Source organism: Gulosibacter hominis (genome assembly GCF_904842695.1).
Lineage (GTDB): Bacteria > Actinomycetota > Actinomycetes > Actinomycetales > Microbacteriaceae > Gulosibacter > Gulosibacter hominis.
On the sequence record NZ_CAJGWQ010000005.1, the window covers coordinates 57,672 to 145,717 of the forward strand.

Genomic DNA, 88,046 nt, shown 5'->3' on the forward strand with positions numbered 1-88,046 from the left:
ATTGCAGCAGGCCGAAGCCGCCGAAACAAGCGAGGGTCGGATGGTGAACGACCACGTCACCGACACCGATATCGCCGAGGTTGTTGCCGCCTGGACCGGCATTCCGGTGGGGAAGCTCATGCAGTCGGAGCGCGAAAAGCTGCTCAACCTCGAAAGCGAACTTCACCAGCGGGTCATTGGGCAGGATGCGGCCGTCACGGCGGTATCGGATGCGATTCGCCGGTCGCGTGCCGGGGTGAGCGACCCCTCGCGCCCCACCGGATCGTTCATGTTCCTCGGCCCCACTGGCGTGGGCAAAACCGAACTCGCAAAGGCGCTCGCCGAACTGCTCTTCGATGATGAGCGCGCGATTGTGCGCATCGACATGTCGGAGTACGGCGAGAAACACTCGGTGTCGCGCCTGGTTGGTGCGCCTCCGGGATACGTTGGCTACGAACAGGGTGGCCAGCTCACCGAGGCCGTGCGGCGACGCCCCTACTCGGTGGTGCTGTTCGACGAGGTCGAAAAAGCACACCCCGAAGTGTTCGACGTGCTGCTGCAGGTGCTCGACGATGGGCGGCTCACCGACGGGCAGGGGCGAACGGTTGATTTCCGCAGCACGTTGCTGATTCTCACCTCAAACCTCGGTTCGCAATTTTTGGTCGACCCGCTGCTGGCGGCCGACGAGAAGCACGAGGCGGTGATGTCGGCGGTGCGGCAGGCGTTCAAGCCCGAGTTCATCAACCGGCTGGATGAGCTGGTGGTGTTCGATGCGCTCACGCCCGAGCAGCTCGCGCAGATCGTGGCGCTCGGGGTGCAGAAGCTCGAGCAGCGGCTGGCCGAGCGGCGGCTGCAAATTCAGGTGGATGCCGATGCGCGCGAGTGGCTTGCCGAGCGCGGCTACGACCCGATCTACGGGGCGCGTCCGCTGCGTCGCCTGATGCAGCACGAAATCGACGACCGGCTCGCGCGGGCGCTGCTGGCCGGCAAGGTGCACGATGGCGACACCGTGCGCGTGTCGGTGGCCACCGACAGCGACGGCCTGACGCTCGTGACCGCGTAGCGCGCTGCGCGGCTTTGCTGCGCGTGGGCGCCGGGGCACCGCTCTACGCTCTGCGAGAATGCCGGGGCACCGCTTTTTTGCGGAGCGCCCCGGCGCTCGCCGCGCCGCCGCGCCCGCCGCCCCACCCTCCGCTCGGGTACACCGCAAATGCCGGGAGCCACCGCTATGGCGGTGTACCCCAGTGTTATCGGTGTACGCGAGCAGTGCGCGGGGCGACCGTCACGCGTCACGCGTCGTCGCGCCCGAGTCGCGCCCGCCGCGCAGCGCGACCGCGCGTCGCGCCGCCGCACCCCGTTTCTTGTGCCTTCTGTGTGGCTTGGCGTCATTTGTATGTGGCACAGCACACACAAATGACGTTAACCCACACAAATCCGTGGGTTCGGGGCGCGCAGGACCCAAGCGGGGTCCGAGCAGGGCCGAGTGGTGCGAGCGGCGGCGTGCGCGGGGGGGCGAGCGGGGTGCACGACGGCGCGCACCCCCACGCGTTCGTCCGTGTGGGGGTGCGCAACGTAGCCGCGGGCGCAGCACAGCCGGGCGTCAAGCGGCCCGCTTATTTGTGGCCGGGGCGTCCGATCAGCTGCTCGCCCTGCGCAATCCGCAGCGCATCATCGCTACCGGGCACCACGTTGCCGCGCAGCGAACGACCCGCAGTCTCGTTAAACGTGAGCACCGAGACCAAACCGATCAAGCCCGCAACGGCCAGATAGTAGCCCGGCACCAGGGTGTTCCCAGTGACTTCAATGAGTGCCTCATTCACCATTGCCGCAGTACCTCCGAAGATCGCCGTCGACAGGTTGTAGCCGATCGCGAATCCCGAATACCGCACCGAGGTGGGGAAAAGCGCCGGCAGCGTCGCCGAAATCGACGAGATCACGATCACCAGCAAGAGGCCGAGCACCGCAATACCACCCAGCTGAGTCCACACCGACCCGGTCTGCACCAGCATGATCGCCGGCACCGACAGTAGTGTGAACCCGGCACAGGCCGTGATGAGCAGCGGTTTTCGCCCGATCCGGTCAGACAGCGCACCCAGCGGCGCGATGATGGCCATCATGATCAGCTGGATGACCACCAGCGACATGTTCGACTGCACGGGATCATGACCCAGCGTCTCCGACAGATACGACGGCATATAGGTCAGCACCAGGTAGAAGGCCACGTTCACGAGGATCACGAAGCCGAACAGCTTGAGCAGCTGACCGGGGTGGTCACGGAAAAGCCGCACACCCGCGTTCGGCTGCGAGCCCTTGTTGGCGTCGGGAAGGTCCTTGGTGAAGGTCTCGGGCTCGTCAAGCGAGCGACGCATCCACAGCGCGATGATGCCGAGCAAAAGCGTCAGCGCGAACGGTACTCGCCAACCCCAGGCGTGCATCGCCTCGTCACCGAGCGCGAACGTGAGGCCCGTGCACAGCAACGCCGCGGCGCTAAACCCGGCGAGCGTTCCGAATTCGAGGAACGAGCCGTAAAAACCACGGCGGTTATCGGGTGCGTGCTCCGACATGAACACGGCGGCACCGGCATACTCACCGCCGGCTGAAAAGCCCTGAATCATGCGCAAAAGCATCAGCAATATTGGTGCCGCAAAACCGATGTCGTGGAACGTTGGCAGCACCGAGATCGCCGCGGTCGAACAGCTAATCAGGATGATGGTGAACACCAACACCCGCTGCCGACCCACACGGTCACCCAGCGGCCCGAGGATGAGACCACCGAGTGGCCGCACCAAGAACGACACCGCGAATCCGGCAAAGGCGAGGATGCGCGGCAGCGCCGATTCGTCATCGTTAAAGGTAAAAAAGCTCTCGCTGATATAGGCGATCAGGTATCCGTAGATTCCGTAGTCGAACCACTCGATTGCGTTACCGACCGCGGCACCAGCGACCGATTTACGCGCGCGTTTGCGCTGTACGGGTGTGAGGTCGATTTCTCGGGTAATCGGGGGCAGCTCGGCTGCTTCTGGTTGTGTGTTCACGGTATTCCTTTCGCTGAGGGAGTGCACCGGCGAACTAGTCCGCGGTGCTACCGGGCGCGCTCGACCTCGTTGTCGATGCGCAAAGCAATGGATGTGTAGGCGGCTGCTGCCGCTATGAGCTCGTTGATGGATACGCGTTCGTCGGGCTGGTGCGCTTGCCCCGTGATATCGCCGGGGCCGAGCACGATCGTTGGTACCCGGTGGTGGGATGCAATAAAACCTCCCTCGCAGGATGCGGTCCAAATATCGTGAGTGCCGGGAAATCCCTGGTCGCGAACCGCATCGGTGGCAATTTTTACCAGGGATGCATCCGGTTCGGTAACAAATCCCGGCATGGTCATCTCGACCATCCCGTCGAATCGGATGCGGTTCCATCCCGGTCGCTGGGCGGCGGCAACTCGGTCGCGGGATGCGGTGAGTAGCTGCTGCAAAATCGTTTCGGGATCTTCGCCCGGTAGCAGTCGCCGGTCGAGGTCGAGATCGCAGCGATCGGGAACGATTGAGGTGCCGTGGCCGCCTTGAATTTGGCCGACGTTCCAGGTTGCGGCCCTGAGTACCGGATGCGGTCGCTCGGCAAGCCGTGCCGCATCCTGGTCGACCGCGGCGATCAGTTCGGTGGCCGCGAGTATTGCGCTGGCGCCGTCGCTCGGCCGGCCGGCGTGGGCGCTCATTCCCGACACTGTGATGTGCAGGTTGGTTGCGCCGCGGCAGCCGATGATCGTGGTGAGATTTGTTGGTTCGGCGACGATGCAGGCGTCGTAATTGTGTGCATCCGCGTGCTGCAAATAGTGCTGGGCACCGCGCGCGTCGGCCTCTTCATCGACGGTGCACAGTAGCGACACCGGAATCTGGGGCTGCTGCTGGTGAATCGCGGCCATCGCCGCCACCACCGCGGCGAGCCCGCCCTTCATGTCGGTGGCGCCGCGGCCGATAATTTCGGTGTCGGTGCGCCGCGGCGTGAAGGGGTCGGCGCTCCAGCCCTCGCCGGCTGGCACCACATCACTGTGCCCGAGAAACAGCACTCCACCGGGGCGGTCAGGGCCAATGCGGGCGAACAGATTCGGGCGGCCGGGCGCCACTTCACTGAGCGACACCCGCGCGCCGATGTCTTCGAGCGCTGCCGCCAGCACGGCGACCGCGGCAGCCTCAGTGCCGCCGGGGTTTTCGCTGGGCGCGGCGATGAGATCGCAGGTGAGCTGCACAATCTCTTCGGCCGACAGGGCTTGACTGGATGCGCTCACGGCTACACACCCGGCTCAATTTCGTACAGGCCGCGGGGGAAGTTCGCGAGCAGTTCGATACCCGACTCGGTCACCACCACCGGTTCGGAGTTTTCAAATCCGAAGCCGTCCTCCCACTGTCCGGCGATGATGTGGAAACACATCCCGGTTTCGAGCACGGTCTCGTCATTGGGGCGGATGCTGACGGTGCGCTCGCCCCAGTCGGGCGGGTAGCCGATGCCGATTGAATAGCCGAGGCGAGAGCTTTTTTCGTATCCGGCCTGCTGAATGACGCGCTGATAGGCAGACGCCACCTCGTGCGCGGTGACGCCGGGCCGCATCGTATCGAGTGCGGTTTCGAGCGCCGAAACCGTGGCGGAGGCCAGGTGGTGCACGCGTTCACTCGAGCGCCCGATAACCGCGGTGCGGGCAAGGGGCGCGTGGTAGCGGTGGTGCGCGCCAGCGATCTCGAGCGAAATGGGTTCGCCCGTGGGAAGCGGCGCGGCGGTCCACGTGAGATGCGGGGTGTCGGCCGCGGCGCCGGTGGGCAGCATTGGCACGATCGCGGTGTAGTCGCCGTCGGCGCCCGGCACGCCGTCGATTTGCGCGGCGCTGACGGCCGCGGCGACCTCGTTCATTGGGCGACCCTCGCGGATCGCATCCATACCGGCCTGCATCGCGTGAGTGACGACCCTGCCGGCCTTACGCAGATAGGCGATTTCCGCATCCGATTTGATGAGCCGCACCCAGTTGATGAGATCGTTGCAGCTCGAAAATTTCCAGTCGGGGAGGTTGTTGGTGAGGGCGAGGAAGGTGCGGATCGTAAAAAAGTGCGCCTCGCTCTCGTAACCGATGTGTTTGGATGCGGGGCCGAGATGCTCACGCATTTGCTCGGCCATCCATTCGCCTGGATGCATCTGTTCGTTGTGCACCATGACCTCGGGATACCCGAAAATCTGGTCGGGGTCGATGCCGGTGGCGGTGCGATGCGCACCGTTTGCATCCATTTCGCGCATCAGCAGCAGCGGTTTGCCGTCGACCGGTAGGACGAGCGCTTGCGGCATATAGAACGACCAGGCGTTATAGCCGGTGAGGTAGTAGAGATTGGCTGGATCAGTGATGAACAGCGCATCGAACCCGGCAGCCGCGGTTTTTTCGCGCACCCGCTGCTGGCGGGATGCGTACTCTTCGGCGGAAAAAACCTCAATTGCCGACTGCTCATCGGTGGCCTTGTGCGACAAGACGACCTCCTTCACCTCACTGTGATGCGGCACCCGCGCCGCTGATAAGGCAGTGTAGAGCGCTTATTGCAGTCAGCCCAGGTGATTTTGCTTGTTCATACTGTTTACTCCGGCTTCATGGTTGCTACATGAGTGGCCGCTGATTGTGGATGCGCTGCCGCGGCGGATCCCGGTTTTTGCGCCTTCTGTGTGTCTCCGCGTCATTTGTACGTGGTGCACCACATACAAATACCGCTAACCCACACATATCCACGGCGGGGCGGATGCGGGGCGCCGGGCGCAGAGGTCCGCTGCGGATGTGTGGGCTGGCATTGAACCGGCCGGGTACACCGAAAACGCCGGGGTACACCGCCATAGCGGTGGCTCCCAGCGTTGTCGGTGTACCCCAGTGGTGGGGAGTGGCGTGTGGAGTGGGGTGGCGGGCGCGGTGGTGGCGCGGGCTGAGTGACGCGGGCGCGGTGGCGTGCGTGCGCATCCCGTTTTGCGCCTTCTGTGTGTCTCCGCGTCATTTGTACGTGGTGCACCACATACAAATGCCGCTAACCCACACAAATCCAGGGCCGAGCGCCGAGCGCACGCGCATCCACCGCACGCCCGCGCATCCGGCTCGCTACTCTTCGGGCACGAGCACCGGGGTGTCTTTGTTGAGTCGCTCACCGCTGAAAAAGCCGCGCGAGCGGGGGTTGAGCGCCCACGCGCCCATCAGCACGAACCCGAAGGCGAGCGCGCCCACGCCGATCACGAACGCGCCGCCAATGCCGAGCAGCACCGTGTATCCGTAGTCAACATCGATCATGTCGATTGCCGACTGCACGAAGGCATAGGCGAGCATGATGCCACCCAGCAGCGGCAGCAATCCGCGCATGAAGAAGTTGCGGGCGTTATCAAACAGCGTCTTCCGGAAGTACCAGACGCAGGCGAACGCGGTAATCGAGTAGTACAGCGCCACCGCCAGACCCATCGAAGTGAGCGAGTCGGCGAGCACGTTTTCACTGATCACCGACATCAGGGCGTAGTAGGCGATTGCCGCGATACCCATGACCGTGGTCGAGAACGCCGGGGTCTTGAAGCGCGGGTGCACTTTCGCAAAGCGTGCGGGCAGCGCGCCGTACACGGCCATCGAGAGCGTGCCGCGCGCGGTGGGCAAAATCGTCGTCTGGGTTGAGGATGCACCCGAAACCAGCATCGCGAGAATCAGGAACCATCCCCAGGGGCCGAATAGTGCATCCCGCAGCACCGTAAACACATCATCCAGGTTGGCCTCGTTGGTGAGCCCGAATCCGGTGTCGCCGAAGCCGGCAAACATCATCACGGCCACTGAAATACCCACGTAGGTGACGATGAGAATCACGATGGTGGCCAGTGCCGCCTGCCCGGGGGTGCGGCGCGGGTTGCGGGTTTCTTCGTTCAGCGCGAGGCAGGTGTCCCATCCCCAGTAGATGAACAGGCACAGCAGCACGGCCTCGATGAATCCCGACCATGAGGTGACCGCGGCGGGGTTGAACCATTCGGGGTCGAAGGCGACGGCGCTCGGTGAGCCGCCGTTGAGCGCGCCAATGAAGGCAAGAATCCCGAATAGTGCGAGGGCGACGTACTGGATGACCATCATCACCATCTGCAGCCGCTCACCAATTTGCACACCGATGGCCGATACGCCGGTCATGAGCGCGATGAAGATGCAGCCGGTGAGCACCACGAGCGGTCGGTTGTTGGCGATGTCTTCGTTGCCGAGCAGGTACCAGAAGTAGAGGCCGGCGATTTCGGCGACGTTCGCGAGCACCATGATTGCCGAGACGGCTACTGCCCAGCCGCCGATCCAACCGACGATCGGGCCGAAGGCTTTGGCGCCCCACACGAAGGTGGTGCCGCAGTCGGGCATTTCGCGGTTGAGTTCTTGATAGGCGAACGCCGCGAAAATCATTGGGATGGCGGCGGCGAGAAACGCGACCGGCGCCTGTTCACCGACGGCGAGGATCACCCAGCCGAGCGTCGCTGCCAGCGAGTACAGCGGGGCGGTGGATGCGAGCCCGATCACGGTTGAGCCGACGACGCCGAGGGCGTTGTTGTTGAGGCCCTTTCCCACGTGTATGTGGCCGGTGTCGGTGATGTTGGTGGGTTTCGTTGAGCCGAACAAGTTCCCCTCCTCGTCGTTGTGGAGCTGAGCTGTCGCGCGGGCCGGCGCGTGGGTGCGCGGTCGAGAGGCAGCGCGAGAAACTATACCGTCTGGACGGTCGGCCGCAAATATTGGTGCAAATATGGGCGAGGATGCGGCTGGCTGAGTTCCGCTAGTTGGCGCGGCTAATCAGCTCAGAAAGAAATTTTCGCGTCGCTTCAGAAACCAGTGGCTTCGGGGCAGATTTGCCCTCGAGTTCGGTGTTGTACGCGATGCCGTCACCCAGTAGCAGCACGGCCGTGGCGAGATCGCGATCGCCGAGTTCATCGGCCACGAGTTCAAACCAGCGCTCGCGCGCGGCGATCAGCACCGGGCGAATCGTTGCTTCGTAGGCGGGCACCAGTTGAATCAGCGCCGCCATGGCGGTTTCGAGGGGTGAGTCGTAGTCGGCGGAGGTGCTCAAATACCAGTCGGGGGCCGACATGCCCGAATCGAGCTGCTCGGCAATGTCTTCTTCGACGAGTTCGGTGAAATGATCACAAAGTCCAGCCACGAGGGCGTCACGATCGCGGAAGTGATAGAGCAGGCCGCCTTTTGATACCTGGGCCGCGTCGGCCACGGCGTCGAGCGTGGCAGCGCGCACTCCATGCTCGTTGACGAGCTGCGCGAATGCGGTGAGCAGATCGCGGCGGCGGTTTCGAGGTGCGGGCTTAGGCATGTGGATACGCTACTCGGCTTTGCATGATTGCGGCTTGTAAGGTGCGTGGTTTCTTGACCTGGATGAACTTGGCCAATACTGTACCGTCTAGACGGTTATGAATTTTCCGGACGTGAACAACGAGAGTTGAGGACCGCGAATGTCAACGAAGACCCGCATCCGTAAATCAGTGTGGATCGACCGCGCCCCCGCGCGCACCCCGCAGCCCAAGTTGGTGGGCGAAACCACGGCCGACCTGGCGGTGATCGGCGGCGGTTACACCGGGCTGTGGACCGCCCTGCACGCTGCCGAACGGCACCCCGACTGGCGGATTGTGCTGCTCGAAGGCGCCACCATCGGCCACGCCGCAAGCGGGCGCAACGGTGGATTCGTCGACCCGAGCCTCACGCACGGCCTCAGCAACGGCGTCGAACGCTGGCCCGACGAGGTGCGCGAACTCAACCGCCTCGGTGACGAAAACTTCGCCGGGATGCGTGACGACGTCAAGCGGCACGGAATCGATTGCGACTGGCGCGAGGAGGGCATCCTCAATTTCGCCCGCACCGAATGGGAAGCCGAATGGCTCCGCGAAGGTGCCGAAGAAGCTGCAAAATACGGGCAGCACGTGGAATTTTACGACCGCGACCGGGTGGGTGAGGTGACCGCATCGCCCGCGTTCATTGCGGCACTGCGTGTTGAAGAACAGGCGACCGTCGACCCGTACCGCCTGGCCGTCGGGCTTTTTGACGCCTGCCGCAAGTCGGGTGTGGAAGTGTACGAGCACAGCGTCGTCAAGCGGGTTGCGAATGGCGGGGATGCGGTGCGCATCCAGACCGCCGACGGTGAGGTGCGGGCGGCGCGAGTGGCGCTGGCAACGAATGTGTATCCCGCGCTTTTGCCGCGGCTGAAGTTCGCGACCGTGCCCGTTTACGACTATGTGCTCGCGACCGAACCGCTCAGCGATGCGCAACTTAAAGCGATCGGTTGGACCGGCGGTGAGGGATGCGCGGATGCCGGCAACCAGTTCCACTACTTCCGAAAGACCGACGACAACCGCATCCTGTGGGGCGGATATGACGCGATCTATCACTTTGGATCGCGCCGCAGCGAGGCGCTGACGCAGCGCGAAGAGACGTTCGCAAAACTCGAGCGCAACTTCTTCGAAACGTATCCGCAGCTGAAGGGAGTGGAGTTCACGCACCAGTGGGGCGGCATGATCGACACATCGACGCGCTTCTGCCTGAAGGCGGGGTTGGCTGGGCGAGGGCGGATCGCCTACGCGCTGGGATACACGGGGCTGGGGGTCGCATCCACCCGATTCGGTGCGGATGCGATGCTCGACCTGCTCGAGGGCGAGCCGACCGAGCGCACCGAATCGGCGCTGGTGCGCGGCGGAATGCTGCCGTTCCCGCCCGAGCCGGTGCGTGCGATGGGGATCAACTTCACACGCTGGTCGATGGCTGCCGAAGACCGCACCGGGCGGCGCAACCTGTGGCTGCGCACCATGGATGCGCTCGGGCTCGGCTTCGACTCGTAGCGCTCCCCCCCCGACCCCACTTCCTGCGGAAGTGTGTGGCTTCGCGTCATTTGTGTGTGTTGTGCCACATACAAATGACGCGAACCCACACACGAGGCGGATGTAGTCGCGGAGTCCGCGGCATGCGAGGCGGATGCAGGCGCGAGGATGCGCGCGGGGTGCGCGTGTTTAGAACGGGTACTCGGTTGCATCCAATGGCAGGAAAAGAACGCCGACGATGGCGCCCTCGCGGTTGATTGCGACGCGCGACATGAGTTCGCCGGCCTCGTGTTTGAGTGTCGAGACGACGACTGATGTGCCGGTGCTCTTCGTCGAAAGTGTCTCCGATGAGCCTTCGTCTCGACTCTCTTTGATGGATACGACCGCCTGGTCGGTAATGGTTTGGAGCTCGCCCAATTCGGCAAGGATGGAAGTCCAGACGTCCGAGATGACGTTCCACGGAAGCTCTTTTCGAGTGAGCGGGTGGAGCATTTCGGTGGCTGCGGATTCTTCACCATTGGCGATATGGCAGATGAATTTGTCTGAAATCTCGGGGAGGTTTGCGGTTGATTGTGGGGACATAGTTTCTCCTGTGAAAGGGTTGCGCACCGCGCCGAATCGTTTGAAAGCCGCCTGGCGTGAAACATTGAGCGCTTGCCCGATGTCTGCCCACGAGTGTCCCGCGATTCGAGCCTGCGAGACGGCGTCTTCTAATTCGTGTTCGGCGAGGCTGACTGCTTGCATGCAGTGTCGGATGCTGGTCAATGGATCCATACATGAAGTCAACCATTGGTTGACAATGCTGTCAACTGCGGGTTGACGCTTTTGTGTCGTGAGCGCTCGCTTGGCTCGGTGTCTCGCGCCCCATCGCCGCACCCCGCTTCTCACGGCGCCGCTCGTCGCCGCACCGCGCCGCGGCGCCCGCACCGCCGCTCTTCGGTGCGGGCGCCTCTCTCGGCGCTCCACTTCTCACGGAAGTGTGTGGGTTTGCGTTATCTGTACGTGGTGCACCACATACAAATGACGCGAACCCACACACGAGGCGGATGCATGCGCATTCAAGCGCCTACTTCACCACGTGGAACAGCCGCTTGTTAACGAACTCGTCGATCCCCAGCGGCCCGAGCTCGCGCCCGTAGCCCGAGCGCTTCACGCCACCGAACGGCATCTCCGAAACCTCTGGCGCCTGGCTGTTGACGCCCACCATTCCGGCTTCGAGCTGCTCGCCGAAGCGCTCAGCCTGCGCCGCATCCGTCGAATACACCGACGCACCGAGTCCATACGGGGTGTCGTTCGCCAGCGCAAGCGCCTCGGCCTCCGACTCGACACGGAAGATCATCGCCACCGGGCCGAAAAGCTCCTCGCGGTACGCGCGTGCCGCTGGGGTCACATCCACCAGCACCGCCGGGCTCACCCAGAACCCGTCGCGATCGAGCCGCTCGCCGCCAACCAGCAGGCGCGCACCGTTCGCGGTCGCATCCTCAAGCTGCGAAATTAGGCCGTTCGCGGCAGCCTCCGACGACAGCGGGCTGAACCCGCCACCATCAGTGTTCTCGAGCGGGTCGATCGGCTTCAGTTCGCCGGTGAGCTTCACCATCTCGGCCACGAACTCGTCGTACACATCCGCCATCACGATCATCCGCTTGTTCGAATTGCACGCCTGACCGGTGTTTTCGAAGCGAATTGCCGCCGCATCCCGTGCCAACGCCGGAATGTCATCGTGCGAAAGCACCACGAACGGATCCGAGCCACCAAGCTCAAGCACCACCTTCTTCAGCGCCTGCCCGGCCTGCTGGGCGATGATCGCGCCAGCGCGTTCCGAACCGGTGAGCGAAACGCCCGCCACCCGGTCGTCGGCAATAACTGTTGAGATTTGCTCGTGGGTGGCGAAGAGGTTTTCGTACACGCCCTCGGGCACCCCGGCCTCGCGCATGATCGCAGCGATTGCACTCGCCGATTCGTCACAGATTTCGGCGTGTTTGAGCAGCACGGTGTTGCCGGCCACGAGGTTCGGTGCCGCGAACCGTGCCACCTGATAGTAGGGGTAGTTCCACGGCATCACGCCGAGGATCGTGCCCAGCGGCCGCCGCTGCACCACCGAACGCGCGGTGTCGGTTTCGCTGAGCACCTGATCCACCAGCTGCCCCGGGCCCTCTTCGGCGAAGTAGCGGAAAATATCGGCCGAAAAGTCGACCTCGCCGTAGCTTTCACCAAGCGGCTTGCCCATCTCGGTGGCGATGATGCGCGCGAGCTCGTCGCGCTTGGCAGTGAACAGTTCGCTCACCCGCTGCACGATTGCGGCGCGTTCTTCCACCGGGGTGGCGCGCCATTCGGATGCGGCGCTTGCGGCTCGCTCGAGCGCGCCGGTGATTTCAGCATCGGATGCGAACGGCACCTCCTTCACCAGTTCGCCGGTGGCGGGATTTTCGGTGCGGTATTTCGCAGACATACTTTCTCTTTCGTTGGGATGCGTGCGGTACGCATCCGGGACTATTGCTTGCCTGGTAACCAGCCTAAGAAACTGGGGTTTCGCGCAGCACTTCGGCGATTGCCGCCAGGCCGCGGCGCAGTTCGTCATCGCCGATCACGCACGGCGGCACCACGTGGATGCGGTTGTCGGCGGTAAACGGCAGGATGCCGCGGTCGAGCAGGGCCGATTTCACGGCGCCCATATATTCGGCCGACACGGGAGTGCGGGCCGCTGCATCCGACACGAGTTCGATGGCCCAGAACACGCCGCGCCCGCGCACCTCACCAACGACGTCAAGTTCTTCGGCAAGGGCGCGCAGTTCCGGCCCGATGATCTCGTCACCGAGGCGGCGGGCGTTGTCAACCACGCCCTCATCGCGCATCGCTTCGATGGTGGCGACAGCCGCTGCACAGGCGAGCGGGTGGCCCGAGTAGGTGAGCCCGCCGGGGAACACTTCGTCGTCGAATTTCGCGGCGATTGGCGCCGAAACGATCACGCCACCCAGCGGCACATAGCCGCTATTGACGCCCTTGGCGAAGGTAATGAGGTCGGGCACGACATCGTGTGCCGAGAACGCGAACCACTCGCCGGTGCGACCGAATCCGGCCATCACCTCGTCGAGAATGAGCACGATGCCGTGGCGGTCGCAGATTTCGCGCACTCCGCGCAGGTATCCGGGTGGCGGTACGAGGACGCCCGCGGTGCCGGGTACCGATTCGAGCAAAATCGCGGCGATGCTCGATGCGCCCTCAGCGATGATGGTCTGCTCGAGGTGTTCGAGGGCGCGCTCGGTTTCTTGAGTTTCGGTTTCGGCCCAGAACCGGGTGCGGTACAGGTGCGGACCAAAAACATGCAGGTGGCCGCGCGAATATTCGTTGGGGACGCGGCGCCAGTCGCCGGTGGCGACGATGGCCGCACCGGTGTTGCCGTGATACGAGCGGTAGTGCGAAATGACCTTGTCGCGGCCGGTGTAGAGGCGGGCCATGCGGATCGCGTTTTCGTTGGCGTCGGCGCCGCCGTTGGTGAAAAACACCTTGTTGAATCCTTCGGGCGCGAGGTCGAGGATGAGTTCGGCGGCGCGGGCGCGGGTGGCGTTCGCGTGCGCCGGGGCGACGGTGGTGAGTTCGTTGGCCTGCTCAGTGATGGCGGCAACCACTTTCGGGTGCTGGTGGCCGATATTGGTGTTGACGAGCTGGCTCGAAAGGTCGAGGTATTCCTTGCCGTCATAGTCGATGAGGGTGGCGCCGTGGCCGGTGCGGAAGGCGAGCGGCGCGAGTTTTTGCTGCGCCGACCACGAGTGCATGACGTGGCCGGTGTCATGTTCGATGACGTAGGCGTTGGTGAGTTCAGCCATGATGCTCCCTTGCAACTGTTCTCCAAAGGCAATGGGGCAATGGTTGCGCGAAAACCGCCGCGATTCCGCTGCCGATTCCGTTAAGCATCCATGCGCTTTTCGACAAATCCGCACTATAGGATCGTGCAATGCCGATCACGCTGCGCGAACTCATTGCCGAGCCCGAGCTGCAACTGCGTCTGGTTGCCGACACCGAAGCCGAAAGTCTCGATCGCGAACTCACCTGGGTGCATTCATCCGATCTCATTGACCCAACCCCGTGGCTGGAACCGGGCCAGCTGCTGCTCACCGACGGTTCGCAATTTGGTGGGGATGCATCCGTTACCGACTATGTGCGCCGGTTACGCGATGCGGAAATCGTCGGTCTCGGATACGCGGTGGGGGTTATTACGCCAGAGCTGCCGCAGGCGCTTGTCGATGCCTGCCGTGACCAGCAGCTGCCGCTGATTGTTGTGGCTGAACGGATGCCGTTCATCCGTATCATTCGCCACGTTGCCGATGCCATCGCTGCCGATCGTAGCGCCCGCGTCACCCGTTCGATTCGTGCGCAGCGAGCGATTGCGCGAGCGGCACTGCAACCGAACGGGCTGGCGGCGACGCTGCGCGAACTCGAGGTGCAGCTCGACTGCTGGGTGGTGCTGTATGACCGGCTGGGGCGGCGGATACGCCTGCAAACCAAACGTACGGCGCCGGCCGAGCTGCTCGATGAGCTTTCGAAGTCGGTGGCCGCGACACTGCGGGGAGCCAAGCGGGCGAGTCGAAAAATCGAGACTGCCGACGGCGAAATAACCCTGCAAACAATCGGCCGCACCGGTGACCTGCTCGGAGCGCTCGTGATCGGCACGGCGGTGACGCTGGATGCTGAGAGCAACGACCTGATCGCGAGTGTGCTCGGCATCGCATCCATTGCGATTGAACAGTCGCGCGTGCTGGATGCGGCGCGTCATGAACTGCGGCGCGGAGTGCTGGCGCTGCTGCAGGCGGGGGCGACGGATGCGGCGCTTGCGGCACTGCGGGCACTGGAGGCTTGGATTCCAGGGGGCGCGGTGGTTGTTTCGGCGGTGCGGGGCGTGCGGAACTGGGAATCAACGCTTGGCGAGCTGGAGGTGCTGGCCGAAGGTGCCGAGTTTGCTTTTGCCCGGGTGGGCGACGAGCTGATCGTGTTTGAGACAGCGGGTCGTGATCCGCGGCCGAGCGCCGAGGCCCTCGAAGGCCGCGAGCTGATGATTGGTGTTTCGGCGCCGGTGGATCTCGAAGATTTTTCGGAGGGATTGCGCCAGGCTCGACAGGCGGTGGAGCGGGCGCGGCCGGGTGCGCCGGTGGAGTTTGGTGCGCTCGCGGAGTTGGGGATGCTCGCCTGGCTTGAGGCGGCCGATGGTGCGGTTGCGGCGCGGCGACTGTTTGCCCCGCTGCACGATCGTGCCGATGCTGCTGAGCTATTGCACAGTGCCGAGGTGTGGTTTGCGCACAATTGTGCCTGGGATCCCGCCGCTCGTGAGCTGGGGATGCACCGTCACACGCTGCGTGCCCGTATCGACCAGCTCGGTGTGATCTGTCAGCTTGACCTCGAAGACTTCGGCGCGCGTGCCGAGCTGTACACGGCGCTGCAATTGCGAGAATGAGGCGCAACAGCTAGTGGGAGCGTGATCTCCACAACAACCAGACGAAATAAGGTGCGCCCAACAGGGCGACGATGAGTCCTGCTGGCAGCTGAGCGGGCGCGATCACGGTACGCCCGATAAGGTCGGCAACGCCTACGAGCACCGCCCCGAGCATCAACGCAACGGGGATAACTCGGTCGTGCCGTGCGCCAACGAGGGCCCGGGCAGCGTGAGGAGCGACGAGTCCGACGAAGCCAACCACTCCCACTGCGATCACACTCAGTGCAGCCAAGATTGCAGCGACCGTGAGTATGAGCAGGCGTGAGCGCTCCAACCCCACGCCGAGTAGTCGAGGGGTGTCCTCATCCAGCGCAACGAGGTCGAGGTCGCGACGCTGGGCGAAGATGACGGGCAGTGCTATGAGTAGCGCTATCGTGAGTGGGATCAGCTGTTCCCACATTCGACCGTAGGTAGTTCCCGAAAGCCAAGTAAAAATCTTCGGGGTATCCCAGGGGTTGCTTCGCAGAAGGAGGAACGTGGTCAGGGCAATCGTTCCATACGAGACGCCGATTCCTACGAGAATGAATCGGTCGGCATTGATGCCCCGCCGCCAAGCGAGCACGTAGACGAGGACGAAGGCCGCAAACGCGCCGATAATCGCCCCAACCAGCATCCCGAATAAAGACGCTGATGCGCTCGTGGTCACGATCACGGCGCCGAGCCCTGCCCCTCCCGTGATGCCTAGCAGGCTCGGTTCAGCAAGGGGATTCCGACTTATAGCTTGTGTGAGTGTACCGGCGAGTGCGAGGGCTGCTCCGGCGGTGATGGCGGCAATCACTCGCGGTGCACGCTCATCGAGCGCGAATGCGATCTGTGGGGGTGCCTCGCCTTGCATCCACAGTGCAACATCACCGGTGAGTAGACAGGTACTGCCGAGCAGGAGGCCGGCAATGATGGTGCCGGCAAGGAGTGCAATGCACAGCGTCAGCGCGAGCGCAAAACGACTACGGCTGCGTGCACCAAAACGGATGCTTGGGGGCTGCTTTGTAGGGCCTGAGTCACGTAACCGTCGCGCCATGAGCACGAGGATGATTGCTCCAAGGATGGTTGTTGCCACTCCGGTCGGAACCGCGAGGGCACCTTCGGGACCGATCAGCGCTCGCAACACCGCGTCGGCGAGGATCACGAGAATCGCACCGATCAGGCCGGAAGTCGGGATGAGGAGCAGATGCCGATTGAGCGCGGGCACCCACCGCGACATGAGACGGGTGAGCACTGGCGCACCGAGCCCAACAAAACCAATTGGTCCCGCGAGTGTGAGCGCCGTGGCAGTGAGCATGGTGGCGATTAACAGGCCGGCGATACGTGTCTTGCGAACAGGGATGCCTAGGGCTGACGCCGAATCGTCACCGAGCGCCAAGATGTCGAGGTTTCTTGCGAGCAACAGGGCAAGCGTGAGCGCGATTAGCGTGATGGGCGCAGAATGGAGGAAAGCATTAATGCTCAGTTGCGACAGACTGCCGCTTCCCCAAGCAAGTAGGCCCTTGGTCTCCTCTTGAAACAGGATGAGCAGGGTCGAGGTCGCCGCCTGACACGCCATCGCGAGTGCTGAGCCGGCGAGTACGAGCCGAGTGGTTGATGATCCGGAACCGCCCGCCAGTCCAAGCACCAGGGCTGCCGCGCCGAGTCCGCCAACAAATGCGACGCTGCCAGTTGCCCAGATCGGTACGGTGATCCCGAAGGCAGCCACTGCCGTCACGGCAAGATGAGCGCCGGCAGTAACACCGAGAGTATCGGGTGCGGCGAGTGCGTTTCGAGACAGGGATTGCATGAGCGCACCCGCTGCGCCCAGCGCAATGCCGACGGCTGCGCCTGCCGCGAGGCGAGGTAGGCGGGAACCGAAGAAAAGGTCGCTGTCTACGAGTAGCGCGCCGCTGGTGCCCTGCATGAGATGCCACAGGCTGGTGAGTGCCAGCAGGAGCAGCAGGGCGCACAACGCCACAGCTGCGTTCGCTGAAAACCCTGAATGATGCTCAGTTCCCCTCGATCTGGAATCCATTGCCGAGAGTTCAGTTACTTCCGAGGTATTAGTGAGCGAAGTGCTCGTTGCCGCCGACTTTCGCACGACGGTTTACTTGGCGATGACGTCGACGTAGGCGTCGATGATCTGCTTCGTGGAGCGCGGGCCGCCGAAGGTCCAGATGCCCTCGGGGAAGGGAATCACTCGGCCTTCCTTTACAGCAGGAATCGATTTCCAGGCGGGGTTGTCGGCTGCGGCGGCAAGGAAAGTATCTCCGGCCTCGGCAGTGGTGCTGGTGTGCAAGATGGTGGCATCGCCGATTGTGGTCATGCCTTCGATGTCGGTGGTGCCCAGACCGTAGACGGGGTCGGTTTCGCCGGTCCAGGCGTTCTTGAGTCCCAATCGGGTGCCGATCGCGCCGACCAGTGAGCCATTACCGTACGGGCGGAGCGAGACGTTGCCGCCATCGACCCAGCCGTCGAGGTAGACGAATTCGGTGATTGCTGGCTCTGCGGCCGCGATCTCGGCCTCGGCCTCCTTCAGATGGGTTTCGAACTCTTCGGTGACGATTTCGGCACGTTCTTCACGGCCCGTTGCCTGTGCAATGAGGTCAAACGTCGTCAGCATCCGGGCAATCGGATCTTTGGCGTCTGCGCCAATTGTGGCGAGCACGGGAATCCCATACTTTTCGAGCTGCCCAATAATCGGGTCGTCAGCGGCATTTGCTTCAACGATTACGAGGTCGGGTTGCGTGCTGACGAGGGTATCGAGGTTGGGTTCTTGGCGAGTGCCCACATCGACCACGCCCTCGGGCAGAGTTTCGGCGGTCACCCAGGTGCTGTAGCCCTTAGCGTCGGCGACTGCTACGGGGGTGATGCACAGTGTGAGGACGTCTTCGATCTGCTGCCACTCCAGCACCGCAACTCGTTCGGCTGGCTTGTCGAGGCGAACGGTTCGTCCGAAGTCGTCGGTGAGCTCAACCGCACCGGTAGAGGTCTTGGTGGTGTCGTTCGCGCATCCGGCTGCATTGCTTGCGAGCGTCGGGCTCGCCGACTGGGATGGGACTGACGTTGTGCCGCAACCAACGAGCGCGAGAGTCATGGCGCTGAGGATGGTGACGAGTGCGAAGGGTTTGCGCATTTGGGCTCCAGAGAGAGGCATCCATTGGGCGGATGCGTGATGATTAGGGAAAGGGCTTAGGTGGACAGTGTGGTGAGTGGCTTTCGGGATCGCGCATGATGGCGGCCACGCGGAACGATGCGGACGCATCCGGTCGCGGTGTCGTAGTCGGTATCGATGGTGAGCCCGTAGGCGTGCGAGAGATGTTCGCTCGTGAGTACCTGTTCCGCAGTTCCAGCGGCACGAACCCGACCTTGATGCATGAGCACAACCTGGTCGGCGACGGCGGCTGCATGATTGAGGTCGTGCAGGACAACGCCGAGCGCCGTGCCACGATCGGCGAGATCTCGGACAAGGTCGAGTGTTTCAACCTGATAGCGCAGGTCGAGGTGGTTGGTGGGCTCATCGAGCAGCAGGACACCGGTATCTTGCGCCAGGGAGGTGGCGAGCCAAACACGCTGTAATTCACCGCCGGATAGTTCGTCAACTGGCCGGTCGGCCATCGATGTGAGGCCTGTAAGGCGGAGGGCATGGTCGATGGCTTCGCGATCGGTGTCGGTCAGACCTGCGAACCGGCCACGATGCGGATGGCGGCCGTGTGCCACCACGTCGCGGATGGCGAGTCCTGAGGGATGCGGGCGCGATTGCGAGAGCATCGTCACGGTGCGGGCAAACTCGCGTGCGGAGAGAGCGGTGGTGTCTTCGCCTCCGATCTGCACACGGCCAGCATCAATGCGGTGCAGGCGAGCCAGTGCTCGCAGCACCGTCGACTTCCCGCTTCCGTTGGGGCCGATCAAAGCAGTGACGAGTCCGGGTCGCAATCGCAGTGAAGCGTTCTGCACGACGGGGGTGCGGCCGTAACTCAGGGTCAGTGTTTCGGCACTGAGGTCGCCGGCGATATCAGCATGCGAAGACGAGGAACTGTTCATAGTTAGGTAAGCCTAACCTAATTCTGGATATAGTGAAACGGTGAATGTACAGCCCTACCACTGCTTCAATACTGTCGTTGCTCGCGTCGTTCGGCTGAGCCCACACTTTGTGCGGGTGACGTTTACCGGCGACGAGCTTGCGCACTTTTGTGTTGACGGTCCCGACCAACGAATCAAACTCATGCTCCCGTTACCTGATGGTTCGGTTACTGATGTTGGGCAGCTTGACGAAACCACACCGGTTCGTGAGTGGTACACGCGGTGGCGGATGCTGCCAGATACGGATCGCAATCCATTACGGACTTACACTGTGCGAGCGTGGCGGCCGGAACTGCGCGAAATCGATGTCGACTTTGTACTTCACGGCATCCACGGCCCTGCCTCGGCCTGGGCCTCGAGCGCTGTTCCAGGTCAGCAGATGGTGGTGATTGGCCCAGACGCGCGTGCGAAGGATCGGGGCGGTTTCGAATGGAAACCGGGCGCCGCTACGAACGTGCTCATCGGGGGTGACGAAACTGCCGGTCCTGCGATCTGTGCCATTGTTGAGTCCTTGCCACAAGCAGTTCGAGGCGACGTATTCATCGAGGTACCGACGGCTGCAGATGCAATGCCACTGACAACATCCGCGGGGATAAACATTTCTTGGCTCGCTAGGAACGACGCCAGCCATGGTGAACGGCTCGGTGCGGCGATTCGTGAGTGGGGAAGCCGTCGACTGCCGACCGGATGCGGCGATCACCTAGCATCCCCGGGACAGGCATACCCATTCGAGGAATCCGACGCGAGCGAAACGCTGTGGGAGGTTCCGGAGCAGTCATCAAGCGCGGACTATGCCTGGTTGGCAGGTGAATCTAGAACGATCACAGCGCTGCGGAGATATCTTGTGCGTGACCTCAACATCGACCGCGGTTCGGTTGCCTTCATGGGGTACTGGCGTCTCGGTCGCGCCGAAAGCTGAGATTAAGCCACCTGTGCCGCTGTTGTCGTGCCGTTTCGCTGTTTCTTGCATCGACGCAAATACTTCGTGATCTTGAGCCGGGTAGAGTGCCGTACACCCCCTACGACTGCCAACTTGGCACGTTGTCGATGTTGATAGGCGGGTGGAATAGTTCCACTTGACACAACGAAGTGAAATGAGGATGCACTATGGCCGCAATTCGGCGAACTGGATATGTCTGGGACGAGAGCTTTGCCTGGCATAACACGGGCAATACGGCTGCGATCTGGCCACCGAGCCCCGTTGTGCAGCCGATCGAAGCGTTTGAGAACCCCGCGACAAAGGCGCGGCTGGCGAGCCTGGTAGAGGTGAGCCGCCTCGGCGCCGAGCTGATTCGCCGCCCGACGCGCCTCGCCACCGAAGAGGAGCTGCTGCGTGTTCACGAGGGTGCCTATCTGCAGCGACTTGAGCGCGAAAGTAACCACACCGGCGGTGAGGGCGGCGATGGCGAGACGATCTTCGGTGTCGGTTCGTATGAAATCGCGCGTCGCGCAGCCGGTTCGCTGATCGACCTCACGGATGCGGTGCTCAGCGGTGAGCTCGACAACGGCTATGCGCTGGTGCGTCCCCCGGGGCACCACGCCGAACCCGACCGCGGCCGCGGATACTGCCTGCTGGCGAATGTGCCGATCGCGATTGAGCACGCCCGTCAGGTGCGCGGCGTCGAACGCGTTGCGATCGTTGACTACGACGTGCATCACGGTAACGGTGCCGAGCGTATCTACTGGTCGGATGGGGGAGTGCTCACCATTTCGATCCACCAAGACCAGCTTTTCCCCGAGAACTCGGGCGAGATCACGAAGACCGGCGAGGGTGACGGTGCCGGCACGAACATCAACATTCCGCTGCCGGCCGGTTCGGGCCACGAGGCATACTTCGAGACGTTTAAGCAGGTGGTTTATACGGCGCTGAAGCGGTTCCAGCCCGACCTCATCATGGTTTCGAGCGGGTTTGACCCGTCGATGCTCGACCCGCTCGGATGCATGTCGGTCACCTCGGACGGCTTCCGTGAACTGGCGCGGATGCTGGTGGAATGGGCGGATGAACTGTGCGATGGCCGCCTCGTGTTCTCACACGAGGGTGGCTACTCGGCGGTGTATGTACCGTTCTGTGGCCTTGCGGTGATGGAGGAAATCTCGGGGCACCGCACCAGCATTGACGACCCCTTCGCTCCCGGTTGGGCGAACAACCCGGTGCACAAACTGCGGGTCGACCAGCTCGAGGTGATTCAGCAGGCTGCCGAACTGGCTGCCGCGGTGCCGCAGCGCTAGCTGGGTTCACGCCGGCTCGCTGTACCGCGGCGCTTGCTGCGCGGCCGCATCACTTGCTCGCGTACACCGAAAATGCCCGGCACACTGAACGGCTGACTACGCCGAAAACTCGCGTACACCGAAAACACTGAGGGCCACCGCTATAGCGGTGGCCCTCAGTGTTTTCGGTGTACCCGAGCGGCTGCGAGCTAGTACCCGAGCGGCTGCGAATTAGTCGTTCTGCGGGAATCCGAGGTTGATGCCGCCGTGCGACGGGTCGAGCCAGCGGGTGGTGATCGCCTTCTGGGCGGTGAAGAACTTGACGCCCTCGTCGCCGTGCGCCTTGGTGTCACCGAAAATCGACTGCTTCCAGCCACCGAACGAGTAGGCGGCGATGGGCACTGGAATCGGCACGTTGACGCCGATCATGCCCACCTGCACCTCGTTCTGGAAGCGGCGTGCCGCCCCGCCGTCGTTGGTGAACACCGCGGTGCCGTTGCCAAAGGCGCCGTTGTTGATGAGCTCGAGGCCCTCGTCGAACGACTGCACGCGAACCACCGACAGCACCGGGCCGAAAATTTCTTCGGTGTAGGCGCGTGAGCTGGTGGGTACGCGGTCGAGCAGGGTGGGGCCGAGCCAGAAGCCGGCCTCATCACCGTCGACCTCGATGCCGCGGCCGTCGACCACGACGGTCGCGCCGTCGCCGGCAGCGATGTCGATATAGCTGGCGACCTTGTCGCGGTGGGCTTCGGTGACCAGCGGGCCCATGTCGGTGCCGCGACGTCCGTCGCCCACCTTTAGCTGCTGCATCCGTTCAACGATCTTGTCGATGAGCGCATCCGCGACCGGTTCGACTGCAACGACCACCGAAATTGCCATGCATCGCTCGCCGGCCGACCCAAATCCGGCGTTGATGGCCGAGTCGGCCACCAGGTCGAGGTCGGCATCCGGCAGTACCAGCATGTGGTTTTTTGCGCCGCCGAGCGCCTGCACGCGCTTGCCGTGCTTGGTGCCGGTTTCGTACACGTACTGCGCGATCGGGGTCGAGCCGACGAATGAAACCGAGGCCACCTTTTCGTGGGTGAGCAGCGCATCCACCGCCACCTTGTCGCCGTTGACGACGGTGTATACGCCGTCGGGAAGGCCCGCTTCTTTCCAGAGTTTTGCGATCCAGATCGCGGCCGACGGGTTCTTTTCGCTCGGCTTCACAACCACCGAGTTACCGGCGGCGATGGCGATGGGGAAGAACCACATCGGCACCATCGCGGGGAAGTTGAACGGCGAGATGATTGCGGCGACGCCAATCGGCTGGCGCACCGAGTGGATGTCGTACCCGGTCGACACCTGCTCTGAAAAGTGGCCGCGCAGATGCGAGGTGATGCCGCAGGCGTACTCAACAACTTCCTGGCCGCGGGCGATTTCGCCGAGGGCGTCGTCGATGACCTTGCCGTGCTCTTCAGTGATGATTTCAGCGAGCTCGCCCTTGCGTTCGTTGAGCAGTTCGCGGAAGCGGAACAGGATCGCGGTGCGCTTCGCGAGCGACACATTGCGCCAGGTGAGATAGGCCGTGTGTGCGGTTTCAACAGCGCGGTCAACTTCGGTTTCGCTGGCGAGCGCGGCGCGGCGGATTTCGCGGCCGAGTGCGGGGTCGAACACCGGTGCGGTGCGCGCGTCGTCGGCGACGACTTCGGCACCTTCGATCCAGTGTGGAATGGTTGGCAGGGCGGTCATATCGGCTCCTTCGCTGATCGGATGCAGCAACGCTACGGTTGGGTGCGCGGTCGCTCATTGGCTGAATTGGCATGAACTGGATGCATCCGTGCCGATTTGGCAGCGATGCGGGTGTGATCAGGTCAGTAACATCCTGCGCACAGCGCATCGTCACGCTTCGAAGACACTTCTCGGCAGCGCGCGCGTGCGGTGCACAGTGAGGATTGACACATGATCAACGGAAACATCTCGCACTGGTGGACACAGATTGGGATGCAGGCGCCGCGGCCGGCGCTGCCCGGCCCGATCGACATTGATGTCGCCATTGTGGGTGCCGGGTTTACCGGCCTGTGGACGGCGTACTACCTGAAGCAGGCCGACCCGAGCCTGCGCATCGCGGTGCTCGAGCAACGCTTCGCGGGCTTCGGTGCATCGGGCCGCAACGGTGGCTGGCTCGTCAATAGCGTCACCGGCGGCCGCGAACAATATGTCGCCAGCCACGGCCGCGACGCTGCGCAGCGGTTCCAACTGGCCATGAACGAAACGGTCGCCGAAGTCGAGCGAATCACCGTAGAAGAGGGAATCGACTGCGATCTCGTGCGTGGCGGCGAACTCAATGTGGCGCGCTCGGCAGCACAGCTGGCGCGGCTTAAAAGCTACTACGACGCCGAACGCGAGTGGCAGCACACCGATGTCGAGTGGCTCGACACCGCCGAAACCCAAAACCGCATCAAGATCGACCGCGCGATCGCCGGGGTGTGGCAGCCGCACGCGGCCCGCATCCATCCCGCCAAACTCGCCCGCGGCCTCGCCGAATGTGTCGAGGCGATGGGCGTAAAAATTTACGAGGGCACCCGCGTCACCGAAATCGAACCCGGCCTCGCGCGCACCGACCGCGGCGCCGTGCGCGCCGAACGCATCCTGCGTGCCACCGAAGGGTTCACCGCCGGTATCAAATCATCGCACCGCGACTGGCTGCCGATGAACTCGTCGATGATCGCCACCGAACCGCTCAGTGACTCCACCTGGCAGCAGCTGGGTTGGGACGGCGGCGAAGTGCTCGGTGACTTCGCACACGTGTACATGTACGCGCAGCGCACCGCCGATAACCGCATCGCGTTCGGTGGCCGCGGGGTGCCGTATCGCTGGAACTCGGCAACCGACGTTGACGGGCGCACCCAGTCGCAAACCGCCGAAACGCTGCGAAATCTGCTCGTGTCGTTCTTCCCGGCAGCGGCGGATGCACAGATCGACCACCTGTGGTCGGGCACCCTCGGCGTGCCCCGCGACTGGGCCGCCACCTGCGTGTTCGACGACAAAACCGGCATCGGTTACGCCGGCGGCTATGTGGGCACCGGCGTTGCCACCACGAATCTCGCCGGCCGCACCCTGCGCGATCTTGTGCTCGGAAACGACACCGATCTCGTGCACCTGCCGTGGGTGAACCACCGGGTGCGCCGCTGGGAACCCGAACCGCTGCGGTGGATCGCCACGCGCATCATCTACGGGGCCTACGGTGCCGCCGACCGGTTCGAGTCGGCATCCGAAAGTTCGCGCACGCATCCAATCGCCAAGATCGCCTCGCTCGTTTCGGGGCGCTAGTCGCCCCGAGCCAAACAGTCGCCCCGCACCAAGCAACCAGGCACGCTAACCGTCCCGAACCAAACAGCCGTCCCGCACCAAACAGTTAGGGTTACCCGCATGACTTCACTCAAACCAGGCGTCGTGATTGACGCGCTCGCACTCGATGTTGCCCACGAGACCGTGCCCGCCGAGCACGACCCGCAGGGCGGCACCACCGCCGGTGCCACTGAGCTCGGCGATTTTGCCGGGCTCGAAACCGGGGTGTGGGAGATGAGTCGCGGCGTGATGCACGACACCGAGGCCGACGAGCTCTGCGTGATTATTGCGGGCGAAGCGACGGTTGAGTTCCTCGAACCGCAGCTTCCCGCGGTGCAGCTGCGCGCCGGTTCGGTGCTGCAGCTGAGCGAGGGGATGCAAACCCGCTGGACCGTGCACAGCGAACAGCTGCGCAAGGTTTACCTCGCTCCCTGAGCGCCACACCCGCCGTCACTAGACTGACAACAAACAGTCGGTGACAGAGAGGGGCGGCGTGGGCGCATCCGGCATTCGCGGTATCGAGTTCAGTCGGCTCGATTGGCGAGCTGCCACCCGCGCCGCCGTCTCAACCGGTGTGCCGCTCATCGTGCTGGCGAGCATCGACCGCCTCGACCTGGCGATTTATGCGAGCTTCGCCGCGTTTACCGCGCTGTATGGCCGCAACGAGCCCTATCGGCAGCGGTGGCTCACGCTGCTGCTATCGGGTGCGGTGCTGCTGGCTGCCATCGTTGGTGGGGTGGCGACCTCGCTCGCCGGCACACCCACCTGGCTGGCGGGCATCGGGCTGAGCCTGGTGATCACTGCGGGCGTGCTGCTCACGGCGATCATGCAGTGGATCCCGATGGGTGCGATCTTTTTCACTTTCGCGTACCTCGGCACCAGTGTGCGACCGACCGATCCGGCCATATTTTGGGATGCGGTGCTGGTTGCCGCGAGCGTGGTCGCGTTTTCGTTTGCGGTGGGAATGTCGGGGGCGCTACTGCGCCGCATCCCGGCGTTGGGCGAGCGGGTTCCGGACCCGAACCGGCGGCCGCATCGCCGCCTGCGGCAGGCGATCACCGCCGAGAACGGTTGGATGATTCTGGTCACCCTGCTCGCGGCGTGGGCGGCGGCGGTGATTGCCGCGACGCTCGACGTGGCAACGCACCACTATTGGGCGGTGGTGACCGTCACCGCGATTTTTTCGGCGCCCTCGCACCTGTTTGGGTTTGAACGTATCTCGCACCGCGTGGTGGGAACGCTGGTGGGTGTGGGGCTGGCGGCCGCGCTGTATGGCGGCGAACCGCATCCGATTTATGTCATCGCCGTGCTCTTGCTGTGCACGTTTGCCACCGAGCTGGTGGTGGGGCAGCACTACGGATTCGCGCTGGCGTTCATCACGCCGCTCGCCATTGGGGCAACGAGTTTGGGTGCGCCCAGCAACTACGAGGTGCTGTTTGTGGCGCGCGCTCGCGAAACACTCATTGGCGGGTTGGTGTGCCTGGCGGTGGTGTATTTGGTGCGTCGTTGGCGCAGGCGGCAAGACACCACCGCGATCGAGGTGGTCGGTTAGTTCGGGATGCGCTGCGTCAGCACTTTTGCAGCGGCGCGGCTTAGGCTGCGGGCATGGCAATCGTGAAAATCAACGCAATTTCCGTTCCCGAGGGTCAGGGCGAAGAGCTCGAGCGGCGGTTTAACGCCCGCGCCGGTTCGATCGACGGCACCCCGGGATTCCGTGGCTTTCAGCTGCTGCGCCCCACCGCCAACGAAGACCGCTACTTCGTGGTGACGCACTGGGATGACGAGGAGTCGTACGTCGCCTGGCGCGATGGATCGGCGCGTGCCGCGCACGCCGGCTCGCACGGCAAGCCGGTCGCGAGCGGGGCAACGCTGCTCGAGTTCGATGTGGTGCTCGACGTGAAGCCGACCACCGCCTAGCTTTCGGACACCGACCTGGCACCGCCAGCCGATCGCGCTGGCGGTGCCACTTTGCGCATTTCTCCCGCGAAGTGGCACCGCGCCCGACTAATGGCACCGGTATAGCGGTGCCATTAGTGTTTGGCGGTGCCATTTCTCGTAAAAGGGGCGCCCGCGGCCGCAGGCCCGCGCCCGCCTAGCTCACAGCCGAGCGGCGCACCGCGAACGGCCGCAGATCGAACGGCCAGTTCGCCACACCCGGCTGCCTGCCGGCAATCAGGTCGGCCATGATCTGCCCGGTGATCGGCCCCAGCGACAGCCCGTGCATATTGTGACCGGATGCGACGAGCACCTCACCGCTCGGCGTCGCCGGCCCGATCAGCGGTAGCCCGTCGGCGGTCATCGGGCGCGGCCCCATCCACTCATCGGTGCGGCCATCCCAATCGGCCCCCTCGATGAGCCCCTCGGCAAAACCGCGCAGCACTTCGATGCGATCACTGTGGAAGCGCTCGGGCTCTCCATCAAACGACATGATGCCCACCACCCGCAGCCGGCCACTCATCGGAATCACCACGCAGTGGCGGTCCATCGAGTGCACGAGCGTGCGCGGCATGGTCTTGACCGGCACCGTGAACGAGTATCCCTTGCCGGGCACCACGGGGATGTGAGGGATGCGTGAGCGTCGCAGCACCTGTGAGGTCCAGGCACCGGTGGCAAGCACCACCCGGTCGCCCGACACGGTGACCTGCCGCGCATCCTCGTCGACGCACACGACGCTCGCACCATCACCGAGCCGCTGCACGGTGAGTCCGAGCCGCACCTCGGCGCCGAGCTCGGTGATGCGCTCGATCAGGCTGGCCACGAATTTCACCGGGTCGATCGACACTTCTCCCGGCAGCATGAACCCGAACTGGGTGCGTTCGGTGAGCGTTGGCTCCGCCTCGTGCAGCTCACGGCCCGACATGGGGTCTTCGGGCGGGTCGCCCCAGCCGCGGCGGGCTCGCTCGGCGTAGGCCTCGTGCGCCGCGAGCATTGTCGGTTCGCTTTCGGCGGTCATGAGAAATCCGGTGCTCCCGCCCGAGGTGTCGATGCCATCGGCCGCCATCCGGTCGAGGGATGCGAGCAGATGCGGCGTGAACTGCGCCAGTGCCGCATCGCCGCGTGCCCGCAACGGCCCGGCGGATGCGGCGAGAAATCCCATTCCGAAACGCGCCAGCTGCGGCAGGCGAAGCGGCGCGATCGACAAATAGTGACGGTGTGCGAACACTCCGTGGATGATGTCGCGCGCGGTGTTGCTCGAGGCCAGCGGCGCCACCATTTGCGGGGTGAGTTCGCCGGCATTACCGGTTGCGGCGCCGGCACCCAGCTTGGTGCGTTCAACGATGGTTACCCGGTGTCCGTCGCGCAGCAGCCAATAGGCGGTGCACAGTCCGATCAGGCCACCACCGGCCACCACAACGTGTTGTTTTTTCATCGCTGCCCCTTTGCGTATTGCGTCACCTGCTCGGCGAACGCGTCAATCAGCGCCTTCGATGCGCGCGTGTTTTCACCGTCGACCGCGCGCGCCTTGGCGACCAGTTTTTCGCGGTCGAAACCTTTTTTGCCGAGCGCCGACTCGTCCCACTGGGCGATTCGTTCGGCGTTCACCTCGGGATGAAATTGCAGCCCCCACACTCGCTTGCCGATGCGGAAGGCCTGGTTTTCAACGTCTGCCGACCGGCCCAATAGCACCGCATCCGCCGGTAGCTGAGTGATTTGGTCGACGTGGTTTTCGATCATGTGCGCGCCCTCACCCAGCACTCCGAGCACCGGGTCGTTGCGGCCGGCTGCGGTGGTGGTGATGAGCACCGCACCGCTTTCTGGGGTTCCGTATTCGCCGCGCACTTCGCCGCCGCCAACATGTGCGAGCAGCTGCCCGCCGAGGCAGATGCCGAGCGTGGGTAGGTCGGCGTCGATCGCCTGCCGGGCGAGTTCCCGCTCGGTGGCGAGCCACGGGGCATTTTCGTCTTCGTAGGGCAGCAGTCCGCCGCCGAGCATCACCAGGCCGTCGAAGCCGTCGAGGTTTTCGGGCAGGGGAGTGGTTTCAGCCACCACATCGACCGTTTCGATGCCCGCTTCGCGCAGCCATTCGCCGGCCCGGCGCGGCCCCGATTCGGTGGAATTAATCACCATCAATACTTTGCTCACGGCTATTCCTCCTCGACCGAGCCGATGAGTGCCGCGGTGCGACCGATCGGTTCGCCCGCTTCGCCCGCCATGAATCGCGTGTAGTCGTCATCCGAGGCTTCGAGCACTCGCAGCGCGTTTTCGGTGCCGAGCGCTCGCAGGTCGGCGTCGCTCCATCCGCGGGATGCGAGTTCGGCAAACAGCGCCTGGTAGCAGCCAACATCCTCGAGACCCTCGGGCATTTCATCCGAGCCGTCATAGTCGGCGCCAATTCCCACCGCGTGCACACCGGCAAGATCGCGGAAGTATTCGATGTGGTCGGCCACATCTTTTACGGTGACCGCCGGTGCCTCGCCCCCGCCGCCGTTAACATCCCAGTCGCGGCGCTCTTGCCTGAGGAATGACGGCACGAATGCGACCATGAGCACGCCGTCGCGCGCACCGATCTCACGGATCACATCATCCGGCACATTGCGCGGATGCGAGCAGAGGCTGAGTGCCCCCGAGTGGGTCACGATCGGCGGCCGGGAGGCGACTTCGAGCGCATCCCGCATGGTTGACGGTGCCACATGCGAAAGGTCGACGAGCATCCCGATGCGGTTCATTTCGCGCACCACATCGCGGCCAAAGTCGGTGAGTCCGCCGTGGAGCGCCTCGTCGGTGGCCGAGTCGGCCCAGTCGATGGTGCGCGACCAGGTGAGGGTCATATAGCGGGCACCGAGCCGGGCGTAGTTGCGCAGCACGGCGAGTGATCCGCCGATCTGCGCCCCACCTTCAACACCAATGAGCGAGGCCACCCGGCCCGAGGCCATCACCTCGCGTGCCTCGGCTGCGGTGCGTGCGGCGCCGAGTTCGTTGGGGTATGCGGCGATGAGCCGGTGGATGAAATCAATTTGTTCGAGGGTGGCGGTCACCTGGTCTGCCCCGTGAATTTTGTCGGGGTTCACCCACACCGACCAGTACTGTGCCGCCAGGCCTCCGGCGCGGATGCGTTCAAAATCGGTCTGGGTGGTGGGGATACTGCCGCCGAGATGTTCGGTGGCGTAGCCGAACTGTTTGCGCACCTCCCACGCGAAGTCGTTGTGGCCGTCAAAAACCGGGTACGTGGTCATTCCGTCTCCCTCTCGGTGTCCGCGCCATTGCGGAATTATTTGGTTGTTTGGTCGTCTGATGAATCGCTAGCTGCGGGCTCGTTGTCGGGTTCGTAAAGTTCGAGCAGTTTGGCGATGCGATCGCGTTCGTTCAGGCGGCGCCGGGCACCCTTGGCGCTCGCCGAGATGAGTGTGCCCAATAGGTGCGTGACCGCGGCGATCGGGGTGGGTGAGTCGATGAATGGGGATGCACCGGTGTCGGCGACCACGAGCCGGTCGGCATATTTGGCGGCCGGTGCATCCGCGCTATCGGTGACGATTACGACTTTGCCGCCGCTGCGATGGAATTCGCGGGCCAACCGCAGCATCATCGAGCGGTAGGGCCGCATTGAAAACAGCACCAGCACGTCGGTCGATCGCACGTCGGTGAGCGCCACCAGTGGTGAGAGTGCGTGGGATCCGATGAGGTGAATATTCGACAGCGTGGCCGAAAGTTCGGTGGCAAGCAGCAGCGCAAAAGCAGAGCTCGTGCCCTCGCCGGCGATAAATCGGCGGCGCGATTTGAGTGCCAGCGCGGCTGCTTGACGCGCTGACTCGGTGGCGGCGATTTGTTCGTAGGTGTGGGTGAGTGCCCGCGTATCGCTGGCAATAATGCGTTCTTCAAGAGTGGCCGCGCTGAGGTTTTGCGGCACTCGTCGGTCGTATCGTTCCCGAGTCGAACTACGCTGTTCGGTGTCGGTCATCGGGATTCCTCCCGTTGGATTTTTCTGTGACGTATCCGTTTCCGGTATCCGGCTCCTATGCCGGCCTCGATTTGAGGTTGTTGGTGAGCATAATCGGGGGTTCTGAGGGATGCAAGCAAAAGATACGTTTCCTAAGCTGAGGAATTGCGAACAGTTTTGCTGATATCCCTGGCGGATGCGGGCAAAAGCTGAGCGATTTCAGCGCGCGCTGTTCGGTGTTGGTTATTTGTCACGCATCTATGCGGGATCATCATGTGCAAGCTGACGGCGAGTGTCGTATTTGCCGCTCAGCCGTAGGGAATTACGGCATTGGCGACACGAAAAATGCGGTCCGATTTCCCAAGATGTGAAACATATCACTTGACCAAGCGCGGTTGAGTGGCCATAATCTTTCCCAATCGAGTGGCAATGGAGCCACTTGAGTGGAAGGACCCACCATGCGAACCGCATCCAGAAGGCCATTTTTCCGAACGACTGCCATCGCAATTGCCGCAGCGGTGGGGCTTGCTTCAGCCCCGGCGAGCTTGGCGCTCGCGACCGAAACCGCTGAAAGCGTCGTGCCGGCCGACCCCTCGACCATGCGCATTGCGACCTCGGGTTTTGTCGACTCTTTCAACCCCTTCACTTCGATCTACCTTGCCCCCACCAACGCACTGCGCTACATCTACGAAAACCTCGTGCAGTATTCGCAGGAAGACGGTTCACCCACCGGGGGGCTGGCCGAGAGCTGGGAGTCGGAAGAGGGTGGCGCCAAGTGGGTGTACACCATTCGCGAGGGCATGAAGTGGTCTGATGACGAGCCCATCACCAGCGAAGACGTCAAGTGGACCTATGAGCAGATGATGACCAATGAGGTCATGGCCACCGCAAACGGTAGCCTGGTCGCGAACTTTGAGTCGGTTGAAGCTCCCGACGACCACACGCTCGTCATCAACCTCAAACAGCCCCAGGCCGCCGTGCCCGGCACCGAAATTCCGGTGGTTCCCGAACACATCTGGTCGAAGATTGACGACCCTGGCAAGTTTGCCAATGACAAGGATGTGGTCGGTTCTGGGCCGTTCATCCTCAAGTCATACTCGGCCAACCAGTCGTATGTGCTCGATGCCAACCCGAATTTCTGGGATGGGAAACCCGAGCTCGACCGGATTCAGTACGTCTACTACACCGACCCCGACGCCTCGATTCAGGCGCTGCGCGCTGGCGAGATCGACTTCATCTCGGGCCTGACGCCAACGCAGTTCCGGGCGCTTGAGAACGAGGAGGGAATCACCCTTAACTCGGGCGTCGGCCGCCGCTATAGCTCGCTCGCCCTCAACCCCGGCTTTAAGACCCGCAGCGGCGAACCCTACGGTAACGGTAACCCGGCGCTGCACGATGTGGCGGTGCGGCAGGCCATTCGCCTCGCCATCGACACCGACGCGCTCATTAAAAACGTGATGGAAGAGCAGGCGACCCCGGCGACGAGCTTTGTGCCCGCATCCTACGAAAAATGGATGCTGCCCGAAGACGATCCGGTGCTGGTCGACTTCGACCCCGAAGCCGCCAAGAAAAAGCTCGACGAAGCCGGCTGGACGCTCGGCAGCGACGGAGTGCGCGAAAAGGACGGCAAGAAGCTCAGCCTCCGGCTGCAGATCGACGGCAGCTCATCAACCGAGCAGGCGCTTTCGGAATACATCAAGCCCTGGCTGGGTGATGTGGGGATCGACGTGAAGGTGGTCTCAACCGACGGTGACACGCTGAGCACCGAGGCGAACGCCGCGAACTACGACATGTACTTCTCGGGCTGGTCGCTGGGCCCCGACCCCGACTATCAGCTGGGTATCAACACCTGCGGCCAGCTGCCAACCAAGTCTGATGGCAGCGGAGGCACGAGCCAGGACGGCTACTGCAATCCCGAGTTCGACAAGCTCTACGCACAGCAGCAGGTTGAGCTCGACGAGGCGAAGCGCATCGAACTGGTGCACGAGATGCTGGCCATGAACTACGAAGACAGCGTCAGCGTGGTGCTCTACTACCCGAACCAGCTCGAGGCCTACCGCTCCGACCGCTTTGAAGGTTTTTCGAAGATGCCCACCGAAAACGGCATCATCGCCAACCAGTCGGGTTACTGGGGATTCCGAACCGTGAAGTCCGTGGGTGAAGGCGGCGGCGCCGGTAGCTCGCAGACCGGTCTGTGGGTGATCCTCGGCGTGGTCGTGGTTGCCGGTGCCATCGGTGTCGGTGTGGCCGCGAACCGCCGCAAGAAGTCGGCCGATATCGAATAGCGCAAGACCATGACGAACTCAGTACCACCGTCAACATCCGCGATCCAAACCTCCGCCGACGCGGAGGAACCGCAGCGCGACTCGTCGTTCTGGCGCTATTTGGCGACCAAGCTCGGCGGTGCGGCGATCAGCCTGGTGATGGTTGTGCTGCTCGGGTTCTTCGCGTTCAAGCTGCTCCCGGGCGATCCAGTCGCCAAGATCGCCCGGGAACGGCCGATGAGCCCCGAACAAATTGCGAGCCTGCGCGCCCAGTACGGGCTCGACAAGCCGCTGTGGGAGCAGTTTTTCAAGTTCATCGGCGATGTTTTCACCCTGAACTTCGGTGAGAGCTATGTGTATAAGCGCTCTGTCGCTGAACTCATCGGTGAGTTTTTTTGGCCCACCATCCTGCTGACCGGCACCGCCGCCATCATCGCCATCACGCTCGGCCTCTGGCTCGGGCAGCGGGCGGCGTGGCGGCACGGGAAGCTGTTCGACCGCATCGCCAGCGGCGTATCGCTCGTGTTCTGGTCGGTGCCCACCTTCTGGTTGGGTCTGCTGCTGCTGATGTTTTTCGGCGGCACCCTCCACTGGTTCCCCACCGGCGGGATGCGTTCGGCTAATGCGCCAACCGATCCGCTCGGAGTGGTTGGGGATGTGGTGGCGCACCTCGTACTACCGGTGATCACGATGGTGGCGGTGGTGTTTGCGCAGTACTTGATGGTGATGCGCTCATCGCTCATCGAAGAAATGCACGCCGACTATCTCACCACCGCGCGCGCCAAGGGGCTCCGCGAAGACCTCGTGCGCGAACGTCACGCGGTGCCGAACGCGCTGCTGCCAACGGTGACGCTCGTGTTTATGCATATCGGTGGCCTGATCGCCGGTGCCGTCACCGTCGAAACGGTGTTTTCGTGGCCGGGCCTCGGCAAACTCACCTTCGAGGCGATTAAGGGCCCCGATCTGCCGCTCTTGCAGGGCAGCTTCGTCGTGTTCTCAACCATCATCATCGTCATGAATCTGCTGGCCGATCTCGCCTATCGCCAGCTCGACCCGAGAGTGAGGCGCGCATGACCACCGCGACTGCCACACGCACACCGGCACAGTTTGCTCGTGCCCGTCGCTGGAAAGCATTCCGTCAGTTTTGCAGTGACTTCGCCACCTATCGGGCCGGGATGGTGGGGCTCATCTTCCTAGTGGTGGTGGGCATCATCGCGATTCTCGCGCCGGTGATCGCCCCATCCTGGATGCTCGATGTCACCAAAATCGGTGACCCGGATCGATTCGCCCCACCATCGGCCGAGCACCTGTTCGGCACTGACAACCAGGGCCGTGAGCTGTGGGTGCGCATGGTGTGGGGTGCCCAATCGTCACTGCTGGTGGGTCTTGCCGCCACCGGAATGTCGATGGTCATCGGCACCATCGTGGGAATGGCGGCCGGGCATTTCACCGGCTGGGTGGGTGGCCTGCTGATGCGCGTCATCGACTTTTTCCTGGTGCTGCCGTCGCTGATTCTGGCCATCGTGCTGTCGAGTGTGCTCGAGCGCGGCACCCTCACCATCATCATTGCGATCGGGCTCACCTCGTGGGCGGGTACGGCGCGCGTGGTGCGAGCCCAAACCCTCACCGTTGAGTCGCGCGACTATATCCGGCGCTCGCGGGTGCTGGGTGCCGGGCACTGGCATCTGCTGACCAAGCACGTGTTGCCGGGCGTGATGCCGCTGGTGCTGGCAAATACGACGTTGATGGTTGGTTCGGCGATCATCGCCGAGTCGACGCTCGCGTTCTTGGGGCTCGGTGACCCGCTCACGCAGTCGTGGGGCACCGTGCTGAAAAACGCTACGGATGCATCCAGTGCCTCGAACGGTTATTGGTGGTACATCCTCATCCCGGGTCTGGCGATTTTGTTTGTGGTGCTCGCCTTCACCCTCATTGGCCGCGCGGTTGAAAACATTCTGAACCCGACTCTGAGGAAGCGATAATGGCCGATCTGAAATTTGAGGATGTATCGATCATCTACCGCACCTCGGGTCGGAACGATCGTGGTGAGGTACACGCGGTTAAAAACGTCAGCCTCGACGTGCCGGCGGGTTCGACGCTCGGTATTGCGGGCGAGTCGGGTTCGGGGAAGTCGACGCTGGTGATGAGCGTGTTGCGGCTGCTGCCAAAAACATCGAAACTCACCGGCCGGGTGCTGCTTGATAACACCGATGTGGCCGAGCTGAGCTTCGGTGAGTTGCGCGCGGTGCGGTGGACTTCGGCGTCGATCATTTTTCAGGGGGCGATGCACTCGCTCAACCCGGTGCGCACGGTGGGTCAGCAAATTATTGAGGCGCTCGAGCTGCACGTGACCGACGAGTGGAAAACCGAGGCGGCGCGCAAGGAGCGCGTTGTCGAGCTGCTCGGCAACGTTGATTTGCCGGCCGAAAAAGCGAACGTGTATCCGCACGAGCTTTCGGGTGGGCAGCGCCAGCGCGTGATGATCGCGATGGCTCTCGCCTGTAATCCCGAGATCATCATTGCTGATGAGCCCACCACCGCGCTCGACGTGATCGTGCAGGAGCAGATCCTGACGATGATTTCGCAGCTCGTGGTGGAGCGCGGGATTTCGCTGGTGATGATCAGCCACGACCTGTCGGTGCTGGCCACCGCGTGTGATCGCATCGCGGTGATGCGCAACGGCGAACTCATTGAGGTGGGCCCGGCGGGGCAGATTTGCCACGCTCCCCGCGAGCCCTACACGCAAAAGCTCGCGCACGCATTCCCCACCATCGGCGACCCGGCTTCGCGGATGCGGCCGGTGAGCCGCCACGAACAAGGCGATGAGGATGCGCTGGACCGGGCGGGGGTTCCCGACGATGCACCGGTGCTGTTGGATGCGCGCCGGGTGAGCGTCACCTACCGCACCGGCGGCCGAAAAGTGCCGGCCATCCGCGAGGTTGACCTGCAGATTCGACGCGGTGAGATCGTGGCGCTGGTGGGGCAGTCGGGCTCGGGTAAAACCACCCTGGCCAACACTCTGATCGGTCTGCAAGAACCCGATCCGGGCGCAGAAATCATGTTTGATGGCACGCCGATTCCCACGAAGCCCGCGCAATTGCGCGAGTTTCACAAGCGTGTGCAGCTGGTGTTTCAAGACCCGTCGGCGGCGCTCAACCCGAAGTTGACCGTCTATGAGTCGGTTGCCGAGGGGTTGCGAGTGCAGCGGTTCGACGGTGATGAAGAGCAGCGGGTGCGCCAGAGTCTGATCGAGGCCGAGCTCACTCCGCCCGAAGACTTCTTCGGTGCGATTCCGCAGGAGCTTTCGGGTGGCCAGCGTCAGCGCGTGGTGATCGCGGGTGCGCTCGCGCTACAACCCGAACTGCTGATTGCCGATGAGCCGGTTGCGTCACTGGATGCATCGGTGCGCGGCGAGATTCTCGGCCTGCTGCTGTCACTGCGCCGGCAGCTGGGGCTCGCGGCGCTGGTGATCACCCACGATCTTGGGCTGGCGTGGAATATTGCCGATTCGGTGGCCGTGATGCACCGCGGTCAGCTGGTTGAATATGGCCCCACCGAGGCGGTGCTGCTGAACCCGCAGCACAGCTACACCAAGACGCTGTTGGCGGCGGCCCCGAGCATCGGTGATGTGAAGCCAGAACCGCAGCAATGAGCATCGTATTACCGCAGCTGCCGGCGCCGATTCAGTGGGGCATCCGTATCACCACCCTCGAGGGGGAGGTGCTTGCCGAGCACGAACCGCACCGGGTGAGCAAAACCGCCAGTGTCGGCAAGGTGTTTGTGCTCATTGAACTCGCGCGGCAGATCAGTGAGGGCGCAGTCGCGGCGGATGCGCTGATCGACCTGTCTAAAACGCTCTACGTGGCCGATTCGGGCCTTGCCTACCGGTTCACGAATCCGTCGATTGCGGTTGCGGATGCGGCGCTGCTGGTGGGCACGATGAGTGACAACCTGGCGACGAACGCGCTCATCGATGTGTGCGGGCTTGAGCGGGTGCGGGCGATCGCCGATGAGCTCGGCTATACCCAGACCGCGCAGCTCGACTACATCCGCGATGATCGTGGCCCCGAGCATCCCTGGACCCCTTCGTATGGCACCGCGGCAGAACTTGCGGATGTGATGCGGCGGCTCGCGCTCGGCGAGGTGCTGTCGCCGGAAATTTCGCGTCAGGTGCTCGACTGGCTCGCATCGGGTGCCGACACTTCGATGGTTGCCGATGCGCTGCTGCTCGACCCGCTCGCGCATGTTGACCCCGAATATCAGTTGATGGTGCTGCGCCACAAAACCGGCACGATCGCCGAGGCGCGCATCGATGTTGGTGTGTTGCGGGGGTCGAAACGCTCGGTGGCCTACGCGGTGGCCGCCAACTGGCCCGAAGAGCTGCCCGATCAGCGCGCGCTGGCGCTGGATGTGATGCGCGAAATTGGTGAGCAAATTCGCCACTATGTGACCGATCTTGACCGTGACGACCCCGGAGAAAACCCCAGTGATTGATTTCCCCACCGATGATGGTTGCCGCTGGTCGGTGCTGGTGCGCGATGTCGACAGCGAGCAGGTGCTGTTGCAGCACAGTCCCGAACGGGTGCTCAGCACCGCCAGCATCGGCAAGCTCTTTTTGCTGCACCGCATCCTGACTGAGGTGGATGCCGGCACGCGGTCGCTGGACGAGCTGGTGACGCGCCTGCCGAGCGATGAGATTGGTGGCTCGGGGCTGTGGCAAAAACTGCAACAGGATGCGCTGTCGATCTATGATCTGGCGGCGCTCGTGGGTGCGGTGAGCGATAACGATGCCACGAACGCGCTGCTGCGCGTGGTGGGGATCGAAACAGTGCGTGAGCACGCCCGCAACCTTGGCTATCAACACTCACGCTTGAACGATGCGATTCGCTGGCCGATTCCGCCCGGCCATCCCACGCGACTGTCGGAGGCGAACGCGAGCGAGATGGTGGATTTTGTGTCGCGCCTGCAGCTCGACCGGGATCTTTCGCCGGGTAGCGGCGATATTTTTCGCAAGTGGCTCGGTGCCAGTGCCGATATGTCGATGGTGGCGTCGGTGTTTGATTTCGACGGCCTCGATCACGACTGCTTCGACGGGGGAGTGTGGCTGTGGAACAAAACCGGCACCATCTCGACCGTGCGCGCCGATGTGGGTGTGGCGATGGGGCGAAACAGACGTGTCGCTTACGCGGTGCTCGCCGAGTGGGATGCGGGCGCGGATGCGCGCGGACCGGTGCTTGAAACGATGGCTGAGGTGGGCCAGCTGATCGGTGAGGCGATTGGCTGGCAGGATCCGCGACCGAAACGCTCGGCGGCCCGGACCGCGGCGATGCCGGCAGTGGCACCGGTCTCGGCTTCGGCGGCGGGTGCACGGGCTGCGATTGCGGCGGCCGCAAACGATGCCGCGCTGCGAGATGTGCGCTATCTGGTGCTCGACGGTGACAGTGGCGCGCCCCTGCTGGAACGGTCGCCAGATGAGCCGAGCCCGTCGGCGAGCGTGATGAAAACAGTCACCGGCACGCTCGCGCTGGCGAATCTCGGTGCCGACCACCGCATCCCCACGCGCGTGGTGCGCACTAGTGACTCTGAGGCGGTGCTGATCGGTGGCGGCGATGTGACACTCTCGCGCACCGCAACTGGTGAGCCAACGTTTTATCCGCATCCGGCCCATTTGGATGCGTTGGCCGATCAGCTGCGCACGAATATGCCCGTTCTCAAGCGGTTGCTGCTTGACGATGAACTGTTTGCCGCATCCCAATGGCACCCCACATGGGACCCGGCGGGCCGATCGCCCGAAAACTACATCCCCTTTATTAGCGCGCTGCAGGTGGACGGTGACCGTGACGATCCGCTCATGGATGACAGCGCGCGCAGTGAAAACCCGGTGGGGCGCGTGGCGGCAGGGCTCGGAGCGCTGCTGGGGGATGTGGATATTGCCCGGGGGAGCGCTCCGGAAGGTGCGGCAGATGAAGTGGCCCGGGCCCAGTCGGCGCCGATGACCGAGCTGGTGCGTGAAATGCTGCGCAGCTCCGACAACGCGCTCGCGGAAGCGCTCGTGCGGTTGGTGGCAATTGCGCGCGGTGGCGATGCCTCGTGGGACTCGTTGCAGCGCGAGATACGGGCCGCGGTTGCAGATCTTGGCCTGGATGCATCCGGTTGCGAATTCGTGGATGGCTCGGGGCTGAGCGAGGATAACCGGCTGACCCCGCGTTTTGTGGCCGAACTGCTGCGGCGCGGCTATCTCGGTGAAGAACCGTTTGCGTCGCTGGTGCCGCTGTTGACGGTCTCGAGCCAGACCATGTCGCCGGCGCGGTTTACCGGGGCGAACCGCGTGGTTGGTAACTCGGTGCGCGCGAAAACGGGATTTATTAACTCGGTGCATTCCCTCGCCGGCATCGTGACAACTCGGGGTCAGCGCAACCTCGTGTTTGCAGTGTTTGCGTGTGATCTGGACACACCGGTAGACCGTGAAGCTCGACTCGCCGTCGACCGCCTGGTGACGGCGCTGCATCTGCACGGTGACGCACTCGAGTAGTGCCGTCACACTTTCGTAAGAATTTTCGCTGTCGCCGATAATTATTCGCCGGCCAGGCTAGGAGCATGAAGAAAAAAATGCTCCTGGCCCTGTCAACCGCCGCTACCGCTGCCCTGCTGCTCACCGGATGTGGTGGTGACAGTGCCGAAGACAAAATGGCACCCAAAACCGAAGACGGCATGATGACCGACGACGGCATGATGACCGAAGACTCGATGATGACTGAAGATTCGATGTCGAAGGAAGACGGCATGATGACCGACGATTCGATGTCGCACGATCACGATTCGATGATGACCGAAGACGCCGGTAACTAGTTCTGATCCGTTTCGTGTAGTTCATTTCTATTCTCATGTTTATTGCCGTACTCTCGCTGCTCGCCGGCGCGCTCTCGGTGCTCGCACCCTGTGTGCTCCCATTTCTGCCCGTGATCGTCGGCGGCAGCGTGAGTGCGACCGAGTCAAAGCGCCGGCCGTATCTCATCGCCGCCGGGCTTGTTGTTTCGCTGCTGCTGTTTACGCTGCTGCTCAAAACCACCACCGCATTCATTGGTATCGACCCGCGCGTGTGGTCGATCGCATCCGGTGTGTTGGTGATCGCACTTGGTTGCAGCATGCTGTTTCCCGGAGCCTGGTCGTGGATCGAAAGTCGACTGCGGCTGGGTGAACGTTCTAACAAACTGCTCGATAAAGCGGGTGACCATGAGGGCGTGGCCGGTCCGCTGCTGATCGGTGCCGCCCTCGGTCCGGTGTTTTCAAGTTGCAGCCCCACCTATGCGTGGGTGATTGCAACGGTGCTGCCGGCGCAGCCGCTGGCCGCATCCATATATTTGGCTGCCTATTGCATCGGGATGGCGGCGATGCTGCTGGCGATCTCGCTGCTGGGCCGCGAGCTGGTGAAAAAGCTCGGGTGGGCGGCGAATCCGCGCGGCTGGTTCCAGCGCGTGGTTGCCGTGATGTTCATCATCGTGGGGCTTGCGGTGAGCACTGGTGTTGACCGGCAGGCGCAGGCGTGGATCGCCGAGCGCGTCCCCGGCCTCACCGCTGTTGAAGAGGCGCTGCTTCCCGAAGCCGAAGCGCGGCAGGCCACAGACGGTCAGCCGACTCCGGCTCCCGAACTCACCGGTATTAGCGAGTGGATTAATTCGGATCCAGTGACGCTCAAGCAGTTGCGCGGGCAGGTGGTGTTGGTTGATTTTTGGACCTACAGCTGCATTAATTGCATCCGCACCCAGCCCTATTTGAACTCGTGGTATGACCGCTATCACGATGACGGTTTTGAAATTATTGGTGTGCACGCGCCCGAGTTTGCCTTTGAGCGGGTGCCCGAGAACGTTGAAAAAGCGGTTCGTGACGCCGATATTAAATATCCGGTGGCGCTCGACAATGATTTCGCCACCTGGAACGCCTACCAAAACCGGTATTGGCCGGCGAAATACCTGATCGACCAGGACGGCAATATTGTGTGGTCGCACTTTGGTGAGGGTGGCTACGATGAGGCCGAGCAGCGCATCCGTGAACTCGTGGGTGCGGAAGGTGACCGCGCCGATGCGGTTGCCGGCGAACAGGGCGCCCGGCAGCGCTCACCCGAAACCTATCTCGGCGCTTCGCGAGCCAGCGGATTTGTCGGTTCGGGGCGCTACGAAATCGGTGAACACGATTTCACCGCCGCCGCACCCGAAAACATTGGGGTGTCGCAGTGGACGCTCGGTGGTAAGTGGCGGGTTGATGGTGAGTCGATCACCGCGCTCAGTGATGGCGCCACCCTGTCGTATCGATTCACCGGCCAGCAAATGTTTTTGGTGATGCAGGCCGATGATGAGTCTGAGGTGCGGGTTGAGGTTGAGGGCCGCAGGCCGCCCGGCGGTGCCGATGTGATGGCCGGTTTGGCCAAGGTGTCGGATGCGCGACTATACCGGCTAGTGAAATTCGAGCAGTCGGAGCAGGGCCTGCTGGTGACACTAACTTTTCCGAAGGGCGTGACGGCAAATGCATTCACCTTCGGGTGATGCGTATGATCTGGGGGTGTCTCGCATCCTCGTAGCCGATGATGACACCACCGTGCGTGCCGTCGTCGCAGATTATCTTGCCGCCGCCGGACATGAGTCAGTGGTGCGCGGGGATGGTCCGGGCGTGCTTGAGCGGGTGCTCGCGGGCGATATCGACCTGGTGGTGCTCGATCTGATGATGCCGGGCATGGATGGGCTTGAGGTGCTGCGCCGGATGCGCGCGGCCGAGCTCGATATTCCGGTGATTATTTTGACGGCGAAAGATGGCGAATCAGACCGCATCCTGGGGCTTGAACTGGGTGCTGACGACTATTTGACCAAGCCGTTCAGCCCGCGCGAGCTGGTGTTGCGCATCGAGGCGATTTTGCGGCGCGGCACCGGGCGTGCGGTTGAACGAGAGGTGCTGCAAGACGGTGATTTGACGATTGACCCGGTGGCTCGAAAAGCGTTTCGTGACGGGCGCGAGCTGGATTTGACGCTGCGCGAATTTGATTTGTTGGCATATTTTTTGGCGCATCCCAACCAGGTGCTCTCGCGTGACGATCTGCTGGCTGCCGTGTGGGGGTGGCAGATTGGTGAGGCTTCTACGGTGACCGTGCATGTGCGGCGGCTGCGAGGGAAGCTTGAGACCGACCCGGCGCATCCGACGCGGCTGGTGACCGTGTGGGGGCGCGGGTATCGCTGGGAGGCGCGCGCATGATCGAACCGGTGCTGTGGGCGGTTGGCGCGACCATTGCGGTGGGCATTTTGGGGATGCTCGTGACGATTGCGGTGGCGCGGCGTTCGCTGCGCTGGGCGGCAGTGCTTGGCCCGATTACGGTGCTGCTGGCCGTTGCGGCGGGGATGCTGGTGGGTGTCGACCAGATGCTGGTCGACGCGCAGGTGCCGATGGTGATGCTGTTGGCGACGGCGCCGGTGGCGCTCGCGGTGGGTGTGGTGATTTCGATGAGCACGCAGCGACGGGCGGCCGAGTCGGCGAGCGCGCTTGAACGCGAGCGTTCGGCGCGTGAGCTGGAGCAGGGGCGCCGTGAGCTGATGGCGGGGATGTCGCATGATTTGCGCACCCCGCTTGCGGGGATTCGGGCGATGGCCGAGGCGCTGGAAGACGGGATCGTTACCGACCCGCAGGAGTATTACCGAGCGATTGCGGCTGAGGCGCAGCGCACGTCTGGAATTGTGGATGATTTGTTGGCGCTGACTCGGTTGAGTAGCGGAGCGGCAGAGTCGGTGGCCGAACCGGTTTCGGTGGGGGATGCGCTGTCGGATTTGGTTGCGCATCTCGCGCCGCTCGCCAAGCAGCGGGATGTGCGGGTGACGGGCAGTGTTGATGGTGCCGTTGAGGTTGTGGGGGATGCGGGCTTGATTTCGCGGGCCCTGCAGAATGTGCTGGTGAACGCGATCGCGTACACGAAACCGGGGACGACGGTGCAGGCGCGTGCCTTTGTGGCGGATGGCCGCGCCGTGGTTGAGGTGCGAGATGGCTGCGGTGGGTTGTGTGACGAGGAATTGTCGCGAGTGTTTGACACCGGTTGGCGAGGGGATGCAGCGCGCACCCCGGGTTCGCTCGCGGGCACCGGGCTCGGCCTGCCGATTGTGCAGATGGTGATGGAACTGCACGGCGGTGCAGTGACGGTTGAGAACGCCGGGGAAGGGTGTTTGGTGCGGTTGGGGTTTTAGGTGGGGTTTATCCACAGGCGCTGCTGTCAGTTTTGTGGGGTGGTCTAGCATCTGCAATGCAACAACTTTAAAGCTGAGGGCTCATTCCCGCTTGCGCGTTGGGATACCTGTTCTTCTCTCCCAACTAGACTTGATATGCAGCATCGCTACGACCGAGCCATGTTGGGATACCTGTTCTTCTCTCCCAACTAGACTTGACCGGCATGTTCGTCGCCCGCAACACCCGTTGGGATACCTGTTCTTCTCTCCCAACTAGACTTGATTGAGTAATCCCAAGGATCGACCGCAGGTTGGGATACCTGTTCTTCTCTCCCAACTAGACTTGAGCACCTAGTGCATCTAGTCGATCATCCGTTGGGATACCTGTTCTTCTCTCCCAACTAGACTTGGGCACGCGGGCACACACACACGCGCACGGTTGGGATACCTGTTCTTCTCTCCCAACTAGACTTGAAGGTTGTTGCCGATGATGCGCGGGTTAGTTGGGATACCTGTTCTTCTCTCCCAACTAGACTTGATTGCGGGCCTTGCGGTACCGCCCGCCGGTTGGGATACCTGTTCTTCTCTCCCAACTAGACTTGCTCGCTGAGCTCGCACTTAAGCTCAACCGTTGGGATACCTGTTCTTCTCTCCCAACTAGACTTGGCTTGGAGTGCCTGTACCTGCTGCGTGGTGTTGGGATACCTGTTCTTCTCTCCCAACTAGACTTGTGAGTTGCTTGCGTTCGCTGACATGTGCGTTGGGATACCTGTTCTTCTCTCCCAACTAGACTTGCGCAGCAACCGACAACAACGGCCGCACCGTTGGGATACCTGTTCTTCTCTCCCAACTAGACTTGATGGTCATGGCCCAACGCCACGCCAGTAGTTGGGATACCTGTTCTTCTCTCCCAACTAGACTTGCGACGAAGGCGATAGCGATGAAACGCTGGTTGGGATACCTGTTCTTCTCTCCCAACTAGACTTGACCGCTGCTACCGATACCGCTGGCAGTGGTTGGGATACCTGTTCTTCTCTCCCAACTAGACTTGGTATGGCGAGATTGGAGGCGGTGATGCTGTTGGGATACCTGTTCTTCTCTCCCAACTAGACTTGAGCAACTCCGCCCTGGGCTGTAAAACACAGCTCAGGGCGGGTGCTCGAGGGTCAGAAATCGAACAAAACTAGCGCGTCCGGGGGTGCTTCTGGCTCGATATACTCGGACCCGTACAGCCGCCAACCGCGAGCCCATTGGTCATCGGTTAGGCGCAGGATCCTGACATGCCCTTGCGCAGGAACATTGTTCTTCAGGAACTCGATCACCGGGATAGCCGCTGTGCCGTTGATGAGGTGACGGACGTAGACCGACAGCTGAATCATTGAGAAACCCTCGTCGAGCAGCAGCTTTCGATATTTCGACGCCACCCGGCGCTGCTCTGGTTCTTTCACCGGAAGATCAAACATCAGCAGCAGCCACACGGGATCAGCCATCTTCACTCGCAAATGGCGTCTGCCAGTCGGGGACTGAGAGCCTGACTTTTTCACCCTCGACGAACAGTGCCAAATCCTGGGCCAGTGTGTAGATACCTGTCAGTACTGTTTCACCAGTTCCTTGCATCGGCAGATTCGTCACATTGACGAGCTCATGCTTGACCGATCGGTCCTCAAGACCATCTAACGGAAGAAGCCGGTGCACAGTTGCATCTACTGCGGGGCGGAACGGCTCGATCAGATCGTCTGCGAGGCAAAATGGATTGCTCCGATTTCGGTGCCAAAGCCCGAGGGTTGGGGAGAGTCCAGCCTCACAAATCCCACGGATAACAAATCCTCGAAGCACCGCGTAGCCGTAGTTGAGCATGGCATTACAGTGATCCTCAGCCCCAGGAACTCGCCGGAACTGTTCGTCCTCGAAAAACTCAGTCCAATATAGCCGCGCAGCTTGCCCTTCCAGATTGTCGGGATCGCCCGAACGAACCTTTGACGCAAGGAGCCTTAAACGTGTTGCCGCTGATGAGCCAACTTGCTCGAGGTTGAATGCCTGCCCCAAGATTTTGGCCCGAACCAGAGCCTGCCACGATGATTTCTGCCTCGGCAGAGACAGGTCAGCTTGAGCTCGATGTCGGGTAGCGATTCTGGAATTACTACCCCACGGATTGCCCACGAAGTTGGGTACACCACGCCAATCACAGTTGAGCAGAGTGACGTCGTATTTGGCCAGCATCGACAGCGCCCCGCCCGAGATCGACGCATGATTTCCCACGAGTAGGACCGCGACGTCTTCGAGCGGGACACGTTGGTCCCTAATCACCAGACCGCCTCGTGCAGCCGTGATTTGTCCCTGATAATCAAGAACATCGATGACCTGCCGCGATCGCATGATGCTTATGCCAATCGTGTCAAAGATGTGACCTCGCCGAGAGAATTTCGACGAACGAGCCGTGTCCCCGGTACTGCAACAAGCGTTGAGACGCTCACTCGGAAGCCATCCTGAAGAGCCTTCGAAAAGTCGTCATTCTTTTCGCTGAGCTCCTGGCCTGTAGTTGACTGCAGACCTTCGGCCGCTAGTACAAGCGGACGAAGACCGATCAGCCTGTCTTCGGGCATGCGGTTGATCTCCCAGTGTTGCTCGGGATGCTCAGCCATGAATCGCCCGAAGTCAGTCGTATTCCCGATCCAGTCCTTAGCGTCGATGTAAATCTCATCACCCGGTACCAAAGAAACAACGTGCTCAGCTGTTCGGGCGAGTAGTGCGCGTCGCAGGGGAGCTCGACTATTACGCTGAACGGCGCGTGAATATGGGTCGACTGGCTGGTTCAGGAGGTCGGCTCCCTCCTTATCGGGTAGCTCATAAAGGTCAGCGGCCCAGATGCGCAGGAGTTCAACATTTCCGTTTGGCACCCGGTAGAGCCGGCCATGATGAATAGTTGCGCCAAGTTTGGCGGAACTATTTCGGGGTAGGGGGATTCGCGCGTCCTTCGCTCCTTTGAAAAGGTAGACAGGATCGTCGGCGGAAAGCCACTTCCCGCTAGTGAGCTGCGCTGCACGTGCAGGATTGGTAGGCAACTTCTTGGCCGTGCCCAGACCATCGACCAGATAACGATAGACCGACTTATCAACCACGCGGCTAATCTCTTGGGCGGTCCACTCTTCGCCTAAGCATTTGCTGATGTGCGCATCTCTCCCAGCCTCATGAAGCTGGCCATGGCTGGCCGACATTCGTAGCGGCTGAACCACTGGCACGTCGTCTTCATCGAGCTTCTCTCGAATGAGCTGCGCGAGACGATCCATGGCGTGAACCCACTCCGCAAATTTACGTGCTCGCTCGCTGCCGGGCTCTCCTTGGTAGGTTTTCCAGCCGTTATCACGTCCGGTCAGCAATGCCGCGTCACGCATCTGCTCGCGAATCGACAGTGTCATAGCTACCGAGGGATTCAGCATTGAAGCGACTGCTGCGTCGATAGCGTGGTGGCGGCGATCAATACGTGACTTTTCAATGAGTCCGGGGCGGAGCTCAAGCTTCTTGTCGATACCGCTCGCTTTTCGAGCAGCCGAAACAATCGACCCCTTATAGACCGGCACTTTCACTTCATCACCGAATGTTGCTTGGATTCGATGACGTAGCTCGACGGCGGCATAGGCGGTCGAGGCGAGTGCGCGCTCATCGACTGGCTGATCTTCGGAACGTTGTAGAAGCCGTTGACGCATTTCCTTCCGAATGCCATTTGCTTTTGCCTTGGGCATAGATCCGAAATCGAGCCCGCGCACTCTTTCGAGCGCACCATCAACAGAAACTCGAGGATTATGACCGGAACTGGCGAACACTGAGAACGGATTTTTGCCTTTTTGCTGATTGCAGGATGTGCACACCGCTGCCAAGTTGGCCTGCCGGTTCGAACCTCCACCCGATCGAGGAACGATGTGATCGAGCTCGACCTGGCTGGGACTGCGGAGAGTCTCACCGCAATACAAGCATTGACAGTTTTGTCGCCGAATTAACTGGAATTTACGAACCATATCTCGGCTGGGCGTCGAGCCGGGATAGGTCGCACGATAGTCAGCTGTGACGCGTTCGCGCTCCTTCCGATTGGCTCCTTGCTCTTTGCGTAAGTCGGAAAGCGCGTTCGTGCCGAGAAACGCGGCGCGTACATGTTCGATTGTGACTTGATCGATGTCACCCAAATTTCGATGAACACCCATGAGGAAGCGTCGGACCGGAGGAATGACTCGCTGGAGTGTTGGGTGCTGTGCCGGCACCGTCAGGTCATCGCGCTCTGGAACCATGGTTTCGCCGCCATTAAAGAGCCGGTTTCGCGCTGTGGTGTAGTCGTCGCCGGTGTCACGAATCTCGTCGCAAAGCATCCGCAAGACCGTAAGGCTGTGACTCGCTCGACCAGAGTCGAGCTTGACTCCCTCCAGCTTGGTTACTTCGGCGTCGTCGAGCGAACCAAGCAGTGAGTCAATCTCTTCATTGTGCATGTGGCGAGGCGCAGAAGGATCTCCCAGTCGGTGCACCAGGGCGGAGCGCTGTTCGGCATTGGCTGATTTCCACCATTGCAGTACAGGATGTTTTTTGGGCAATGCGTGAATGGCAGCCAAAGTACGGTTGATGGGAGCCTTTGCCGTCAACTGTTCGTCAGGATTGTTATGGGTAAGTAACGAGGCTTCGATTTCGAGAGCATCTGCGAGGTCTCGCCACGTCGGCTGCTCATTGAACGAGGTGATACCGGAGAGCGTGTCGAACAGTATGTGCTGTTGCTCAACGGAAAGTCGAGTACGCTCCCTTGACCGCGGAGAAGGTTTTATGGCGAGGTTTGCAATTTCCTGTCGGATGCGGAATTCCTGAAACTCGAGCGCGCTCTTTGACGCCCGAGGCTCAGACTTGTAGCCAGGGATCCATTCGGAACCAACTAGCTCTTCAGGAACACGAGGATGTTCTTGCTGAAAAGCGAGAGTGCCTAGCGTCTCGAAGACCGCATCTCCAAGCTCTTGGATACGGCAGATGTGGCGCCACTCTCGTGCGACATCCTCGCGCCGTTGCCTGCCGAGCAGGTTGTAAGGTTGCACGCGGTTCGACCCGCCCTTCACGCGGTCACGGAGAAGCTGCTGGTTGGTGAGCCCATACTGAGCGATATCCGACTGAAACTCGAGCGGGGCATCATCGGGGATTCCAAGAGAGTCCAGTTCCTCGAGTTTCTCAACTGCTTTAACAAAGTCATCACTGGGCTCGGCTGCGTTCAGATAGAAACCCACGCTGACCCACGCATTCGCCCAGCCACGGTGACGTTCCATATGCTGCAAGGCCATAGACACGAGCCGTCGACGACGTTCTGGGTCTGGAACGAAGCCTCGGCAGAGTTCAATCCGCGCCTCCCACGCTTCATAGGTCGAAAGCTTCGTCATATCGACCACGGGAAGGCCATGAGCTAACAATGCTTCGCGCAACTGTCTGCGTTGACGGCGGCGATTGTGCTTGTGATTCCGTGCGCGCCGCGCTATCCCACCGGACGCCTTGCGCGTTAGCTGTGTCGTTTGACCCGAAGCGGCTTTATCGACGCCACCGTCGTGTTTCACAGATATCAGGTAAGGAACACTGACCGGCATTCCCTGCTCGTCCACGATAACCGCAGCGAGACCAACCGACTTCTCACCAGCATCAATGCCACATCGCAAAGCCATAGCCTAAACATATCGGAAACAAGCGACTTTGGATATCAGAGAAAAGTAAGGTTTCCACAAACCCCATCGAAAACAGGAAACCCCGCCGGAGCGGGGGACAAGTCGTACGTGCAACCTTACGGCCACGCCTTATTGGGATACCTGTTCGCGAATCAGTGTACGCGCCCAACCGGTTAACTACAAGAGATCGCACAATCGATCAACGTTTCACCTTCCGGCTCCCTCTCGCGGTGGCGTAGGCACGGGTGGGGTGCACCGAGCCCCGCTCGGCAGTACAGCCACGACCAAAAGCTCAGAGCACCCCAGCTAACTCACTTGATGAGCTTTGTCACTGCCGCAGCCGCCTCGATCACCTGCGCCTGATGTGGCAAGAGTTCGTGCGCGGGTGAGTCATCGAAACTCACACCAAACGGATCAACCACATCAGTTCGAGCGCCGCTCAATTCTTCGAGCACTGCGACACCGCAGAACGGCACATGCACAGGTGAATAACCGCCCTCATGAGCGAAAACTACTCGTCCGTTACAAACCTCGTCTGCCACGTTGAGAATTTCACGCGCAAACATCCTGAACCCATCGGACGTAACCGTCATGCACCCCAGCGGGTCCAGCGCACTCGGGTCGAAACCGCTCGAGACAAATATAACTTCCGGTTTGAATTTCTGAATCGCTGGGACCGCTACCTGTCTGATGGCGTGCAAATAGCCGCCATTACCCGTGCCTGCGGGCAGCGGAATATTGATGTTGTATCCCTCGGCCGACTCACCACCGATCTCACTGAGTTCGCCGCTTTCCTGCGGAAACAGCCGGTGCTGGTGCAGTGAGACGTGCAGCACATTTGGGTCGTCCCAAAAGATTCGCTGGGCGCCATTTCCATGGTGGACGTCGTAGTCAACAATTGCCACTCGCTCGATTCCTGTCGTGGCGCGCAAATGCTCGATAGCAATGCCGACGTTTGATAGGAGGCAGTAACCACGACCCAGGTCTGGCTCTGCGTGGTGCCCCGGCGGGCGTGTCAGTGCGTAAGCATTGTCAACGTCACCCCTAACCACGGCCTCAGCTGAATGGATGAGGCCGCCAACAGCTAGACGCGCAATATCAAGAGACGTCGCACCAAACGGGGTCGCGCCATCGCCAGCGTCTCCGCCACGTCCGCTGCTTAGCTCAGCAAGACGAGCTAAGTAATCGGCTGTATGGACACGAAGAATCTCATCATCACTGGCGACACGTGCGGGAATGCGAACGAGTTCTTTGGAAAGCCCACTTACCTCGACCAGGCCAGCAAATCTCGCCTTAGATTCACTGCTTTCGAAGGCCTGATGTGGCTGGATAAATCCACCTGATGGCCAGATTCCCGCTGCGGTACCAGTGTCATGCCACGCGAACCGCTCTTCCCACATGTAGCCAGTACGGCGAGTTGCAGATTTCACGACGTTACTCCTTCAGTTTTATTAGGTACTTGAATTGCTTCGGTTCGCAGGCGGACGCTCTCGAATAGTTGATCGATGCGTTGCTGCTCGGCGCGAGAGTTGGGTTTGAACACGGTCAGCGCTATGTAGATGAGCGTGTTGACCATCAGGCCGGCTACGCCTGGCACGAGTCCCCCGAGCCAGGTAATCGAGATTGGATTGCTCAGATAGAAAAGAATGGCAGCGAGCAACCCGCCGATCATGCTGGCAGTGGCAGCGAGTGCTGTCCCGCGCCGCCAGAAAATGCCGAGGAACAGTGCAGGCGCCAGTTGCACAATTCCCTCGTACGACATCATCGCCAGATTGACCAGTCCGCCAGTGATGTTGACCGTCAGCACCGTAGCTAGGGCGCACAGGAGTGTTAGCGCAGCCACGATTGTTTGTGCCAGTCGTGGGCTGCGACGTCCCGCTTCCACAGTTCTCGGAGCAATGTCGTTAGCTGCGATCGTGCCCAAGGCTTGCAGATTGGCCCCAACGTTGCCGAAGGTCGCACTAATAACTGCCAGCCCTGCCAATGTGAGGGTGATCACTCCGCCAGCTGAGGCGACGATGAAGAACACATGGTCAGGTTTCTCCGAGACGCCGGGGAACTGTGAGGCCAGTAGTGCAAACATCATCAAAGTGAGGCCGAAGATGAGCAGGATTGGTGCTGCGCGGAGGGACGCCCGTTGAATTGTTCGCTCCGACTTGGAAGTGAAAAGTCGTACGAAGATATCTGGCCAGCACCATCCCCCCAGTGCGCCGGCAAGTATCAACGAGAAGAAATAGAGCGGCCCCAAATCTGACCCGAGACCTGGAATTGCAAAGAACGTTGACGGGATGCCTGAGAGATTAAAGCCGGTGGCGAGCATCCACACGATGAGTCCGAGTAGCAAGAGGCCGCCAAAGAGGTAGGCGACGATTCCTTGAACCATGTCGCCAATAACCACGCCGCGTGCGCCGTAACGAACCGTCCAGATCTGGCGAATTGCGATAACAACCGTGCCGACAACGAGGGCGCCAATGGGGTCCACAGCGCCGAATGAGAGGTACTCAAAAACGAGCGCGAGTGATTGCATTCCGAGTACAACCCAGGGCAGCGATGCCAAGAAACCAATCACTGCGGCGGTGACTCGAACCGTTGAAGAGTTATAGCGAAGCCCCATGAGGTCGGCCTGAGTGCGTAGGTCGAAGGAATGGCCCCAAATACTCACCGGGCGCGCGAGCAGATACATCAGAACTGCGCCGAAGAGCGAGTACAGCACCATGTAGAAGCCAATTACTCCGGACGCAGCTGTCAGTCCAGCAAAACTAATAAAGACGGTGCCTGGGAGCCACGTGTTGACGAATGCCATCGCAGAGTACCAGGGGCCAAACGACCGACCACCCGTCGCGTAGTCAGACATAGAGCTGGCCGATTTCGATCGTCGTTCGAGGACAATTCCGATGGCGACAAGCAGCAGAATCACGCTGCCGTAGCCGATCACCATTGACGTGTTCACGCCTCATCTCCAATCTCTGGGTGGGTTTGCGATGACTGGGGTGCAGTGGTCCGGTCGAGAACTAGAAGAGACAGGGCGAGCAGCAGGGGCACGCCGATCACATAGAGCATCGACACCGTCGGTTTGCCAGCCACCAGCCACCAGTGCAGTGGAGGAAAGAGCAGCAAGAACGCATCGACTGCGACGATGATGCCAATGATTTTTTGGCGAGTTCGGGATGAAAGGTGAAGTTTGGACACTCGGCACCTCCTTGTGCAAGAGTTAACTGAATCGATTCAGATTGTCTGAAGTCTGGCATGTAAGTGGTATCCGCGCAACTCCGCTCCGAAAGGCATAGGATTCCCGGCATGGCACAGGAACGGGTGACGATCGCTGATATTGCGCGCGAGGTCGGCTTATCAGTCGGTACGGTTTCGAACGCGCTGAATGGTCGCAGGCCGCAGGTCTCAGAGCGAACAATTGAAAAGGTGGTGGCCGCTGCCAACCGGCTGGGTTATCGAGGTAACAGTGCCGCTGCCGCGCTGCGCACCGGGCGCTATGGCGCAGTGAGTCTGCATCTTCCCGAGTCGGTGCGCTCGCTCAGTTTCTACATGGAGTTCACCTTCGGGGTTGAACATGCGGTCTCGAGGGCCGACTTCGACCTGGTGCTTGTTAGCTCGGACCGCAAAAGTAAGACCTCACCGGTGAGTGTTGATGGCGCAATCGTCGTCGACTGGACACCGAAACTTCGCGCCCCTCGACTGCTTCATGATGCGGGTGTTCCCATTCTTGCGGCTGGACGCCAAGCCTCCGACCTCGTCGAGTCGACCCCCACGCAAACCATTTGGGTGAACTATGCACCCTTGGTTTCGCAGATCGTTTCGGCAGCCGAAAAATCGGGCGCGAAACGGTTTGCGATGATTGCACCTGATGACTCGTTGCGCTCAGACTGGGCCGTATCGATCGTTGAGGGCTTCAACCGAGCTGTCGAAGAGCTGGGGGTTCCCGGGTATGTTGTCCACATACCAGTGACAGCATCTCCCGCGAAAATTATTGAGACTGCCTTGTCGCTGTGTGAGGCAGAGAGTCCCGACTGCGTGATCTTTGGTCCCCAGCGGTTCGCTGGTATCGCAAAGCTCCATCTTGGATGGGGCGTGCCGGGCAGCAGGGTCCCTTATCTGGCTTCGTGTGCGGGAGATCCGCTGAGCGAACTGAGTGACGATGCGCTCACCTCAATCAGCGCGGCTCCCTGGGAATTTGGCGAGCGCTGCGGCAAAAGTATCGTCGATATTCTGGGCGGCGCTGAGTTTCCGAAGATGCGAGAGCATCCCGCCAAAATCATCTGGGGCGAGCACTGGGCGTAACCGCGCAGCTAACCCCGCAACCATTCCCGCAGGTCGCGCGCCACCGACATCGCGGTGAAGCCGCTGGTGCGCGGGTTGGTGGGTGACGGTGCATTCAAAAAATGAAACTCGCAGGTGCCGGCGCGACCCGAAGTGCGGATCAGATGCTCACTCAGCGTCGCCGCTGCATCCGCCACAATTGTCACCTGCACCCGCTCGAGCGCGCGCTCCAGATTCGCAACCCGATCAGCAAGCGATGCATCCTTTGGCAACAAATCCTGCGTCGCCCACGCCAGCGCCACCGACACATTCACATTCGACGGGAACTTCTTAATCGCTTCGGTCGGTGTTCCTACAAACAGCTCCAGCGGCCCATCCGCCTCGGTCAACATCTCCAGCCGCTCAGCCTCAGCCTCACTCATCCACGGCTGCACGAGCGCCCGCGCCAGCTTCGAAGTGCGCAGCGTCACCTCATCAACACCGCCAGCCTGCGACGCCGCAGCCAGCGCATCAAAACCACCGATCGCGCCATTGGTCACCACAAGCTTGCCGGGGCCGCCGAGCAGGTCGCGCCGCGCATCCTCGTGCGCCAGCGCACCAACGCTGGTGAGAATCAAATCACGCCCGGATGCGATCACCCGCGGCCCCATTGCCATCGCAGCAGCAACTCCGGCGCACTCCACCACCACATCCGCCTCGGCCAGCGCCTCGTCGAGCCGTTCAGCAACATACAGCGGATACGCCGGGTCGCCATGCTTGCTGGGATCGCGCACCACCGCGCCACAAATGTGCACCTCGCCGCGGGAAATCTCCGGCGAAAGCAGGCGGATGAGATCGTGAGCGATGGCGCCGTGGCCCAGCAGCAGAACGTTCGTCATGACTTCACCCTAACGGGCAGCAGTCAGCGGCAACCGCAAAAAGCTCGGCAACTGTGAACGACTCTCAGTAAATGGCATACATTTTCTATCGCGCTGGGGGCAAGATTAACGCCATGCAAAAAATTCGATCGCTGATCGATCCGCCCCGCATCACGGGGCTCGATCTGGCTCGCGCACTCGCCATCATCGGCATGATTTTCGCTCACATGGCACTCGTGCCCGAGCTGCAGCTCGCGAAACCCGAAACCTGGCCCGGCATCATCCACGGGTTCACCTCACTGCTATTCGCATTTCTCGCCGGCGCCTCGGTCGCGCTCATGACCGGCGGTAGTTCGCGCCCCGACATCGAACAACTCCCCAAACTTCGGCTGCGCCTGGTCGGTCGCGGCACGGTGATTTTCGCGATCGGACTCTTTCTCGAAGCGCTCGGCACCCCCATCGCCATCATCCTGCCGATCTTCGGGCTGCTCTACCTCGCGCTGCTGCCATTTATTCGGATGCAGCGGCACTTCCTCATCATCTGGGCCGCGGCACTCATGGTGTTCGCGCCGATGCTCGTGCAGCTGTTGCAATTGAGCGCGCCCTACGCGGCGGGGCTCGCATTCGTGTTCTACGGTCACTATCCGCTGCACGCCTGGCTGGCGATGGCGCTATTCGGGATGGCACTGGGCCGCTTCGACCTGCGCAGTCGCAAACTCGCAAGCATCGCGCTGCTCGCCGGAGTGGTCATCACCATCGCCGGATTCGCGCTCGCATCCCTCACCCCGGAAGGTGCCGGCCAACCGCCGGAATACACAGGCCTCTCGAGCAGTAGCGGCTCGTGGTCGGCCTACGACGAACTTCCCACCGATGACGACTTCGAACACTCACCGCTCGCGGGGGTGCTCGCGGGACTCACCAACAGCCTGCCGCACACCGGCGGCAGCCTCGAAATCTTCCTCGGCCTGGGAGTGAGCCTGGCGGTGGTCGGGCTGTGCCTGCTTATCGGCAGCACCGGGATGCGCTGGGTCACGTTGCCGTTCACGGCGCTCGGATCGATGCCGCTGACGGTCTATTCGCTGCACGTTGTCGTCTACCTCGTGGTGTACGGCAACACCAACCTCAGCGACTGGATCGGCCCGCTTGAGGGCGACCCGACCGCGCTGATTGTCACGCTCGCGTTCTTGATGGGGTGCACGGCGTGGGCGCTCACGGTTGGTCGCGGCCCGCTCGAGTCGCTGATGCGCACCGCCGGGCTCGCCACCTCGGGCGAGCTGCGTTCAGAGTAGTGGGTGTGGCAGCGGGTTTAATTATGCGTAACCGGTGGATCACATCCCATGCATAATTAATCTGCAGGTTAATTATGCGCTGTGTGGATCAGGGGGTAGCGCGATGATTAACGATCCAGTTCGTCAGGCGGTAGCTGCTGTTTTGCAGCGGCTGGAGAACGGTGAGCACGTCACCGGAAGTGTCGAAGGCCCGCACCTCGACCTGAAAGAAGAAGCCGGACGGCGGAACGGGTCGAAAACCATACTGCCGGGGACCCCCAGATCGAATGAAGTAGCAAAACAGCTGGCGCAGGAAGCCTCCTGTATGGCGAACACCCCTGGAGGGGGTGCGCTGATTGTCGGAGTCGCAGATGATGGCGAACTTGTCGGTGCAGCAACCGATGCTGATTGGTTGCGCAAGCGAATCTACGAGCTGACCGACCGTCGACTGACTGTTGAGTGCATTGAACAGGTGATTTCAGGCGTACGGCTCCTGATCATCGTGGCCCCGGAAGCGCTCGAACCGATCCGTTACGGGGGTCGTATTCGATGGCGAGTGGGTGACAGTTGTGTCGAGATCGATGCAGCTGCGTGGCACGCCCGTCGGCTTGACCTGCTGAACTTCGATTGGTCGGAACAGTCTTCTGAGGTTGGTCTTGACGAGGTTCGGGCTCGCGCGCTCGAAATTGCCCGAGACTATCTCCGAGACCGCGGTGACTCAAAAGGAGAAGACCTGGCCAACGCTCATGACGCAGATTTACTCCGGCGCCTTGGGCTAGTCACGCCAACCGGAAAACTCACAAATGCGGGGGCAATCGCATTTACGGCACTCGACTTCTCTCCGATCGATTATCTTCGCCGCGAGTATGCAGGCGGGGACAGTCTGACACGCATGAATCGCAAGGGAATCTCGGCGATCGAAGCGCTCCATGAGACATTCCAACTGTTGGATGTCTATAACCCCGTTCGGCACGTGCAAGCTGGACTCGTGATGCGTCAGCTGCCCGCGCTGCCTCGGCTTGCGATGCGCGAAGCGATCGTTAACGGTATGACGCATCGGAACTGGCAATCACACGACTCAACGCTTATCGAACATATCGGCGGCACGCTCCGCGTCACGAGTCCTGGCGGTTTTGTCGGAGGTGTAAACGAGACAAACATTATTTCGCATCCATCGCGCTCACGAAATACATCACTTGCGCACCTCTTCTCACTGCTGGGGATCGCCGAGCGTGAGGGCATCGGAGTTGACCGCATGGTTCGCGAGATGCTCCGACTGGGCTACTCAGCACCAGTTTTTTCTCAACTGGATGCGGCTGCGGCTGTCCGAACAACACTCATTGGTGACGTCCCAGACAAAATCTGGATCGAATTTCTCGACGCTATCGAGCCAGCAACCGCCGGGAAGGATTTGAACCAGCTCATCATTCTTGATGCTCTGGCACGAAAGGGTTGGGTAGAGCTTCGTGAAGCAGCTGCTGCCATTCAGCTTCCGCGACAAGAAGCCGAACTGGCGATCCGCAGTCTCGCCGTCGCCAGTTTTAGGGGTGAACGCATTATCCAGCCCGTTAAAGGGGCTCCTGCAGGTAGTGAACCAGTTTGGTGTTTGGGCACAGCGGTTCGTAAATACTTGGAACGCGGATGGCTCGAATACGAAAGTGCCCGTCATCTGCCTGACCGAACCGAGACCGCGCTCAGCTACGCGCGTTACCGAGGAAGGATCAGTAGCACCGAGCTCGGGTCAATTATGGGTGTTCAACCCAGCAACCTCAGTGCGACGCTGAAACATCTCGCAGAGCAGGGTGATCTTGCGCCGTCAAATGAGTCTGGCCGTGGACAGGGGTTCCACTACCTGGCAGTGGAACCCCGCCCCTAACATCCGTGACAGCTACTCGGTCACGTGGTCGCCGAAACGCGAGGGCAGCGTCGCGGCACGCAGCTGCTGCAGCTCAGCAACCGGCACCGTGAACTGACCCTGCACCTCAAGCGCATCACCGTCGGTGACACCGATGCGCAGAATCGGCAGCTTGCGGGCCTCGCACATGAGGGTGAACCGCACATCGTCCTCGCGCGGCACCGACACGATCACGCGCGCCTGCGACTCCGAGAACAGTGCCGTGGTCACATCCACACCGTCGCGCTGCAGCAGTTCATCGAGCACGATGCGCGCACCGATACCGAAACGCACACACGACTCCACGAGCGCCAGTGCCAACCCACCCTCAGAAAGGTCGTGTGCCGACGACAGCAGCCCCTCCTTCGAGGCCGACTGCAGCGCCGAAGCGAGCGCCATCTCGGCCTCGAAATCAACTGCCGGGGGCATCCCACCCAGGTGGTCATGCACCGCATCGGCCCACAGCGAACCCGAAAGCTCTTCGCGCGTAACGCCCAGCAGGTAGATGTTGTTGCCCTCATCCTGCCAACCGCCCGCAACCCGCAGGTCGACATCCTCAAAACGGCCCAGCACCGCAACAGTGGGGGTGGGGTGGATGGGCGTATCACCGGTCTGGTTGTAGAACGAGACGTTACCGCCGGTCACCGGGATCGACAGCTCGAGGCACCCATCAGCGAGTCCCTCAACCGCATGCGAGAACTGCCACATCACCTCGGGGTTCTCTGGCGAACCAAAATTCAGGCAGTCGCTCACCGCCATCGGCTCCGCGCCGGTGGTGGCAACGTTACGGTACGCCTCGGCAAGCGCGAGCCGGGCACCGGTGCGCGGGTCGAGCTGGGCGTAACGGCCGTTCGCATCCATCGACAGCGCAACCCCCAGGCGGGTGGTTTCGTCGATCCGCAACACACCCGCATCCTCGGGGTAGGCGAACGCCGTGTTGCCGCCAACGTAGCGGTCAAACTGGTCGGTGATCCACGCCGGGTCGGCCGCATTCGGGTGGCCGAGCACCGCGAACAGCTGTGCCCGCAGCTCGTCACCGCTGGCCTCTCGGGGGAGAGCCTCAGCGCGATCGGCCTGCAGTGCATCAATCCACTCGGGATAGGCCACCGGGCGGTCGTACACAGGCCCGTCGACCGCGACGGTGGTGGGGTCAACATCCACGATGCGCTCGCCCTGCCAGTCGATGACCAGGCGACCGGTGTCGGTCACCTCGCCGAGCACACTCGCCTCGACCTCCCACTTGTCGGTGATCGCGAGGAACTCGTCGAGCTTTTCGGGGCTGACGATCGCCATCATCCGCTCCTGCGACTCTGACATCAAAATTTCTTCGGCGGTGAGGGTGTCGTCACGCAACAGCACATTGTCGAGCGAGATGTGCATCCCGCCATCACCTGCCGCGGCCAGCTCGCTGGTGGCGCACGAAATACCGGCCGCGCCGAGGTCTTGAATACCCTCAACGGCCCCGGCAGCAAACAGTTCGAGGCAGCACTCGATCAGCACCTTTTCGGCAAACGGGTCACCAACCTGCACCGCGGGGCGCTTGGTGGGGCCGCCCTCATCAAACGAATCGGAAGCGAGAATGGATGCGCCACCAATTCCGTCGCCGCCGGTGCGGGCACCGAACAGCACCACTTTGTTGCCGGCACCGCGAGCGTTCGCCAGGTGCAAATCTTCGTGCTTAAGGGCACCCACGGCGAGCGCGTTCACGAGCGGATTCACCTGGTAGGTCTTGTCGAACCAGGTCTCACCACCAATATTTGGCAGGCCCAGGCAGTTGCCGTAGAACGAAATACCGCCCACAACGCCGTGCACCACGCGAGCGGTGTCGGGGTCGTCGATATCGCCGAAACGCAGTCCATCCATCACCGCAACCGGGCGGGCGCCCATTGAAATAATGTCGCGCACAATGCCACCAACACCGGTGGCAGCGCCCTGGAACGGCTCAATGTAGCTGGGGTGGTTGTGCGACTCGACCTTGAAGGTGACGGCCCAGTTGTCGCCGATGTCGAGCACACCGGCGTTCTCACCCATACCCACCATGAGGTGCTCGCGCATCTTGTCGTTCTGTTTTTGGCCGAACTGGCGCAGGTACTTTTTCGACGACTTGTACGAGCAGTGCTCCGACCACATCACCGAATACATGGCTAGCTCACCCGAGGTGGGGCGGCGGCCGAGGATTTCACGGATGAGCGCGTACTCTTCTGCCTTCAGGCCGAGCGACTCGTACGGCTGCTCCTTTTCGGGGGTGGCCTTGGCGTTTTCGACGGTGTCGGGAACGTGACGGATGCTCAAATTCGCTCCTAGAGAAGGGGTGAGGATGCCCGACACGGCCGGTCGGGCAAAGTCTGCTTCCGAGTCTAGTCGGCGGTGCCGGTTCACGGTGGAGGAGCGCATCCGTTGGGATGCGGTGCGGCGCGAGCTACCTCCGTAGCGCCGTGCCCGAACCTGTTTGTGTCGAATAGCTCAGGGAGTGCTAACCGTTGTTTCGAATTTCCACAAGCGAGAGCTCTTCGCCGCTGATGCGGTAGATAAATGCCACATCTTGATCGAGGACGTATTTATCCGAACCACTCTCAGCATAATGGCAGTCTGTGCTACCGTTTTCGTATTTGCAAACATAATTGCTGTATTCGATGGAGACCGGTTCAACTAGCACAAAATATGCTGGATCGCTTGAGTAGCGTCCTGCATGCTTCTCGTACCAGGTCTGCCACTCGCTCGAATGTTTATCGATGAGAGTTATCTTGTCGGGATTGCCGGCGTCCGGTGCATATCGAAACACGCCAACACTGGACTGTCGTTCCGGGTCATGTTGATCAAATGAGAGGTTATAGTAGCTCTCAGTACACCAGTTCTTGCACTTTTCGCGGAAAGCCTCGATTTGGGTGATTGCCGCCTTCTCGCCGTCGGGTGACAGCGAAAACTTGGCGTCTTTGAGGGCCTCATTGATTCGCCCGGCATTGCCCATCTCATCATCGGCCGCAGGGAACACGAGGGCCACATCAACGCCCTCCTCGGGCGAAGTCAGATACTTACTCGTAGTCGCAGCGTCGACCTGGTGCTTGCCTGGCACATACAGCGGCTCATCACTGGTGGGGGCGGAGTCGAATTGATCTTCTTCGAAGCTATCACCTGACTCACCCAAGGGGTTGATCGTGATGAAGGGGTCGATGATCCGCCAACCCGCGTCATCGTAACGCAGCGTCGCATCCCACTGGTATGAATCAGACTCGACCTTGTAAGTGACCGTCACTGAAGCGATTCTGCGGTCGATTGGGCGCGGGTTCGCTTCGGGCGCGTTTTCAATCGATTCCAACTCGGCGGGAACCTTGGGAAGCTGAATCTTATCGGGGCTAACCTCGTTAGCGGCAATCTTGCTGATGGCCTCCTTATCGGAGCTTTCGATGGCCGCAAAATATTTCTCGACGGTCTGGCTAGCAGTATCCCCTCCGGGTGCCGGATCAGCCTCGGGATCGGCATTGGAGATTGTTGCGCACGAGGTGAGCGCAAGGGTAGCGAGTGCGGTTGAGACTGAGGCGAGCAGTTTTCGATTACGAGTCAACATGGCGAACTACTTTCCAGTAAATACCGAGAGGTTTGCTGATTCGAAGGCGTTGAGGAAGTCGCCGTAGTTTGCCCCTTCACCCGGTCGGCAAGTGTATTTAAAAACCACAGCTTGGCCACTGGCATCAAAGGCTCGAAGAGTGACAAATGAAGACAAATCAATGGTGTCGACTCGGTAAAGTGCAAATTCAACGATCTCGGTCGTGCCACCCTCGCTCGCAGCTTCAATGGAATATGGTTCAAGCTTGCTAATAACCCGTTCCGTATGGCTGTCGGATGGGTAGAGGGTCTCGATCAGCTGTTCGGTGGCTTCGAGGTCAGATTTAAATGTGCCCGACCGTGCCTCAGCCTCGTCGCCAAAGTAGGAGATCGGGGAGGTGGAACCCTCGGTCCAGCAGCCATCTTTCTTCACCGTGGGGCTCATGATTGCTGCCGATGCAATCTCGTTGCGCGAGTTTAGCGGAAATTTCGGCAGCGAATTGAAGTAAATGAAAAGGCCCACAGGAACAGCGATCGCAAGTACCACTACGGCCGCAATTATGGCGGCGATGAGGCCAATTGACGTTTTCTTCTTGTCGCGCGGTGGTTCTGCGGGTTCATTGATGTCCGGCATGGTGGGAGGCGCGAAACTCGTGCCCACGCTCGCCTGGGCAGTCGCAGGTGCCTGCGACTGCAGGGAATGTGCTTGCTGGGGTTGCGGCTGCGAAAAGTTGTTTAGTGAGGGAAGTTCAGGAAGCTGCTCATTGCCCATGTCGATCCTTCAGACGAGAGGAATGATTAAAGCCAATTATATCCGAACATCTCACCCTGCGTTGGTCTGACTGGCGAGGGTACACGCGGTTTTACTACCCCCGCAGTGCTGCACCAAGGGATGGGGCGAGGATAAAAACGAACGCCGCGACCGCGATCAGCGCCAGGGTTACCGGATGCGCGAGCGTCCAGGTCACCAGGCCATCGAGGCGCTTTCCAAACATCCCCGCACCCCCATAGTCGGCACGCAATCCGCGCTCCCGCGCATCCGCATCCTCGTGTATCCAGCCGCTGGGAAACCGACCCGAACGCTCAACCCACCAGTCAAAAAGCAGCGTCGCGAACGGTGGCACCGAAGCCAGCCCGCCCACCAGCATCAATCCAAACGACCAGCGCGCGCTCGCACCCACCACCAGCCCAAAGAACAGGTAGGCCAAAAACGCGGTGCCATGCGCCGCGCCCGCAAACGGCACCAGCACACTGCCCGCATCCGGATTCATGACGTACTTGAACAGCATCGCGACCAGCAAAAACGCCCAGGTGCAGGCTTCGATGATGGAAGTGATGCGAAGAACACGGCGAGGAGTCACCCGGCCAGCCTACTTGCGTGGCGCGTGGCGGGTGCGCCTGTGTCGCCGGTCCGGGCGCGGGTGGGATGCACACAATGGCTGGTCACGAACGGATTTTCAGTGCCGAGAAGCGCGGGAGCTTCACACCGAGCTGTTCATCCAGCATCCCTAGGCTGGATGAGCAGAGCACCGCAGTGCGGCAGCGGTTAAGTTGCCGCTGAGTTATCCCGGAGGTTCAGATGACCGAACAGATCGAAGCTACCGAAACTCGTAACCCGATGCCCATGCTGGGTGAGCCCGCACCGGCATTCGAAGCCGTAACCACGCAGGGTGACATTAGCTTCCCTGCCGACTACGCGGGTAAGTGGGTGGTGTTCTTCTCGCACCCGGCCGACTTCACGCCCGTGTGCACCACCGAATTCATGACCTTCGCCAAGATGATGGGCGAGTTCAAGGCGCTCAACACCGAGCTCGTTGGCCTGTCGGTTGACTCGCTGTACGGCCACATCGCCTGGCTGCGCAAGATCCAAGAGCTCGAGTGGAAGGACATGAAAAACCTCGACGTGACCTTCCCGCTCATCGAAGACATCCGCATGGATATTTCGAAAAAATACGGGATGATCCAGCCCGGCCAGTCGAACACGCAGGCCGTGCGCGCGGTGTTCATCATCGACCCCGAGGGCATCATCCGCACGATCCTGTATTACCCGCTGTCGACCGGTCGCAATTTCGACGAAATTAAGCGCATCATCATCGCGCTGCAGACGGCCGACCGTGACAATGTGGCGACTCCCGCCGACTGGCGACCCGGCGACGATGTGATCGTGCCCACCGCCGGTTCGTGTGGTGTGGCCGCCGAGCGGATGCTCAACCAGAGCGAGGACGAGTACTGCCTCGACTGGTTCCTCTGCTTCCGCAAAGACAAAAACGAGGTCGCGAAGTAGCTGACTTTGCGACGCGAGCGTGGCCCGGCGCCGCGGGCACCGCTCGGGTACACCGAAAACCCACGGGGACACCGCTATAGCGGTGTCCCTCAGTGGTTTCGGTGGCTTTGAAGCGCGACTGCCCCCGGCGAACCGAGGGCAGTCAGCAAGCTGCGGCGTTAAAGGGATGCACTAGGCGCGCTCGAACGCGAACGACACCGGGGTGGGGTTCGCGAGGTTGTCGGAGACGGGGCAGCGCGTCTTTGCCTCGTCGATGATCGACTGCACGGTGGCGTCGTCGGCGTCGCTGTCGAGGCGCACGGTGACACGGATGTCGCTGTAGCCGGCGCGGTTCTCGGTGGGCTGGCCAACCACCTTCGACGGGTCGAGGTCGCCCTCGGCGTCAAGGGCGAGCGAATTGATGGTGACGCCGCGCTCTTTCGCGACGATGTGAATCACCACGTTGAAGCATCCCAGCAGCGCGCCGAGCACATATTCCACGGGGTTGGGGCCCTGATCTTCGCCGCCGAGTGCCGGCGGCTCGTCGACAACAAATTTGAACTGACGGGCCGTGACTTCCAGCTGGGTTTCGCCGGTCGCCTTCGAGGTGACATTGAACACTGCCATGGGTGACTCCTTCTGGGTGGATGCGGTGTTGCTGGCACCGTAACAAGCCACATCAAACCGAACCCGGTGTCCTGTCATCGGGGTTCATGCCGGGTAATTGCGGTTAATACTCGGGCGAGGAGGTGGCAGCTTCCTGCCGCCTCCCACAGTTGCCAACGGACGGATCGCGGGCCAAACCGCGCGGTAACAGGGGAGTGTTGGCAGCATCCTGCCCTGGCTCAAGGATGCTCTTGCGACCGGTTACCGGCCACGCGAGTCTGACTGTGCATCCGATCGAAAGGAATCCAAATGACTCGCCTCGCAGCCGCACTCGCAACCGCAACCTGGCTCATCGCAATCGCCATCGTGGTGTTGGCCCAGCAGCTGACCATCTGGGCGCTGGTGCCGTTCGTGATCGGTATCGCCGGTCTTTCGCTCGTTGCCGCTCGCGTGCTGGGACAGGCTGACAAGTCGCAGCGCAATAAATTCATCCCGCTGCTCCTGGCCCCCGCCATCGTTGGATCCGCCACCGTACCGCTCTACGCGAACCAGCCGGTTCTCGCATTCAGCCTGCTGGCCGGAACATTCGCGGTGGTGACCATCGTGCTCACGGTCACAACCGAGCGGCGCACCGCATAGCACCGCATCCCAATGAGAGGGGATGCGCACTGTGGCCGCTACGCTCAGTGGCATGAGATCAATGCTGACCGCGAATGCCTTGCAGGTGTACGAGTTCATCAGTGCGCTACCGGCTGCGACGGTCGAATCGGTCGCTGAGGGGCTGGCGCTGCGGATGCGTGACGCGCAAGAAGCGCTTGATGAGCTCATGGCCCTGCATCTTGTGCAATCCGTGGACGACAATTACGTCTCCGTGTCACCCGAAGTGGCCCTAGCCGGGCTCGTCGACGCGCAGGAACGACAAATTCTTGACCTACAGCGGGAGGTCGCTGAGCGCCGGGCCACCATGCTGCCGCTCGTACCGAAATACCTCGAAGCGCGCGCCCGCGTCAGTGATGTATCGCAGTTCGAAATTGTTGAGGATGCCACTGTTGCCCAGCAGCTACTGCTTGACCTCGGGCGCAGAGTCAACAAAGAAGTGCTGATGGTAGTTCCCGGCCGTGGCTCCACTGTCGAAATGCATGAAGAAAGCGACGCGAAAGACCTCGAGTTGCTTGAGCGCGGGGTCATTCGCAAAAACCTCTACCACGAGCGTCGCCGCGACCACGCCGCAACCCGTAATTCGGTGGCCCGGCTCACACCCGCCGGAGCCGAGTTTCGCACACTACCGGTAGTGCCGTGGCGCCTATTCATGTTTGACCGGCACGCCGCCATCCTCTCGCGCGGGCGAGAATCCGACGACGGCGCTGCAATTGTTACCAGGGATGCAGACCTCGTGCGATTGCTCGGCGCACTTTTTGATGCGGTGTGGGAATTTGCGGACCCGTTCACCGTCGACGACGCGACAGCCGAGCAGCAACTCAGCGCCACGCAGCGGACGATTTTGCGCGGCCTCGCATCCGGACTCACCGATGAAGCGCTGGCATCCAGGCTCGGGATGAGCGTGCGCACCTGTCGGCGACACATCGCGCAGATTTTTGAGCTGCTTGGCGCCGACAGTCGGTTTCAGGCCGGTGCGCTCGCGGCAGCGAAGGGATGGCTGTAGCGGCACCGCTCAGCAATGCCCAAGCACGCGACCGACCGGCAGCTCCCCTAATGCAATGCGCTCGCGTACACCGCTTGGCGATTGGGGATTCGCCGCGTGACCTGAGCGTACACCGCTAACGCCCGGGTACACCGCTAACGCTCGCGTACACCGCTATAGCGGTGTACCTCAGCGGTTACGGTGTCTTTGAAACGTTTCGGCGTCTTTGACAAGTTGAGGAGCCTTGAAATGCTTCGGTGTCTTTGAAAACGCAACTGCCCCCGTTCTCGCCTGCCCGGCGAACCGAAGCAGCCGGCGAGAACGGGGGCAGTGATCAAACTGCGCGCTAAGCCTGCGCCATCGAGCGCAGCACGCTGGCAAACATCCCCAGACCATCGATACCCGACCGCATCCGCTCGGGAGTATCCGGTCCAAAACCGGGCTCAACCGCGTGCTCGGGGTGCGGCATCAACCCAACAACATTGCCGCGCTCATTGCGCAAACCGGCGATGTCGTTGAGCGAACCGTTCGGGTTCACACCCACATAGCGGAAGGTCACCAGGCCCTCGCCCTCGATCCGCTTCAGCGTCTCGTCATCGGCGATATAGGCACCCTCGCCATTTTTCAACGGGATGATGATCTCTTCATCCTGCTCATAGGCGTTCGTCCAGGGGGTGTCGATGCTTTCAACCCGCAGACGCTGGTCACGGCACACAAACCGTCCGTGCGCGTTGCGGATCAGACCGCCCGGCAGCAGGTGCGACTCAACGAGCATCTGAAACCCATTGCAAATACCGAGCACCGGCAGACCCTTATTAGCTGCAGCAACGATTTCTTTCATCACCGGAGCCTGCGCGGCAATCGCCCCGCAGCGCAAATAGTCGCCGTAACTGAAACCACCCGGCAGCACCACAGCATCCACATCGCGCAGTGAATCGTCGCGGTGCCAGAGCGCCACCGGCTCGCCGCCCGCGATCTCGATCGCGCGCTGTGCATCCCGATCATCGAGCGTGCCGGGGAAGGTAACAACGCCAACCCGCATTAGTTGCCCGCCTCGTTAGCGAGAGCCTGACCGTCGCTCGCGGCGCCGGTGGGCAAAAAACCGTCATCGGTCACAGTTTCGGTGTCGGCAGGATCGACCTCGCCCGCATCCTCAACCACGTCGATCGAAGTCACATCTTCAATCACACCGTTCGACAGCAAATTGTCGGCAAGCGCCGCCACCTCTTCCATGAGGTCCGCGGTGACCTCGCGGTCGGTGGTGATCTCAAAACGCTTACCAATACGAACATCGGTGAAGTGACCCTGACCGCCCGCGGCCAGCGAACGCTGCACCGCCTTACCGGCCGGGTCAAGCAGCTCGCGCTTGGGCATTACCTGCACGATGATCTTCGGCATCGAGGTTCCTCTCATCCCACTCAATCTGTCGCCCATCCTATCCTGGCTGCGCGCCCACGACACACGTTGCCAGCGCGGCTGTGTAAGTTCGAATACCGGATGCATCCCCGCGTAGCAGGATGCGCGCCACAACATCAGGAGGACTTATGGACAGCCAGGGGCGACTTACGAAGCCTGATACGGTGCAGGCGCTGTGGAAAGACAGCGTCGGTATCGTCGCCACGCGCGCGCTGCAGGGAATGCTGATTCTCGCCGCGGCAACGGTGGTGATTTGGTCGCTGCTGCAGGTTTCACTGGTGGTGACGCCGCTGCTGCTCGCACTGATCGTGGCGGCCGCGCTGGGCCCGGTGGTGACCTGGCTTGAAAACCACGGCTGGCCGCGGCTGCTCGGTACCTTCACGGTGCTGCTCGGCATCCTGCTGATTATCGCGGGTGCGATGTGGCTGGTTGTGGCGCAGATCGCTGGTTCTTGGGAACTGCTCAGCGATCGCACCATCGAGGGCATCACGCATCTGGTGCAGTGGTGGAACAGCACCTTCCCGCAGTTTGCGCTCAACGACGGCAACATTCAGCAGGGATGGGAGGCCACACGCGAGTGGTTGAGCAACCTGAACTATGGCGCGGTCGGTAGCGGTGTGGCGGCTGGTCTCGGCACGGTGGGCTTGTTGGCAACCGGGCTCGTGCTCTTCCTCGTGATCCTGTTCTTCTTCCTGAAGGACGGGCCAAAGATTTGGCGGTTCGTGATTCGTCCGTTGCAGGATGCGCAGCACCTGCGCGCTGAACTGATGGGGATGCGTGCCGTCTCGGTACTCGGCGGCTATGTGCGCGGTACCGTCATCGTCGCGTTTGTGGATGCATTGCTGATCGGTATCGGGTTGCTCGTGCTGCAGGTGCCGCTGGCGCTGCCGCTGGCCGTGGTGGTGTTTATTTGCGCGTTCATCCCGGTGGTGGGTGCAACGCTCGCCGGCGTGGTGGCGTCGCTGGTGACGCTGGTGACCAACGGATTCTGGGCTGCGCTGATTGTGGCGATCATCGTGGTGATCGTGAACCAGGCCGAAGGTAACCTGCTCTCTCCGATCGTGCTTGGTCGACAGCTGGCGCTTCACGAGCTGGTGGTGATGCTGGCGTTGACGGTGGGCACCGTGCTTGGTGGCATCATCGGCACGCTGATTGCGGTGCCGCTGACGGCGGTGGCGTGGGCGCTCATCAAGGCCTGGAATGAGCCGCTGCCCGATTTGGAGGCCGACCCCGACGGATCGACGATGTCGGAGCGATTGCGCGAGTTGCGCGAAAAGGCGAAGAAGCCGCGGGCCCGCAAGGCGTAGGGGCAGCCGGGCGCCCCACGCCTTCCCTGCTGCCCTGCCGGCCATCCCCAGCCATTCCCGGCAAGTGACCCTGTTATCGGCAAATGACCCTGCTGTAGGAGGGTCATTTGTGAGTTAGAGGGTCACTTGGCGTGGAGAAGTGCATGGTGAGGGCGAGCCCGGCTGTAGATAGGCACTGCGCGTGCGCGGTGGCGGGGTGCTGTGGGTGCTGCTGTTGTGGTGCGGGGTGCCGGGGTGCTTGGGTGTGCTGCGGGTGCTGGGAGCTGATTCTTGCCCGGTGTCTACGCCTGTGCCCCTGCTACCTCTCGCACACCACGCTCGTACCTCTGCCGGCAAGTGACCCTGTTATCGGCAAATGACCCTGCTGTAGGAGGGTCATTTGTGAGTTAGAGGGTCACTTGGCGTGGGGAGGCATGTGGTGTGGTGGGCCCGCGGCCCGGCGCGTGGTGTGGAGCAGGGCGGGGGTGCCCAGCGGCCCCGCCCCAGCGCGCAGCTCGGCGGTGAGAGGTGGTGTGAGGCTCGTGGCGCTAGGCGTGGCGTGCCTGCTTCCTACTGCGCCACGTCCCGGCAAGTGACCCTCTTATCGGCAAATGACCCTGCTGTGGGAGGGTCACTTGCGAGTTAGAGGGTCACTTGGCGTGATTTGAGGTGGTGTGAGGCGCGGCGGCCTACACAGCGAGGCGCTGCAGCAGCTCGGCGTAGCGAGCGCGAGTGCGCTCCACGATCTCGGCGGGCAGCACCGGCGGGGTACCCACTCCATCCCAGTTTTCACGCAGCCAATTGCGCACAATTTGTTTGTCGAACGACGCCAGCCGCGCACCCAACTCAGCCGATTCATCCGCGTAAGCATGTGCATCCCAATAACGCGAAGAATCGCTGGTGAGCACCTCATCGGCGAGCGTGATCGCACCGGTTTCGGGGTCGCGACCAAACTCAAATTTGGTGTCGCCAAGCACCAGCCCGTGCTCCAACGCAATCTGCGCACCGGTGCGGTAGAGCCGCAGCGACAGCTCTCGCAGCGCGCTCGCATCCGCCTCGCCGATCAACTCGACCACACGCTCGAAGCTGATGTTATCATCGTGCTCACCCTGCGGCGCCTTGTAGGCCGGCGTGAAAATCGGCTCGGGCAGCCGGTCGCCATCGCGCAGTCCCTCGGGTAGCGGCACTCCGCACACCGCACCGGTTGCCTCATATTCTTTGAGACCCGAGCCGGTGAGATAACCGCGCACGACGCACTCAATCGGGAACATTTCGAGTTTGGCGACGCGCATCGTGCGGGCCGCATCCTCGGCACTCAGCTGCGCATCCCAACCCTCGGGTTCGCGCAGCTGGTTCGGCACATCCAGGCGCTCGAACCACCAGCGGGTCAGCTGCGTGAGCATCGCCCCTTTGCCGGGGATCTCGGGCTCGAGCAGGTGGTCGAACGCCGACACGCGATTGGATGCAACCAGCAGCAGCGCGTCATCGCTCTCGTAAATCTCGCGCACCTTGCCGGAGTATACGTGGCGGTACCCGGCGAACGATCCCGCGGCTGATTCAAACCCGTTTGCGCGCGCGGTGGCCGCAGCAATCGGGGTGTCGCTGAGAGTGGGGCTGGGCGCGGCAGGCTGCTGTGCCGTCTGGGCGTGGGCGCGCTGTGAGTCTTGCAGTGCGGCACCGAGCTGCGCGATATCGCTGCGGTACTGTGCGCCATTGAGCTCAACGCGTGCGGCTGCCGTGTAGGCGACGCGGCGTGCATCCGCGATGGTGTCTCCGGTGGCAACCACGTTCAGCACGCGGCCGCCGGTGGCCACCAGCTCGTCGTTGTCGTTGGTCCCGGTGCCGGCGTGCAGTACGAGCGCGCCGGCGGCAGCCGCGTCGTCGAGCCCGCCGATCGGGCGGCCGGTGATGGGATGCTCGGGGTACCCCTCGGCTGCGATCACCACGGTCACCGCGGCATTGTCGCGCAGCGCGAGCTGTTCGGGATGCGCGTCAAGCGTGCCGTTGGCGGATGCGAGCAGCAGCGGAGAAAGCGGTTCGCCCAGGCGCTCGAGCACCACCTGCGTTTCGGGGTCACCGAAGCGGGCGTTGAACTCGATCACGCGAATACCCGCGGCGGTGACGATCAGCCCGCAGTACAGCAGCCCCTGGAACGGGTTGCCGTCGGCGCGCAGCGTGTCGATCACCGGCTGCGCCACCGAGCGGATCGCCTCGGCGACAAACTGCTGCTCGCTGCCGAAGCGGTCGTTCAAGAAGGGCACCGGGGTGTAGGCGCCCATGCCGCCGGTGTTGGGGCCGTGGTCGCCGTCGTGGAGGCGTTTGAAATCTTGTGCCGGGGGGAGTGCGCGAACGGTTTTGCCGTCGCTGAAGCAGAACAGTGACACTTCGTGGCCGTCGAGGAACTCTTCCACCAGCAGCGGCCCCGAAACGATCCATTGCTCAGCGTGACGGATGGCTTCGCCGCGGTCTTCGGTGACGATGACGCCCTTACCCGAGGCGAGGCCGTCGGCTTTCACCACGTAGGGGGCGCCGAATTCATCGATGGTGCTGATGAGTTCGTCGATGTCGTGGCACTGTTTGCCGCGGCCGGTGGGCACATTGGCCCGCTGCATGATGTCTTTCGCGAAGGCCTTCGATCCTTCGATCGCGGCGGCGGCCTGCGAAGGGCCGAACACCGGCACCCCGAGCGCGCGTACCGCGTCGCTCACCCCGGCCACAAGCGGCGCTTCGGGGCCGATCACCACGAGCTCGAACTGTTCTTCTTTGACGAAGTCAGCGACCAGCTCGGGGTCGGTGATGCTCATTCGGATGCGCTGAGCGATGTCGGCCATCCCCGCATTGCCGGGGCTGACAACAATTTCGTGCCCGCCCTCACGGTGGAGTGCGGTGATGATGGCGTGCTCACGGGCGCCTGACCCCAAAACCAGAATCTTCACGACAGCCAGGTTACCGGCACTTGGTTCGGCTGCGGTTCGTGGGGTGCCACTTCGGCGTGTGGATGCGGGCTGTGAGTGGCGAGATTCGTTACCGGATGCTGTGGTCCGGGCGGTCTGGATATTGCGATGCGGGCCTCGCAGCGTTGCGAGACACTGGGGATATGGCACGCAAACGAATTGATGAAGCGGCGGGTCTGGCCGCAGCGCAGCAGTGGGCGGCAGGGGCCAGCGATCGAAATACGGTGGCGACGGCGGTGCGCTACACACTGCAGGCGCTGGCCGATCGGGTGCCCGGTAAGTCGGTGGAGGTGCGGGTGCCGCCCTACGGTGCCGTGCAGTGCATCGAGGGTCCGGGACACACGCGCGGCACTCCGCCGAACGTGATCGAAACCGATGCCGATACCTGGCTGCGGCTCGCGACCGGCGCGCTGGGCTGGGAGGCGGCGCGCGCATCCGGTGCCGTGCTCGCATCCGGTGGTCGAGCGAATCTGGATGCGGTGCTGCCGGTTCTGCGGCTGCGGTAACGGTGGCGGATGGGAGACAATGGTTCGTATGTCTGTCGCGAATAATGACCGCTCGCCCGAGCAAGCCGCTGCATCCGATGCTGGAGAATCAGCGCAGGTGGCGCCCGGTGCTGCCGAGCAGCCGGCCGAACGGCAGTTGCCGGATGAGCTGCAGCTGACGGTGCGCCGGCAGGTGAATCTGCCGCTGTTCATCGCGATCGGCGTTGTTGTTGGCGTGATTGCGTCGATTATTTGTGCCTACAGTTTTCCGCCGCCCGAGGCGTTGTATCAGGGGTATCAGGTGCACACGCCCGAGCAGGCGCTGGGCTTTTTCCTGGTGTTTATTACCGCGCTGAGCGTGATTTTGTTTGCGGCAATTGGGTTGATCATCAACGCTGTTGTGTCGCGTAAGCGCGGCAAAGTGACGGTGCGTCGCGTGCCTGGCGCGGATGCTGTTGGTGACGCTGGTGACGCTGGTGACGCTGGGGCCGATGGCGCGGCTGGTGCAGCCGACGCGGCCGGCGGCCGCTCGGATGCGTAGCCTCTCCACTCTCTTCTACGGGATCTGTGTGGCTTAGCGTCATTTGTATGTGTTCTGCCACACACAATTGACGCTAAGGCACACAAAACTCGAGGTGTGGCCGGGGCGTCGACGCGCGGGTGTGCCCGCGTTTCGCCGCGTGAGTGGGGCGGGTGTCGACGCGCGGGTGTGCCCGGATGCTCGGTCGCACGGCAGCGCGCACTGCAGGGCCCCATCCCGGGTTCTGGCACCGGCACCGACAAATGGCACCGGTATGCGGGTGCCAGAAGTGTGTGGCGGTGCCAGTTGTTCGCGATGTTGCCGGTTCTGGCACCGCTGCCGTGCGCTCTCGTCGCGCTCTCGTCGCGCGTCCCTGCTGGATCTGTGTGTTTCCGCGTCATTTGTATGTGTTCTGCCACACACAATTGACGCTAAGGCACACAAATCCCGAAGTGTGGCCGGGGTGTAGACGGGCGGGTGTGGCCGGGTGTCGACGTGCAGGCGTTGCTTCGGTGCGGGGCAGGACGAGGGTGGGGCCGGGTGTCGGCGCGGGTGTGGCCGGGTGCTCTCGTCGCGCGTTTGACGCGCGGGGCGCAGGGCGTCTAAGTCACGCTCTCTGCCGGCGCCTCGTAGCCGAGCGCGCACATGGCGCGCCGCAGCGCCGCCTCGAACTCCGAGCGGCACGTTTCGGGTGTTCGCTTCGATATCAGCGCCACAAGCTCACGATGCATCTCAAAACCTGGCACGCCCACCGTCGCCACCCGGTCGCCAGCTTCGGCGGCCACAAACTCGGGCACAATCGCAGCCCCGAGCCCACCGGCCACCAGCGTAATTGTGGCGGTGAAGTCATCCGAATACGAGATGCCATCGGGGCTCAGCGCCAGAGAATTGATGGTCTGTTCGATCAGGTCGGCATCGCTTGAACCGGGATGATGCAGCACCCAGTGACGGTTGCGCAGCGGTGCTACGTCGTCGAGCTGCGAATCCAGCTGCCATTGCGGCGGCACGACGACCACAAAACGGTCGATGCCAAGCGAAATCGGCTCAAATACTTCCGGCCACGACAGCCCGCGGTCGCCCATGAGATACACCAGTACGGCCGTTGTGGTGGGCCGGGCCGCGGCCTCGCGGATGGCAAGCGATGGGTCGTGGATGCTTACCGAAAGTCGATGATTGGTGGCCAGCCACTCGGCATCGGCGAGAATCAGCGGAACTATTCGACTCATCAGCGACGAAAATCCGATAACCGACGTGGTCGACACCATCTCGGAGGTGGCGGCGGCTGCGTGCATTAGCGCATCAAGGCTGTTGAGCACTTCGTGCGCATGCTCGGCGATGATGAGCGCCACTTCAGTCGGCTGAATCGAACGACCAGAACGGCTGAACAGCTGCCGACCGGTTGACTGTTCGAGCGCCGACATCTGCTGCGACACCGCGGAGGGCGTGTACCCCAGCCGATTCGCTGCTCCAACAAACGATCCCTGCTCAATCACAACGCGCAGGGTCCGCAGGTGGAGGGGGTTCAGCATATCCATTCACATTACGCCCGATTCATTAGCAATTGGCGTGATGGCCGATAGAAACCCGATTCAATTCGCGCCCCCGCAAACAAGTGACAGCGCATAGAGTCATGAACCAAATTCGTGACCCCTGTCAACGAGCAAGGAGGACCGGTGACCGCCAAAGTATTTGTTCATCCGCGCATCCTGACCAGTGCCCATGCCACGCCATTCAGCGGCGCAATCGCGGTAGTTGACGGCGATATTGCCGCGATCGGCAGCCTTGAAGAGTGCCGCGAAATCGCCGGTATGGATGCACCGGTCACCGAACTCGGCGGCGCCGTGCTGCTTCCGGGATTTTTTGACACCCACCTGCACTCCGGCGCCATGGCGCTGCAATTCCAGTCGCCCGATGTCAGCGAAGCCAATTCGCTGGCAGAGGCTCTGGCACAGCTGCGGGCATGGAACGCCGAAAACCCCGGCACCGGCTGGGTGGTCGGTGGACGCTGGAACGCCAACCGCTGGCTCGCCGGCGAAACGCTACACCGCCGCGACCTCGACGACGTGTTCGGCGACCGCCCCGTGGCGCTCAACACCGTTGACGGCCACTCGGTGTGCCTGAACAGCAGCGCTCTCGAACAGCTCTGCATCGACGACAACACCGAGCAGCTTCCCGGCGGCGTGATCGAGCGCGACGAAAACGGCCAGCTCACCGGCGTGCTGCGCGAAAACAATAGCGATGTGGCTCGCAGCCGCGTCACCGAACTGCTGCTCAACGACTGCGCCGAACTGCTCGACCAGGTGCAGCAGCATCTACACCGCTTTGGTGTGACCGCAATCACCGACCTCGATGGCGAACAGGTGCGGGATGGATACCTCAAGTTGGCTGCCGAAAATCGCCTTCGCGTGCGCGTTCGTAAGGGCATCCCGGTAACCGCCCTCGACCGCGCCATTGCCGAGGGACGACGCACCGGCGACGGCGACCGCTGGGTGGTGACCGGTTCGGTGAAATTTTTCAGCGACGGGGCTCTCGGATCACACACCGCGCTCATGCACGAACCCTATGAGAGCGACGAATGCAATTGTGGTGTCGAGGTGACCAGCTCGACCGATCTCGCATCCGATGTGGCTCGTGCCAATAGCAACGGCATCGCGGTCAGCACCCACGCCATCGGCGACCGCGCCAACACCAATGTGCTCGACGCCTACGAAGCCACCGCCGAAATCACGCGGCAGCACGGATTGCGCAACAGCATCGAACACGCCCAGCACATCATCGATTCGGATATCGACCGCTTCAAGCAGCTGAATGTCATCGCATCCATGCAGCCGATTCACTGCACCGGCGACTACCCGCTCAGTGTCACCCTGCTGGGTGACCGCGCCACACACCACTACCCCTGGCACACGCTCATGGAGCGCGGGGCGCTGGTGACATTTGGTTCGGATGCGCCGATCGAGCCGGTCGCGCCGCTGTACGGCATCCACGCGGCCGTTACTCGGCAGCGCCGCGACGGCGAACCTCCCGAGGGTCGCGAACCGCAAGAGCGCATCAGTGTTGCGGATGCGGTTGATAGCTACACCGGCCGCGCAGCTGACGCATTCGGCCTCGGTGATCGGTTCGGCACCCTCGAAGCGGGCAAATATGCCGACTTCGTGACTCTTGACGCTGACCCGTTCACCTGTTCGCCCGGTGATCTGTGGCGCATCCGCGTGCAGCAGACCGTGGTGGAAGGTGAAGTCGTTTACCAACTCAATGAGGAGTGAAAATGAAGAATAGGATGCGTGCCCGCGCGCTCGTGGCGGCCGCCGGGATGCTCTCGGTCACCACGGCGCTCACCGGATGCGGTGGCCAGTGGCTGTGGGAGGTGGAACAGGCCGCTTCGAGAGACCTCTCGCAGGTCAATTACCTACCGGTGCCCGACGACGAACGAGCCAAGTCGATCATTGAGGGTATTGAACCCAACGAAGAGCTGCGCGCCAAGGTGCCCGAGGAGTACCTCGCAAACGGCGTGAAATGGACCACGTCGGTGGGCTATGCACCAATGGAGCTGTTTGGTGAGAACGGCGAAGACATTATCGGGGTTGACCCGGCGATCGCCCAGGCATTGATGCGCAAACTCGGCCTTGAAATGTCCATTGAAGACCAGGAATTCAATTCGCAGATTCCGGGTGTCCTCGCCGGTCGCTACGACGCGGTGATCAGCTCGATGACCGACAACGAAGAACGACGTCAGAGCATGACCTTCGTCGACTATGTGCAGTCGGGCAACGCCTTCCTCGTCGCTGAGGGTAATCCGCTGGGTGTGCAAAGCCCGATGGATCTGTGTGGCGAAATCATCGCCGTGGTTGATGCCGGTTCGAGCGCCGCGCTCGTTGATGAAATGTCACAGGATTGCGTCGACGCGGGCAAACCCGCCTACGAGGTGCTGCGCTTCGAAGGCGACCAAAACGCCAACCTGGCGCTGAAGAGTGGCCGCGCTGACGCCACCGTGACCGACTACCCGGTGGCGCAGTGGCACGCATCCAACCCCGAGAACAAACTCGACTCGGTTGCCATCGAGGGCGACGAGAGCATCTGGGGTATCGGTGTCGGTAACGATGACGAAGAGTTCGCAAAGGTTTTGCAGGAAGCGCTGCAGGAACTCATCGACGACGGCACCTACGCCAAAATTCTCGCGGCCTGGGAAGTCGACGAAATGGCGATCGAAACCGCAACCATCAACGGTGGCAATAGCTAGCCGCATCCGTGGCAGAAAGGGCACTCATGTCGAATCGACGCACAGCGCCGTTCACTACTGATGACGGCTCCGAATTCGCGATCGAACGCCGCGCGCATCCTTGGCGCTGGGTAACCGCAATTGTCGCCATTCTGGTGGTGATTTGGGTTGCTTCGATCATTCTCTTTAACGAACGTATCCACTGGGATGCGGTGGGCCAGTACCTCTTCGACGGTCGCATCCTGCGCGGTATTGGCGTCACGATTTGGATCAGCATCACGGCTACAGCGCTCGGCCTGGTGCTCGGCGTGGTCATTGCCGTGATGAAGCTCTCGCACAATCCGGTGCTGAAGTGGATCGCCGAGGCATACATCTGGTTTTTCCGCGGCACTCCGGTGCTGGTGCAGCTGATCTTCTGGTTCAACCTGGCGTTCCTGCTGCCGTATATCACCATCCAAATTCCGTGGACCCTGATCGGTTACCGCTGGGACACCAACGACGTCATCTCGGGAGCAACGGCAGCGGTTCTGGGCCTGGGGCTGAACCTGGCGGCCTACTTCGCCGAAACCGTGCGCGCCGGTATCCTCGCCGTCGACAAGGGGCAGACCGAAGCCGCACTCGTTGGCGGAATGACCCGCGGTCAGGCGATGCGCCTGGTCGTGTTGCCGCAGGCTCTGCGCATCGTGATCCCGCCGACGGCGAACGAATTCATCTCGATGCTGAAGACCACCTCGCTCATCATCGTGGTGGCCGGCAACGACCTCATGTCGGAGGCAAGCAAGATCTACAAGCAGAACAACATGATTATTGAGCTGCTGATCGTGGCCAGCCTCTGGTACATGCTGATGACCGCCATCGCCACCTACCTGCAGTCGCGTCTCGAGCGGCGCTTCGGCAAGGATCGCGTGCGGATTGCGCGCGGCAACGGCACCCAGGGGCGCCTCATCGACCTGGTGACCGGCCCCATCAAGATGCCGGCTCGGAACGCGAAATAACCTCGAGAGGACAACAACCATGACTGCAAATGAGGTTCTGGTACGCGCACGGGGTGTGCGCAAGAGCTTTGGCGAGGTGGAAGTGCTGCGAGGCATCGACTTCGATGTGCACCGCGGCGAGGTGAGCGTGATCATCGGCCCCTCGGGTTCGGGTAAATCAACCTTCCTGCGCGCCATTAATGGACTCGAATTCATTGATGAGGGCAGCATCACTGTCGATGGCCAAGAGGTGGGCTACACGCTCGAAAATGGGCGGGCCCGAGAGTGGAGCGACCGGGAGTTTGCCGATTTCCGTTCACGGATCGGTATGGTTTTCCAGCGCTTCAACCTGTACAACCACGTGGATGCGTTGGAAAACGTGGCCATGAGCCTGATCCACGTGAAAAAGATCAGCAAGTCGGCGGCCCGTGAACGGGCGATGCAGGAACTCGAGCGCGTTGGGCTTGGCTCGCACGCCGAGAAGATGCCGCATCAGCTTTCTGGTGGTCAGCAGCAGCGCGTGGCGATTGCCCGGGCGCTGGCGCTCGATCCCGAGCTGATGCTGTTTGACGAGCCCACGAGTGCCCTCGACCCCGAGCTGGTGGATGAGGTGCTCGGCACGATGAAGGAGCTCGCCGCTGCGGGCATGACGATGGTCGTGGTCACTCACGAGATCGGATTCGCGCGTGAGGTGGGAGACTCGCTCGCGTTCTTTGATGAGGGCACTGTGGTCGAAAAGCGCTCGCCGGAAGAGCTGCTGACGCAAACGCAGTCGATTCGCATCCAAAACTTCATCGAAGCGGTGCGCTAGCGCGAGAGGCGCGACAAGGGGATGCGCGCCTGCCGGCGGCATCCCCTTGTCGCGCCGCGTCTCAGCCGTGCATCCCTGCCGGATTTGTGTGGCTTAGCGTCAATTGTGTGTGTTCTGCCACATACAAATGACGCTAAGCCACACAGAAGCCGGGGGCCCGGGGTGCCGGACGCCGGAGTGCCGGGCGCCCGGGTTGCCCCGGCGCCCTACGACTTGCGCGAGTTCTCGAGCCAGGCGAGGTACTCGGGGGTCACCGTGCCGGTCACGTATTCGCCGGTGAAACACGACATGTCCAGCTGCTTGAGATCGGTACCCTCGGTGATCGCCGCGAACAGATCGTCCACATCCTGGTAGACCAGCGCATCCGCCCCGATCACCGAACGCACCTCTTCAACCGTGCGGGCCGACGCCACCAGCTCACCACGGGTGGGCATATTGATGCCGTACACGTGCGGATAACGAACCGGCGGCGCAGCCGAGGCAAAAAACACCTTTTTCGCACCGGCAGCGCGCGCCATCTCCACGATCTCCTTCGAGGTGGTGCCGCGCACGATCGAGTCGTCTACCAGCAGCACATTTTTGCCCTCGAACTCGACCGGCATCGCGTTGAGTTTTTGGCGCACCGACTTCTTGCGAACCTTCTGTCCGGGCATGATGAATGTGCGGCCGATATAGCGGTTTTTGTAAAAACCCTCGCGATAGTCGAGGCCGAGCACGCGCGCGAGTTCCATCGCGGAAGGGCGCGCCGAGTCGGGGATCGGCATCACCACGTCGATATCGTCGAGCGGAATCTCACGCTCTACCTTGCGGGCGAGCTTTTCACCCATCCGCAGCCGCGAGTTGTACACCGAAATCCCGTTCATGGTCGAGTCGGGACGCGCCAAATAAACGTATTCAAACGAGCACGGTGCCAGCTTGGTCGCACCGTCGTATTCGCGGCTGTACAGCTTGCCGGCGGTGGTGATCCACACGGCCTCACCGGGCCGCACCTCGCGCACCAGCTCGTAGCCGCCGGCATCAATCACGAGCGACTCGGATGCAACCACCCACTCATCGCGGCCGTTGTCGTCGAGCCGGTGGCCGAGCACCAGCGGGCGGATGCCGAACGGGTCACGGAAGGCGAGCATCCCGCGCCCGGCGATCAACGAGATCACGGCGTACGAACCCTCAACGCGGCGGTGCACACCGGCAACCGCATCAAACACGTCGTCGGGGGTGAGGTCGGCGTGCACCGAGCTCATCGTGCGCTGCAGTTCATTGGCAAGCACATTCAGCAGCAGCTCGGTGTCGGAGTCGCTATTGAGGTGGCGGCGGTCGATGCGGAACAGTTCGTCGCTGAGCTCGCGAGTGTTCGTCAGATTGCCGTTGTGAACTAGCACGATGCCATATGGTGCGTTCACGTAGAACGGCTGCACTTCATCCTCGCGCGAGGCCGAGCCGCTGGTGGCGTAGCGCACATGCCCCAGGCCCATATCGCCCAGCAGCGAGCGCATATCGCGGGTGCGGTACGCCTCGCGCACCTGCCCTTTCGCCTTCACGCTGTGCAGGGTGTTGCCCTCGAGGGTGGTGATCCCGGTCGAGTCTTGCCCGCGGTGCTGCAGCAGCAGTAGCGAGTCGTAGATTTGCTGGTTGACGGGGCTGGTCGAAACGTGACCGACGATGCCACACACGGTAGGGGATACTCCCTCAGGGTTAGAGATGCAGACAAACGGCTGTTTACCATTCTGTCACCTTTGCGGGGCGGTGGATGCGAAAAATTGCGATATTGCGTGTGGATGCATGGCCTGGATGCACGGGTGCCGGTGCGGGCAGCAATCCGACGGCTCGGACGCACGCATCGCCGCGCATCCAGGCCGCGGCTAGCTGCATCCCGCACAATGTCGGCATGGCGCATCAGCAACGCATCCGAAATTGGGAAGGTTTTTACAACGCACGCGACCTTGGCGGGCTGCCGCTGCGCGATGGTGGCACCACCCGGTTCGGCGCCTATGTGCGCTCCGCCGATCTGCGTTACGCCACCGAATCGGGCCTCAACGCGGCCTACGACGAGGGGTTTCGCACGGTGCTCGATCTGCGAAACGACTTTGAAACCCGCCTCGAGCCGCGCTCACCGGATGATGAACGCGCCGACGCTGGCCGGGTGCCACCGAGCCCCGAAGCTGAATTCCCCGAGGGGATGTTTGGGGTGCGGGTGCCGCTTGACGACATCCGGGCGAGCAAATTTTGGCAGCGGATGCGCGCCGAGCACCGTGCCGGAACCCCGCGCTTTTTCCGTCCGGTGCTCGAAGAAACCCCCGATCGCGTGGTGGCTGTGCTGCGCACAATGGCGACGGCGCCCGGCGGGATCGTGTATCACTGCGCCATCGGGCGCGATCGCACCGGGCTCATCACCGCGGTGCTGCTGTCGCTCGCCGGTGTCGAACCCGAGGCGATCGCCGCAGATTACGCGCTCACCGCATCCGAACTGGCGCCGTTTTTCGTCCGCATGGGGTTTCCCGACCACGGCCCGCACATTGCCGAGCGGCTCGCCGAACTCGGATTCACGGTCGAATCGGCCGTGCTCGAACAGCTCGACGGGTTCGATGCTTGGGATGTGATGCGTCGCGCCGGGCTCACGGATGCCGAACTCGAGCGGCTGGCTGCGCCGCTTATTAGGTGACGGTGGCTGGCCGGCTGACGCATCGGGCATCATGAAGCTATGAGCAATCTGCGCACTATCGACCGAGCGACCGGCGTGATTCGTGTCGCGCTGCTACTGGCTGGCGCGCTCAGTGCGGTGACGCTCACACTGCTCGCGACCACCGGCCTCGGCCCGCGCGCCCTCATCGTAGAAGCCTTCGTCTTCGACGTGGCGTGGCTCACCGCCGCCGGAATCAGCATCTACTTTGCACGCACCCGCGAGGGCGGACGCACCGTGCGCGAATCATGGCAGCTGGTAGCCAGGCGAGTCATCCCGGGCAGTGTGCGCCACTTTTTTCTGCTCGAACTGACCGGCCTGCGCGCACTCGCGGGCACAATATTGCGGCGACAACCGATCGTCCCCGCAGCCGCGACGCCCGTGCATCCTCGCCGCGGGGTGGATGCATTTCTCATCGCCATGATTGTGGTCGTCGCGATCGAAGCCGCGGTTGTTGAGCTGGTGGTGCCGTGGCTACAGCTGCGTCTGATCATCCACGTGTTTGAGGCGTACGCGATCATCTTCGTGCTCGGGCAGATGTTCGTACCGCGCCAATTTCCGCACTATGTCACGCGGGATGAACTCGTGCTGCGGTCGGGCACGCGCGAGATTGCGCGCATCCCGCTCAGGAATATCAGCGCCGCAGCAAAACAGCTCGACACGTCGGTCACCAGCAATGAGGTGCGCGGGGGTGTGCTTCGACTTCCAATGAGGGGCGAGTGCACTCACGCGCTGCGGCTGCGCACGCCTCACGAAGTCACGCTTCCAGGATGGACGTGCGACGTGCGGGCGCAGGTCACCGAAATCCGGCTCGTGGCCGAAAGCGACCTCACGGGTCTAACCGGCTGACGGTAGCCCGGTCTGCTGAAGGCCGGCTGGCGTCACGCATCCGTCGATTCTTCAGCATCCGCTTCAGCCCGCCGGGTTCGGGATGCAATGAACACCGCACCCAGCGCCACTGCCGCCGCAACCAACACGACCACAAGATCCGAAACGCCCGCGGTTGCATCCAGCGCACCGACCTCGATCTGCTGCTGCGTGCCGATCGGCAGGAATGCCGGCAGGTTCGCGGTGCCGTTCGACCACCACAACAGGATGCCGAAACCGATCGCGATCAGGCCAGAAATGATCGACGCCCAGTCGTTGCGCCACTTACCGATGCGCAGCTCGCGCGGGCGCAACCAATTGCGCAGCCGCGGGCCGAGCGGCCGCCACAAAAGCGAAAGCACGATCAGCGGCAGCGCCATCCCGAGCGCGTAAATTGCCAGCAGCATCCCGCCATAGATCGCCGAACCGCCGGCAGCGGCGACGGTCAACACCGACCCGAGAATCGGGCCAGCGCACACGCCCGCAACCGCGTATACCGCGCCGAGCAAAAACATCGCCGCGCCCGACGTCGAATCGGTGCCGCCGCGGCTGAGCCCCGGCAGCTGGATGCCGAGCACCTGTACGATCCCGAGCGCCAACAAAATGACCACCGCGACCGCGATCAGTGTGCCGCGATGCTGCAGCAGCAGGCCACCAACCGCACCCGCGAACAACCCCAGCGGCACGAGCGAGGTGAGTAAGCCCAGTGTGAACAGACCCGCGCGGATCAGCAGCGTGCGCGGATCGGCGAAGGTGGTTGCGAAAAATGCGGGCAGCAGCATCACCGAACACGGGCTCAGCAGCGACAGCACGCCGCCGACCAGCGCGCCCGCGAAACCGATGTCAATCATCCGGCGTTACTCAACACCCAGGCGGGCGAGCTCTTCATCGATGACGTGCTCGAACGTTTCGAGCGGATAGGCGCCGCGCAGCGCGCCGCTATTGAGCACGAACGTGGGCGTTGAGTTCACGCCGATCATCACGGCCTCTTCGTAGTCGGCCTGCACGAGCTGCAGCAGTTCGGGTGAGTCGAGATCGGCTTCGAATTTTTCGAGATCGGGGATGCCCACCTCTTTGGCGATTTCGAGGATGCGTTCGCGCGGCAGATCGGTGTGGCCGCTGCCGGTCGACTCGTTGAAAATCGCGCGGTTGTAGTCGAGGAACATGCCCTGCTCGCCGGCGGCTCGGGCAGCTACCGCGGCTCCGGTCGACTGTTCGCCGAAGATGGGGGTGTCGCGCCATTCGATGCGCAGTTTGCCGGCTTCGACGTATTTTTTGATGAGTTCGGGCTGGGTTTCGGTGGCGTAGAGCGCGCAGTAGGGGCAGCGGTAGTCGCTGTATTCGATCATCACCAGTGGGGCATCCACGTCGCCGATTGCCGTGTAGTCGTCAGCGTCGCGGCGGGCGAGGTCGGCGAGTGATTCGGGCTGCGCTTTTTGTTTTGCTTCGGGGTTTTGGTTTGCCGCTGGGTCTTGTTGGGTGCTTTGGGTGCTTTGGCTGTTTTGGGTGGCTGCCTGCTGGTTGTTGGCGGCGCGTTCCTGTGCGACTTCGCTTCCGGGCCCTGCAGGCCGAGCAAAAATTGCGATCACGGCGATGAGCGCCACCGCAACAATCGCGCCGATCAGCCACTTTTCACGATTCGAAAACTTCACGTCTGCATCCACTCCAGGTACCGACCCAAACCAACCTGCATTATTGCAGCCGCCCCCGTGCGCGCCCTAGTTTGCCCTGCTTTGATACCTGGGTGCCGTGTCGGCTCGTGCGCCCGTGCGGGCCAGTGCAGAGCAGTGCAGACCCGTGCACCCGCGCAGGCCAGTGCAGATTCTTGTTTCCTGACTGCATCCCCGTTGCGAAATTTGTTTCCTGGCTGCAGGCGCCCTGCGGAATTTTGTTTCCTGGCTGCAAAATCGGGGTTTTCGCAGGCTGAAACGTTTCAAGCCCCGGTTTTGCAGCCAAAAATCAAAAACAGGAAACAAAAATCTGGGGCCAGGAAACAAAAATCTGCAGCAACAGCGGGTGGCAGGGATGCAGCCGGCTCGGCGGGCAGGGATCCAGGGATGCAGCGGCGAGATGCGAGCCGGCACCAGCCGCCGGCGCGCAAACCGCCTAGGCTAGAGAGCATGAGTGACGACCTCTACGCATCGGCCGGTGTTGACACTGCCGCGGGCGACCGCGCAGTTGAGCTCATGAAAGCGGCGGTGAAGGCCACCCACGGGCCAGAAGTGCTCGGCGGTGTCGGCGGATTTGCCGGCATGTTTGACGCATCAGCACTGACCGGGATGCGTCGCCCGCTACTGGCAACGTCCACCGACGGGGTGGGCACCAAGGTGGCGATCGCGCAGGCGATCGACAAACACGACACGATCGGCCAGGACCTCGTCGGCATGGTCGTCGACGACATCATCGTGGTCGGCGCCCGGCCGCTGTTCATGACCGACTACATCGCCTGCGGTCGTGTCGTCCCAGAGCGTATCGCCGCGATCGTTGAGGGCATTGCCAAGGCGTGCGCCGCCACCGGCACCGCGCTCACCGGCGGCGAAACCGCTGAACATCCGGGCCTGCTCGGTCCCGATGACTACGATGTTGCCGGCGCAGCGACGGGTGTTGTTGAGGCCGATCGCGTGCTCGGTGCCGAGCGCGTCACTGATGGCGATGTGGTGCTCGCGCTGGGTGCATCCGGCCCGCACTCGAACGGATACTCGCTCATCCGCCGCATCATCGCCGACCGCGGCATCGACTATCGCGACCACGCCGCCGACTTCGGCACCAGCTGGGGTGAGGCGCTGCTCGAACCGACTCGCCTTTACACCGGCGAGCTAGTGCGGGTGCTCGCGCGACCCGAGCTTGACGGCGCCATCCACGCGCTTTCGCACGTCACCGGTGGTGGGATCGCCGCGAACCTCGCGCGCGTGCTACCGCAGGGCTCGTGGGTGGAGCTCGACCGGTCACGCTGGTCACCGCTGCCAGTGTTCCGCGTGCTTTGTGATCTTGCGGATGCATCGCTCGAGTCGGTCGAGGGCACCTGGAACCTCGGCATCGGGATGTTCGTGGTGGTTTCAGCATCGCAGGCGGATGCAGTGCTTGCGGCCTGCCGGGAAGAGGGACTTGACGGCTGGGTCGCCGGCGAGGTGTCGTTCGCTGAGCGCTCATTCGACGGCTTTATCCAGGGCGCCAAGGGCGTCGACGGCGGTGCGGTGCGCCTCGTCGGCAGCTACGCCAACTAGTTCGCTCCGCCGCCGCGCCCAACGTGCCGGCCGCACGCATCCGCATGCCCGCCGCCCGGTGCGCTCGCCGCACCCGCCAGCCACCGACGCCTTGTGTGTGGGTTCGCGTCATTTGTGTGTGGCACAACACGCACAATTGACGCGGAGACACACAAATCCGGGAAAGACAGTGCTGCGAAGGGGAGAGCGCGTGTGCGAGAGGGCGCGCGTGTGCGTATGAGATAGCGGATACGCGAATTAAGCGCGTGCGCTGAACGGGTGGGCAATCACGCGCGCGTGCGGCGGTGCATGTGCTCCCGCGGCGTCTCGTGTGTGGGTTCGGGTCATTTGTATGTGGCAGAGCACACACAATTGACGCGGAGGCACACAAATCCGGGGAGAGCGGGTGCGTGCGCGCGGGAGAGTGCGTGCGAGCGCGCGTTTTTAAGATCGTGCGCGCCCAGCGCCCGCAAGCGCGCTACCGCTCGCCGAGCTCGCGCTGCGCGGCGCGGTGTCCCACGACGAGCTGCGCAATTGCGCCGGCGAGCATGGCTGCCACGCTGATCCCCATGCAGACCAAAAACGGCGCGACAGTGTTGCCGGCCGCGCCACCGAGCGCCGCTGCAACCAACGCGACGCCATTGCATCCGAGCGCCCACGGCCAGACCGCACGGTGTGCCGCCTGCCACGCCGCATCCGATGAGCGTGTGGCGGCGGTGCGCACCCCAATCAGCCCCGAGTAGGGGCCAAAACGTCCGGTCGCCGAACCGCGCACGGCAACGAGCACGAGCGCGTTACCCACCACGATGATCGCGGCGAGCAGCAGACTCATCACGAGCCCCGGCGGTTGCAACATGGTCTAGTTACGCGAAGCGACGCTCGTTGTAGCTACCGTAGTCGTCGGTGTCGTCTTCTTCGTCGTCGAGGTACTCTGACCACTTCGACAGCTCGTCGTCTTCTTTGTTGGCTCGCTGGCCAGCGAGCTCACGCTCAAGCTGCTCATAGTCGGTCTCGGGAATGTTGTATTTGAGTTCCCGGGCGACCTTTGTGTGCTTCGCCTTCTGACGGCCACGCCCCATAGCGCGTAACCCCCCTAACAAGCATGGGCCGGTCGAGAAATGGGTCAACCGGCCGGATGAACGACAGATGCTAATGCCCGAAGAGTTTACCACGCCGTAAGATTGCCTACACGAGAAGCGCATCGCTGTCGGTCATCATTGCGGTCGGTGCGACGCGATTGTCCGCATCACTACGCGGCGGGAGGCTGATTTGGCAGAGCTGTACCGGTCGGTGGATATTGCGGTCATTGGCGCGGGTGCGTCCGGTCTTGCGCTGGGCTATTCGCTGAGCGCGCTGGGGCTCGAGGCGGTGCGCGACTATTTGATCATTGACGATCACCCTGCCCCGGGCGCCACCTGGCAGCACGGTTGGGATTGGGCCACGGTTGGCAGTTCGGTGCGAGTTGGTGAGATTGCCGATCTTCCGGGGCAGCGTGAACTCGGGCTGGGATTTGAGCACTTCGACGTGGATGCGCGCGTGCGGGATGTGATTCCCGAGGTGTGGGCGAAATACGAGGATGCGTACGGCCTGTTTGTTGCCCACGGTGTGCGGGCGCTGCGGGTGGATGAGCAGCGCCGCAACCCCGAGCTGCGCATCACGGTTGCGCTGCCGGGCGGCCAGCTGCGGGTGATTGAGGCCGGTGTGGTGGTGAATGCAACCGGCAGCTGGTCGCGGCCATTTGTGCCGTGGTATCCGGGTGTCGACCGCTTCGAGGGCGCCCAGCTGCACCTGTATCAGGTGTCGTCGTTGAGCGAGTTGGCCGGCCGGCGGGTGCTGGTGGTCGGTGCGGGCCGCAGCGCGGTTGCGGGGCTGCTTGAGCTTGAACGGCTTGGTGCGCACACGGTGTGGTCGACGCTGCGTGATCCGCAATTTGAGCGTCCCCCGCAGCTGGGTTTGCGGCGACCGCGCGTGCTCGTGGGTGATTTGGGTTTGCGGCGACGGCAGCGGCTTGAGCGGATGGTGGAGCGCGGCAACTGGTTGCCGAGTGATGCGTCGGTGCGCGCGGTTCCCTTGACTCGCGCCGTGTTTGGGGCGCAGCGGCGGGGGCTGCTGGTGTCGCGTGGCCCGCTCTTGCGCTTTGAATCGGATGCGGTGGTGCTGGCGGATGGTTCGCGCGAGCCGATCGATGCGGTGGTGTGGGCCACCGGCGGTCGGGAGGCCACGGGTCATCTGCGGCCGCTGGGGTTGCGGGATGTTGGCGGCTCGGTGAAGGTGCGTGCCGGCTGGTCGCGACGGGATCCGCGGGTTGGTTTTTTGACCTACGGGCCGGGGCTGGATGCATCCGAATCGCTTGATCGTGCCGTCGGGCTGGCAGAGTCGGCGATTGATCGGGTGGCTGATTAGCTGCCAGTGCTTACTTGCGGTGCCGGTCACATCCTGCTGGCGATGAAGAAGCCAGCGAACGCGAGGGCGACGCAGATCGCGAGCTGTCCGATTGCGTGGGCCACGGCGAGGGTGAATGCGCGTTGTTGCAGGAGTTTGTAGGTGTCGAGGCTCGCGGTTGAGAAGGTGGTGAATCCGCCGCAGACACCGATGATTAGCAGGGTGAGGATTGCGGGCGCTTCGAGGATGACGGCGGCGGTGAATCCGAGCACTAGCGAGCCGAGCGCGTTGATGATCAGGATGGATAGCGCCGGATGCATCCTGGCGCGCTCTTTCAGGATCGTGTCGAGGATGTAGCGCAGCATCGCGCCGAGGCCGCCACCGATGGCTGTGAACAGGATGGTCACTGGTTGCCTCCGCGTGCTGGTGCGGTGCCGAGGCGCCAGCCGAGTGCGGATGCGCCGAGCCCGATGATGACGGTGGCGAGGGCGGCCACGAGGGCGGTGCCGTTTTGGGCGCTGAGCCCGGTGGCTGCGCTCGCTGCCATTGTGGAGTAGGTGGTGAATCCGCCGCACAGGCCGGTGCCGAGGGCGAGTTGCCACCTGGTGGGGATCGTGCGGGCGGTGATGAGGGCGAGTGCGAAGGCACCGAGGGTGTTGATGGCGAAGAGGGTGAGCAGGTCTGCTGTGGATGATTGGGGGAGTGCGGTGAGCAGGGCGCGCAGCAGTGCGCCCGCGGTGCCGCCGGCGAAGACGATGCCCGCGTTCAGCAGCAGCTGCGGTGTCGGGGTGACCTCTCGGGCTGCGGGGGTGGATGCGCTGGCGCCGGTGCCGGGATTGTTGGGATGCACGTGTTCAACTTAGCGCTGCCCGCCGGCAATTGGTGCTGCCCTCACCAATTAGCGCCGCCCCCGCACCGATTAGCGCCGCCCCTCCAATCAGCGCCTCCCCACACCAATTGACCCTGCCTCACACCAATTAGCGCTGCCCCACACCAAGTGACCCTGTTATTGCTAAGTGACCCTCC

Annotated in this window: 75 protein-coding genes and 1 CRISPR repeat array (1 of these 76 only partly in view); of the genes, 36 read left to right on the forward strand and 39 right to left on the reverse strand. The window is 62.3% G+C overall.

Annotation, left to right across the window (positions count from 1 at the left end):
* Positions 1–1,042: the 3' end of an ATP-dependent Clp protease ATP-binding subunit gene (locus JMV54_RS04955; RefSeq protein ID WP_201517838.1), read on the forward strand. 1,106 nt of this gene lie to the left of the window's left edge; the window shows 1,042 of its 2,148 coding nt (coding positions 1,107–2,148); its start codon lies beyond the left edge, outside the window; the stop codon is at positions 1,040–1,042.
* A 550-nt stretch (positions 1,043–1,592) separates the two neighbouring features.
* Here the strand turns inward: JMV54_RS04955 and JMV54_RS04960 are convergent.
* The 5 genes from JMV54_RS04960 to JMV54_RS04980 form a co-directional block, all read right to left on the reverse strand.
* Positions 1,593–3,014, reverse strand: coding sequence for an MFS transporter (locus JMV54_RS04960; protein ID WP_201517839.1), 1,422 nt, complete (start codon positions 3,012–3,014; stop codon positions 1,593–1,595).
* A gap of 47 nt (positions 3,015–3,061) precedes the next feature.
* Positions 3,062–4,255: a M20 family metallopeptidase gene (locus tag JMV54_RS04965; protein ID WP_201517840.1), complete on the reverse strand. Its 1,194-nt coding sequence runs from the start codon at positions 4,253–4,255 to the stop codon at positions 3,062–3,064.
* 2 nt (positions 4,256–4,257) lie between these two features.
* Positions 4,258–5,475 (reverse strand): M24 family metallopeptidase, encoded by a 1,218-nt coding sequence (locus JMV54_RS04970; protein WP_201517841.1) that lies wholly within the window; start codon positions 5,473–5,475, stop codon positions 4,258–4,260.
* Between the two features lie 610 nt (positions 5,476–6,085).
* Positions 6,086–7,609: an APC family permease gene (locus JMV54_RS04975; protein ID WP_201517842.1), complete on the reverse strand. Its 1,524-nt coding sequence runs from the start codon at positions 7,607–7,609 to the stop codon at positions 6,086–6,088.
* A gap of 151 nt (positions 7,610–7,760) precedes the next feature.
* Positions 7,761–8,306: a TetR/AcrR family transcriptional regulator gene (locus JMV54_RS04980; RefSeq protein WP_201517843.1), complete on the reverse strand. Its 546-nt coding sequence runs from the start codon at positions 8,304–8,306 to the stop codon at positions 7,761–7,763.
* A 139-nt stretch (positions 8,307–8,445) separates the two neighbouring features.
* On the opposite strand from JMV54_RS04980, the gene JMV54_RS04985 reads away from it, so the two are divergent.
* Positions 8,446–9,822, forward strand: a complete 1,377-nt coding sequence (locus tag JMV54_RS04985; RefSeq protein WP_201517844.1) for an NAD(P)/FAD-dependent oxidoreductase — start codon at positions 8,446–8,448, stop codon at positions 9,820–9,822.
* A 168-nt stretch (positions 9,823–9,990) separates the two neighbouring features.
* Here JMV54_RS04985 and JMV54_RS04990 read toward each other — a convergent pair whose 3' ends face one another.
* The 3 genes from JMV54_RS04990 to JMV54_RS05000 all read right to left on the reverse strand — a co-directional run bounded on the left by JMV54_RS04990 (position 9,991) and on the right by JMV54_RS05000 (position 13,625).
* Positions 9,991–10,545 carry a hypothetical protein gene (locus JMV54_RS04990; RefSeq protein WP_201517845.1) on the reverse strand — a complete coding sequence of 185 codons (555 nt, stop codon included), beginning with the start codon at positions 10,543–10,545 and terminating at the stop codon, positions 9,991–9,993.
* 322 nt (positions 10,546–10,867) lie between these two features.
* Positions 10,868–12,250, reverse strand: coding sequence for an NAD-dependent succinate-semialdehyde dehydrogenase (locus JMV54_RS04995; RefSeq protein ID WP_201517846.1), 1,383 nt, complete (start codon positions 12,248–12,250; stop codon positions 10,868–10,870).
* Between the two features lie 64 nt (positions 12,251–12,314).
* Positions 12,315–13,625 (reverse strand): aspartate aminotransferase family protein, encoded by a 1,311-nt coding sequence (locus tag JMV54_RS05000; RefSeq protein WP_201517847.1) that lies wholly within the window; start codon positions 13,623–13,625, stop codon positions 12,315–12,317.
* 128 nt (positions 13,626–13,753) lie between these two features.
* Between JMV54_RS05000 and JMV54_RS05005 the strand changes: the two genes are divergently transcribed.
* Positions 13,754–15,247, forward strand: a complete 1,494-nt coding sequence (locus tag JMV54_RS05005) for a PucR family transcriptional regulator (protein ID WP_201517848.1) — start codon at positions 13,754–13,756, stop codon at positions 15,245–15,247.
* Between the two features lie 10 nt (positions 15,248–15,257).
* Here JMV54_RS05005 and JMV54_RS05010 read toward each other — a convergent pair whose 3' ends face one another.
* The 3 genes from JMV54_RS05010 to JMV54_RS05020 are packed head-to-tail and all read right to left on the reverse strand — an operon-like array spanning position 15,258 to position 19,294.
* Positions 15,258–17,351, reverse strand: a complete 2,094-nt coding sequence (locus tag JMV54_RS05010) for an iron ABC transporter permease (RefSeq protein ID WP_269144452.1) — start codon at positions 17,349–17,351, stop codon at positions 15,258–15,260.
* A gap of 6 nt (positions 17,352–17,357) precedes the next feature.
* Positions 17,358–18,386 (reverse strand): ABC transporter substrate-binding protein, encoded by a 1,029-nt coding sequence (locus tag JMV54_RS05015; RefSeq protein WP_201517850.1) that lies wholly within the window; start codon positions 18,384–18,386, stop codon positions 17,358–17,360.
* Between the two features lie 56 nt (positions 18,387–18,442).
* On the reverse strand, positions 18,443–19,294 hold the full coding sequence (locus JMV54_RS05020; protein WP_201517851.1) for an ABC transporter ATP-binding protein: 852 nt from the start codon (positions 19,292–19,294) through the stop codon (positions 18,443–18,445).
* A gap of 40 nt (positions 19,295–19,334) precedes the next feature.
* Here JMV54_RS05020 and JMV54_RS05025 point away from each other — a divergent pair, with 40 nt between their 5' ends.
* Together JMV54_RS05025 and JMV54_RS05030 are read left to right on the forward strand one after the other, a co-directional pair.
* The gene (locus tag JMV54_RS05025) at positions 19,335–20,252 is read left to right on the forward strand and encodes a siderophore-interacting protein (RefSeq protein WP_201517852.1); all 918 of its coding nucleotides are present in this window, start codon (positions 19,335–19,337) and stop codon (positions 20,250–20,252) included.
* Positions 20,253–20,440: 188 nt separating this feature from the next.
* Positions 20,441–21,562 (forward strand): class II histone deacetylase, encoded by a 1,122-nt coding sequence (locus JMV54_RS05030; protein WP_201517853.1) that lies wholly within the window; start codon positions 20,441–20,443, stop codon positions 21,560–21,562.
* A 210-nt stretch (positions 21,563–21,772) separates the two neighbouring features.
* Here JMV54_RS05030 and JMV54_RS05035 read toward each other — a convergent pair whose 3' ends face one another.
* Complete coding sequence (locus tag JMV54_RS05035) at positions 21,773–23,272, reverse strand: CoA-acylating methylmalonate-semialdehyde dehydrogenase (protein WP_201517854.1); 1,500 nt, start codon at positions 23,270–23,272, stop codon at positions 21,773–21,775.
* A 210-nt stretch (positions 23,273–23,482) separates the two neighbouring features.
* Between JMV54_RS05035 and JMV54_RS05040 the strand changes: the two genes are divergently transcribed.
* From JMV54_RS05040 to JMV54_RS05055, 4 genes are all read left to right on the forward strand, one after another.
* Entirely contained in the window at positions 23,483–24,853 is a 1,371-nt protein-coding gene (locus JMV54_RS05040; RefSeq protein WP_201517855.1) for an NAD(P)/FAD-dependent oxidoreductase, read from the forward strand.
* Positions 24,854–24,952: 99 nt separating this feature from the next.
* Positions 24,953–25,306: a cupin domain-containing protein gene (locus JMV54_RS05045; protein WP_230972822.1), complete on the forward strand. Its 354-nt coding sequence runs from the start codon at positions 24,953–24,955 to the stop codon at positions 25,304–25,306.
* 40 nt (positions 25,307–25,346) lie between these two features.
* The gene (locus tag JMV54_RS05050) at positions 25,347–26,423 is read left to right on the forward strand and encodes an FUSC family protein (RefSeq protein ID WP_201517856.1); all 1,077 of its coding nucleotides are present in this window, start codon (positions 25,347–25,349) and stop codon (positions 26,421–26,423) included.
* A 53-nt stretch (positions 26,424–26,476) separates the two neighbouring features.
* Positions 26,477–26,788 (forward strand): antibiotic biosynthesis monooxygenase family protein, encoded by a 312-nt coding sequence (locus JMV54_RS05055; RefSeq protein ID WP_201517857.1) that lies wholly within the window; start codon positions 26,477–26,479, stop codon positions 26,786–26,788.
* A gap of 175 nt (positions 26,789–26,963) precedes the next feature.
* Here JMV54_RS05055 and JMV54_RS05060 read toward each other — a convergent pair whose 3' ends face one another.
* The 4 genes from JMV54_RS05060 to JMV54_RS05075 are packed head-to-tail and all read right to left on the reverse strand — an operon-like array spanning position 26,964 to position 30,767.
* Positions 26,964–28,241 (reverse strand): NAD(P)/FAD-dependent oxidoreductase, encoded by a 1,278-nt coding sequence (locus JMV54_RS05060; protein ID WP_201517858.1) that lies wholly within the window; start codon positions 28,239–28,241, stop codon positions 26,964–26,966.
* Entirely contained in the window at positions 28,238–28,954 is a 717-nt protein-coding gene (locus tag JMV54_RS05065) for a type 1 glutamine amidotransferase (RefSeq protein ID WP_230972823.1), read from the reverse strand. The genes JMV54_RS05060 and JMV54_RS05065 overlap by 4 nt, the downstream gene beginning before the upstream one ends.
* A 2-nt stretch (positions 28,955–28,956) precedes the next feature.
* Positions 28,957–30,045 carry a dipeptidase gene (locus tag JMV54_RS05070; protein WP_201517859.1) on the reverse strand — a complete coding sequence of 363 codons (1,089 nt, stop codon included), beginning with the start codon at positions 30,043–30,045 and terminating at the stop codon, positions 28,957–28,959.
* Positions 30,046–30,080: 35 nt separating this feature from the next.
* The gene (locus JMV54_RS05075; protein ID WP_201517860.1) at positions 30,081–30,767 is read right to left on the reverse strand and encodes a MurR/RpiR family transcriptional regulator; all 687 of its coding nucleotides are present in this window, start codon (positions 30,765–30,767) and stop codon (positions 30,081–30,083) included.
* A 437-nt stretch (positions 30,768–31,204) separates the two neighbouring features.
* Here JMV54_RS05075 and JMV54_RS05080 point away from each other — a divergent pair, with 437 nt between their 5' ends.
* From JMV54_RS05080 to JMV54_RS05125, 10 genes are all read left to right on the forward strand, one after another.
* Positions 31,205–33,031 carry an ABC transporter substrate-binding protein gene (locus JMV54_RS05080; RefSeq protein ID WP_201517861.1) on the forward strand — a complete coding sequence of 609 codons (1,827 nt, stop codon included), beginning with the start codon at positions 31,205–31,207 and terminating at the stop codon, positions 33,029–33,031.
* Positions 33,032–33,040: 9 nt separating this feature from the next.
* The gene (locus tag JMV54_RS05085; protein WP_201517862.1) at positions 33,041–34,084 is read left to right on the forward strand and encodes an ABC transporter permease; all 1,044 of its coding nucleotides are present in this window, start codon (positions 33,041–33,043) and stop codon (positions 34,082–34,084) included.
* On the forward strand, positions 34,081–34,992 hold the full coding sequence (locus JMV54_RS05090) for an ABC transporter permease (RefSeq protein WP_201517863.1): 912 nt from the start codon (positions 34,081–34,083) through the stop codon (positions 34,990–34,992). The genes JMV54_RS05085 and JMV54_RS05090 overlap by 4 nt, the downstream gene beginning before the upstream one ends.
* Positions 34,992–36,662, forward strand: a complete 1,671-nt coding sequence (locus JMV54_RS05095) for an ATP-binding cassette domain-containing protein (RefSeq protein WP_201517864.1) — start codon at positions 34,992–34,994, stop codon at positions 36,660–36,662. The genes JMV54_RS05090 and JMV54_RS05095 overlap by 1 nt, the downstream gene beginning before the upstream one ends.
* Positions 36,659–37,504, forward strand: a complete 846-nt coding sequence (locus tag JMV54_RS05100) for a serine hydrolase (RefSeq protein ID WP_201517865.1) — start codon at positions 36,659–36,661, stop codon at positions 37,502–37,504. The genes JMV54_RS05095 and JMV54_RS05100 overlap by 4 nt, the downstream gene beginning before the upstream one ends.
* Positions 37,497–39,542 carry a D-alanyl-D-alanine carboxypeptidase gene (locus JMV54_RS05105; RefSeq protein WP_201517866.1) on the forward strand — a complete coding sequence of 682 codons (2,046 nt, stop codon included), beginning with the start codon at positions 37,497–37,499 and terminating at the stop codon, positions 39,540–39,542. Before JMV54_RS05100 ends, JMV54_RS05105 begins: the two co-directional genes overlap by 8 nt.
* Positions 39,543–39,607: 65 nt before the next feature.
* The gene (locus tag JMV54_RS05110) at positions 39,608–39,859 is read left to right on the forward strand and encodes a hypothetical protein (protein WP_201517867.1); all 252 of its coding nucleotides are present in this window, start codon (positions 39,608–39,610) and stop codon (positions 39,857–39,859) included.
* A gap of 35 nt (positions 39,860–39,894) precedes the next feature.
* Positions 39,895–41,550: a cytochrome c biogenesis protein DipZ gene (locus JMV54_RS05115; RefSeq protein ID WP_201517868.1), complete on the forward strand. Its 1,656-nt coding sequence runs from the start codon at positions 39,895–39,897 to the stop codon at positions 41,548–41,550.
* A 16-nt stretch (positions 41,551–41,566) separates the two neighbouring features.
* Positions 41,567–42,250, forward strand: coding sequence for a response regulator transcription factor (locus JMV54_RS05120; RefSeq protein ID WP_230972558.1), 684 nt, complete (start codon positions 41,567–41,569; stop codon positions 42,248–42,250).
* Complete coding sequence (locus JMV54_RS05125; protein WP_201517870.1) at positions 42,247–43,227, forward strand: sensor histidine kinase; 981 nt, start codon at positions 42,247–42,249, stop codon at positions 43,225–43,227. The genes JMV54_RS05120 and JMV54_RS05125 overlap by 4 nt, the downstream gene beginning before the upstream one ends.
* A 97-nt stretch (positions 43,228–43,324) precedes the next feature.
* A CRISPR array of direct repeats spans positions 43,325–44,321; the repeat unit is 36 nt; unit sequence GTTGGGATACCTGTTCTTCTCTCCCAACTAGACTTG.
* A gap of 51 nt (positions 44,322–44,372) precedes the next feature.
* Here JMV54_RS05125 and cas2 read toward each other — a convergent pair.
* The 6 genes from cas2 to JMV54_RS05155 all read right to left on the reverse strand — a co-directional run bounded on the left by cas2 (position 44,373) and on the right by JMV54_RS05155 (position 52,070).
* Positions 44,373–44,696, reverse strand: a complete 324-nt coding sequence (cas2, locus tag JMV54_RS05130; RefSeq protein WP_201517871.1) for a CRISPR-associated endonuclease Cas2 — start codon at positions 44,694–44,696, stop codon at positions 44,373–44,375.
* Positions 44,689–45,582, reverse strand: coding sequence for a type II CRISPR-associated endonuclease Cas1 (cas1, locus tag JMV54_RS05135; protein WP_201517872.1), 894 nt, complete (start codon positions 45,580–45,582; stop codon positions 44,689–44,691). Before cas1 ends, cas2 begins: the two co-directional genes overlap by 8 nt.
* Before the next feature lie 5 nt (positions 45,583–45,587).
* Complete coding sequence (gene cas9, locus JMV54_RS05140) at positions 45,588–48,875, reverse strand: type II CRISPR RNA-guided endonuclease Cas9 (protein WP_201517873.1); 3,288 nt, start codon at positions 48,873–48,875, stop codon at positions 45,588–45,590.
* Between the two features lie 317 nt (positions 48,876–49,192).
* On the reverse strand, positions 49,193–50,311 hold the full coding sequence (locus JMV54_RS05145; RefSeq protein ID WP_230972557.1) for a class II histone deacetylase: 1,119 nt from the start codon (positions 50,309–50,311) through the stop codon (positions 49,193–49,195).
* A complete protein-coding gene (locus tag JMV54_RS05150) occupies positions 50,308–51,831 on the reverse strand; it encodes a sodium:solute symporter family protein (RefSeq protein ID WP_230972556.1) in 1,524 nt (507 codons plus the stop codon). Before JMV54_RS05150 ends, JMV54_RS05145 begins: the two co-directional genes overlap by 4 nt.
* A complete protein-coding gene (locus JMV54_RS05155; RefSeq protein ID WP_201517874.1) occupies positions 51,828–52,070 on the reverse strand; it encodes a hypothetical protein in 243 nt (80 codons plus the stop codon). Before JMV54_RS05155 ends, JMV54_RS05150 begins: the two co-directional genes overlap by 4 nt.
* Positions 52,071–52,178: 108 nt before the next feature.
* Between JMV54_RS05155 and JMV54_RS05160 the strand changes: the two genes are divergently transcribed.
* Complete coding sequence (locus tag JMV54_RS05160; protein ID WP_201517875.1) at positions 52,179–53,174, forward strand: LacI family DNA-binding transcriptional regulator; 996 nt, start codon at positions 52,179–52,181, stop codon at positions 53,172–53,174.
* A gap of 8 nt (positions 53,175–53,182) precedes the next feature.
* Here JMV54_RS05160 and JMV54_RS05165 read toward each other — a convergent pair whose 3' ends face one another.
* Positions 53,183–54,031, reverse strand: coding sequence for an aspartate dehydrogenase domain-containing protein (locus JMV54_RS05165; protein WP_201517876.1), 849 nt, complete (start codon positions 54,029–54,031; stop codon positions 53,183–53,185).
* Between the two features lie 113 nt (positions 54,032–54,144).
* Here JMV54_RS05165 and JMV54_RS05170 point away from each other — a divergent pair, with 113 nt between their 5' ends.
* The gene (locus JMV54_RS05170; RefSeq protein ID WP_201517877.1) at positions 54,145–55,299 is read left to right on the forward strand and encodes a heparan-alpha-glucosaminide N-acetyltransferase domain-containing protein; all 1,155 of its coding nucleotides are present in this window, start codon (positions 54,145–54,147) and stop codon (positions 55,297–55,299) included.
* A gap of 103 nt (positions 55,300–55,402) precedes the next feature.
* On the forward strand, positions 55,403–57,154 hold the full coding sequence (locus JMV54_RS05175) for an ATP-binding protein (protein WP_201517878.1): 1,752 nt from the start codon (positions 55,403–55,405) through the stop codon (positions 57,152–57,154).
* A gap of 12 nt (positions 57,155–57,166) precedes the next feature.
* On the opposite strand, the gene purL is transcribed toward JMV54_RS05175, so the two are convergent.
* The 4 genes from purL to JMV54_RS05195 all read right to left on the reverse strand — a co-directional run bounded on the left by purL (position 57,167) and on the right by JMV54_RS05195 (position 62,076).
* Positions 57,167–59,464, reverse strand: a complete 2,298-nt coding sequence (gene purL, locus JMV54_RS05180; protein WP_230972825.1) for a phosphoribosylformylglycinamidine synthase subunit PurL — start codon at positions 59,462–59,464, stop codon at positions 57,167–57,169.
* A 181-nt stretch (positions 59,465–59,645) separates the two neighbouring features.
* Positions 59,646–60,737 (reverse strand): hypothetical protein, encoded by a 1,092-nt coding sequence (locus JMV54_RS05185; RefSeq protein ID WP_201517880.1) that lies wholly within the window; start codon positions 60,735–60,737, stop codon positions 59,646–59,648.
* A 6-nt stretch (positions 60,738–60,743) separates the two neighbouring features.
* Positions 60,744–61,487, reverse strand: a complete 744-nt coding sequence (locus tag JMV54_RS05190; protein ID WP_201517881.1) for a hypothetical protein — start codon at positions 61,485–61,487, stop codon at positions 60,744–60,746.
* 94 nt (positions 61,488–61,581) lie between these two features.
* A complete protein-coding gene (locus JMV54_RS05195) occupies positions 61,582–62,076 on the reverse strand; it encodes a DUF3817 domain-containing protein (protein ID WP_201517882.1) in 495 nt (164 codons plus the stop codon).
* 218 nt (positions 62,077–62,294) lie between these two features.
* Here JMV54_RS05195 and JMV54_RS05200 point away from each other — a divergent pair, with 218 nt between their 5' ends.
* On the forward strand, positions 62,295–62,999 hold the full coding sequence (locus JMV54_RS05200) for a peroxiredoxin (RefSeq protein ID WP_201517883.1): 705 nt from the start codon (positions 62,295–62,297) through the stop codon (positions 62,997–62,999).
* A gap of 171 nt (positions 63,000–63,170) precedes the next feature.
* Here JMV54_RS05200 and JMV54_RS05205 read toward each other — a convergent pair whose 3' ends face one another.
* Positions 63,171–63,605 (reverse strand): OsmC family protein, encoded by a 435-nt coding sequence (locus JMV54_RS05205; RefSeq protein ID WP_201517884.1) that lies wholly within the window; start codon positions 63,603–63,605, stop codon positions 63,171–63,173.
* 288 nt (positions 63,606–63,893) lie between these two features.
* Between JMV54_RS05205 and JMV54_RS05210 the strand changes: the two genes are divergently transcribed.
* Together JMV54_RS05210 and JMV54_RS05215 are read left to right on the forward strand one after the other, a co-directional pair.
* Entirely contained in the window at positions 63,894–64,223 is a 330-nt protein-coding gene (locus JMV54_RS05210) for a hypothetical protein (RefSeq protein ID WP_201517885.1), read from the forward strand.
* Between the two features lie 52 nt (positions 64,224–64,275).
* Positions 64,276–65,247, forward strand: a complete 972-nt coding sequence (locus JMV54_RS05215) for a helix-turn-helix domain-containing protein (protein WP_201517886.1) — start codon at positions 64,276–64,278, stop codon at positions 65,245–65,247.
* A 325-nt stretch (positions 65,248–65,572) separates the two neighbouring features.
* On the opposite strand, the gene purQ is transcribed toward JMV54_RS05215, so the two are convergent.
* Complete coding sequence (purQ, locus tag JMV54_RS05220) at positions 65,573–66,268, reverse strand: phosphoribosylformylglycinamidine synthase subunit PurQ (RefSeq protein ID WP_201517887.1); 696 nt, start codon at positions 66,266–66,268, stop codon at positions 65,573–65,575.
* A complete protein-coding gene (gene purS / locus JMV54_RS05225) occupies positions 66,268–66,624 on the reverse strand; it encodes a phosphoribosylformylglycinamidine synthase subunit PurS (protein WP_201517888.1) in 357 nt (118 codons plus the stop codon). Before purS ends, purQ begins: the two co-directional genes overlap by 1 nt.
* Before the next feature lie 146 nt (positions 66,625–66,770).
* On the opposite strand from purS, the gene JMV54_RS05230 reads away from it, so the two are divergent.
* Positions 66,771–67,949, forward strand: coding sequence for an AI-2E family transporter (locus JMV54_RS05230; protein WP_230972826.1), 1,179 nt, complete (start codon positions 66,771–66,773; stop codon positions 67,947–67,949).
* Between the two features lie 668 nt (positions 67,950–68,617).
* Here the strand turns inward: JMV54_RS05230 and purD are convergent.
* Positions 68,618–70,864, reverse strand: coding sequence for a phosphoribosylamine--glycine ligase (gene purD, locus JMV54_RS05235; RefSeq protein ID WP_201517890.1), 2,247 nt, complete (start codon positions 70,862–70,864; stop codon positions 68,618–68,620).
* Positions 70,865–71,025: 161 nt separating this feature from the next.
* Between purD and JMV54_RS05240 the strand changes: the two genes are divergently transcribed.
* Both JMV54_RS05240 and JMV54_RS05245 read left to right on the forward strand, forming a co-directional pair.
* On the forward strand, positions 71,026–71,388 hold the full coding sequence (locus JMV54_RS05240) for a sterol carrier family protein (protein ID WP_201517891.1): 363 nt from the start codon (positions 71,026–71,028) through the stop codon (positions 71,386–71,388).
* Positions 71,389–71,416: 28 nt separating this feature from the next.
* Positions 71,417–71,908 carry a hypothetical protein gene (locus JMV54_RS05245; RefSeq protein ID WP_201517892.1) on the forward strand — a complete coding sequence of 164 codons (492 nt, stop codon included), beginning with the start codon at positions 71,417–71,419 and terminating at the stop codon, positions 71,906–71,908.
* 581 nt (positions 71,909–72,489) lie between these two features.
* On the opposite strand, the gene JMV54_RS05250 is transcribed toward JMV54_RS05245, so the two are convergent.
* Entirely contained in the window at positions 72,490–73,416 is a 927-nt protein-coding gene (locus JMV54_RS05250; RefSeq protein ID WP_201517893.1) for a LysR family transcriptional regulator, read from the reverse strand.
* 144 nt (positions 73,417–73,560) lie between these two features.
* Between JMV54_RS05250 and JMV54_RS05255 the strand changes: the two genes are divergently transcribed.
* From JMV54_RS05255 to JMV54_RS05270, 4 genes are read left to right on the forward strand one after another with little or no spacing between them, the layout of a single operon-like run.
* Positions 73,561–75,153 (forward strand): amidohydrolase, encoded by a 1,593-nt coding sequence (locus JMV54_RS05255; protein ID WP_201517894.1) that lies wholly within the window; start codon positions 73,561–73,563, stop codon positions 75,151–75,153.
* 2 nt (positions 75,154–75,155) lie between these two features.
* Positions 75,156–76,127 carry an ABC transporter substrate-binding protein gene (locus JMV54_RS05260; protein WP_201517895.1) on the forward strand — a complete coding sequence of 324 codons (972 nt, stop codon included), beginning with the start codon at positions 75,156–75,158 and terminating at the stop codon, positions 76,125–76,127.
* A 26-nt stretch (positions 76,128–76,153) separates the two neighbouring features.
* The gene (locus JMV54_RS05265) at positions 76,154–77,101 is read left to right on the forward strand and encodes an amino acid ABC transporter permease (RefSeq protein ID WP_201517896.1); all 948 of its coding nucleotides are present in this window, start codon (positions 76,154–76,156) and stop codon (positions 77,099–77,101) included.
* 19 nt (positions 77,102–77,120) lie between these two features.
* Entirely contained in the window at positions 77,121–77,891 is a 771-nt protein-coding gene (locus JMV54_RS05270) for an amino acid ABC transporter ATP-binding protein (protein ID WP_276529508.1), read from the forward strand.
* Positions 77,892–78,097: 206 nt separating this feature from the next.
* On the opposite strand, the gene purF is transcribed toward JMV54_RS05270, so the two are convergent.
* Entirely contained in the window at positions 78,098–79,561 is a 1,464-nt protein-coding gene (purF, locus tag JMV54_RS05275; protein WP_201517897.1) for an amidophosphoribosyltransferase, read from the reverse strand.
* A 215-nt stretch (positions 79,562–79,776) separates the two neighbouring features.
* On the opposite strand from purF, the gene JMV54_RS05280 reads away from it, so the two are divergent.
* Together JMV54_RS05280 and JMV54_RS05285 are read left to right on the forward strand one after the other, a co-directional pair.
* Positions 79,777–80,550 (forward strand): tyrosine-protein phosphatase, encoded by a 774-nt coding sequence (locus JMV54_RS05280; RefSeq protein ID WP_201517898.1) that lies wholly within the window; start codon positions 79,777–79,779, stop codon positions 80,548–80,550.
* Positions 80,551–80,589: 39 nt separating this feature from the next.
* Positions 80,590–81,417, forward strand: a complete 828-nt coding sequence (locus tag JMV54_RS05285) for a hypothetical protein (RefSeq protein ID WP_201517899.1) — start codon at positions 80,590–80,592, stop codon at positions 81,415–81,417.
* A 32-nt stretch (positions 81,418–81,449) separates the two neighbouring features.
* On the opposite strand, the gene JMV54_RS05290 is transcribed toward JMV54_RS05285, so the two are convergent.
* Entirely contained in the window at positions 81,450–82,286 is an 837-nt protein-coding gene (locus tag JMV54_RS05290) for a cytochrome c biogenesis CcdA family protein (protein ID WP_201517900.1), read from the reverse strand.
* A gap of 6 nt (positions 82,287–82,292) precedes the next feature.
* On the reverse strand, positions 82,293–83,087 hold the full coding sequence (locus JMV54_RS05295) for a DsbA family protein (protein WP_201517901.1): 795 nt from the start codon (positions 83,085–83,087) through the stop codon (positions 82,293–82,295).
* 468 nt (positions 83,088–83,555) lie between these two features.
* On the opposite strand from JMV54_RS05295, the gene purM reads away from it, so the two are divergent.
* Positions 83,556–84,659: a phosphoribosylformylglycinamidine cyclo-ligase gene (gene purM / locus JMV54_RS05300; protein ID WP_201517902.1), complete on the forward strand. Its 1,104-nt coding sequence runs from the start codon at positions 83,556–83,558 to the stop codon at positions 84,657–84,659.
* A 457-nt stretch (positions 84,660–85,116) separates the two neighbouring features.
* Here the strand turns inward: purM and JMV54_RS05305 are convergent, their stop codons facing one another.
* Positions 85,117–85,494, reverse strand: a complete 378-nt coding sequence (locus JMV54_RS05305) for an SdpI family protein (protein WP_201517903.1) — start codon at positions 85,492–85,494, stop codon at positions 85,117–85,119.
* 7 nt (positions 85,495–85,501) lie between these two features.
* Positions 85,502–85,717 carry a DUF3073 domain-containing protein gene (locus JMV54_RS05310; RefSeq protein ID WP_201517904.1) on the reverse strand — a complete coding sequence of 72 codons (216 nt, stop codon included), beginning with the start codon at positions 85,715–85,717 and terminating at the stop codon, positions 85,502–85,504.
* 190 nt (positions 85,718–85,907) lie between these two features.
* Here JMV54_RS05310 and JMV54_RS05315 point away from each other — a divergent pair, with 190 nt between their 5' ends.
* On the forward strand, positions 85,908–87,041 hold the full coding sequence (locus JMV54_RS05315; protein ID WP_201517905.1) for an NAD(P)-binding domain-containing protein: 1,134 nt from the start codon (positions 85,908–85,910) through the stop codon (positions 87,039–87,041).
* Positions 87,042–87,067: 26 nt separating this feature from the next.
* Here the strand turns inward: JMV54_RS05315 and JMV54_RS05320 are convergent, their stop codons facing one another.
* Both JMV54_RS05320 and JMV54_RS05325 read right to left on the reverse strand, forming a co-directional pair.
* Positions 87,068–87,427, reverse strand: a complete 360-nt coding sequence (locus JMV54_RS05320; protein ID WP_201517906.1) for a fluoride efflux transporter FluC — start codon at positions 87,425–87,427, stop codon at positions 87,068–87,070.
* Positions 87,424–87,870 carry a fluoride efflux transporter FluC gene (locus tag JMV54_RS05325; RefSeq protein ID WP_201517907.1) on the reverse strand — a complete coding sequence of 149 codons (447 nt, stop codon included), beginning with the start codon at positions 87,868–87,870 and terminating at the stop codon, positions 87,424–87,426. Before JMV54_RS05325 ends, JMV54_RS05320 begins: the two co-directional genes overlap by 4 nt.
* Positions 87,871–88,046: the final 176 nt, after the last annotated feature.

Excerpts from the sequence above, each read along its gene's own strand:
- JMV54_RS04980 (WP_201517843.1), bottom strand. The coding sequence starts at position 8,306 with ATGCCTAAGCCCGCACCTCGAAACCGCCGCCGCGATCTGCTCACCGCA.
- JMV54_RS04985 (WP_201517844.1), top strand. The coding sequence starts at position 8,446 with ATGTCAACGAAGACCCGCATCCGTAAATCAGTGTGGATCGACCGCGCC.
- JMV54_RS04990 (WP_201517845.1), bottom strand. The coding sequence starts at position 10,545 with ATGCAAGCAGTCAGCCTCGCCGAACACGAATTAGAAGACGCCGTCTCG.
- JMV54_RS04995 (WP_201517846.1), bottom strand. The coding sequence starts at position 12,250 with ATGTCTGCGAAATACCGCACCGAAAATCCCGCCACCGGCGAACTGGTG.
- JMV54_RS05000 (WP_201517847.1), bottom strand. The coding sequence starts at position 13,625 with ATGGCTGAACTCACCAACGCCTACGTCATCGAACATGACACCGGCCAC.
- JMV54_RS05005 (WP_201517848.1), top strand. The coding sequence starts at position 13,754 with ATGCCGATCACGCTGCGCGAACTCATTGCCGAGCCCGAGCTGCAACTG.
- JMV54_RS05015 (WP_201517850.1), bottom strand. The coding sequence starts at position 18,386 with ATGCGCAAACCCTTCGCACTCGTCACCATCCTCAGCGCCATGACTCTC.
- JMV54_RS05020 (WP_201517851.1), bottom strand. The coding sequence starts at position 19,294 with ATGAACAGTTCCTCGTCTTCGCATGCTGATATCGCCGGCGACCTCAGT.
- JMV54_RS05030 (WP_201517853.1), top strand. The coding sequence starts at position 20,441 with ATGGCCGCAATTCGGCGAACTGGATATGTCTGGGACGAGAGCTTTGCC.
- JMV54_RS05035 (WP_201517854.1), bottom strand. The coding sequence starts at position 23,272 with ATGACCGCCCTGCCAACCATTCCACACTGGATCGAAGGTGCCGAAGTC.
- JMV54_RS05040 (WP_201517855.1), top strand. The coding sequence starts at position 23,483 with ATGATCAACGGAAACATCTCGCACTGGTGGACACAGATTGGGATGCAG.
- JMV54_RS05045 (WP_230972822.1), top strand. The coding sequence starts at position 24,953 with ATGACTTCACTCAAACCAGGCGTCGTGATTGACGCGCTCGCACTCGAT.
- JMV54_RS05055 (WP_201517857.1), top strand. The coding sequence starts at position 26,477 with ATGGCAATCGTGAAAATCAACGCAATTTCCGTTCCCGAGGGTCAGGGC.
- JMV54_RS05060 (WP_201517858.1), bottom strand. The coding sequence starts at position 28,241 with ATGAAAAAACAACACGTTGTGGTGGCCGGTGGTGGCCTGATCGGACTG.
- JMV54_RS05070 (WP_201517859.1), bottom strand. The coding sequence starts at position 30,045 with ATGACCACGTACCCGGTTTTTGACGGCCACAACGACTTCGCGTGGGAG.
- JMV54_RS05075 (WP_201517860.1), bottom strand. The coding sequence starts at position 30,767 with ATGACCGACACCGAACAGCGTAGTTCGACTCGGGAACGATACGACCGA.
- JMV54_RS05080 (WP_201517861.1), top strand. The coding sequence starts at position 31,205 with ATGCGAACCGCATCCAGAAGGCCATTTTTCCGAACGACTGCCATCGCA.
- JMV54_RS05085 (WP_201517862.1), top strand. The coding sequence starts at position 33,041 with ATGACGAACTCAGTACCACCGTCAACATCCGCGATCCAAACCTCCGCC.
- JMV54_RS05090 (WP_201517863.1), top strand. The coding sequence starts at position 34,081 with ATGACCACCGCGACTGCCACACGCACACCGGCACAGTTTGCTCGTGCC.
- JMV54_RS05095 (WP_201517864.1), top strand. The coding sequence starts at position 34,992 with ATGGCCGATCTGAAATTTGAGGATGTATCGATCATCTACCGCACCTCG.
- JMV54_RS05100 (WP_201517865.1), top strand. The coding sequence starts at position 36,659 with ATGAGCATCGTATTACCGCAGCTGCCGGCGCCGATTCAGTGGGGCATC.
- JMV54_RS05110 (WP_201517867.1), top strand. The coding sequence starts at position 39,608 with ATGAAGAAAAAAATGCTCCTGGCCCTGTCAACCGCCGCTACCGCTGCC.
- JMV54_RS05115 (WP_201517868.1), top strand. The coding sequence starts at position 39,895 with ATGTTTATTGCCGTACTCTCGCTGCTCGCCGGCGCGCTCTCGGTGCTC.
- JMV54_RS05125 (WP_201517870.1), top strand. The coding sequence starts at position 42,247 with ATGATCGAACCGGTGCTGTGGGCGGTTGGCGCGACCATTGCGGTGGGC.
- cas2 (WP_201517871.1), bottom strand. The coding sequence starts at position 44,696 with ATGGCTGATCCCGTGTGGCTGCTGCTGATGTTTGATCTTCCGGTGAAA.
- cas1 (WP_201517872.1), bottom strand. The coding sequence starts at position 45,582 with ATGCGATCGCGGCAGGTCATCGATGTTCTTGATTATCAGGGACAAATC.
- JMV54_RS05160 (WP_201517875.1), top strand. The coding sequence starts at position 52,179 with ATGGCACAGGAACGGGTGACGATCGCTGATATTGCGCGCGAGGTCGGC.
- JMV54_RS05165 (WP_201517876.1), bottom strand. The coding sequence starts at position 54,031 with ATGACGAACGTTCTGCTGCTGGGCCACGGCGCCATCGCTCACGATCTC.
- JMV54_RS05170 (WP_201517877.1), top strand. The coding sequence starts at position 54,145 with ATGCAAAAAATTCGATCGCTGATCGATCCGCCCCGCATCACGGGGCTC.
- JMV54_RS05175 (WP_201517878.1), top strand. The coding sequence starts at position 55,403 with ATGATTAACGATCCAGTTCGTCAGGCGGTAGCTGCTGTTTTGCAGCGG.
- JMV54_RS05185 (WP_201517880.1), bottom strand. The coding sequence starts at position 60,737 with ATGTTGACTCGTAATCGAAAACTGCTCGCCTCAGTCTCAACCGCACTC.
- JMV54_RS05190 (WP_201517881.1), bottom strand. The coding sequence starts at position 61,487 with ATGGGCAATGAGCAGCTTCCTGAACTTCCCTCACTAAACAACTTTTCG.
- JMV54_RS05200 (WP_201517883.1), top strand. The coding sequence starts at position 62,295 with ATGACCGAACAGATCGAAGCTACCGAAACTCGTAACCCGATGCCCATG.
- JMV54_RS05205 (WP_201517884.1), bottom strand. The coding sequence starts at position 63,605 with ATGGCAGTGTTCAATGTCACCTCGAAGGCGACCGGCGAAACCCAGCTG.
- JMV54_RS05210 (WP_201517885.1), top strand. The coding sequence starts at position 63,894 with ATGACTCGCCTCGCAGCCGCACTCGCAACCGCAACCTGGCTCATCGCA.
- JMV54_RS05215 (WP_201517886.1), top strand. The coding sequence starts at position 64,276 with ATGAGATCAATGCTGACCGCGAATGCCTTGCAGGTGTACGAGTTCATC.
- purQ (WP_201517887.1), bottom strand. The coding sequence starts at position 66,268 with ATGCGGGTTGGCGTTGTTACCTTCCCCGGCACGCTCGATGATCGGGAT.
- purS (WP_201517888.1), bottom strand. The coding sequence starts at position 66,624 with ATGCCGAAGATCATCGTGCAGGTAATGCCCAAGCGCGAGCTGCTTGAC.
- JMV54_RS05230 (WP_230972826.1), top strand. The coding sequence starts at position 66,771 with ATGGACAGCCAGGGGCGACTTACGAAGCCTGATACGGTGCAGGCGCTG.
- JMV54_RS05240 (WP_201517891.1), top strand. The coding sequence starts at position 71,026 with ATGGCACGCAAACGAATTGATGAAGCGGCGGGTCTGGCCGCAGCGCAG.
- JMV54_RS05245 (WP_201517892.1), top strand. The coding sequence starts at position 71,417 with ATGTCTGTCGCGAATAATGACCGCTCGCCCGAGCAAGCCGCTGCATCC.
- JMV54_RS05250 (WP_201517893.1), bottom strand. The coding sequence starts at position 73,416 with ATGCTGAACCCCCTCCACCTGCGGACCCTGCGCGTTGTGATTGAGCAG.
- JMV54_RS05260 (WP_201517895.1), top strand. The coding sequence starts at position 75,156 with ATGAAGAATAGGATGCGTGCCCGCGCGCTCGTGGCGGCCGCCGGGATG.
- JMV54_RS05265 (WP_201517896.1), top strand. The coding sequence starts at position 76,154 with ATGTCGAATCGACGCACAGCGCCGTTCACTACTGATGACGGCTCCGAA.
- JMV54_RS05270 (WP_276529508.1), top strand. The coding sequence starts at position 77,121 with ATGACTGCAAATGAGGTTCTGGTACGCGCACGGGGTGTGCGCAAGAGC.
- JMV54_RS05280 (WP_201517898.1), top strand. The coding sequence starts at position 79,777 with ATGGCGCATCAGCAACGCATCCGAAATTGGGAAGGTTTTTACAACGCA.
- JMV54_RS05285 (WP_201517899.1), top strand. The coding sequence starts at position 80,590 with ATGAGCAATCTGCGCACTATCGACCGAGCGACCGGCGTGATTCGTGTC.
- JMV54_RS05290 (WP_201517900.1), bottom strand. The coding sequence starts at position 82,286 with ATGATTGACATCGGTTTCGCGGGCGCGCTGGTCGGCGGCGTGCTGTCG.
- purM (WP_201517902.1), top strand. The coding sequence starts at position 83,556 with ATGAGTGACGACCTCTACGCATCGGCCGGTGTTGACACTGCCGCGGGC.
- JMV54_RS05305 (WP_201517903.1), bottom strand. The coding sequence starts at position 85,494 with ATGTTGCAACCGCCGGGGCTCGTGATGAGTCTGCTGCTCGCCGCGATC.
- JMV54_RS05310 (WP_201517904.1), bottom strand. The coding sequence starts at position 85,717 with ATGGGGCGTGGCCGTCAGAAGGCGAAGCACACAAAGGTCGCCCGGGAA.